75 protein-coding genes and 1 pseudogene are annotated in these 82227 nt (G+C 70.0%); 39 read left to right on the top strand and 37 right to left on the bottom strand.

All coding sequences use genetic code 11. The features are described from left to right. The first annotated feature begins 756 nt into the window (after positions 1 to 756). Together EBO15_RS44295 and EBO15_RS20585 are read left to right on the top strand one after the other, a co-directional pair. Positions 757 to 900, top strand: coding sequence for a hypothetical protein (locus EBO15_RS44295; protein ID WP_158628298.1), 144 nt, complete (start codon positions 757 to 759; stop codon positions 898 to 900). A 465-nt stretch (positions 901 to 1365) separates the two neighbouring features. Further along, positions 1366 to 1965, top strand: a complete 600-nt coding sequence (locus EBO15_RS20585) for an NUDIX hydrolase (protein ID WP_199744693.1) — start codon at positions 1366 to 1368, stop codon at positions 1963 to 1965. A 21-nt stretch (positions 1966 to 1986) separates the two neighbouring features. On the opposite strand, the gene EBO15_RS20590 is transcribed toward EBO15_RS20585, so the two are convergent. Further along, positions 1987 to 2451 carry an exonuclease/endonuclease/phosphatase family protein gene (locus EBO15_RS20590; RefSeq protein ID WP_122196056.1) on the bottom strand — a complete coding sequence of 155 codons (465 nt, stop codon included), beginning with the start codon at positions 2449 to 2451 and terminating at the stop codon, positions 1987 to 1989. 132 nt (positions 2452 to 2583) lie between these two features. On the opposite strand from EBO15_RS20590, the pseudogene EBO15_RS20595 reads away from it, so the two are divergent. Both EBO15_RS20595 and EBO15_RS20600 read left to right on the top strand, forming a co-directional pair. Further along, positions 2584 to 2949, top strand: a pseudogene (locus EBO15_RS20595) (ABC transporter ATP-binding protein); the annotation flags it as partial. Between the two features lie 132 nt (positions 2950 to 3081). Further along, on the top strand, positions 3082 to 4143 hold the full coding sequence (locus EBO15_RS20600; protein ID WP_199744694.1) for an AraC-like ligand-binding domain-containing protein: 1062 nt from the start codon (positions 3082 to 3084) through the stop codon (positions 4141 to 4143). 692 nt (positions 4144 to 4835) lie between these two features. Here EBO15_RS20600 and EBO15_RS43685 read toward each other — a convergent pair. Continuing rightward, on the bottom strand, positions 4836 to 5021 hold the full coding sequence (locus EBO15_RS43685) for a DUF4352 domain-containing protein (RefSeq protein ID WP_147481577.1): 186 nt from the start codon (positions 5019 to 5021) through the stop codon (positions 4836 to 4838). A gap of 216 nt (positions 5022 to 5237) precedes the next feature. Between EBO15_RS43685 and EBO15_RS44300 the strand changes: the two genes are divergently transcribed. Both EBO15_RS44300 and EBO15_RS43690 read left to right on the top strand, forming a co-directional pair. Further along, positions 5238 to 5378 (top strand): hypothetical protein, encoded by a 141-nt coding sequence (locus EBO15_RS44300; protein ID WP_158628299.1) that lies wholly within the window; start codon positions 5238 to 5240, stop codon positions 5376 to 5378. Positions 5379 to 5663: 285 nt separating this feature from the next. Further along, on the top strand, positions 5664 to 6314 hold the full coding sequence (locus EBO15_RS43690) for a hypothetical protein (RefSeq protein ID WP_147481578.1): 651 nt from the start codon (positions 5664 to 5666) through the stop codon (positions 6312 to 6314). 1595 nt (positions 6315 to 7909) lie between these two features. Here EBO15_RS43690 and EBO15_RS20615 read toward each other — a convergent pair. Both EBO15_RS20615 and ltrA read right to left on the bottom strand, forming a co-directional pair. Further along, a complete protein-coding gene (locus EBO15_RS20615) occupies positions 7910 to 8371 on the bottom strand; it encodes a GNAT family N-acetyltransferase (protein ID WP_122196059.1) in 462 nt (153 codons plus the stop codon). A gap of 191 nt (positions 8372 to 8562) precedes the next feature. After that, the gene (ltrA, locus tag EBO15_RS20620) at positions 8563 to 10317 is read right to left on the bottom strand and encodes a group II intron reverse transcriptase/maturase (RefSeq protein ID WP_122196060.1); all 1755 of its coding nucleotides are present in this window, start codon (positions 10315 to 10317) and stop codon (positions 8563 to 8565) included. A gap of 1193 nt (positions 10318 to 11510) precedes the next feature. On the opposite strand from ltrA, the gene EBO15_RS20630 reads away from it, so the two are divergent. Further along, positions 11511 to 11840, top strand: coding sequence for a hypothetical protein (locus tag EBO15_RS20630; RefSeq protein WP_122196061.1), 330 nt, complete (start codon positions 11511 to 11513; stop codon positions 11838 to 11840). Between the two features lie 79 nt (positions 11841 to 11919). Here EBO15_RS20630 and EBO15_RS20635 read toward each other — a convergent pair whose 3' ends face one another. The 3 genes from EBO15_RS20635 to EBO15_RS20645 form a co-directional block, all read right to left on the bottom strand. After that, positions 11920 to 12111, bottom strand: a complete 192-nt coding sequence (locus EBO15_RS20635) for a hypothetical protein (protein WP_122196062.1) — start codon at positions 12109 to 12111, stop codon at positions 11920 to 11922. Between the two features lie 57 nt (positions 12112 to 12168). Beyond that, positions 12169 to 12996: an SAM-dependent methyltransferase gene (locus EBO15_RS20640; RefSeq protein WP_233616321.1), complete on the bottom strand. Its 828-nt coding sequence runs from the start codon at positions 12994 to 12996 to the stop codon at positions 12169 to 12171. Between the two features lie 76 nt (positions 12997 to 13072). Beyond that, positions 13073 to 14248, bottom strand: a complete 1176-nt coding sequence (locus tag EBO15_RS20645) for a DUF5753 domain-containing protein (RefSeq protein ID WP_147481579.1) — start codon at positions 14246 to 14248, stop codon at positions 13073 to 13075. A 526-nt stretch (positions 14249 to 14774) separates the two neighbouring features. Between EBO15_RS20645 and EBO15_RS20650 the strand changes: the two genes are divergently transcribed. Further along, on the top strand, positions 14775 to 15053 hold the full coding sequence (locus EBO15_RS20650; RefSeq protein WP_147481580.1) for a hypothetical protein: 279 nt from the start codon (positions 14775 to 14777) through the stop codon (positions 15051 to 15053). Between the two features lie 125 nt (positions 15054 to 15178). Next, complete coding sequence (locus tag EBO15_RS20655; protein WP_122196065.1) at positions 15179 to 15754, top strand: hypothetical protein; 576 nt, start codon at positions 15179 to 15181, stop codon at positions 15752 to 15754. 131 nt (positions 15755 to 15885) lie between these two features. Here EBO15_RS20655 and EBO15_RS20660 read toward each other — a convergent pair whose 3' ends face one another. Continuing rightward, the gene (locus EBO15_RS20660; RefSeq protein WP_199744695.1) at positions 15886 to 16434 is read right to left on the bottom strand and encodes a hypothetical protein; all 549 of its coding nucleotides are present in this window, start codon (positions 16432 to 16434) and stop codon (positions 15886 to 15888) included. A gap of 102 nt (positions 16435 to 16536) precedes the next feature. After that, complete coding sequence (locus EBO15_RS20665; RefSeq protein ID WP_122196066.1) at positions 16537 to 17178, bottom strand: hypothetical protein; 642 nt, start codon at positions 17176 to 17178, stop codon at positions 16537 to 16539. A 754-nt stretch (positions 17179 to 17932) separates the two neighbouring features. Here EBO15_RS20665 and EBO15_RS20670 point away from each other — a divergent pair. From EBO15_RS20670 to EBO15_RS43695, 4 genes are all read left to right on the top strand, one after another. Then, the gene (locus tag EBO15_RS20670; RefSeq protein WP_233616322.1) at positions 17933 to 18502 is read left to right on the top strand and encodes a winged helix-turn-helix domain-containing protein; all 570 of its coding nucleotides are present in this window, start codon (positions 17933 to 17935) and stop codon (positions 18500 to 18502) included. A gap of 82 nt (positions 18503 to 18584) precedes the next feature. After that, a complete protein-coding gene (locus EBO15_RS20675; RefSeq protein ID WP_122196067.1) occupies positions 18585 to 19451 on the top strand; it encodes an IS5 family transposase in 867 nt (288 codons plus the stop codon). A 146-nt stretch (positions 19452 to 19597) separates the two neighbouring features. Next, on the top strand, positions 19598 to 19936 hold the full coding sequence (locus tag EBO15_RS45380; protein WP_267898423.1) for a transposase: 339 nt from the start codon (positions 19598 to 19600) through the stop codon (positions 19934 to 19936). A 169-nt stretch (positions 19937 to 20105) separates the two neighbouring features. Beyond that, a complete protein-coding gene (locus EBO15_RS43695; RefSeq protein ID WP_147481581.1) occupies positions 20106 to 20879 on the top strand; it encodes a hypothetical protein in 774 nt (257 codons plus the stop codon). A gap of 365 nt (positions 20880 to 21244) precedes the next feature. On the opposite strand, the gene EBO15_RS20695 is transcribed toward EBO15_RS43695, so the two are convergent. Together EBO15_RS20695 and EBO15_RS20700 are read right to left on the bottom strand one after the other, a co-directional pair. Then, entirely contained in the window at positions 21245 to 21490 is a 246-nt protein-coding gene (locus tag EBO15_RS20695; RefSeq protein WP_122196070.1) for a hypothetical protein, read from the bottom strand. A 523-nt stretch (positions 21491 to 22013) separates the two neighbouring features. Beyond that, positions 22014 to 22337 (bottom strand): helix-turn-helix domain-containing protein, encoded by a 324-nt coding sequence (locus EBO15_RS20700; protein ID WP_158628300.1) that lies wholly within the window; start codon positions 22335 to 22337, stop codon positions 22014 to 22016. 462 nt (positions 22338 to 22799) lie between these two features. On the opposite strand from EBO15_RS20700, the gene EBO15_RS20705 reads away from it, so the two are divergent. From EBO15_RS20705 to EBO15_RS20715, 4 genes are all read left to right on the top strand, one after another. Then, complete coding sequence (locus EBO15_RS20705) at positions 22800 to 24092, top strand: IS110 family RNA-guided transposase (protein WP_158628301.1); 1293 nt, start codon at positions 22800 to 22802, stop codon at positions 24090 to 24092. Positions 24093 to 24441: 349 nt separating this feature from the next. Continuing rightward, complete coding sequence (locus tag EBO15_RS20710) at positions 24442 to 25644, top strand: IS110 family RNA-guided transposase (protein ID WP_122196073.1); 1203 nt, start codon at positions 24442 to 24444, stop codon at positions 25642 to 25644. Between the two features lie 737 nt (positions 25645 to 26381). Beyond that, positions 26382 to 26621 carry a hypothetical protein gene (locus EBO15_RS43700; protein WP_147481582.1) on the top strand — a complete coding sequence of 80 codons (240 nt, stop codon included), beginning with the start codon at positions 26382 to 26384 and terminating at the stop codon, positions 26619 to 26621. A 154-nt stretch (positions 26622 to 26775) separates the two neighbouring features. Continuing rightward, on the top strand, positions 26776 to 27315 hold the full coding sequence (locus EBO15_RS20715; RefSeq protein WP_147481583.1) for a hypothetical protein: 540 nt from the start codon (positions 26776 to 26778) through the stop codon (positions 27313 to 27315). 210 nt (positions 27316 to 27525) lie between these two features. On the opposite strand, the gene EBO15_RS20720 is transcribed toward EBO15_RS20715, so the two are convergent. After that, entirely contained in the window at positions 27526 to 27993 is a 468-nt protein-coding gene (locus EBO15_RS20720) for a hypothetical protein (protein ID WP_147481584.1), read from the bottom strand. A 155-nt stretch (positions 27994 to 28148) separates the two neighbouring features. Here EBO15_RS20720 and EBO15_RS20725 point away from each other — a divergent pair, with 155 nt between their 5' ends. After that, the gene (locus tag EBO15_RS20725; RefSeq protein ID WP_147481585.1) at positions 28149 to 28511 is read left to right on the top strand and encodes a hypothetical protein; all 363 of its coding nucleotides are present in this window, start codon (positions 28149 to 28151) and stop codon (positions 28509 to 28511) included. Further along, on the top strand, positions 28508 to 28876 hold the full coding sequence (locus EBO15_RS20730) for a hypothetical protein (protein ID WP_122196077.1): 369 nt from the start codon (positions 28508 to 28510) through the stop codon (positions 28874 to 28876). Before EBO15_RS20725 ends, EBO15_RS20730 begins: the two co-directional genes overlap by 4 nt. Before the next feature lie 565 nt (positions 28877 to 29441). Here the strand turns inward: EBO15_RS20730 and EBO15_RS47335 are convergent. Then, entirely contained in the window at positions 29442 to 29645 is a 204-nt protein-coding gene (locus EBO15_RS47335) for an SAM-dependent methyltransferase (RefSeq protein WP_199744696.1), read from the bottom strand. A gap of 637 nt (positions 29646 to 30282) precedes the next feature. On the opposite strand from EBO15_RS47335, the gene EBO15_RS20740 reads away from it, so the two are divergent. Beyond that, positions 30283 to 31245: a hypothetical protein gene (locus tag EBO15_RS20740; RefSeq protein WP_122196079.1), complete on the top strand. Its 963-nt coding sequence runs from the start codon at positions 30283 to 30285 to the stop codon at positions 31243 to 31245. Between the two features lie 225 nt (positions 31246 to 31470). Here EBO15_RS20740 and EBO15_RS20745 read toward each other — a convergent pair whose 3' ends face one another. From EBO15_RS20745 to EBO15_RS20785, 9 genes are all read right to left on the bottom strand, one after another. Next, a complete protein-coding gene (locus tag EBO15_RS20745; protein ID WP_122196080.1) occupies positions 31471 to 32445 on the bottom strand; it encodes an Lrp/AsnC family transcriptional regulator in 975 nt (324 codons plus the stop codon). A 472-nt stretch (positions 32446 to 32917) separates the two neighbouring features. Further along, positions 32918 to 33154: an SAM-dependent methyltransferase gene (locus tag EBO15_RS20750; protein WP_233616324.1), complete on the bottom strand. Its 237-nt coding sequence runs from the start codon at positions 33152 to 33154 to the stop codon at positions 32918 to 32920. A 139-nt stretch (positions 33155 to 33293) separates the two neighbouring features. Then, positions 33294 to 34262, bottom strand: coding sequence for a TauD/TfdA dioxygenase family protein (locus tag EBO15_RS20755; protein WP_122196082.1), 969 nt, complete (start codon positions 34260 to 34262; stop codon positions 33294 to 33296). A 72-nt stretch (positions 34263 to 34334) separates the two neighbouring features. After that, the gene (gene guaB / locus EBO15_RS20760; RefSeq protein WP_122196083.1) at positions 34335 to 35840 is read right to left on the bottom strand and encodes an IMP dehydrogenase; all 1506 of its coding nucleotides are present in this window, start codon (positions 35838 to 35840) and stop codon (positions 34335 to 34337) included. A gap of 209 nt (positions 35841 to 36049) precedes the next feature. Then, positions 36050 to 37051, bottom strand: a complete 1002-nt coding sequence (locus EBO15_RS20765; protein ID WP_122196084.1) for an ATP-grasp domain-containing protein — start codon at positions 37049 to 37051, stop codon at positions 36050 to 36052. 16 nt (positions 37052 to 37067) lie between these two features. Next, on the bottom strand, positions 37068 to 38915 hold the full coding sequence (gene asnB / locus EBO15_RS20770) for an asparagine synthase (glutamine-hydrolyzing) (protein WP_158628302.1): 1848 nt from the start codon (positions 38913 to 38915) through the stop codon (positions 37068 to 37070). Positions 38916 to 38917: 2 nt separating this feature from the next. Beyond that, positions 38918 to 46621, bottom strand: a complete 7704-nt coding sequence (locus EBO15_RS20775) for a non-ribosomal peptide synthetase (RefSeq protein WP_122196086.1) — start codon at positions 46619 to 46621, stop codon at positions 38918 to 38920. Beyond that, positions 46618 to 47322 (bottom strand): DUF6875 domain-containing protein, encoded by a 705-nt coding sequence (locus EBO15_RS20780; RefSeq protein ID WP_122196087.1) that lies wholly within the window; start codon positions 47320 to 47322, stop codon positions 46618 to 46620. Before EBO15_RS20780 ends, EBO15_RS20775 begins: the two co-directional genes overlap by 4 nt. After that, a complete protein-coding gene (locus EBO15_RS20785) occupies positions 47319 to 48278 on the bottom strand; it encodes a TauD/TfdA dioxygenase family protein (protein ID WP_122196088.1) in 960 nt (319 codons plus the stop codon). Before EBO15_RS20785 ends, EBO15_RS20780 begins: the two co-directional genes overlap by 4 nt. A gap of 203 nt (positions 48279 to 48481) precedes the next feature. On the opposite strand from EBO15_RS20785, the gene EBO15_RS20790 reads away from it, so the two are divergent. Next, positions 48482 to 49951 (top strand): hypothetical protein, encoded by a 1470-nt coding sequence (locus tag EBO15_RS20790; protein WP_122196089.1) that lies wholly within the window; start codon positions 48482 to 48484, stop codon positions 49949 to 49951. Between the two features lie 118 nt (positions 49952 to 50069). Here EBO15_RS20790 and EBO15_RS20795 read toward each other — a convergent pair whose 3' ends face one another. The 3 genes from EBO15_RS20795 to EBO15_RS20805 all read right to left on the bottom strand — a co-directional run bounded on the left by EBO15_RS20795 (position 50070) and on the right by EBO15_RS20805 (position 51466). Continuing rightward, a complete protein-coding gene (locus tag EBO15_RS20795) occupies positions 50070 to 50321 on the bottom strand; it encodes a hypothetical protein (RefSeq protein WP_199744697.1) in 252 nt (83 codons plus the stop codon). A gap of 108 nt (positions 50322 to 50429) precedes the next feature. Next, the gene (locus EBO15_RS43705; RefSeq protein WP_147481586.1) at positions 50430 to 50834 is read right to left on the bottom strand and encodes a hypothetical protein; all 405 of its coding nucleotides are present in this window, start codon (positions 50832 to 50834) and stop codon (positions 50430 to 50432) included. A 98-nt stretch (positions 50835 to 50932) separates the two neighbouring features. Then, complete coding sequence (locus EBO15_RS20805) at positions 50933 to 51466, bottom strand: ATP-binding protein (protein ID WP_122196091.1); 534 nt, start codon at positions 51464 to 51466, stop codon at positions 50933 to 50935. 176 nt (positions 51467 to 51642) lie between these two features. On the opposite strand from EBO15_RS20805, the gene EBO15_RS20810 reads away from it, so the two are divergent. The 10 genes from EBO15_RS20810 (at position 51643) to EBO15_RS20855 (ending at position 61079) form a co-directional block, all read left to right on the top strand. Continuing rightward, positions 51643 to 52500, top strand: coding sequence for a helix-turn-helix domain-containing protein (locus EBO15_RS20810; protein ID WP_158628303.1), 858 nt, complete (start codon positions 51643 to 51645; stop codon positions 52498 to 52500). A gap of 35 nt (positions 52501 to 52535) precedes the next feature. Further along, positions 52536 to 52736: a DUF397 domain-containing protein gene (locus EBO15_RS20815; RefSeq protein WP_233616325.1), complete on the top strand. Its 201-nt coding sequence runs from the start codon at positions 52536 to 52538 to the stop codon at positions 52734 to 52736. 338 nt (positions 52737 to 53074) lie between these two features. Beyond that, positions 53075 to 54025 carry a radical SAM protein gene (locus EBO15_RS20820; protein WP_122196093.1) on the top strand — a complete coding sequence of 317 codons (951 nt, stop codon included), beginning with the start codon at positions 53075 to 53077 and terminating at the stop codon, positions 54023 to 54025. Continuing rightward, positions 54022 to 55278, top strand: a complete 1257-nt coding sequence (locus EBO15_RS20825) for a methionine adenosyltransferase (RefSeq protein ID WP_122196094.1) — start codon at positions 54022 to 54024, stop codon at positions 55276 to 55278. The genes EBO15_RS20820 and EBO15_RS20825 overlap by 4 nt, the downstream gene beginning before the upstream one ends. 44 nt (positions 55279 to 55322) lie before the next feature. Next, the gene (locus EBO15_RS20830) at positions 55323 to 55988 is read left to right on the top strand and encodes a class I SAM-dependent methyltransferase (RefSeq protein ID WP_122196095.1); all 666 of its coding nucleotides are present in this window, start codon (positions 55323 to 55325) and stop codon (positions 55986 to 55988) included. 14 nt (positions 55989 to 56002) lie between these two features. After that, positions 56003 to 56788 carry a phytanoyl-CoA dioxygenase family protein gene (locus EBO15_RS20835; protein WP_122196096.1) on the top strand — a complete coding sequence of 262 codons (786 nt, stop codon included), beginning with the start codon at positions 56003 to 56005 and terminating at the stop codon, positions 56786 to 56788. Further along, the gene (locus EBO15_RS20840) at positions 56775 to 57458 is read left to right on the top strand and encodes an FkbM family methyltransferase (RefSeq protein ID WP_122196097.1); all 684 of its coding nucleotides are present in this window, start codon (positions 56775 to 56777) and stop codon (positions 57456 to 57458) included. Before EBO15_RS20835 ends, EBO15_RS20840 begins: the two co-directional genes overlap by 14 nt. Further along, positions 57395 to 58945, top strand: a complete 1551-nt coding sequence (locus EBO15_RS20845; RefSeq protein WP_147481588.1) for a hypothetical protein — start codon at positions 57395 to 57397, stop codon at positions 58943 to 58945. Before EBO15_RS20840 ends, EBO15_RS20845 begins: the two co-directional genes overlap by 64 nt. 151 nt (positions 58946 to 59096) lie before the next feature. Then, on the top strand, positions 59097 to 60527 hold the full coding sequence (gltX, locus tag EBO15_RS20850; protein WP_199744698.1) for a glutamate--tRNA ligase: 1431 nt from the start codon (positions 59097 to 59099) through the stop codon (positions 60525 to 60527). Between the two features lie 105 nt (positions 60528 to 60632). Beyond that, entirely contained in the window at positions 60633 to 61079 is a 447-nt protein-coding gene (locus EBO15_RS20855; RefSeq protein WP_122196099.1) for an NUDIX domain-containing protein, read from the top strand. Positions 61080 to 61105: 26 nt separating this feature from the next. Here EBO15_RS20855 and EBO15_RS20860 read toward each other — a convergent pair whose 3' ends face one another. Then, on the bottom strand, positions 61106 to 62041 hold the full coding sequence (locus tag EBO15_RS20860) for a TIGR03621 family F420-dependent LLM class oxidoreductase (RefSeq protein ID WP_158628304.1): 936 nt from the start codon (positions 62039 to 62041) through the stop codon (positions 61106 to 61108). Here EBO15_RS20860 and EBO15_RS44305 point away from each other — a divergent pair. Next, on the top strand, positions 62034 to 62186 hold the full coding sequence (locus EBO15_RS44305) for a hypothetical protein (RefSeq protein ID WP_158628305.1): 153 nt from the start codon (positions 62034 to 62036) through the stop codon (positions 62184 to 62186). The genes EBO15_RS20860 and EBO15_RS44305 overlap by 8 nt on opposite strands. 98 nt (positions 62187 to 62284) lie before the next feature. Here the strand turns inward: EBO15_RS44305 and EBO15_RS20865 are convergent, their stop codons facing one another. Beyond that, positions 62285 to 63001, bottom strand: coding sequence for a 5-formyltetrahydrofolate cyclo-ligase (locus EBO15_RS20865; protein ID WP_122196101.1), 717 nt, complete (start codon positions 62999 to 63001; stop codon positions 62285 to 62287). Positions 63002 to 63012: 11 nt separating this feature from the next. Then, positions 63013 to 64176, bottom strand: a complete 1164-nt coding sequence (locus EBO15_RS20870) for a helix-turn-helix transcriptional regulator (protein WP_122196102.1) — start codon at positions 64174 to 64176, stop codon at positions 63013 to 63015. A gap of 1060 nt (positions 64177 to 65236) precedes the next feature. Here EBO15_RS20870 and EBO15_RS20875 point away from each other — a divergent pair. The 4 genes from EBO15_RS20875 to EBO15_RS20890 all read left to right on the top strand — a co-directional run bounded on the left by EBO15_RS20875 (position 65237) and on the right by EBO15_RS20890 (position 68893). Further along, entirely contained in the window at positions 65237 to 66037 is an 801-nt protein-coding gene (locus EBO15_RS20875) for an SAM-dependent methyltransferase (RefSeq protein WP_122196103.1), read from the top strand. Then, positions 66034 to 66504, top strand: a complete 471-nt coding sequence (locus EBO15_RS20880; protein ID WP_122196104.1) for a hypothetical protein — start codon at positions 66034 to 66036, stop codon at positions 66502 to 66504. Before EBO15_RS20875 ends, EBO15_RS20880 begins: the two co-directional genes overlap by 4 nt. Before the next feature lie 253 nt (positions 66505 to 66757). Next, positions 66758 to 68575 carry an ATP-binding protein gene (locus tag EBO15_RS20885; RefSeq protein ID WP_158628306.1) on the top strand — a complete coding sequence of 606 codons (1818 nt, stop codon included), beginning with the start codon at positions 66758 to 66760 and terminating at the stop codon, positions 68573 to 68575. A 9-nt stretch (positions 68576 to 68584) separates the two neighbouring features. Continuing rightward, complete coding sequence (locus EBO15_RS20890) at positions 68585 to 68893, top strand: roadblock/LC7 domain-containing protein (RefSeq protein ID WP_122196106.1); 309 nt, start codon at positions 68585 to 68587, stop codon at positions 68891 to 68893. A 168-nt stretch (positions 68894 to 69061) separates the two neighbouring features. Here EBO15_RS20890 and EBO15_RS20895 read toward each other — a convergent pair whose 3' ends face one another. The 9 genes from EBO15_RS20895 to EBO15_RS20930 all read right to left on the bottom strand — a co-directional run bounded on the left by EBO15_RS20895 (position 69062) and on the right by EBO15_RS20930 (position 80069). Continuing rightward, positions 69062 to 69619 carry a hypothetical protein gene (locus EBO15_RS20895; protein WP_122196107.1) on the bottom strand — a complete coding sequence of 186 codons (558 nt, stop codon included), beginning with the start codon at positions 69617 to 69619 and terminating at the stop codon, positions 69062 to 69064. Positions 69620 to 69948: 329 nt separating this feature from the next. Beyond that, positions 69949 to 71223 (bottom strand): NAD(P)/FAD-dependent oxidoreductase, encoded by a 1275-nt coding sequence (locus EBO15_RS20900; RefSeq protein WP_122196108.1) that lies wholly within the window; start codon positions 71221 to 71223, stop codon positions 69949 to 69951. Between the two features lie 68 nt (positions 71224 to 71291). Further along, positions 71292 to 71480, bottom strand: coding sequence for a hypothetical protein (locus EBO15_RS20905; protein WP_122196109.1), 189 nt, complete (start codon positions 71478 to 71480; stop codon positions 71292 to 71294). 6 nt (positions 71481 to 71486) lie between these two features. After that, positions 71487 to 72992, bottom strand: a complete 1506-nt coding sequence (locus EBO15_RS20910; RefSeq protein WP_122196110.1) for a nitroreductase family protein — start codon at positions 72990 to 72992, stop codon at positions 71487 to 71489. 56 nt (positions 72993 to 73048) lie between these two features. Then, positions 73049 to 74872, bottom strand: coding sequence for a TOMM precursor leader peptide-binding protein (locus EBO15_RS20915; protein WP_158628307.1), 1824 nt, complete (start codon positions 74870 to 74872; stop codon positions 73049 to 73051). A 106-nt stretch (positions 74873 to 74978) separates the two neighbouring features. After that, positions 74979 to 76844 carry a hypothetical protein gene (locus tag EBO15_RS20920; protein ID WP_147481590.1) on the bottom strand — a complete coding sequence of 622 codons (1866 nt, stop codon included), beginning with the start codon at positions 76842 to 76844 and terminating at the stop codon, positions 74979 to 74981. Positions 76845 to 76915: 71 nt separating this feature from the next. Next, a complete protein-coding gene (locus tag EBO15_RS46840; protein ID WP_267898421.1) occupies positions 76916 to 77041 on the bottom strand; it encodes a hypothetical protein in 126 nt (41 codons plus the stop codon). A 634-nt stretch (positions 77042 to 77675) separates the two neighbouring features. After that, entirely contained in the window at positions 77676 to 78482 is an 807-nt protein-coding gene (locus tag EBO15_RS20925; RefSeq protein ID WP_122196113.1) for a class I SAM-dependent methyltransferase, read from the bottom strand. Positions 78483 to 78641: 159 nt separating this feature from the next. Then, on the bottom strand, positions 78642 to 80069 hold the full coding sequence (locus EBO15_RS20930) for a KamA family radical SAM protein (protein ID WP_122196114.1): 1428 nt from the start codon (positions 80067 to 80069) through the stop codon (positions 78642 to 78644). A gap of 139 nt (positions 80070 to 80208) precedes the next feature. On the opposite strand from EBO15_RS20930, the gene kdd reads away from it, so the two are divergent. The 3 genes from kdd to EBO15_RS46845 form a co-directional block, all read left to right on the top strand. After that, positions 80209 to 81348, top strand: coding sequence for an L-erythro-3,5-diaminohexanoate dehydrogenase (gene kdd, locus EBO15_RS20935; protein WP_233616328.1), 1140 nt, complete (start codon positions 80209 to 80211; stop codon positions 81346 to 81348). Between the two features lie 66 nt (positions 81349 to 81414). Then, positions 81415 to 81927, top strand: a complete 513-nt coding sequence (locus tag EBO15_RS20940; RefSeq protein ID WP_158628308.1) for an NUDIX hydrolase — start codon at positions 81415 to 81417, stop codon at positions 81925 to 81927. 67 nt (positions 81928 to 81994) lie between these two features. Next, positions 81995 to 82227: hypothetical protein (locus EBO15_RS46845; protein ID WP_267898422.1), on the top strand; the 233-nt coding region annotated here is incomplete at its 3' end.

The following is an 82227-nucleotide window of genomic DNA, read 5'->3' on the forward strand; positions in this document are numbered from 1 at the left end:
TCGGGGTGTCCGGCGCGTACAGCTCCCGTGGGACGGTCCGAAGCGCCGCCTCCACCGAGGGCGGAAGCGTGAGGCCCTTCCCTTCCTGGTCGGCGATCAGCCGGTCGACCATGCGGTCGCGGAGGTTCGCGCTCTCCAGTGTGTCGACGGTCATGACGGCGTCCTCCCGGAATCGTGGCCTGCGGCGGCCTGAGCGGTGCAGGCGCGTGCTGGTGTACCGCCCGGCCATGCTGCCCGAACGAGCCGCCAGCCCCCGCGTGAACAGTTGCTCGACTTGGTTGTTTTCCTCTAAGGCGCACGTCGGCGCGGCTCGGAGTTTTTGCCGTGTGTGGCTCCTGCGTCGGGGGTCGTCCCGTCGAAGTGGCCTTGGCTGTAGTGAAATCGCTTCTGCGGTCCCGTTGAAGGGGGCAGGCTGGAGCCGAGGCTGAAGTGCTGAAAGTTCGGGGAGCCGCTGATGGCAGGCCGCGGCAACCGCCAGTCGAACACCGCCCTCGAGGCGTTACTCCAGCAGGCGCGATGGACTCCCGGGCAGCTCGCGCGCGCGGTGAACCGCCTGGGCCGCGAGGCAGGTCTGAACCTGCGCTACGACGACACCGCGGTTCACCACTGGCTGTCGGGGACCCTTCCACGGGTCCCCGTCCGTCCCCTGGTGTGCGAGGCGCTCGCGCGACGCCTCGAGCGACCCATCACCCTGTTCGCCGCCGGCCTGGGCCCCTGTCAGACCGAACCCACCCCGGCCGCGGACACCGATCGAGGGTGTCCCACCGCCTGGGCGCCTACCCCAGCCTCACCATGCCACCAGGCCCCGAACCTCAGGAAGCCGAACTGGCCCGCCTCCTCGAGCTGAACCAGCGCCTGCACTCCATCGCCCGCGCCAACCAGGAAACCGACCAGACCTGACCCGCCCCCTGGGCGGACGCCACCGGCCACACAGCCCGGGTCCGCGGCGGGCCCCCAGGGGAGGGGAGCGCGACGCGGCACCTCCAAAACGCGCGCACATGAGCAAGACCCCGCAACAGCAGGGCGCAGGTGCGCTGGGCGGCGAGGAACAGGTGCCGGTTGGCGGGGGTGACTCCGAGGTGGAAGTAGTTGACCAGCGGGGGCGCAGTTGTCGATCAGCGGGAGTGTCTGCAGGTGGCCCCGGCCGGGGGCCTCCAGGTGTCAGAGGATGGGCGGACGGCCGGGGCACCTCACCAAGAGCGAGCCGAAGCCGCGGACGCTGTTCACCAAACTCACCGGAGCGTGAGGGTTCGAGTGAGCCTTGGGAGGGTCTTGAAGACTCTCGGGGCGCTTTGGCCCCAAGCGTGCTGGTCGCCTCGGTGGGCTCCCGGCCTGGCTCCGATCGCGGGAACCCAGAGGAGTGTTGTGCGTATCGAGGACAATCCGATTCGGGGGCTCATCCGGGACCTGGTCGCAGGTGTCGACGCCTACGACGACCGGGAGAGCTCCGACCAGAAATGGATGCTCGAGTGGATCGATTCCAGCGCGGAGATCTTCCGCCAGGAGAAGCCGATGACCCCGCCCGAGCATCTCGCCGTCTACGCAGCCCTGCTGGACGAGGACGACGGGGCGATCATGCTCGTCAGCCACCTCAAGGCGCGGCGGTGGCTGTGCCCCGGTGGTCACGTCGACCCCGACGAGGATCCCCGCGAGACCGTGGTGCGGGAACTTCAGGAAGAGCTCGATGTGGACCCGGGGTTCCACTCCCGGTTCGGTGACGGGCCGGCCTTCCTCTCGGTCACCGAGACCGTCCCTCCGCATTCGCACACCGACGTCACGCTCTGGTTCGTGCTGTCGATGCCGCGGCGCTCGCCGATCACGCCTGACCCAGCGGAGTTCTCGGCGGTGCGCTGGTTCCAGCTGGACGACCCGGAAGGCTGGCAGGCCGAGAACTGCTTCGACCCGGAGATGAGCCGGTTCGTGAGGAAGGTCGCTGCCGCGTTGGAGCCCGTGGACGTCTCCTGACCGCAGCGGCCGGGCGGCCCGTCACCGTGAATCCGCCAGGGTGACGGTAGCGAGCAGAGCGGCGTGGTCGGTGTGCCGCGCGACCCGTGGCGTGTGGTCGTAGAGGCAGGTGTCGATGGTCCCCACATGGGGGCTCGCCAGGGCGTGGTCAAGGTGTTGGGCTCCGTAGCGGTCGCTGAGGCAGCTTTGGCCGCCGGTGGGGTTCTTGTGACGGTAGGCGTCCTGGGTGCCCAGGCCGATCAGGCCGGTGTAGAAGTCGTAGTCGTGTTGGCGGAACGCCGGCAGTGCCGGGACGTGGCCGGGCTCGATCACGTTCAGGTCGCCGGCGATGCACAGGCGTGCTGTGTCCAGGCCGTGCAGGTAGGCCAGGAGCTGCTGCTGGAAGTCGTGGCGGCGGGTGCTGCTGTCGTCGGTCATCCCGTTGGCCGGCCCGTACACCCCGACCAGCTGCACGGCGGTCGTGGCGGCTGGTGAGCCGAGGGTCACGGCAACGATCCGAGGGTCGGGCAATTGTGGCGTGATCAGCTCGGTGGTGAAGCCGTGGGTGGCGATCAGAGTGTGGTGGCGTGCGGCGCTCCACGCGGGGTGGAGGCGGACGTTGTAGCCGTCGGCGCGCAGTACCTCGACCGCAAGCCCGCCGCCCTGTCCGGCGGCCAGCGCCAGCGCGTCGCGATGGGCCGCGCGATCGTCCGGCAGCCGTAGGCGTTCCTCATGGACGAGCCGCTGTCGAACCTGGACGCCAAGCTCCGCGTGTCCATGCGCGCCTCGCTGAGCCAGCTCCACGCGAGCCTCGGCGTCACCACCGTGTACGTCACGCACGACCAGGTCGAGGCCATGACCCTCGGCACCCGCGTCTGCGTCCTGCGCGAGGGCAAGCTCCAGCAGGTCGACACCCCGCAGCGCCTGTTCGACCACCCCGTGAACCTGTTCGTCGCCGGGTTCATCGGCTCCCCCGCCATGAACTTCGTCGAGGCTTGGATCGAGGTTGGAAGGAGTGTTGATCAACTTCGCCCAAGCAGGGTATGCATCGCGTGCGGTTTTGCTGTGCAATGCGTGCGCCGATGGCTGGGCCGACGGGGCTGCCTCCGGTCGGCGTGATCTTGTAACGTGCCTGGTGTGCGCGTTGCGGAAGATGAGGCCCCTCTGGGGCGATGTGGCGAACTCGACGCGGCCGGGTCCATGGCGGATAAGGTCGGCTGGTACACCGAAGTGCTGTCCCGTACGTCGATGCCGTCGGAGATCCACCCCACCAACTCCGACGAATTCCATGCCGAAGGGACTCTGCTGGGCCTCGGGGCCATTCGGGTGGCCAGGTTCACCCACTCCCCGCTTCTCTCGCGCCGAACGCCGAGACTGATCCGCGCGGGGGACCCGGAGCAGTACCAGCTGGTGCTGCTCCTCAAAGGTGCCGCATGGTTCACGCAGAATGGATTCGAGGCGAGCCTTCAACCTCGGGACATGGCACTGTGGGACACCTCCCGCCCCTATGAATACGGCTCGGGACTGGACGGCCGCGACGTCGAGGCGGTCGTCCTCCAAATTCCCAAGGCCGTGATGCCGCTGCCGGCTCAGCAGGTTGACCGGTTCCTGGCTCGGCGCCTCACCGCCGGCAAAGGGCTAGAGGTGGTCTTGTCAGACTTCTTGCTCTCGCTCACCATCAATGGCCCTGACACCTGTCCAGGCAGCCTGGACGCCCTGGGGAGCATGGCGGTGGAGTTGGTCGCCGCCAGCCTCGCCCAACAGCTCGGAGCCCAGCGGGAAACTCCAGCCGAGGTCCGCGCTCACGTGTTGCTCCGCCGGATCAACAGTTTCATCGACCAGAACCTGGGCCAGCCCGACCTGACTCCCCGCCTGATCGCCGACCGTCACCACATCTCGCTGCGGACGCTCTACACGCTGTTCGAGGGCGAACCCGAGGGGGTCGCGGAGTCAATCCGGCGCCGCAGACTCGAGCAGTGCCGCGCTGACCTCTCTTCCCCGAGACTGCAGGACGAGCCGGTCCAGGCCATCGCCGGCCGCTGGGGCTTCGCCAACGCCCCGGCCTTCAGCCGCCTTTTCCGCGTCGTCTACGGAACCACCCCCAGCGACTACCGTCACCACATCCTCGGCACCCGAGAACACGCCTCGGACGCCGCGGCTGATGGTGAGATGCCAGCGTTGGTCCCAGGCCCGTCATGAGGGCCCGCATGTGGCAGCGCGCGGAGGCCCGGCCTTGCCGTGGTTCGCCGTACGAGGGGACGAGCACTCTGTGAGTGGTCAATGTGCAAGGGGCCGACGGAATCTCATCAGGCGCAAGCCTGTTCCCGCCGGCCCTCCATGCTCCCTGCCGCCGACGTCCGCCGCTAGCGGGGCGGGGCAGAAGCCTTGCGGCATTCAGCCCCCATCGTGGACAGGGCCGTTTCCACGCGCCCCCTCCACACCTGCGCCGCCTGGTTCTCGCTGTAGTTCATGCGGTCCGGGTTGGGGAGACCGACCATCCAGCGATACGCCTCGACCCACGCAGATGGAGCCCGATTGAGGTCATCCCAGCGGGGATCAATCCGCGCGGCTCGGGCGGACAGGTTCGCTGTTTGGCCCTCTGCCTGGCTGGCCGGCACAACTTGCTCGTGGCTGTTCGCTGCGCTGCCCTTGACGCTTCGGTGTATCCGCTCGCACGCTTGCCGAGCGAATCCGGCCGCTTGCGAGCCGCCGTCCCGGCCGGAACAGCCAACCAGCACCAGCGTGGCCGTGATCACACCGCACAGGATTCGAACACGGTTCGTCGTCCCAAACGACAACCAGTCGGTGGCGTGATCCGCGCCTTCGACACGCTCCGTCCTCGGGGACCGTCGCAGTTGCTCATCAACCGCTGAGCTGCCGGCGCGGCCCGCTCATGGGGACGTCATGAAGTCGTTCACCGGGTTGTACTCCATCCGTGTCGGATGCTTGCCCTTGGGGATCTCGAACAGGACCCATCCCCGGACGCAGTCGCCGACTCGCACGACCTTCGGCGGTGGTGCTGGGTAGAGCGGGACGCTGAACCAGTCGTCCGCCCATTCGCCTGGCGGCCGCCCCACAGCAGCATTCGACATGCCGTCGGCACGCCAGAATGATCTGTGCCCGCTCGGCCGCCTTCGGTCCCATGCCCCCGTCCGACGCACCAACTCGGCACGCTCGTCCTCAGACAGCGTGATCGACACAGCAGAAGGCCCAGAATGCGACACCAGAAAAGGGCAGCAACTTACCCTCGTGATTTGCGGCGCATCACACTAGATCCCCACCCGAGGGAACATGTGGATCTCCAGCGGTACGGCACCGCACTGTGCGGGTGCTCCACCGGCGACCCGTACCAGGACCCCGAATGGCCCTGCGACACCATCCGCGCTCTCGACAACGTCCTGCCCGACAGCGAATACCCGGAGGCCCGCGAGTGATCCGCGCCGCCTGCGACCACTAGCCCATCCACGATCGGGGGGAACCTCTGGGCTCACCTGCCCCGTCGCCTACTGCGACCGCACCATGCCCGGCACCGCCACCATCTGCGGCGCCTGTTCGAACAACCTCGCCCGCTCCCTCGCCGACGTACCCTGGCTCGTCCAGGAGCTCGACCTCGTCCTGTCCCTGCAGACCTCGAAGGCCGGCGGCGGTAGGTCGACGGAGACCCGCTCGCTTATGGCGAGCGCGCCTCCCTCGCCGAGGAACCCCTCCGCAACGCGCTCGTGGGTTGGGTTCGCGACCTGCGCGAGCGCGAGCCGCACAAGCGCTACGGCCCCGCCTGCGCGGCCTGCGAGCACCCGTCGCGCGCCATGCTCGCACCGCTGCACGGCACGCTCCCGTCGATGGCGGCCTGGCTCCATGCCCGCTCCCACTGGCTGCTCCGGCACCCCGCGGTCGTCGAGATCCACGAGGAGATCACCGATGCCGTCCACGGTGCACGCCGCGCGATCGACCGACCGCGCGGCTACGTGTATGCCGGGCCCTGCAACGCCTGCGAGATCGCCCTGTACGCCAAGCCGGGCGCGACGAACGTACGGTGCCGGGAGTGCCGCGCCGTGCACGACGTCGAGGCCCGCCGCGAATGGATGCGGCGCGAATGCGAGCATCTGCTCGGGTCATCGTCGTGGGTCGCGATGGCCTGCACCGGACTCGGTGTCCTCGTCGCCGAATCCACGGTCCGCATGGGGTGGAGCGCGGAAAGCTTCAGCCGCGCGACCATGCCGCCACGTTCACCGGGAAGGCGCGCCGCCCGCTGTACAGGGTGGGGGACGTCATCGCCGTCGCGACCGGGCAGATGCTCGCGTACAGCACATAACCGGGTGAGCGGCGGCCTTGCCGCGGCGCGCCGTTCGATGAATCTGAACACTCTGTGAGTGGTCATGTGCATGGGGCCGATGGGAGGCTCAGCAGGCGCAAGCTTGTTCCCATCGGCCCATAACTATTTGTCGAGCCTGAGGGTGAGTCTCATCGCCACCAAACGTCCCAAAGATTCATACCCGGCCGCACGGCCGCGCAATTGGGGATCGGCGATCAGTTCAAATGCCCGAAAGGTGGAATTGCACAGATGGCCCCTGATGCGGAGAGCGGCGACAGTGACCCGCAGAGCCTAAGCCCGGGACTCCATCCAGTAGTGACCGGGATTAATTACGCAGGACCCACTGTACACTTCGCTTGTCCTTCCAGGGGGTGCCCATTCGCCATAGAGGGTAGTCGTATATGGATATCGGTCGGTGTTGCACTGGGCGACGGCCCTGTAGGTAGTAGAGCCATACCCGTCGCAACGGACGCCTGCGTACGTCTCTTTCCAGCCGGAGGCCCACTGATAGTAAGTCCAATTGCAGTTCCAGATCTCGGCGTGAGCCGGGGTGGAAACGGCGGAGACGACTCCCGTTGTGATGGCGAGCGTCATGAGTGACGCCATGGCCTTTTTGCGGATTCTCACTAGCGACTCCTGGTGATCGCGAGGGCTTTGTTCCTCACAGCGGGAATCTAGGGTCTGCGGGACGTGTCGATGTGTGCGCGACGTGCAGCTTCACATGCAATGTGTGCACCCATGCCTGCGGGGACGGAGCGTCATCGACTCGTGCGATTTTGTGAGCGGAATCCATGTCAACATTGGGATAGATGGAGACTGGTTGGATACTGAAGCTCATGTTCGCGCCATTCGTCCCACCTCGCGTGACGCGCACCTTTAAGTGGGATATGTCGGAGTCGTGGGTGGATCGCGCATGACGAGGGCCTTGGTCGGCCACTGGACCGTGTCACGGAGTTGCGGGAGGGGCTCTTGGTGTCGGCCAGGTCACCGTGACCGTGGCCCGAGGTGCTCGGACGCGGCCGACTTGCTTTTGAGAAAGCTGTGACGCAAGATTTGTGTAACCTGATCTACGTGTGGCCAAAGCCCGGCCCTGCCCGGGCCTTCCGCGTGGCCGGGGTGGCGACCTGCCAGGCTGTGGTCCCGAGTCTCCGGCGACGGCGGGCGGAACTGAGGGGTCCCGCTCCGCCGCCGCCGGCACCTCCCGCGAGGCGCGTAGCCACTCCCGTGAACTTCAGCCCATCGCGGGCCCGTCACCTCGTAGTTGCGTAAGCGCGCTTACGCAACTACGAGGTGACCCGCGGCCCCGTAGGGCCCTTGAGGTACGCAAGTCGACTTGCGTACCTCGCTAGTGCTCCTACCGACTCGCCCAGGACCGCGCCCGAGACCAGGTGGCCAGCCGACCACCACACCACAGCTCACGATGGCGGGACGGGGCAGCGTACTGGTGAGCTCCCGTATTCGACTGTCGCCGGTTCCCCGTGGAGCCCCGCCTGGATGGTTACCGTAGGTAATCTGATAGCGGCGTGCGACAACGGGGCCGGCCTCCTGGAGATGCTGACGGATGGTCGCGGTGAGTCCGGGAGTGGGGATGCCGAGGTCGTTGATCAGCTCGGCGGGAGCGTGAAGCATTTGTCCCACCCCCGCCTGGGGCTGTCATGTCGTGTGGATGGCGACCTTCAAGACCGGAAGCACCCGGCCTGGGGCGACCTCTCGTTCGCCGATGCGCTCGGCTCCCATTCGCAGGTAGAACCCTTCGGCGTGAGGGTCGGATTCCAGGGTCAAGGTGTGAAAGCCCGCGCTGCGGGCCGAGGCGACGGCGTGTTCCCAGAGCGTCCGCCCCAGCCCGGTGCCGATCACCTCAGGTTCGAGGAATAGGTCTGCCAGCTCGCCGTGCGGAGGTTCGCCTGTGATCTGGTAATAGCCCGCCACCGCACCGTCCCGCTCCGCGACAACAACATGCCCGTCACGAATGGTGGCGGAGCTGACCGACAGCATTTCCGCCATCCGATCCAGCATCGCCTGTGGATAACCCCAGTGCCCCTTCGACCGCCGTGTCAGCGCTGTGAGCACTCCCGCCTCATCGGGCTCGGCAGTTCGCAAGATGATCTTGTTCATGGGGCGAGTATCACCTACCTTGCCCTTCTGGGACGAAGGGATTTCACTCGGCAGACCCCGGTCGAGCCCCAGCGCCAGTTGTCGGCCCGGGGCTCGCCGGGTAGCCCCGGTGCATTACTGCACCGGGGCCCCCTCAGAACCGTGCGTGCAACTCGTCGCTGCACACGGCTCAAGCAAGCCGCCGGGGCGGTTCAGGTTTGCTGTGCTGGGCTCCTGCGCTGGTGGGCGAGATATCCACGGTGGCAGGAGGCGTGAACGAGGCGGGTCTGATCACCGTCCGGTGAGCTGGGTCTCCCGTGGTGCACGAGGTAATCGCTCGCGATCGCTCGACGGGTGACGTGCAGCCACCAGTGTGCCCATTGTTCAGGCGACTGTGGCGGTTGCTCGGCGGTCAGCAGGTGGTCTCCGCAGAGCGGGCAGCGCGCGTCCTGCCTGGTGAGCAGGCGTAGCGTGTACCGGTCTATCGGGGGTTTAACCCGCTTGCGCCGTTCGGCCCAGTACTCGACCTGGTCAGGATCATCGGGTGATGCCCTGCCCTGGACGAGGGTGTGCCGGACGATGTTGTTCCAGGCGAACTTGGGTAGGTAGGCGCCGCTTTCGGGGTCGCCGAACACCCACTTGTCGTTCCTGAACTTGTTGAACTTGCCGAAATGCCGGTTGACGGTCCAGTACGTCGGCTTGTTCGGGTGGCTGTGTTTGGCCCACTTGAAGGTGAGCGCCCATACGTAGTGGTCCAAGGAGGCGAACTCCTCGGACGACACCACACTGCGGTAGTAGGCGGCCCATCCCCGGACGATGGGGTCGAGCCGGGAGATGACCGCCTTCGCGTTCGAGCCGCGCAGAGCGCGCATCTCGGTCGCGAGCCGCAGCTTCAGCCGTTTCACCGCTGGGGCACTCGGCGTGGTCAGCAGCTTGCCGTTGGGATAGCGGCGGATGTGGAACCCGAGGAAGTCGAACCCCTCACCGAGGTGCACGATTCGTGTCTTGTCCTCGTTGAAGACCAGACCCCTGGGTTCCAGCCACTCGGCGAGCCGCTCCTTTACCTGCTTGGCCTGCTCCTGGCTGTGGCAGAGCGCGACAACGTCATCGGCGTATCTGACCACGATCGGGCAGCCCGCCACCGTGTCCCCGGCCCGTGAGCCGGTGTGGTAGCGGACCCCTGCGGCGGCCTCCAGGCCGTGCAGCGCGATGTTCAGCAAGCACGGTGAGATCACCCCGCCTTGAGGAGTTCCCTCCCCTGTCGGCGCGAATCCCTTTCCGGTCTCGAACACTCCTGCCTTCAGCCAGGCTCGGACCATGTCCCTGGCGGGGAACGCTCCGATGGCTTCGAGCAGCCGCGAGTGGTCGATCTTGTCGAAAGCCGCCGCCAGGTCGGCGTCCAGCACCCAGGTCCGTTTTGCCAGCTTCTGGCAAGTGGCCTGAAAGATGGACTCAATCGCGTCCTGGCAACTACGTCCCGGCCGGAACCCATACGATCTGGGCTCGAACCGGGCCTCCCACTCGGGTTCCAGCGCGTTACGAACCCGTGCCTGATGACACCGATCCATGATCACCGGAATGCCGAGGGGACGCAGTTTTGCTGCGCTACCGGCCTTTGGTATGAACACCCGTTTGACCGCGCGCGGATTCCAGGTGCCGATGGTGGAATGCACACGCACCGCCACCTTCGCCCTGGCCTCGGAGGTCAGTGCGACCTCCCCGTCAATGCCCGCGGTCTTGCGGCCAGCATTCCGCTGAGTCACCTGGCGCACGCTGAGCAGCGTGTTGGCCCGGCTCCGCAGCATCAGTTTCTGCAAGTTCCTGGCCTTGGGCCAGTCACCTTCCTGAACCGCCTTGAAGATCCTGCCCCGCAGCCGCCGTACTTCGTCCTCAACGGTCCGCCACTCGATGTGTTCCCATCGGTCGGCATCGACGTTGAGGAGGAGGCCCTCCGGTCCGTTCACCATGTGGTGTCCAACTTGCCCTTCGGTATCAACGGCATCGACACTTCGTCTTCAAAGGCTCACCTGCCCACGTCAGCACCTTCACGGGCACGGGCACCAGGCCCGATATCCGGCCAGTTATGCGGGACCTCAGCGGAGGAGCTGATCTTCATGCCCCGGGTTCCTGTCGCCTTTCGGCCGCCGGCCTTCGCTTCTTAGGCATCCTGTTCCCGGCAGGGAGTTCAGCTCTCCTCACGGTCGGCCTACCGCTTCCGGGCAACTTCCCGGTCGCGGACCCTGACGGGGTTTCCATGTTCCGCACGCATGAGACACGGCTGGGGCCGGGCGTCCTCTGTACCCCGGAGGCAACGGTGTTCACACGGTCGAGGACCCTCCTCAACCGCCGTCTGCCGCCTTCCAACGGCTGGCCTCTCCCATTCCGGACCTTCTTGCCCGTCCCGGAGCGTTGACATGACGAGGCATCAGCGAGGATTCACGGTCGTTCGCCCCACCCAGCCTTCCCCCGCCTGTAGCCCCCGGACGGATCGGGAGCCCTTGGACTTACCCTGAGCTCCGCACCTCGCAGTTGCCCGCGACGCACGTCAGGGCGGGGACAGGTCTCGAACACTGACCCGGACTACGCACTCGACAACATCGAGCCTCCTTCTACGTACTCACTCAACGCGTGCGACCTCATGTCGCAAGGGTCCGTGTCACCAGCCCCAAAGTAGATAGTTCATGCAGGTCAGAGCCTCGCGGAACGGTCTCGCAGAACCTCGGGATTGTGAGGGACGTTCTGCGAGACGGCGACCTGCGGAAACGTGGCGGCGCGCTGACCTCGCAGAACCGGTCATTTCTGCGAGCACACCGTCACAACCGTCACGCAGAGCTACTTTGCCTCGGGTGACACGAACCCGAGTCCCGGGCCAAGAATCCCCAGAGTTCAGGCGGACTGAGGGTTCCTCGAGGCGAACCGAAGGATGCTCAGGCTTCATGTGGGCGGTGGACCCTTGGGTTCGGGAGAACCGGCGGGGCTTGTTCTTCGGCTGCTGCGGTGAGGAGCACGCGGGCGTTTTCCGCGTAGCGGATGGCGGTCTTGGGATCGAGTCCGAAGACGGTGGCCAGGTGCAGGGGGTCGGGGCCGTGGGTGAGGGCTTCGTCGAGTTGGCGGTGGATGCGTAGCCGGTCGATCGTGGCGGCCAGGCGGCGGAAGTCAGGTGCTGGTCGCCGGGGTCAGCACCGGGCTCATCGGCGCGCTGGTCGTCATGGGCAACGCCGCGGTCGACGGAACATGCGAACTCGTTCTCGGCTCCGGAGGCTGGCAGGAGGTCGCCAGCGGCGACGGCGGGTTCAAGAAGATCGCCGGGAGCCTGGCCTCGCTCTCCACCAACCCGGCCGCGACCCCCTGGACGCCGCCCGTCCCTAGCGCCTACGCTCAGCGCGGCGCTGCTCGCCCCCGCCCGGGCGCTTTGCGGGCGGGGGGAACGCGGCGCCGACATCGCATGTTCCCCGCCTTGCGGGGATGGACCGGTAGACAGATCCTTTGAGTCTCGGTCGACCTTGCGGTCCCCGCCCTTGCGGGGATGGCCGCCGCCCCTCGGTTTTCAAGGGGCTTGCGGCGTCTGGTCAGGCGCTCGTGTCCTGTCCCCAGTGTTTGACGCCGATGTCGTGGGCGATGTCCGCGCGGATCCGGGTCGCGTCGTCGTGCCCGCGTGCGGCGTCGCGCCGTAGGGCGACCGGTGCGCCGGGTTCGGGGCCGCTGAGGGCCGCCAGCGCGCGCTTGAACGGGGCACCCTGGTGCTCGTGCTGCTGGAGCATCCGCGACCACGGGGACGGCTCACCTCGGCGGGGGGTCCTGTCGGAGGATAGGCGGGGTCATCGGGCCTTGTGGCCGATGCCGCCGAAGACGTCCGCCGCGGCGGGGGCTGGCCGGCTGCTGGGGTCGGGTCGCCAGTGGGGCAGCGGCACGACCCCGGGGTCGATCAGGTCCAGGCCGGTGAAGAACCCGGCGATCCGCTGGGGACTGCGGAGCACATAGGGGATGGCGCCGGAGGCGTTGTAGCCGTCCTGTGCGCGGGCGAAGGCGGAGTTGATGTCGGTGCCGTCCCTGAGCGCCAGGTAGCTGCCGGGTGGCAGGGCCCGCAGGAGTCGGGACACGATGTCGCGGGCGTCGCAGTAGTCGAGGATGTGGCCGAGGACGCCCATGAACAGCAGGCCGATGGGCTGGGTGAAGTCGAGTAGCTGACCGGTCTGGTCCAGGATCCGGTCGAGGTCGTGTAGGTCGGCGTCGATGAATCCGGTGGCGCCTTCGGGGGTGCTGGTGAGCAGCGCCTGACAGTGGTTGAGGACCATCGCGTCGTTGTCGACGTACACCACGCGGCAATCGGCGGCTGCGGCCTGGGCGACCTGGTGGGTGTGGTCGTCGGCGGGCAGGCCGGTGCCGACGTCCAGGAACTGCCGGACTCCTGCGCAGGTGACCATCCAGCGGACGGCGCGAGCGGTGAAGGCGCGTTCGGCCCGCGCCAGGGCGAAGATCTCCGGGTAGACCAGGGCGAAGGCGTCGCCGGTGTCCTGGTCGACCGTGAAGTAGTCCTTCCCGCCGAGCCAGTAGTTCCGGATCCGGGCCGCGTTGGGAGTGCTGGTGTCGATGCCGCCCATCAGGTCCGATTGCAGACAGGACAGGTCATCGGGGCCGGTGGCCATCGTGGTCTCCTGGGCTGGGAGGTGGCGCCACTCCCATCACACCAAAGGCTCAAGGCCGAGTGCACGAATTCGGCAGTCATTTGACAGACGGCGGCCGCAGGAGGGCATCAAGGAACAGGACCGAATCCCGCGGGGAGCATGCCGCCGCGGTCAGCTTCTCGAAGTGGGCAGTGAAGTAGTCCACTTCGCGCCGCTGCGTGGGGTACAGGGCGAGCTCGGCGCCGCCGGGATTCTCCAGGAACGCGATGTCGCTGAGTGCGGGGTCGGTGAACCGCAGGACCGTGAGCGGCCCGGTGAAGGCCTGGCCGCCTTCGTCGGCGCCCATGATCTGCAGGACGATGTTGGGGCGCCCGGCAAGTGCGATCAGGTGCCTGATCTGTGCGCGCATCATCGTGGAGCTGCCCATGTCGTCGCGGACCGCGAGCTCGTTCAGCACCATCCACACCCTGGGCGGCGCCGTCTGGTGGAGCAGTTCCTGACGGCACAGCCGCAGCTCCACGCGCCGGGTCAGCTCCTGGGCGGAGACGTCGGGCAGGTCTCGGAGGATCAGCTGCCGGGCGTACTCGCTGGTCTGCAGCAGGGTCGGGATCGTGTTCGGGGCATAGGTTCGGATCATCGACACCCCCGACGACTCGGCCATGAGGAATCCCAGCAGCCACCAGGGCACGATGTCCTGGTAGTCACGCCAGGCAGCGTCCCGGCTGAGCCCGTCCAGCACGGGCCACACTTCCCCGTCCGGCTCCCGGCGTCGGCCCCCGAGACCTGTGCCTCCCAGGCTCTGGCGAGGCTGCCCAGGGGTGTGGCGAGACGGGCCGCAGAGTAGACCCGCCGCGTCCTGCCTGCGCACGAGTTCGTGGGGCACGCGAGGGAGCATCACCGCAGCGGGCCCGCCCGGCGACGGCACCAGAGTGCCCGGAACGTGGGGTCGGCCCTTCTCCGCCGCCTCGAACACACGCTTCAGGTCCTCCAGGGGAACCATGTGACCGAGGTCGATGCCTTTCATCTCCGCGTGTCGCTGCAGCGTCACCCACAGGGACACCACCAGCTGCCATCGCAACCGCTGACGCGGCCGGTCACGCTGCCGCTTGAAAATGTCGTTGGTGGTCGAATGCGGAAGCTTCTCGACTTCCTCGCCGTCAACTTTGACGCCTGCCACTTCCAGTTGTTTTGCCAGTTCCGCTGAAAGATCTTCGATGGTCTGATAGCTGGGCGATCCGGCGGTGCTCCGGTTGACGTCCAGCAGCGAGATCACCGCGTCATAGCGGCCAACGCGATCATCTGTCATAACCCTGGGGCCCGTTCTGTTCAAGGTCACCTACCTGCGCGACCTGGACCTGCACCACCGGAACCCGGGGGGCAGGCCGCGCGGAGAGCACATGATCCCACCATCGGCGGCCCGCGGTGGAGGTCGGACGACACATTCCGAATAGGGAACGCACCGGGGCCCACCGCGGGATCCCGCATAACGAATCATGATGCACGCGGACCTATCCGGATGCATTCCCGGATGACGGCCGGATGCCGCCCCCACACCCGGGGTGTATGACCCGGATGCAAACCGGATGGGCGAGTCATTTGCCCGACTTGCGCGGCATGTCTTATCCAGGGCCATCCGGAATGGTAGATCCTCGATGAATCCCCTGCGGGGGGCAGGCACAGTAACCACCGACCCATCCCGGCCCCCTCGCCACACAGGCGGCCTGATCCGGTCACCTTCGTGCCTGGGGAACCATCGGCCTTCGACGGCCCCGCGCGCGGACCGCCCCCCTTTGCCGCTCATGGGAAGACCACCGAGGATGATGGCGCCCGACATCGAATCTCTGCCGCGCGTGCTGGCCCCGGGCCGCGCCCGCCCACCCAACGCGCCACCAGCCGACGACGCCGATCTGGCGCTGCTGCTGATCACCACCTGGGCACTGCGCAGCGGCCGTTCCCTGCGACCGGTCCCCGTCCACGCCCTGACCATCGAAGAACTTGAGACGTTCTGGGCCGACGACCAGCTCACCGACGACGGCCTCGCCTCCGGTGCCCACCGCCGCGGCGACCACGGGCCATGACCCCGAACCGCGGCCCCCGGGCCCCCACACCGCAGCCTCCAAGACGGCCACCCCGCCGACCTGACGCCGGCTCCGGCGAAGCACGCCCCCGCACCCGACCCCTCACCGACGAGCGAGTCCGACCCATGCACACCACACTGATCGCCTGCGACATGTCCGCGTTCGGCGACCCGCGCCGCACCCGCCCCGCCCACCGCGCCATGCGCGACACCATGTACACCGCCCTCGAATACGCCATGGACGCCGCCGGGCCGCCCTGGCGCCACTGCCATCACGAGGACCGCGGCGACGGCGCGCTGATCACCCTCCCGCCCTGCACCCCGCCCGCCAACATCCTGGACCCCCTCGTCCACCACCTCCACACCCGGCTGCGCCGCTCCAACAACCTGGCCAGCGCGCAGACGCGGGTGCGGCTGCGGATGGCCGTCCACCAGGGCACGATCGAGCACGACCCGCACGGACTGGTCAGCCACGCCGTCAACCACCTCTACCGGCTGCTGGACGCCCCCGCCTTCCGCCGCGTCATGTACCAGCACCCCGACGCCGACCTCGCCGTCCTGGTCTCAGACGAGGTGTTCCGCGCGGCCGCCGACGACGACGCCCTCGACCCCGCCCTGTACACGGCGATGCCCATCACCTGCAAAGAGACCCGGACGCGGGCCCACCTGTGGCTGCCGCCCGTTCGCCGCCCCGCACGCTGACCGCCGGCCAGACCTCGTCACGGCGGCGGCTGTGACGAGGTTCTGGGGCGCTGGCGTTCCATGGGCCCGATCACCCGCCGGGGGTAGTGGTTGTCCATGCTGCGCCGCTGGTGGCTACGCGAGGCGGCTCGTCATGGCCAGTAGGGCGTGGCGTGCGCGGCCGCCTGGACGATGAGGGCGCCATCGAGTGTCGCGGCGGTCGTGTCGATGCCCAGGATCCGCCATTCGATGACGAACTGGAACGGGCCGGGTGGTGGGAGCGGCCAGAGCCACAGTTGTCGATCGCTCTCGTAGAGCTGGTCCCCGCTGCTGGATCCGCTGCCGGTTTCGATGAGCGTGGGAGGGTTCGGCTGGCCGGTGGGATGCGCCCGCTTGCGGAAGGTGCCGCCGGCGGTCGCCGCCTCGGATCCGTCAGGAAAACGGACACCGAACGTGAGATCCCCGTCGGCCGGTATGACGTCGGGGTCTCCGTTGCTGTGCCGGTCGACCAGCCGTGTCCAGCGTGCCCTGTCCATCGAGCCCCGCCGGACGGCCAGCTGCACGCCGAGACGGCACCCTTCGGGGAAGGCGATCGCCTGTTGAAGTGCGACGACGGCGTGGTCGCTCCTGGCGACCACCTGCTCGATCGGTACCGGACAGCCCAGCATGTTCCGGGGAGGTCCCTGCCATTCGGCGGTCATGCGCCCCACCCTACGACGGTGTTCCAACGGGCCGGGGTGCGGTGGGTCCCGCCCGGCCAAGACCGGTCGGGCGGGACCCACCTCGGGAGCTGGGACGAACGATCAGCCGAGCCCGCCGATCGTGACACTCGGCCGGGCGGCGGTGCAGACGAGGCCGTTGATCAGGAGCGCCGTGCCACCGTCGACCCAGTCGAACGTCCATCCCTTCTGAGTGAGGTTCTGCCAGATGCGGGACGCCTGAGTGCCGTACATCGCCCCTCCAGCGGTCTGGTGGGACGTGCCGTACTGGTCGGAGAGCTTGACGGTCCAACTCCAGTCGTAGGCGATCTCGGGCGTGTTCCTGAAGCCGCTCACAAGGGCGACCTGCCATACGGCGGTCTGGGTGACCCGGATCCAGGCGGTTCCGCAGTTACCCGACACCTCGTCGTAGTCGGTGTTCGACAGGGCGCGGATTCCGTGGTGCAGGATCGGGCTCTTGTGGCGGCCGGACTTGGGGTCGATGGGGACGGACTGCTGGTCGCCGTTCTTGTAGGTGACGATCTTGTATCCGTGGGCCTTGGCGACCGCCGCGTTGAAGCCCGTCACGTACATGCCCCGCTGCATCTCGCGGTGCTTGGGGGCCGGGGCCTTCCCGAGCACCGGGCGGCTTCCCGTGCCTGCGAATGCGGCCGTGGATGCGGCGAGCATCCCCATCGTGATGGTGGACACCATCAGTGTCCTGGTCAGACTCCTGGTCGCGGTCATCGTGCGTGCCTTCCTTTCCATTGCGCGGAAGGTGGAGCAAGCATGCCTAGTGGTGGTCGCGCTGCCCTGCGTCCTGGCTGGCGTGAACATTCACCTTGGCCCCCGCCTGTTGGTTCGACCAGATTTACATTCATGTGCGGGAGCAGTCGCTTGATTAGGCTCAGCATCAAATCCATTGACATGAAGAGTCGAAGTCCTGTCAAAGCGGCCGCAGAACATCTCGCCCGGCAGCACGTCGCTGGCCAGGCGCAGCGGCAGATACCAGCCGCACCCACGCGACCTCGCCCTCAGCCCGAGGGTTTCACCCGCGCGGCCAGCGCAGCGGCGGGCGTCTTGCACAGCACCAGGAACTCGATATCACGGTTTGAGAGCGACGCCTGCGAACGCATCAACAGCCCGCGGCAGACCGAACCGGGGCGGCTCCGGCCGCCACAGCGGAGTGGAGACGATGCCCGGCTCGACCAGCGTCACGGCCGGGAGCACAGGGAGCGGACCGGGACCACGAACCGCAGCCCGTCGGTGGAGGCGACCAGCCCGCCGCCCCAGTCGGCGGTGATGCCGATCTCGTCCTGGGAATCGACAGGATGACCCGGCCGGATCTTCCCGCTGCCCGGAGCGGCCCGCGTTCGCCCGAGTCGCCGCCGCCGCGCATCCCCCTAACCAGGGTTATTGAGTGATGGCGGTTGGGTGAGTGGACGGCTCGGTGGTGGGGGCGTATGCCGGTGGCATGGCGAGGTACCCCCAGGGTGGTGGGATGTCCGATGCGGGTCGGGAGCGTCGGGAGCGGGTGCGGATGCGGGCTGCGGTGTGGTTCGCCGAGGGTCGTGCGAACGCGTGGGTCGCGGGTGAGTTGCGGGTCGGTGTGCGGCAGGTCGAGAAGTGGCGTCAGGCCTGGCGCCACGGCGGGGTCGAGGCGTTGAGGTCGAAGGGCCCGCACCGGCGGGCGCGCCTGGACCAGGCGGCGTTCGCCAGGTTGGAGGCCGAGCTGAACCGTGGTCCCGCCGCGCACGGCTACGCCGACGACCAGCGCTGGACCCTCGGCCGCATCGCGGTGCTGATCCACCGGCTGTTCGGGATCGACTACACCCTTCCCGGAGTGTCGTTGCTGCTCCGGCGTAACGGCTGGTCGGTGCAGGTCCCCGGGCGCCGGGCCGTGCAGCGTGACGATGCGGCGATCGAGGCGTGGAAGCGGGAGGTGTGGCCGCAGGTGGAAGCACCGCGGGCGACCTGGGCGCCTGGATCTGTTTCGAGGACGAGACGGGTCAAGGGCTCAGGCCGCCGCGAGGACGCTCCTGGAGCCGGCGCGGACACCGCCCCGAGGTGACCGTGAACGGCGGTGACCACGGCGGACGGATCTCAGTGCGTGTTTGAGAAGTTGATCTAGGTCGGTGTGGCTACGTGATCTTGTGTGGTGGTTCGGTCAGGTTGGTCGGGTGTCGCGACAGCCTCGTTACCCCTCGGACCTGACCGACGAGCAGTGGGCGCTGGTGGAGCCGCTGCTGCCCCCCGCAGGCGCTGGTGGACGGCCGGAGAAGCGTGCGCGGCGGGACGTTGTGGACGCGGTGTTGTACGTGGTGCGCACCGGGTGCGCCTGGCGGCAGCTGCCTGCCGATTTCCCGCCGTGGCAGACGGTGTACTGGTACTTCGTGCGGTGGGAGAAGCAGCGGGTCACGCTGCGGATGCTGGATGCGCTGCGGCAGCAGGTCCGCCGGCTCGACGGCCGCGACGCCGAACCGACCGCCGGGATCATCGACTCCCAGAGCGTCAAGGCCGCCGACACCGTCGGCCGCGCCACACGCGGGTACGACGCCGGCAAGAAGGTCAACGGCCGCAAGCGGTTCATCGTCACCGACACCCTCGGCCTGCTGCTGTCGGTCACGGTGTGCGCGGCCGGCGTCCAGGACCGGGACGGTGCCAAGAGCGCGCTGCTGGGCGCCTACCTGACCGCCCCGCGGTGCCGGTTCATCTTCGCCGACGCCGGCTTTGCCGGACGGTTCGTCCTGTGGGCCCATGACGTGCTGCGCACCACCGTCAGCATCGTCCGTAAACCAGCAGATCAGAAAGGGTTCGCCGTGCTGCCCCGCCGGTGGGCGGTGGAACGGACGCTGGGCTGGCTCACCGCCCACCGGCGCCTGGCACGCGACTACGAACGCCACCCCGCCACCAGCGAGGCCATGATCCGCTGGGCCGCCATCGGCCTCATGACCCGCCGCCTGGCACGTGGCGGACGACCCGCGACCCGTCAAGGCCCACGCCCCCTCGAACACGAGTAACAAGACCCTTCTCAAACACGCACTCAGCCGCAAGCCTTACGTGTTACCGGCCCGGGCACAGGTCCCGGCTGATCTACCGGCTGCACCACTACCGCCGCCGCAAAGGCGAACGGGTCGGCTTCACCCTGAACGAGTACAAGAGCCTGCTGCAGGCCGCTCACCAGCAACTACCGGGTGGGAGGATCGTGCTGGTCTGGGACAACCTGGGGATCCACCACTCCAAGGCGATGCGGGCGTTCATCGACGCCCACGACTGGCTCACGGTGTTCTACCTGCCGGCCTACGCCCCCGACCTCAACCCCGTCGAGAGCGTGTGGTCCCTGCTGAAACGTTCCATGGTCAACTTCCTGACCACCGACCTCGACCACCTCACCCACATGATCAAGCATCGTCTCAAGGCGATCCAGCATCACCCCGACGTCATCGACGGCTGCCTCACCATCACGGGCCTCACCCTCACCACCACACCCGCCAACACCAATTAACCCTGGTTAGATCACACCCGGGCGGGACACAATCCCCAATTCCGGTTGATTTGGGTTGATTGGCGGCCGTATCGGGTCAGGTTGGGGGGTGGTCGGGGGGGCCGTATCGGGGAGAGGGTGCAGGGGCGGGTGCCGACAGGCTTCCTGCCGACGACACAAGGAGAGCATCGTGACCGTCCTGCTGACACGCAACCCGAACAACGCAGCCCTCGACGCGCAGCTTCGCAGCTACCGCATCGAACCGTCCCGGATTCCGAACTTTGAACTCATAGAGCCCAACACCATCCCCACCAGTTTTTGGGAAGTCCGCAGTAGCTCTTCCAGTTTCGAATTTCGGGCAAGCGGGGTGATCGGTCGGCCTCGGGTGATGCGCTACAGCTACGGACCGCCAGTGGCGCTCTCCACCGCCGTGGCGAACGCCACGTCCAACCCGATAACACGGACACTCTCCGGGTCCGAGACGGTCGGTACATCGACCTCAATGTCCATCTCTTCCACTGTCCAAAGCTCGTTCTTCAGAACCGTCGAAGTGTCCGTCACCGCCAGCTTCTCGCAGACCTGGACCTCCGAACACACTATGAGCGACACCTTGGAAGTCATCATCCCCCCGGGGATGGTGATGTGGCTGCAAGGCCAGGCTGTCATGCGGACCGTTGATGCAGACTACGTGGTGTTTGATCACGGGAGGCTGCAAAATCCGCTCTTTCCGGAGCAAGTCTGGCGCCACATGGAGGGGCACTTCAGGGGCACTGTCACCGCGCCGGGCCGGGAAGGGAACCTCACCGACTACATCGTGGCACAGGAGGCCCCCATTCCCCGCGGTATGGCCGACAGCCTACGGTCAGCCTCCCCAAGCGGTCCGGAGAGCGACGGAGTGCTGGAACTACCGGGCCTTACGGCCGCCCTGTTGCTGGCAGACTCCGCCGAGGGCACGGGTGACTGACCGGCGACCCGGGCCGCGGCGGGCGAGGGCGAGGATGACTCCCGAGCCCGCCGTCCGGGAACTGCTGCGCGCTGCCGTGATGCTCGTGCGGGCCTGGGCGGACTCCGCCGCCGGGACGGCATTGAGATCGGCGGCATGAGCGGCAGGCGCCGCTCCTAGCCGGCCTTGCCCCGTGCGCAGGACCGGTGTTGGACTCGAACGGGCTTCCACGAAGTGTTTCGGCCGTTATCCGGGGTAGCGATCTTGAAGGGCTCTGCTTGGGCAGGTCAAGCACTTGCGGTCGCGTCCGTATGAGGTGTCGGCCGCCGTTGCGGGGGCCTGGCGTAGCGTCGCTCTCTGCCGGGTCTGGACTCGCAGGGGCAAGCTCACGGGAACCCGTTCTCGTCCAGGAACCCGGCAAGCGCGGCGTCGTCGAGCGCAGCGGCTGTGACGAGGTCTCGGACTGCGGCGATGGAGGCCTCGGCGCCATCGCAGAGTTCGGTGATGGCTTGGGCGCGATCGGTGGTGAACTCGATCTGCTGCTTGTGCAGGCGGGCGAGCGCCCGGGACGTGGCCATGCGGATGTCGGCCATGTCGTTGAAGACTTCCATCGAGGGATCGGCCTGCGTCACGTGGTGGTTCCCGTCCGTGTGGATTCGGTGGGTGATTGTTGCTCCGAGCGATCGGTGCTGTGGGCTGTTCTGGGGCCGACGCGGCGTCGGAGTTCGAGGTTGTCTCCGTGTGCGGCTTCCAGTGCCTGCTTCGGGGCGGTGATCTCGTCTCTCGATGCTGCTCCACCACGTCACATCACACTTCAGTGCGCCCGCTTGCTGAGCGCGCCAGGTTCACGATGCCGACGGCCTTGGACCCGCGGAGCCGACACCTCGGCTGCATCCATCGTCGGCACCTACCCACCGTAGAGGACACGAGTAGACGAGATAGGCCAACATCGCCAGGGACGTTGGTGCGGCCCTCAGCCGCCCTGCCGGGCGCTCAACTCCTCACGGTGCTGAACAGCTCGGCTCCCGCCTCCCAGCCAGCCAACCCTTCATGGCGTGATGGGCATCGGCCCCGGTGGCCCGAGAGGCGGATGCGCCGAGGTCGTGGCGGGTGTGCATCGGGTTGAGCCGCCGGTTCACCGGCGGCGGCTGGTGCTCAGCCGGGCCTGGCGGGGCCCTCCATGTGCCGCCACAGGGACGTGGGGTAGAGGTCGGTGCGCAGTGCCGCTTCCAGGCGGGGGATGGTTCCGAGGTCGGGGAGTACCTCGCCGGACAGGATGCGGCTGATGGTGGAGGCACTGACGCTCGACGCCTCGGCGAGCCCGCGCGGGTTCATCCGGCGGAGTTCCATGGCCTCGGCCAGGCGCAGGGCGAGCTGGCGGCCGTAGTGCGCGCTGAGTGGGGCGTCGTCGACCAGCTCGCCGTGGGGCCACGCTTCCTTGCCGGAGGCGTAGGTCACGGGTGCCTTATCGCTTCGCACCGTCATCTCCTGCTCGAGCCCGAGTTCTTGCACGTGAACCCCCACATCTTCCCTGGTCAGCACGGTCTCCCGTTCGACAACACCCATCACTGACCCATAGATGGGAGAGTGCTCGAGTCCAGACGTTGCCGTGAACTTGCAGATGGCCTCGACCAGAACTGTCGTATGCCCCATCTATGGTTCTGATCGTGTTGATAATGACCTGTAGGTCGGACGCCCGTTGCGATCCCGGACCGGCCGAGTCCCGCAATGAGAGTCGGCGCCGCCCCGGGTTCCGGTCCGGCGGCCTGGTGCTGCCGGACCGGAACCCGCAGCGAGCACCGGAAGAGACCGGCGCGGGGAACCGCCGGTGAGCCGGGCCATCGAGAACACCACCACCCGGCCGCGGCCAAGATCGGAGTCGGAGTCGGGGTCGGGTTGCGGGACGGGCGCCGGGGCCTCGGCTGCAGGTTCTGCGCCGGAGTGGACTGGGGCGAGAAGGTCAACCACCTGGCCGTCGTCGACGCCGCAGGGGCGGTGGTGGCGCACACGACCTTCGTCGAGGACCCCGAGGGCATCAAGGCCGTGCTCGACACGCTGCGCGGGCTCAGCGGCAGCCATCGCCATTCGCGTCTGGACGTGCCGGTCGCGATCGAGACCGGTCACGGACTCACCATCGCGGCGCTGCGGCAGGCGCGGCAGCCGCTGGTCGTGGTCAACCCGACGGTCGCGGCGACCTACCGGGGCCGCGCCGGAGTCGGGCGACGCAAGGCCGACCGTACTGATGCGGCGTTGCTGGCCTCGCAGCTGCGGACCGACGGGCACCTGCACCGCCTGACCTTCAGCCCCACACCCCAGGCGCAGGCGATCACCGTGCTGTCACGGCAGCACCTGGCCCTGGCCGGGACGCGGCGGACCCAGCTCAACCGGCTCCGCTCACATCTGCGGCTGTACTTCCCGGCGGCCCTTCAGGCGTGGCAGGACCTGCCCGACGGGATCGGCCGGGCCGAGGCCCGCGCGGTCCTGGCCGTCGCGCCCACCCCCGAACTCGCCAAGCGGCTGACCTACCAGCGGCTGCTGGAGCTGGTGGTGGCGGGACGGACCCGGCAGCCGCACCTGCACGCCGACCGGGTCCACACCGTGTTCCAGGAAGCCCAGCTGCGGCAGCCGGCGCCCGTGGAACAGGCGATGGGGGCCGCGACCCGGGCGCTGCTCGCCCAGGTCACCAGCACCACCACCATCCTGGACGCTCTCACCCTGGAGCTGCTGGAGGCCTTCCGCGGGCATCCGCACGCGCCGATCTACTGTTCCTTCCCCGGAGCGGGGGAGCTGACCGGGGCCCGCCTGCTGGGCGAGATCGGCGATGACCCGGCGCGGTTCCGTACCGCTCGAGGTCTGTGCGCCTACGCCGGGGCTTCGCCGGTCACCTGGTCGTCGGGGGAGTCCCACACGGTCACCCACCGCAAGATCGCCAACCGCATCCTCAAGGGGACCTGCTGGATGTGGGCGTTCGCGGCGCTGTCGGCCTCGCCCGGTGCCCGCAGCTACTACGACCGGCGCCGCGAGGCCGGCGACCGGCACGGCACCGCCCTGCGCAAACTCCAAGGGCGGCTGCTGCGCGGCCTGCACCACTGCCTCAGCACCGGCGAGCACTACCAGGAGCGGGTGGCCTTCCCCCCACCCGCTCCGGAGCCGGAACCCGCCGCGCCCGTGCTCGTGTCCGAGCCCGACCAGGGCCCGGACACGAGCACGGCGGCCCCGGTGAACGCCCCCTGACCGGGGGCGGGGACGACGGCAGTCAGCCTGACCACCATCCCGGGCCCAGAGCCTCTACGCGGGAACCGGCCACTGCCGCCCCCGCCCCCGTTATGTTCTTCGTGGTCCTGCAAGAGGGCCGCTGGCCTCTCGGGCCCGGCATGACTACTTGCCCCCTGTCGACCATGACCTGGGGGGTGGTGTCACCGGGCCCGTGAGGTGTCGTCGGAGACGCTGATGAGAGGTCCGACCACCGCCTGACCGGGCGCAACGCCCGGCCGTCTGAGGGCGGCAGGTCTGCATAACGTGGATGCGCGAGCACGACACCGACCCCCGAGGCCGGCACCCGGAACTTCCCAGGGAAGGCGAAGTGGTCAACACCGAAGACGTGGGCGTGTTCCTCGGCCTGGACGTCGGCAAGAGCTTCCATCACGGGCACGGGCTGACCCCGTCCGGCAAGAAGGTCTTCGACAGGCAACTACCCAACAGCGAACCGAAGCTACGGGCACTGTTCGACAAGCTCACCAGCAAGTTCGGCACCGTCCTGGTGATCGTGGACCAGCCGGCCTCGATCGGCGCTCTGCCCTTGACCGTCGCTCGGGACACCGGCTGCCGGGTCGCCTACCTGCCCGGCCTTGCGATGCGCAGGATCGCCGACCTGTATCCGGGCGAGGCCAAGACCGACGCGCGTGACGCCGCGGTGATCGCAGACGCCGCACGCACCATGCCGCACACCCTGCGCACGCTGGAGCTCACCGACCAGATCACCGCCGAGCTGACCGTGCTGGTCGGCTTCGACCAGGACCTGGCCGCCGAGGCCAACCGCACCAGCAACCGCATCCGCGGCCTGCTCACCCAGTTCCACCCCAGCCTGGAACGCGTCCTGGGCCCGCGCCTGGACCACCCCGCCGTCACCTGGCTGCTGGAACGCCACGGCTCCCCGCAGGCTCTGCGCAAAGCCGGACGCCGCAGACTGGTGGAGACCATCAGACCCAAGGCACCGCGCATGGCGGCCCGCCTGATCGACGAAGTCTTCGACGCCCTGGACGAGCAGACCGTGATCGTCCCGGGCACCGGCACCCTCGACCTGGTGATCCCCTCACTCGCCCGATCCCTGGCAGCCGTTCACCAGCAGCGACAAGCCCTGGAAGACCAGATCGAAACCCTGCTGGAGGCCCACCCTCTTTCCCAGGTCCTGACCTCGATGCCGGGAGTCGGAGTCAGGACCGCCGCCGTCCTGCTGGTCACCGTCGGCGACGGAACCAGCTTCCCCACCCCCGGCCACCTCGCCTCCTACGCCGGCCTCGCCCCCGCGACCAAGTCCTCAGGCACCTCGATCCACGGAGAACACGCACCCCGAACAGGCAACCGGCAACTCAAACGCGCCATGTTCCTCTCGGCCTTCGCCGCACTCCACGACCCCGCCTCCCGCACCTACTACGACAAATGCCGGACCCGCGGCAAAACCCACACCCAAGCCCTACTCCGCCTCGCCAGACACCGCATCAGCGTCCTGTTCGCCATGCTCCGTGACGGCACCCTCTACCAACACAGACCCCCACGCACCACTTGACCAAAGACATAGAGGCACCCCCCCCTTTCGACCGCCAAGCGGGCGACCGCGTGCACGCCAAGGACCACCCCGGGCCAGCGAGCCCTCGAACGGATACCCGGCACCGCGCCCACCGCCCGCCTGGCCCACTCCCCACCCCACCCGCTCATCCCCCCACCCGCCGTCGACACCGACGCGCCCCCGAAGGAGAGGAACCGAGATGACCTCCGCACCCACACCCGACCAGATCCGCGACCCCCGACTGCTCGCCGCGCACCTGTCCACCCACCACCTGCCCGGCGCCCGGTCGATGACCGCGATCACCCGTCTCCGCCGCGACCGCGCCCTGAACGCCGCCTCCCACCGCGCCCGAACCCGCCCGGTTCCGCTGCCCACCCGCCTGAACCAGTGGTTGGAGGCGACCTACACCGCCGAGATCGCCCGCCGCGGCGGTGAGACCGTCATCGCCGAACAGAACCGCGAAATCCCGCTGCGGATCATCGACCGCGCGGACGGGCTGGTGCTCCTGCGCGCCGAAGGCTGGCGGTACTACTCCCGTGCCGTCCGGCCCGCCCACGCCGAGCTGGCCTACCTCGCTGGAGGGGCGACCGGCGCGCACCGCGACTCCGCAGGGCCCTGGGCCGTGCGGATCCCCGGCACCCTCACCACCGTCGCCGACGCCCTGGCCTGGCTCACCCCCAGCGCCGTCACCGACGCTCTTGCACAAGGCCGCCGCGTGCGACGCCAAGGCGACATCTATGCCATCGAAACCACCCCCGCGCACGACGCGGCGTACCGGCTGGATCGACAACCCCGATCCCGCCACCCGCGGCCGCGCGCCGTCCCACCACTGGAAGGCCGCCACCCGCCACCTCACCACCCACCACCCCGCCGACGGCCGCAAACACCGGCCCCTGCGCCTACCCCACCGCGTACGGTTCGTCCGACAAACCGCTCTGGCGATGGGACGCGGAAACGGCTGGGGCCCCGGCGACTAAACGCACGTCTCCTGCCAGCGCAAAGCGGCGGGCCTCCCAGCCCCGCCGACCACGCGCGACGGTGCGGCCAGTGCACTGGCCGCACCGCCTCACCCCCCTGCCGTCGTTCACCGGCCCCTGCCCCGCTCCGGGCTCTCATGACACGATGCGTCACATGCCCGCCCGCAGACCACGCCCCCGGCGTCCGCTGCCGAACGACGCCGACAACGAGCGGCTGCTGCGCGAGCGAATCGCCCGTAATGCGCGCATGTACGCCATTCACGAGAGCATGGTGCTGGCATCGGACTGGGCCGTGTTCGAGTACCCACGCCCCCGTCCCGGACTTCACGATCCGGAAGCCGAGCCACGTCGCGCCCGCGATCAGGGGGTCCGGGCTTCGATCCGGGAAAGCGCCCTTTCGCTGATCGAAGCCCACGATTGGGACCCCGAACGCTACGACCACCACGAGAAGATGGTGGCAGAGGCACACCACCTCGCCTGTCGCGCCGCGATCTCGGTCGGCATGCCAGCTGAAGCAGCCGGTGCGAATGCCGCGTGGGCCGTCTCACCCGCAGCGACCCCGGTCCCGCACCGCGATGTCACCGACCAGACCAAGAAGGTCGTGGCGGTACTGGACGGCTTGACGGCGGCCGAACAGCAGACCGTCCTGCGTGAGGCGGCCAAGGTCGTTCAGTGCGACGTGCAGGCCCACTGAGCGGCTGCGCACCGAGCTGGAACATCTGCACCCGGGGGCCACGACTGACCGGCTGTGCTGGACGCCATCACCCCGACGTCGAATCCTTGCACGAGCCCGCACCGGCGACGCGACGTGCTGAAACTGCGTCCCAATGCCTTCGAAGTCGATCTCGCCGAGGTCGACTTCGACTCCCGTGCAGGAGGCCGCGTAGCCCTCGCCCGGCAGCGACTACTGGTCGCGCGGGTCGGTGACGTCGAGTTCGGGGTTGGCGACGGTCGGGACCGGCCAGCCGCGGACGTAGGCGACGATCGTGTCGTTGGTGAGGGCGAAGTCGTCGCCGTAGGGAATGCCGTCGCGCCACCTGCTGATCGCCTCGCGGGCCTTGTCGGTCTCGATGGTGACTGCCGTGAGCTTGCGGCCGTGCGGGTCGGCCAAGGCGATGAGGGCGTACCCGGCCTCGCACGGTGCGATGACCTGCGGGCCGTCTTCGGGCACGACGATCGCGGCGTGCTCGGTGAGCAGGGCGCACACACCTGGGTAGTCCAGGTCCTCCACGCCCGGGGGCCGTTCGGCGCCGCTGATGACCGCGATGCCGCGCAGCTGGCCTGGGGCGAGCCGGAACAAATCCTCCTGGCCCTGCTGACCGGCCTGCCCGGCTTCCTTGTGGCGCCCGCGGCTCCGGCTTCCCTTGCCCATCACAAATGCCCCCTTTGACCGGTAGGAACATGACGGCACCACACCACAGTAGGGGTGGGGACGATGCCGAGTGGGTCGAGTCCCGGGAGGCCGAGCGCTCGCCGGGGCCGGTGTTACCTGGGCCGTGAAGGGCCTTCTCCGCCAGAATCAAGACCATGACCTCTTTGACCCAGATCTGGATCTGCTCGATGTCGGAGGTTGTCCGCGCCGATCAGGTGACCTCGCTGTTCGTCTCCAGCGGGCCGCCGGACAACCGGCTGGACGAGACCAGCCGCCAGGGCGTGCTGTGGGCGCACGTGGTCGGCCGGGACGAGCCGGTACGGCTGGACGGCTTCGCGGGCATCACCCCGCCAGAACTGCTGAACGCCTTCACCCAGACGATCGCCGAGGCCACCGAAGCCGCCTGGCCCGTCGCCTACATCAGGCTGGACCACACCGGCGGCCGGGCCCCGGCGACCCGCGTGAAGCTGTTCACCTCCTTTTCGACGACGGACGCCTCGACGGACGGACAGAGATGAGGGACCTGCTCAACCGGCTACTGGGCGGGCTGGACCACGACCGACCGCGCTACGGGTACGGCCGCGGCCGCCGCCCGCTGTGGGACGAGCGCAACCGCGACGCCGAACGCATCCGCCGCGCCCTGCGCAAGGCCGGGCTCAAAGAGTTCAGCGACCGCCATGGCGGATTCGTGGTCGAGAACGGCGAGGAGAGCGGCCCGTTCTCCGTCGCCGCCGCGCTCTCCCCGGTTCTCGACCAGGTGGACATCGCGGTGGTGATGGCCGACTACACCCGGGCGCTGACCGCCCACGGGTGGCGGGTCGGCCCCGACACCGGCCCCGACTTCCAGGAACAGATCCTGGAGGTCTGGATCACCCCGGGCTGACCGGGACGGCCCCGGGCGGCGCCCTTCGGGGTGCACCGAGGGCCAGCCGAGTGTCGGCACCGGTCGTCTGCCGACACTCGGCAGACGACCGCATCACCCCCGACGACACGGTGAAGATCACCCACCTGGACCGGTCGTCGCGGGCACTGCCGGAGATGCAGCGGCTCGGCGTCACCACCCACCACCGGCTGGCGGGCCCGGCCCATGCCAGCCAAGCCCTGGGCGGGGCGGGTCACCGCCGTTTACGCCCGATGCCGCCGATGGCCCCAGCCGCGGCGGGGGCCGGACGGTCAGGGCCGGGCCGCCAGTCGGGGAGCGGCACGATCCAGGTGGGGGCATCACCTGCAGGCCGGTGAAGAACCCTGGTCCGTTCGGGGCTGCGCAACACGAAGGGGAGGGCGCCGCCCCCACCTGCTGCGCGACACCTACGCAACCCGCCCGCCTGCGCCAGGACGGAGCAGACCCCGCCCAGATCCAGGCCCTCCTCGGCACGCCAGGATCGACAACCAACACGACCCCGCCTACGTCGACCGCATCCTCCGCTCCCACGCAGGCATCTTTCGGCCTATGCCGCCGACGGCGTCCACCGCACGGGGGCGGGATAGCTAGGGTCAGGGCGCCAGTTGGGCAGCGGCACGACACCGGGAGGGACCGGGTCCGGTCCGGTGAGGAATCCGGCGATCTGTTCAGGCCTGCGCAGCACATACGGGCGGGCACCTGAGCCGTTGTATCTCGCTTGGGCGCCACGGCCAGCTCGAGCCAGACACACCTCAAGCTGGCGGCCCCTCGCGCGGCGGACACCAGCGGAGCGTGGTCGGTGTGGCAGTGAGCCGCTGATCCGGACTGGCCCGATCAGCGGCGTAGCTCACCGCGGAGTGCCTCCAGGTGGGCTGGGGCTGGTTCGGGTGATGCCGAGCGGTGCGATCGCGGGCTTTGAGGCGGTGGCGGCCGAGGAGGCCGCCGCCGAGCGCGCAGCGGCCCAGCACGACCCGACAACCGCAGGCGGTGGGCACTGCACTCACGGACCAGGCCCGTCGTCGAAGGCGTCGCCAGGGAACTCGCCCTGAACGTGTCCGAGGCGCCCGGCGTCGTCGTCGCCTACCTCCGACGGCCACGGCCGCGGCGCGGCGGGAGGGATGACCTGGTTCAGGTAACCCGGCCAGGGCTGGCAAAGAGATCGTTCGTTGGTGTGTCGGATGAGGCACTGGGCGTGGTCGATCTTCATGCTGAAGGTAGGGATCGATCCGGGCGGCGTGGGCGCCTTGTCCGGGTGACCGCCCTGGCCGCGGTCACCCTATGGACCCCTACGGGGCTTGCCCTGCCACGACACGAACTCAGACAGTCGAGCAGAAGTTGCACATGCGCTTCTCCGAAACACGCCGGGCCAGGAGGCATCGGAGTTTGCCATGCCCAGAACACATACTCGTCTGCAGGACCGCTCCCGCTCGGCCGAGCGCGCTGGTAAGCGGCGCCTATACACCGGAGAGCCGCTCAACCTGGCGCGCCGGGAACTGGCAGGCCAGCAGGATGGTCAACCGCTGATTCCCGCGGCCATCGCGGGCCAGGCGGCGCTGGAGACAGCCGCGCTGCTGCGCTGGGGCCGCTGCGGCTACAGCCGCTGGGGCGAGGGGCTGTTCGAGCGGGCGGAGCGGCAGGCCGTCTACCCGCCGTTCGGGTTCCGCTTCGTCACTCCGCGGCCCGAATCCCTCACCGTCGACGTCGACCCCGAGATGCTGGCAGGGTTCATCGCCCGGGTCCTGCCCTCGATCGACCCGGGTGACGCTGAGGTGCACGGCGTGCCGGGGCTGCGGGCGCGGGTTCACGACCGGTACGTGCTTGTTCACCGGCTCGGCCAGGACGGCATGATCCGGGTCGCCGCGTCCGCGGCCCAATGGGAACGTGCGGTGGCGCTGGTCCAGAGCGGCGCTGCCGGTACGACGTTCCCCTGGCGGACCAGTCCCTCGGCCTGGACTGGCGAAGAGAAGTCGTGCGCGGCGTCCTTCGGGTGGCTCTGGGACATGGGACGTGAGGGCAACCAGCTGGTGTCGGGGTTGCTCCGACGCTGTCACGCCCTGAACGGCCCGGACATCACCCAGTTCTGGCACGTGTGGCGTTCCGACAACCAGCACCTCATCCTGGAATGGGAAGGGGGAGTCACCCACCAGACGGTTCTGGACCGGCTCCTGGACCCCGAAGGCGGGCTTGCGATCACCGCACCATCTCGCCCGTGCCGCTGCGAGGTCCCCCAGCCGCTGGTGAGGGCGGGCGCAGGCGCACTCGTCCGCGAAGACACCTGCTTCACCGTGCACGTCTCGGCGCCCGGCGTGCGGGGGATCTCCTTGCGGCGACTCCTGCCTTGGGAAGAGTGAGCTGCCAAACGTGACTCGCGCCCCAGGCGCCGAAGGGGTACAGCCCAGCGGTTGAAGGCCGATCGTTCCGGCCCGCCCGAGCCGGAGCGCGCGCAGGGAGGGCCGAATGGCGAATCGTCTGTCCCGGTAGCGAGCAGATCGGGGAGGTGCGTCGCCCGCGCGAACGACTGCGGGTCTGGCCCGCCACTGCGGCGGGCCAGACCCGCGGGATGAGACCGAACCCGGTTACCGCGACACCGGCGCCCAGGGCTGGTCGTCCAGGGTGGTGAGGGTCCGAGGAGGGCGGTGCCGGCGGACGTCGATCGGGGTGACCGGGTCGAGGACGTCGAGCACCGTCCAGGTGGTCAACCGGTCGATCCCCTCAACCCTCCTCATCTCGCCGAGGACGGCGGCCAGGTGACGCGTGGAGGTCGCTGCGGCCGCGCCGATGATGTCGCAGGGGCCCCAGCCGGTCGCGACGGCCGTCACGCCTGGTTGCCGTGCGAGTTCGGCTGCGACGTCCTCGGCGGCCGCGGTGGTGGTGACCGCGAAGCCGAGGGTGAGCGGGAGTCCGGCCCTGGCCGGGTGGATGACGGCGGCGATGCGGACAACGCCGGCCTCCAGCAGTCCCAGCACTCGGGCCCGGGTCGCCGCCTGCGACAGGCCGACGCCCTGACTCAACGTCGAGAACGACGCGCGCGGATCGTCCTGGAGAAGCACCAGCAGTTGCCAGTCGACCGCGTCCAGACGGCCCGCCGACAGCCCCGGGACGGGAAGGGGTGCGGGTTCGGCGGCGTCGGTGATGACGTTCACCGCGCGGAAGACCTCGAGCCGGTGGACGGCGCGGTGGCGGCGGAGCTGGTCCACCTCAGCCGCAAGGTCGGCGTCGTCGCGGGCGCGGATCCGCACCACAAGGTCGTGGTCCGCGCCGGTGGTGCGTTGGCAGCCACTCGTCGACCGGTGCGCGATGAGTATCTTGGCCGCTTCCGCGGGATCGCCGTGGGCGGTCACCAGCAGCCACGCCTGGACCGCCTGGCCGAACAGGGCGGGATGCGGTGACGCGACGACCGTGGCGGCGCCCTGGTCGAGGAGCAGGCGGAGGCGGGTCCGGGTGCTGGTGCGCGACAGCGTGGTCTGGTCGGACAGGGCCTGGTAGGTGACACGTCCGTCCTGCTGCAGGGCGGACAGGATCATCCGGTCGAACCCGTCCAGGTCGCGCACGTCACCTCACAAGAAGCCGAGCAGTCCCCGTCAACGGCCACGGCCGTTCACACCGCTCACGACTCGAAAGCTCCCGACCACAATAAGACGATCGATCGGATCTGCCACGCGAAACACCGCAACCCTCCCGGAACGCTCCATTCCCGCGAAGGCCGCTTGAACAGAGATCACCCTCCAACCCCGCAGATACCTGTCGGTGACGCCGCCGCTGAACGCGCCGGGATGAGTGGACTCAGCCCAGGGAGCCGGTTCTCTCTGCGGCGGCGCGGGAGTCAGCGGCGGTCGATCCAATCCAGATCCGGGGTCTTCGGGGCGTTCTCGCGGGGGCCCAGCCGCCCGGCGACCTGCGCGGAAGCTGAGCGGAGAATCTCGGCGGTACAGGCACCGCCGAGCGCGCCGGACACGCCCGACGTTGCGGTGCGCCCAACCCAGCGCGGCGGCGGGCATCTCGTACTCCAGTAGGCACTCGCCGTCACAGTTTGACGCCGACGCCGGCGAACGCATCGACGGGCTGCGGGCGACCGACCCGGGTCGGCTCCGGCCGCCACAGCGGGGTGGAGACGATGCCCGGCTCGACAAGTTCCAGCCCCTTGAAGAAGCGCGCAAGGTATTCGGGTGTCCGCGCGTAGTACCGCTTGGCCCCGGCACGGACGTACACGGTGGCGTTCTCGATCAGCCCGCCGCGGCGGGCGTACGCCTCGAGCAGCACGGTACCGGTCAGGGCGATCCGGCCGCCCTCGGTCGGAATGCTCCACGGGCATCTCCCGTGTCGGAACGCCCGCCAGAAGGTCGAGCTCCCGGCGCGGGAATGCCCGGGGTCGGTGAGGAGCGCTCAGGGTTGATCCTCGTCATGTTGCTGGCGAGCCCAGCGGATCTCCGGCTATGAGCTGAGAGGTGCTCCCGCCGACGCCGACCGGAAGGTCGCCGAGAACGGCGATGCGGTACATGGTGCGGGGCTGGTCGACGGGGGCGAGGTCGGTGGCGGCCAGGTGTGCGGTGGCGCGGTTGTCCCACATGGCCACGTCGCCGGGGCTCCAGCGCCAGCGGGCGATGTATTCGGGGCGGATCATCTGTTCGTAGAGCAGCTCGAGCAGTGCGCTGCTCTCGTACGGGGTCAGGCCGAGGATCCGCGCGGTGGAGGCCGGGTTGACGAACAGGACCCGTTCGGCGGTGTCGGGGTGAACGCGCACCAGCGGGTGGTGGGCGATCTGGAGGGTGTCGGTGTTGAGGGTGAGAACGGCCCGGTCCTCGGGGTCGGCGGCCGACAGGTGGCAGCCGGCGAAGAAGCGGTGTTCGGTGGTGAGGGTGTCGGCCAGCTCGCGTAGCGGCCCGGACAGGCCCTGGTAGGCGGCGGCGAGGTTGGTCCAGCAGGTGTCGCCGCCGTGGCTGGTGACGGTGGCGGCGCGCAGGATGCAGATGGAGGGCGGGTTGGGGTAGGGCGTGAGGTCGGTGTGCCAGCCGGCGGTGGGGGAGGTCCAGCGGGCGCGGTAGCGCTCTTCGAAGTCACGTCCGTAGCGGGCGTCCACGGCGTCAGGGTCGACGGTGAGGATGTGGGGGAATCCCTTGGGGTGTGGGCCGTGGAGGGCGGCGGGCCGGTAGGTGGGCGGGCCGAAGTTGCGGGCGAAGGTGGTGTGCTGGTGGTGGTCGAGGTGCTGGCCGGGGAAGAACAGCGCCTTGTGGTCGCAGAGGGCGCGGTTGAGTTCGGCGACGGAGGGAGTGGGCAGGGGCCGGGTGAGGTCAAGGCCGGTGATGACGGCGCCGATGTGCCCGGCGACGCGTTGGAGGGTGAAGGACGAAGCGGCGGCAGTGGGGGGCACGGCAGAGTTCCTTCCCGGGGGACGGGCCGCAGGCGGGTTCGGCCCGCGGCCCGGACGTTGGACGATGCCGGGCTACAAGGCCTGGCGGGCGTAGTTGGGGGCGTCGGCGATCATGGCGACGTCGTGGGGGTGGCTCTCCTTGAGTCCGGCGGAGGTGATCTGCATGAGCTGGGCGTCCTGAAGGTCGTTGATGGTGGCGGCTCCGGCGAAGCCCATTCCGGCGCGCAGGCCGCCGACGAGCTGGTGGACGATCTGGGCGAGGTCACCGCGGAAGGGCGTGCGTCCTTCGATGCCCTGGGGCACCAGTTCCCGTTCCGACAGCACGTCGGCCTGGCCGTACCGGTCCTTGGAGTAGGAGGTGCCGCCTCGTTCGCGGTTACGCATTGCGCCGAGTGAACCCATGCCTCGGTAGGTCTTGAACGGCTCACCGTTGATGACGACCAGTTCGCCGGGTGCTTCTTTGGCTCCGGCCAGAAGGGATCCGAGCATGACGGTGGAGGCTCCGGCGACGATGGCCTTGACGATGTCGCCGGAGTACTGGATGCCGCCGTCACCGACCAGCGGGACACCTGCCGCGGCGCAGGCCAGCGACGCGTCGTAGATTGCGGTGATCTGGGGGACGCCGGTGCCTGCGACGACGCGGGTGGTGCAGATCGAGCCGGGGCCGACGCCGACGCGGACTCCGTCGGCGCCGGCGTCGATGAGGGCCTGGGCGCCCGCCCGGGTGGCGATGTTCCCGCCGACGATGTCGACGCCGTCGAGCTGCTTGGACAGCAGCGCGACGGCTTGCAGAACGTCCTCGTTGTGGCCGTGGGCGGTGTCGACCATGAGCACGTCCACCCCGGCGTCGGCGAGCAGGCGGGCTCGGGCGATGGCGTCGTCGCCGACGCCGACGGCCGCGGCGACCAGCAGCCGTCCCTGCCCGTCGCGGGAGGCGTCGGGGAACTCATCGCTCTTGACGAAGTCCTTCACGGTGATCAGTCCGGTCAGCCGCCCGGCGTCGTCGACGATGGGGAGTTTTTCGATCTTGTGGCGGCGCAGGAGGGTGAGCGCGTCGTCGCCGCTGATGCCTTCGGGGGCGGTGTGCAGCGGCGACGGGGTCATGAGGTCGCGGACGGGGCGGGAGGGGTCGTCCTCGAAGCGCATGTCGCGGTTGGTGATGATGCCCAGCAGCCGCCGGTCCTCGTCGATGACCGGGACGCCGGAGATGCGGTAGGTGGCGCACAGCTGCTGGACGTCGGCGAGGGTGGCGTCGGGCCCGCAGGTGACGGGGTCGGTGACCATTCCGGCCTCGGAGCGTTTGACCTGCTCGACCTGGCGGGCCTGGTCGTCGGCCGACAGGTTGCGGTGCAGGACGCCCAGGCCGCCGAGGCGGGCCATGGCGACCGCCATGCGGGTCTCGGTGACGGTGTCCATCGCCGCCGACACCAGTGGGATCGCCAGCTCCACATTGCGTGAGACGCGGGTGCGGGTGACGGCGCCGCTGGGGATGATCTTGGATGCGGCGGGGACCAGCAGGACGTCGTCGAAGGTGTAGCCCGGCGGAAGGATCTTGGGGCGGTCGGAGCGGGTGTCCACGGGCAGAGCCAGCCTTTCAACATGAGGTGACGTGCGGTGGCGGGGATTGAGGTCCCCGTGGTGCGTGCTGCGGCTGGCCGTCGTGCCCGTCTGGGGCGCGTCCCCGGGGCGGCTGAGCCCGTACGGGCGAGCGGCCTCCGCCTGCCGCAGATGAGAAACCCAGAAGCCGTTCACTCAGGGTTCCGGTGCGTCCACCGTAGGGGATCACCTCATCGCGGGGAGGCTGGTTGTGTGCGGACGGTGCAGGTGTCGCGGAGTGCGTCCAGACGGCGGCGAATCCAGCCGAATTGCGCGTCGCCGATGATGGTCCGATGCGGTTCCGGCACTGGCGAGAAGCCGCCCAGGCCGGTGCTCCACTCGGTCAGGACCGGGCCGTCGGCAGTGATCAGCCAGTCGGTGTGCAGCAGCGGGCTGCGCAGGCTGTCGGCGACCTGTCGGGCGGCCGCGGCCAGTTCGCGCACCAAGGCGGGGTCGCCTGTGGTGCTGGTGCCGCCCTGGTGGGTGTTGGCGACCAGACCACCGCGGCGGTGCTGGGGGTACAGCACGTCCCCATCGGTGAGGAACAGGCGCAGGTCGCCGTCGTTGGGAAGGCACGGCTGGGCCACGTAGCCGATGCCGGTGGCGCCGATGACGTCGAGGGCGCCGGACAGTTCGGCTGGATCGGCGGCGCGGACGATGCCGTATCCCATGCCGAGTCGGCGGGGCTTGAGGAGATAGGGGCCGTGGCCGAGGCAGGCGCGGATCTGCGGCAGCGCGCCGCGGGCGTGCCTGCCTGCGGGCAGGGCCAGCGTGGGGATGGCGGGAATGCCCAGGGCTTGGGCGTGGTGGGCGATGGACAGTTTGTCGGTGACCAGCTGGTGCGGCAGGTGGTCGGGGTGGTTGAGCAGCACCGCGCCGGGCGCGGCTGCGACGGTGGCGCGGATCGCGGCCAGGGCCTGGTCGGTCTGCGGGTCGTTGGAGAAGTCGTCGACCTGAACCCCGACCAGGGCGCTGCCGGGCTGCTCCAGCAGGTCGTGGCCGTCGACCCACAGGCGAGGCTGGCCGGTTGCGGCGGGGACGATGGCGCTGACGGGGATGATGCGCCAGGCCATCCCGGCGCGGGCGGCGGCCGCCGCGTGGACCTGGCCGGCCTGGTTCAGTGCTGCGGTGAGCGTCTCGGGCGGTAGGTCCTGGTCCCGGTAGACCATGACGATCAGGTCAGGGGGTTGCATGGTCGGCGGTGTCCTCTCAGTTGATGGCCTGGCCAGGGAGCGGGCGAGGTCGGGGAGGGGCCGGTGGGCGGGTGAGGTGCAGGTGCCAGCGCCAGGTGCCGAGGATCTGGAACAGGGTGCTGGCCGGCAGTCGGTCCAGCTCGCTGGGGTTGGGGAGGGTGAACAGGTGCCCGATGAGTGGATCGGCGGCCAGGTCGCGGTGGTGGTCGCGGGCGAGGGCGGCCAGGCTCTGCTGCAAAGGGCGGGCTGCGGGATGCGGGAGGACCTGTTTGGGGCGGGTGATGACCGGCGCTGGCAGGAGCGGGGAGAAGGCGCGGCGCAGCAGCGCCTTGCCCTGTGCGCCACCGGGGGCGCTGTGCCCGGCGATGTGGATGCTCTGGGGGTGGCGTAGGCACCAGCCGACCAGCCGGTCATCCAAGTAGGGGAAACGGGCCTCGATTCCGGCGCGCATCGCCAGCCGGTCCTCGAAGCGCAGGATGTGGGGGATCTGGGTGGCGGTCAGCAGATGCTGCGCCCGCTCCAGCGGGGTTGCGGGCATGCTCTGGTAGAGCTGGAGGAGGCGGGCGTGGACGCCTCCTCGGTCGGCGAGGACGTCGGGGGTGAGGGCGCGGGCCTGCCGGGAGGCGGGGAGCCCGGCGAAGGCGTCGGGGTGGAGGAGGTGCCGGAACCAGGGGCGTGTGAGGTAGCCGCTCATCAGCTCGTCGGTGCCCTGGCCGTTCAGGACGATCCGCAATCCGTGCCCGGCGGCGGCCTGGTAGGTGGCCAGGATGGCCGGGTGCCGTGGGTCATCGGGGAGGACGGCCGGGTCGAGGACGGCGTCGATGTCGTCGAGAGCGAGGGTGTCGGTTCGGGGCACCTGGTGAAGCGCGACCCGTGGCGCGAGCTGCTCGGCGACAGCGCGGGCGTGGGCCAGGTCGCTTCCGGGGCGAGCCGCATCACCGGGGTAGGCGAGGGTGAAGGTGTGCAGGGGCGCGGCCGGGCTGGCGCGGCGGGCGGCGATGACGGTCAGGACCGAGGAGTCCAGCCCGCCCGACAGCAGGACACCGGCGGGGACGTCGCCCATCAGCATCGCGGTGGTCGCGCGGATCACGTGGCTGCCGAGCCCTCCGGCTGCCCGGCCCCGCCTGGTCGACGGCGGCCCGGCGCCAGAACCGGTGTCGTGTCCGCTGTGGGGAGTGGGCGGCCGCCAGTAGGTGCGGCGGGCCGGGCGGCCGTCGGGGCCAATGCTGAGCAGGCTTCCCGGTGGTAGCGCGGTGACCGCCTCCACGGCCGTGGCCTGCGGGTCGGCGGCGAGGGCGGGCGAGGCCAGCAGTTGGGCGTGCAGGGCGGGCAGGTGCGGGCGGCGCGGTAGGTCGGGCAGCGTCAGCAACGCGTCGACCTCGGACGCGAACGCGATTCCGCCGCCTGCGGGGGAGTACAGGTAGAGCGGTTTGTGGCCGAGCCGGTCGCGGGCCAGCGTCAACCGCTGCTGGTGGACGTCCCACAGCGCGAAGGCGAACATGCCCTCCATCTGCTCCAGCGCGGCGGGCCCCCACTGCAGCCAGGCGGCCAGGACGACCTGGGTATCGCAGGAGGTGAGGGGCACCGTGGGAGACAGGCGGGCACGCAACGCGGCTTGGTTGTACAGCTCGCCGTTGTAGGTGATCGTCAGGTGCCGGTAGGTCATCGGCTGGTGGCCGCCGGGCGACAGATCGCAGATGGCCAGTCGTCGATGGCCGAGTGTGAGCGGACCGTCCTGCCAGATCCCCTGATCGTGCGGGCCACGGTGGACCATCGCAGCTGCCATGGCCGTGACAAGAACACGGTCGGGATCGCCTGCTGGTGTGGGTCTGGGCGGCCGGAGCAGGCCGGCGATGCCGCACACCGTCAGCTCCCTGTTTCGGCGGGGTGAGTGTCGGTGAGCAGGTCGATCACCGCAGGCGAGGTCAGCAGGGCACGGTGGTCGGTTGCGGGCACGGTGACCACGGTCGGTGGGGTACCGCTCAGCTGGTCCCACCCGCCCAGTTCGCCGGTGGGTGAGGCGATGACCAGGGTGGGAAGCACGCCGCAGGGTCGCCAGGCGGCCAGTGCCGCCGCTGAGCCGGCCAGCACCCGAACCCGCCACAGCAGCTCGTCGCGCGGCAGAGCTTGCTCTGCCGCGTCCGCGGCGTTCTCGCTGGTGGAGGCGAGCGCGGCGATCTGCGCGGTGAGGTCGTCGAGAGCCGCAGTGTCCGCCGCCGTCACCAGAGTGTTCTCGAGAATTCGCCGCAGCAGATCTGGATCCTGTTCGGGGAGAAGACGCGTCAGGTGATGGGCGGTGACCAGGAGCGTCTGGCGGCGTCGCTCTGTTTCGGTGTCGTAGAGGTGGGGCGGGTCCAGCAGCGTGAGGTGGACGGTGTGACCGGCGGCCGTCAGGTCGCGGGCGGTCTGGAAGGCCACGGCGGCGCCGAACGACCAGCCTGCCAGGTGATAGGGCCCCGCCTGGCGGCCGGTGAGGGCGGCGGCGTGGACAGCGGCGAGTTCCTCGATCGACGCGTCGGCGGGCACGTCCGGGCGGGTGAGGCCGTAGCAGGCCCGATGCGAGCTGAGGCGGTTGGCGAGGCCGGCCAGGGGCGCCAGCGCATCTCCGAGCCCCGGGAGCAGGAACAGGGACTCTGCACGCGGCTGGTCGGGGGGTTCGGCGAGCGGAACACAGCGGGCCAGGTCCTCGATCATCTCGCTGATGGCGGCGACTGCGCCCTCGACCGCGCGGCACTCCAGTCGGCCGGGATCGAAGGAACACGACAACCTCAACAGCGGCCCCCGGTCCTCGCCGTCGGCGGCGGGCCGGTGGCGGCCGAGTGTGAGGTCCAGGCTGGTCGGTGGGGTGTTGGCGGGACCAATCCCCGAGTTCGGCGCGGGCCGGGGCGCCCCGATGGGCCCGGCCGGCTGGTTGGGGGAGGCCGTGGCGAGATAGTTGATGGTGACCTCGGGCAGCTCCAGGTCGGCGACCGCGACCGCTGGCGAGTCCCCGGGCGAGACGGGCGGGCTGTAGCGGGCGGGTGCGAACGCCGCCCCGCCGCGTGGGACGTGGGCCAGGTGGGCGCGGATGGCGGCGGCCTCGCGCAACAGCGCGTCCGCGTCCACATGTGCGTCCGGGGGCGTGGTCGCCGCGTTCCCGGCGGATTGGGGGGCACCGAGCAGGACGGGGTGCAGGCAGGTGAACCAGCCGAGCAGGTCGCCACCGTGGTCGAGGTCGCTACGGCCATGTCCTTCCAGCATCGCGTACAAGCCGGTTCCCCGCCGGGTGAGGGCCGCCGTCGCGCGGGCGACGGCGGCCAGGAAGATCTCTTGGCCGCCGACACGGTGCAGTGCGGCCGACTCGAGGGTGAGCAGCCGGGTCGCCGTCGGCGACAAGACGATCTGGAGATGGCGGCGATCGCCGAAGCAGCATCGCGGCGCAGTCGTGAGCGCCAGCCCCGGCTTGGGGGCGTCCGCCAGGTCCCGCCAGTAGCGCTCCTCATCTGCTGCTTGGTCGCCGGACGGTGCAGCGGCTGGTCCGGGCAGGGGTGGGGCGAGCCGCAGTGGCGCGGCGGCGCCAGCGCTGGTGAGGTCGGCGTAGCAGGCGGCGATGTCGCGGGCCAAGACGTCCCAGGAGACGGCGTCGACGATCAGATGGTGCAGCACCAGCAGCAACGTCCGCCTCCCCTCGGCGGCCCCGGTGGTGGCTGGGGCCGGGGCATGACCACGCGTACCGTGCTGCAGGAGCGCGGCTGCCAGCAGCCGCCCGTCGGTGATGGACAGGTTCGCTTGGAGTCGCGCCTGAGCGGCCCCGACCCCCTCGTCACCGTCCGGAGAGGCGGGTAGGTGGAGGGCGTCGATCGGGTGGACGGCCGGGGCCGCCAGGACGGCGTGCCAGCCGGACGGACCGGAGACAAAACACAGCCGGGTCGCCTCGTGGCGGGCCAGCGCCGCCCTGACGGCCGCGGCGAGCACGACCCCATCGGTGCCCGCCTGGACGTCGAAGAGGCGGGCCTGCGCGAAATGGTCAGGATCGGCGAAGCGCTGGGCGAAGAACCACTGCTGGGCGCCCGTCAGCGCGACGGGCGTCCCGCCCGGCCGCGCCACCCGCTCGCCTGCCGGGGCCCCTTGGCCAGGTGAGGGCTGGGCCGCGATCCGGAGGGTGAGGAGGGCAGCCTGGTCGGCGAGTACCGGGTGGGTCAGGATGTCGGAGACCGACAGCGGAAGCCCGGCCGTCCGCGCAGCGCTGCTGAGCCGGATGGCGGTCAGCGAGTCGCCACCCGCGGCAAAGAAGTCGCCACCGCACCAACTCCCATCGCCGCCTGCCGCGAGGACGGGTATGGCGGCGCGCCACAACCCCCGCAGCCGGTCGGCCATCGCAGCTGCCGCCGGGTCCGCGGGACGGCGGCCGCCGGGCGCGCCCGGCCTGGCCTGGTGGGGGGCGGGTGCGGTGGCGAGTAGGGCCGTGACGGTGTCCCGGTCCACCTTCCCCGATGCCGTCAGCGGCAGCGCCGGAACCAGGCGCAGGCGGCTGGGGACCATAGGCGACGGCAGGCGCTGCGTGACCCACCTGCGCAGGTCATCACCCAGACCATCCTGATCGTGGTCTCCGCCCCCTCGCCCGCGGTCCCCTGGGGCCGCCTCCTGGCCGGCCGCAACGACGGCGCCGAGCTCGGTGACCCCACCTGCACCGGAGAAGGCGGTGACGTGAGCGCGGGCCACGAGCGGATGGGCGGCCAGGCAGCGGGCGACCTCGGCAGGATCGACGCGGTGGCCGCGGATCTTCACCTGGTCATCCATCCGGCCCAGGCATTCCAGCCGCCCGTCCGGGCCGACCCGTCCGACATCACCGGTCCGGTATAGGCGTATCCCCGCCAGCGGCCCCCGTGCGGGCACGGTGAACCGCTCTGCGGTCAGGTCCGGCTCGTCCAGATACCCGGGCGTCACTCCGCCGCCGGCGATGCACAGCTCGCCCCGCGCCCCCTGCGGGACGGGCTGAAGGTCGGCGTCCAGCACCGCCACCACGGTGCCGGGCACAGGCGTACCGATCGGCACCCGCCTGCCGGACGGCCGTCCGGAGGGTGGGTGCGACGGCGGGCGGTGCAGGATCGCGGCCGTCGCCCACACGGTGGTCTCGGTCGGTCCGTACTCGTTGCACAGGACGGCGCCGGGCAGCAGTTTGGTGTGGCGGGTGACAAGGTCGGGGGTGCAGGGTTCACCGCCGACCGCGACGACGCGCACCGGGGCGGGCCACGGCCCGGGCAGGGCCTGCAGGAACTGGCTGTAGTAGGAGGACACGAAGTTCAGGCACGTCACCTGGTGCCGGTCGACCAGCTCGCGGACCAGCAGCGGGTCGGCGGCGTCGCCGGGCCGGTCCGGGAGGATCACGGTCCCGCCGGCCGTCAGCGTCCAGAAGATCATCGACGGGGCGACGTCGAACACCGTCGGAAGGGTGACCAGGGTTCGCGGCCGCGCGCCGCCGAGATGGCGTCCGAAGACGGCGGTTCGGGCGGTCAGCGCGGTCACCGCGTTGCCGTGGCTGGCGACCACGCCCTTGGGGGTTCCGCCCGACCCGGAGGTGAACACCACGTAGGCGGGGGCCGCGGCACCGTGGACGGGGCGGCGTGCCCGTCCACCGGTCGGCAGCCTGTCGGCGTACAGGACCTCCACACCCAGCCCTTCCAGGCCGCTCGAGCCGGACCCGCCGCTGCTGCTGCTGTCAGCGAGGATGAGAGCCGGAGCGGCCAGCGCCAGAAGGTCGGCCAGACGTTGGTGCGGGTGAGCGAGGTCCAGGCACAGGTAGGCGGCGCCCCTGCGGGTCACCGCCAGCAACGCGGCCACCAGCAACGGCGAGGGCGGGCAAGCCACCGCGACCCGGTCCCCGATGCCGATTCCGGCGTCCTCCAGGGCGACCTCGATATCGCACGCCAGTCGCTCCAGCTGCCGGAAGGTGAGGGTGGTTCCGGCGTGGATCACTGCGGGCTCGTCGGGGGTGGCGGCGATCGCGGCGGTCACCCCGCCCGGAAGCGTCCGCGGGCCGCGCTGCCCGGCCGCGCCCTTACGCCGGGCGGTCCGCAGATCGGCCAGGTGGGGATCGGCGGCGGTCCGGGCGGCCGTGCCGGTGGCATCGGCGGTGCTGAGCCGCCGGTCCCAGGAATCGGCGACGGCGCGCAGGCAGGCCATGAAGTCACGCAGATGCGCCTGCGCGGTACCCGGCTCGTATAGGTCGCGGTTGTACTCCCACAGCACCTCCACCGCAGCGGAGTCGCCAGCCTCGGTGGCGGGACTCGGGACGCACACGACGTTGATGTCGTTCTTGGCCGACCCGTTGTGCTCGATGCGGACGCGCCCCGTGACGCCCGCCGCCTGCAACAGGTGTGGGCGCGGGCTGTCGTGGAAGGCGAACATCAGCGAGAACCACGGCGTCCGAGACCCGTCGCGCCCGCCATCGCCCGTGCTCCCACGCCCCCGGCTGCCGCTGCCTGGGTGGCCGGGGCCGTCCGGCCCGGGGCGGGTGCCGGGGGTGCCGGTCACGGCGGCGAGGATGTCGGTGAACGGAAGCTCCTGGTGGTCGTGCAAGTCCAGGACCACCTGCTGGATCCGGGCGGCCAGCTCGCCCAGCGTCGGGTCGCCGTGAAGGCGGGCACGCAGCGGAACCGCGTTGACCAGCATGCCGAGCATCCGGGCCGCAGCTGGGTCGGCGCGGTTGGCCAGCGCGGTCCCGACCGTGAAGTCTTCGGCGCGGGTGTGGGCGTGCACCAGCGCGGTGAACGCGGTCATGAACATCGCGAAGCGGGTGACGCCGTGGGCGCGGCCCAGCTCGTCGAGGCGGGCCAGCACAGCCGGGTCGACCTGGCCGCGCAGCAGGCCGCCGCGGTGGCTCTGGCGCGGTGGCCGCTCGTGGTCGCCGTCGAAGGTGACGCCGATCGGGGACGCGCCCTCCAGCGCGGTCTGCCAGTACCGGCCGTGGCGGGCGTGATCAGCGGTGCTGCGCCACCGGTGATACCAGGCGGCGTAGTCGCGGTACTGCGGCACCGGGCCGCGCAGCACCGGGTCCAAGTCGGGGCTGGCGCCCTGGACGAGCGCGTCGTAGGCGGCCATCAGCTCGGTGAGCAGGACCCCCACCGACCAGCCGTCGTGCGGCAGGTGGTGTTCCACCTGAACCAGCCGCCACCGTCGCGGTCCGAGGCGCAGCAGATGCCAGCGGATCAGCGGCAGCCGCGTGACGTCGAAACGGTGTCGCGTCAGCTCGTCGACGATGTCAGCGGCCCTGCCCTCAAGCCAGTGGCCCTCGAGGTCGTGGCTCTCAATGTCGCGGCCGTCGCGGACGGTCAGGTCGGTGACCGGAAGGTCGACCGGCCACGGGGCGTGCACGCGCTGGACGGGCCCGCTCGGGCCGTCGTGCAGCGTGGTCCGCAGAATCTCGTGCCGCGCCACCAGCAGTGTCAGCGCGGCCTGCAGCGCCTCGACGTCCAGGACACCGTCCAGCAGCAGGCTAGATTGGGTCTGGTAGGCCAGCGAGTCCGGCGCGGCCTGCTCCAGCAGCCACAACTGCAGCTGCTGGCCGCTCAACGGCGCATCCTGCCGCTCCGTACCGGCCCCAGAAGCCGTCGCGGCGCCGCACACCAGCGGCGGCCGATCGGTATCGGCGGGCGGGGCGGTGGCCAGCAGCGCGCGGATCTGGGCGAGCGTGGTCGGCCCGGCCAGCCGACTGGGCGGAACCTGGACCCGGTAGTCGCTGGCCAGCAGCGCGGCGATCCGCACCAGCGCCAGGGAGTCCGCGCCGGCCGCAGGCAACGGCACCTGTTCACCCAGCGTCGCCACGCACAGGATCTGGGCGACGGCCGCCGCCAAGTGATCGGCCTCCGTCTGCCCCCCGGCCTGCGCGGCCAGGCCAGGAGAACCAAACGGGTCCGGGAGGCGCGCCGTGTCGACCTTGCCGTTGAGCGTCACAGGCAGTGCGTCCACGACCATCAGGCGGGCGGGGACCTGACCGGGCGGAAGGTGCAAGGCACAGTGCGCCCGGATCCGCTCCGCCCACGCCCCTTCCGCGCCCGGCGGGTCCGGTGGGCCGGGTGGTCGCACGGGCTGGACGTAGGCGACCAGAACCGCTGGCACGTCCCGGGCCGGACGTACCGCGCTCACGTGGGCGGCGGCGATATCGGGATGGGTGAGCAGCACATCCTCGACGGCGGCGGGCTCGACGCGGACACCGCCGATCTTGACCTGGCGGTCCACGCGGCCGGCGAACACCCAGCCGGCTTCCGTGCGGCGGACCAGGTCCCCGGTCCGGTAGGCGCGCTCTCCCGTGGGCAGAGTGGTGAACGCGCGCCGGGTCGCGTCCCTCTGCCTCAGGTACCCCAGCGCGAGGTTCGCGCCGCTGATCAGCAGTTCCCCCGCGGCCGCGCCGCTGTTCGGCCGTCCGGCGGTGCCCCAGTCCTCGACCAGCCGCCCGCCGGGGTCTTCGGGATCTGCGACGTGGAAGCTGACGCCACTGATCGGGGCGCCCAGCGTGACCGGCGCACGGTGCCTGGTCGACGCGTCGTAGACCAACGCGCTGCTGGCCCATACGGCGGCCTCGGTGGGCCCGTACTCGTTCCACAACGAGGCGTCCGGCAGCAGGGCGGCGTGCCGGTCGGCGACCGCCTCCCCCCACGCCTCACTGCCGATCATCACCTGCCGCAAGCACGACCCACCCGCGTGGGCGTTGCCGGAGGTGGTGCGGGTCGTGTCGGCGGCGGCGACCGCCAACAGCGTCGGGTACAGGCCCGCCGCGTACACCAGGTGCGTGATCCGCTCGGTGCGCAGCAGCCGCCAGGTGGCGGCGATGTCGGCCAGTGGCGGCCCGACGACCAGAGTGGCGCCCGACAGCAGCGACCACCACATCACCCCGACCGACACATCGAACCCCGGCGAGTGCAGCAGCGGGATCCGCTCCGGATCGCCGTAGGCATCACTGCGCGCCCGCGTGGAGTTCAGCAGCGCGGCATGCGCGACGACCACGCCCTTCGGCGTGCCGCTCGAACCGGAGGTGAAGATCACGTACGCGGGGGCGTCAGGCCGCGCGGTGGGGGCCTGTCTGTCACTGCTCGACGCGAACCGGCGGGGATCGATGGGGCGGGTCAGAAGGTCCCTCACGGAGACGGACGGCAAGCCGGGGACACGGTGGTCCTGCTCGGGCCCGGTCACGACCAGGTCAGGTTGCGCGGCCGCCAGCACCCGCGCAAGGTGGGCATCGGGCGCGGCCGGGGCCAACGGCAGATAGGCCGCCCCCGCCGACACCACGGCCGCGGCGGCCACCGCAAGGTCGGCTCCGGGCTCCATCAGCACCGCGACCACCGGCACCGGCAGCCTGTTCCGGCCGCGCCCGGCACCGGTGGCCGGGGCGGGAACCTGGGTGAGCGCGGCAGCCAGATCGGCCACCCGCCCGGACAGGGCGGCGTAGGTGAGGTCGGTTCCAGCGCGCAGGTCCCGCACCGCGACCCGGTCGGCGAACATCTCGCACGACTTGGCCAGCGCCGCGGGCAGCGTCGGCTGATCCGCAGGCGTCGCCCGCTCGGTCACATCCCGCGCGGTGGGCTCCGGGTTCATGCTCCACCGTCCTGCAGCCCGGACCGTGTCGTGTTCTCCAGAGCCGTGCGGGCGCGGGCCCGGATCTGCTCGGGGAGCCGCGGGCCGAGATGGGCCAGGAACGCCTCCAGGTAGCGGCAGCGCAGCCCCGGCGGTGTCTCCGGCCGGTCCAGGAACAGCAGGTCATGCGGCGACAGGGCGCGGACCGCGAACATCGGGACCGGGCAGCGCATCACCGCCAGCCCCCGATTGTGGACGCTGCCGACCTGGCTGGCGGGGTGGAACTCGCCCAGCATCAAGCCCCGCTCGACAAACCCCAGCCGCAGCGCGGCGTGGCCGCCGTCGATGAACGCTGGGGCGGCGTTGGCGGGAAGGCCGGGGAACAGCGCCAGCAGCGCCGCCTGACTGGCTCGCTGGCCCGGGAACAGATTCTCGAACAACTCGGCCAACACCGGACCGGCCGCTTCGGCCGCGGTGACATCGTGACGGGACGGGGACAGGGTCACCAGCCACACCAGATCCCGATCCAGCGCCGGGCCCAGCCGCGGGCAGACCGCGCCGGGCCGGCCGAGGAGCGGATGCGGGCAGGTCACGAACTCCCTAACCCACTGCAGGGCGAGCTCGTAGTGCGGGTAGGCGGCGAACAGGCCGGGCGCACGCGAAACGCTGGTGAGCGAGTCAGGATCCAGCAGGCCGCTGACCGGCGTGGTGGAGGCGGTCATGACGGCATGCCCATCGGCGCGCCCAGCAGCGGCCGGGACACGAAACCGGTGGGACCGACCGGCCGATCACCGGCCAGCGTGACCCGGTACAGAACGCGGGCCTGGCCCGACACTGCCGCGTCGGTCGCGGCGATGTGGGCGGTTGACCGGTTGTCCCAGAACACCACCATCCCCGGCTCCCACCGCACCCGCACCGTGTACTCCGCCCGGACAGCGTGCTCGAACAGCATGTCCAGCAGCCGACCGCTCTCCGCGGGCGACAGTCCAGCGATCCGGCTCGTGCGGGACGGATTGACAAACAGCGCCCGCTCGCCTGTCTCCGGGTGCACCCGCACCACCGGATGCAGCGCCACCCGCTCATCGGCCGCGAGCATCCTCATCACCCGCCGGTCCAATTCCTCACCGGGGACCATCCGGTACCCGGCGAAGAACGAATGCTCCGCTTCCAGGCCGTCTACCAAATCCCGTAGCGGCTCCGACAGGCCCTGGTAGGCGGCCGTCAGGCTGGTCCACTGGGTGTCGCCGCCGAAGTCGGGCACCACCTCGGCGCGCAGGATCGCACCGGCCGGCGGGTCGACGGCGTGCGACATGTCGGTGTGCCAGCCGGAGAGCGGGGACGCCCACCGGGTCCGGTAGAACGCTTCAACATCCAAACCGAACAGGTCCCGGTCGATGCCCGGACTGATCGTCAAGATCTCCGGGAACTCCTCCAGCTCCCCGCCATGCTGCGGGCGGGACCTGGCCGTCAGCTCCCCGAACCGCCGACCGAACGCCACCTGCTGGCCGTGGTCCAGACGCTGATCGCGGAAGACGAGTACCTGGTGCTCCAGCAGCGCTGCCCGGATCCCCGCAACCACCTCCTCCGACAGCTCCGCTGCGAGATCCACACCCGTGATCTCCGCGCCGATGTGGCCGGCGATCCGGGCCACCTCCAACGCCAGTCCTCGCGTCTTCACGCCTTCCCCTCCTCGCGCATCCCGCTCAGCTCTGCTCAGGCCCAGGCAATGCCGGAGGAGAGGGGAAGTCGACCCACGCCGCGTGGGTCAACGGCCAAATGGCCTGACCAGGTGCGGCATCGCCAACCACCGTCTGCGGGTCGGTCGGCCGAACTACAGTGAGTGCTCCACCACCGGCGGTCGGCGGGAAGGGCAGGCCGGGAGTGTCCACAACGCAGCGTCTCGGCCGGGCCTACGCGACCCGCGAGATCGACGAACTCCGCAGATCCATGGCGGCGCACGGTGCCTCACCCCTGCAGATCGCCGCTGTCATCTCGGCCATCCAGCAAGTTCCCCTGCGCGCCGCGCTACGGCTGGCTCTCGGGCTGACCCAGCAGGCCGTCGCCGATCTGTACAACCAACGCTGGCCGTCGACTCGGCCCAAGACCGGAAAGAACGTCGGTTATTGGGAGCAGTGGCAGGGACCAGGCTCCCCACCGTCCACAAGCACCCGCGAACCCTCCTACACCGACCTGCTCCGCCTGGCCGACCTGTATGACTGTCGGCTCGAGGACTTGTTGACGGGACCGCCGCTGGCCGCCGAAGCTGTAGGCGCGATCCGTGCGATCACCGACGAAGCGTCCGCTGGCAGCGACGAAGGAGACATCACGAAACGGCGCACCCTCCTGCAGTCGGGGCTGTATGCCGCCGCCGCTGGTTTCCTACCGGACGCCCGGACCGAGCCCGGCGGGCGGGTCACCGTGCCCGTCCTCGACCTGGTCGCGACCACCGTGCGGCACGCCCAGCGCCTCGACGACCGCGGCAGCGGAGCCCGCGCCTACGTGGCCGATCAAGCCAGCGTGGTCGACCGGATGCTGCGCCGTGACACCTACGACACCGCAACCGGTCAGGCGCTGGCCGCCTGCCTGGCACAACTCAGCCAAACCACCGGATTCATGTTCTACGACGCAGGCCTGGACCCCGGCGCCCGGCGCTGGTACCAGGCAGGGCTGCGCGCGGCGAAGGCCGCAGACGATGCCCCGCTGACCGCCAGCATCCTGTCGCTCATGAGCAACCAGGCGGCCGGCACCGGGAACCCGGCCGAGGCCATCGACCTCGCCGACGCTGCACGCCGCAGCGCCCGTTCCGCCCCGCCCCTCGTCAGGTCGCTCATCGCAGCACGCGCCTGCCTCGCCCACGCCGCCGACGGCGACACCGACACGTTCAACCGCACCCGCGATGACGCCTTCACCCTCTTCAACCTCGGGATGGACCACACGGAGCCGGTGCCGAGCTGGGCCTATTACATCAGCGAGACCGAACTGGAGGCGATCGTCGGGCGGGGCATGGTCACCCTTGCCCGCCGCACCTCCAGTACCAGGCCCCAGCAGGGTCTTCTCCAGGACGCCACACGGCTACTGGCCGGCCGGGCACTGACCGACGACCCCGACTACGACAGGTCCGGCCTGCGCCACAGCGCCTGGCTCGCACTGGCCCACGCCCGAGCCCGAGAACCCGAACGCGCGGTGCTCGCGACCCGGGCCGCACTCAGGAGAGCACCATCGGTGCGTTCCCTCCGCGGCGACCAACTCCTGCGATCAGTCCGCGGCGAACTCGCCGGACTCTCCGACAAACGGGAGGTCGGCGACACCACAAGGATGCTGGACCAGTATCTGTCGAGCACCTCAGTGTGAGACCGGTGCCTGGAAGCCTCACGGAACGCTGGCCGCACATCCGGCGCCCGGGGACTCAGCGTGTCCGGTCATGGCGGTGGCCATAGGCATGGCGTGATCCCCGATTGACGTCCCCCGGCTACGGCCGGTCGTCGCGTGCGGGGGGCTGGATCATCAGCACGTGGGAGATGCCGCCCTGGTTCACACAGTCCTGGGCAAGGTCGTAGACGTGCCAGTAGTAGTCCAGTGCGGGCCCCACCGCGTTCACTGTCGTCTCGACGGGCGTATAGCGATGCAACGGGGTCGAGACACCGTCGTAGGCGAAGCCGAGGTTGTCCTTCGTCAGGATCGTCAGCGGCTGCTCGCCGGTCCACTCGACCCCAACGCGCACCGCCAGCGCCCTCGGGCAGCGTACCTTCGCCGAAGAAGCCCGCCGCATCCTGCACGCCGCCGTCCGCAGAGCCGAGGCCCCTCAGCGGCCCTCGGCTGGCAGGTTGTTCTATGACCTCGCGACGAGCGAGGCGATGATCTGCGTTGCTGCCTCGGGGACGCGGCTGGCCTTGGCGATGCTGCCGTTGTCGCCGACGAAGAGGCATTCGGTGTTGTTGGCGCAGCAGCCGCCTCGGCTGATCGGTGACGGTTCACACCAGATCATGCGCCAGTTCCCAGGGTCCTCGGCCTGAATGATCAGGAGGTGGACCGGTTCGTCATCGGGGTGTCGAAGGTTGCAGCGCAGTCCCGATCGGCTGATGATCTCGGCCTGCAGTTGTTCCAGGTGGTGTTGTCCGGTCGGTGTGTGGACGGATTCATCTGCAGGGATTCGATGCTCACCGGACGCGCGGTGCTTCCCGTCGGGGCGGTGATTGCGACGTCCCAGCGACTGTGTAGCGAAGAACCAGGCCATGGTCGGCCTTCCTGTCCAGATGCGACGAAGGGGGTGTCTGCTGTTTGGCGTCGAGGCGCATACGGGGCATTGGCGTGTACGCGGCGGGCGAGACCCGGTCACTCGCTTCCGAGTGCGAAAGCCCGTTCGGGGTCGAGGGCGGTGTAGAGGGGCGCGGCAGGGTCGGCCGGAAGGTCGAACCAGGTGGTCAGACGCCCTTGTGGCCGGTCTTCCCAACCCCATGCGGCGGCGTAGGCGCGTACCAGCGCCAGGCCCCGCCCGTGCTCCCCGGGCGGCTCAATGGGGTGGGGCGTCGCCAGGTGCGGGCGGCTCGGGCCGTCACTGTCAGCAGTTACCTCAACCCGCACGCACCCGGGCATCGCCTCGGATGTGGTCGCGGACGAGCAGTCTTCGCCGGTCTGGTCGCATGTCCAGGACACGGTGACGCAGTCGCGTCGGGCGGCGTCCCCGCCGTGCACGATCGCGTTGGTGGCCAGCTCGCTGACGCACAGCCGCGCTCTCTCCACCGCAGGGTGGTCGGCGCCGAGGTGATCGGAGAGCTGCGCGACTGTCCAGTGACGCGCTTGGGCTACCGAGGCGGAGGTGGGCTGCAGCGCCAGGGTTTGCGGGGAGTGTGGGGCTCGCTCGTTCATCGGAAGGTCCCGGGTTCGTCGAGCTTTGCAGGGCGGGGGGCTGTAGCGTCTGGCTTGTGTCGTACGACACAAGTACCGTCCCCACTATGACGCCCTCAAGTAGAGCAAGTCTAGTAAAAGATGAGACTCGTAAAACTTGTCCAGCGGAGCCGCTAACCACACGACAGGAGCAGGTTGTGGCGCAAACTCAGCCGACAGCCCGGGCCCGGCTCGTCGCCAGCACCATGCGCAAGCTGCGCGCCAGTGCGGGTCTCAGCCAGGCTGAAGTGGCCAAGGAGATGGGGTGGAGCAAGTCGAAGCAGGAGAAGCTCGAGGCAGGCAACCTTGGCGTCCGTCCCAGTGACGCCAGGGCATTGTGCAGCCTGTACGGGGTCACCGATCCACAGCGCGTGAAGGATCTTGTTGACCTGGCGAAGCGCTCACGCATCCCAGGTTGGTGGTCGGCCTACGGTCTCGGCGCCGTCCCTGGCTGGTTCGAGCCGTACATCAGCCTGGAGTCCGAGGCTTCGTCGCTCCGGGTGTACCAGCAGGAGTTGATCCATGGACTGCTTCAGACGCCCGAGTACGCACGATCGGTCGTGCGTGCCTTCGCACCGCGGGCGACGGATGAAGAGGTCGATCAGCGGGTAGATGTCCGTATGCAGCGGCAGGCCCGGCTGGAGGGCGAGTCGCCCTTGGCGTTGTGGGTGATCCTGAACGAGGCCGCTCTGCGGCGGCCCATCGAAGAGCGCGGGGCGTGGCGAGCGCAACTGAGGTACCTGCTGGAACGTTGTGAGTTGCCGAACGTGTCGCTCCAGGTCCTTCCGTTCGCGGCCGGACCGCATGCCTCGATGGAGTCCTCCTACGAACTCATGGGGTTCCCGGAGTCGGCCGATCTGAACGTGCTCTACCTCGAGGCGGGGCAGGCCAGTTCGTACCACGAGGACTCGGTCATCATCGGTCAATACACTGACGTCTTCGATCACCTTCGCGGTCAAGCGCTGGACACTCGCCGGTCCAGCGATTTCGTTGCGCATGTCCTCCAGGAAGTTTGATGATGCCTACAGCACCCCGTCAGCGTCTCACCGGCGTGGACCTCCCGAACGTTACGTGGCGCAAGGCCCGCCGCAGCGGTGGCAGCGGTGGGAGCTGCGTTGAGGTCGCCACGCAGGGCTCGGCTCATCTGGCACGTGACTCCAAGGACCCGATGGGCCCGGTGCTCGCCTTCACCGGTGCGGAGTGGGGGGCGCTCCTGTTCGAGGTCAAGGCCGGAGCCCACGATCTGAGCTAGGCGCCGCTCCTGCCGGAGAAGGGAGCCTCGACCGTGTAGCGGTCGAGGCTCCTTCGCGTTTGAGACAGTCATATCTGACTCGGGATTCATAACTTGCGAGTCGGACTATTGACGGTTCGCAGTCCAGGTATCACTTTGGAGGCACGCGAAGCAGACAGAGGAGACAGTGATGCACCAGGCCTCCCACAGCCTCATCGGACCCCAGATCGCGGTGTCACGGCGCGCGTCGTCCTCGACGACGACGGCGCTGTCCCGCGGGCGCGTCTGGCCGCTCGCGGACCACTTCCTTAGCCGCTGAACCGCCACGGCCCGGCCCTGAGCAGGAGGGGAGTCCCCACATGCGTGTCTCGGCGATGACCGGCCAACCAGCCCCATGGGACATGGAGTTCGACTGGCATCTGACCAACCGGTGCAACTTCTTCTGCGAGTACTGCCACCCGCAGATCCGCACGGTGCTGAATCGCGTGCACCTGGACGAGCCGCCCGCTGAGCTGGTGGTGGCCCGGTTCGACGCGCTGGGCTCCACCTGCCTGGTGCACCTGTCCGGCGGTGAGCCGTTCCTGTTCCCCGACTTCGTGGCCCTGTGCGAGGGGCTGACCGAACGGCACTTCATCAGCATCAACACCAACCTCGCCAGCGAGCAGGTCGCAGAGTTCGCGCGCAGGGTCGACCCGGCGCGGGTGGTGAAGATCGTCGCGGCGGTCCACGCGCCCGAACGGCGGCGGCTGGGGCTCCAGGTCGAGCAGTACGGACGGGACTACAGGCTGCTGCGTGATGCCGGGTTCGACGTCGACGCGCTGTACGTGCTGTACCCGCCGCTGCTGCCGACGCTGGCCGAGGACCTGGCAGCGCTGGAAGCGGCCGGTGTCGACCATGTGCGCTGCAAGGTGTTCAAGGGCGTGTACGACGACGGAAGCGGCAAGCGCCGCTACCCCGAGGGGTACAGCGACGCCGAGAAGGCGGTGATCCTGGCGAACTCGGGCGAGTACCGATTCAACAAGCCGTACCTGGACGGCATGTCGTCGTTCCGGGGCCAGGCGTGTTCGGCGGGGGTGACCTCGTTCAAGGTGATGGTGACCGGTGAGGTGCGCCGGTGCGCGTCGGTGCCGACCGGCTACGGGAACATGTACGAGGGGACGTTCACTCCTGCCGTCGCCTCGACGCCGTGCCCGGCACGGCGGGTCTTGGTGCTGTCGCAGTGCCTGGCGTACCTGGACTCCCCTCCCGAGCTTCCGCCGCCCGCCGACGACGCCGGCGGGGACGCCTCGACGAGGCGGGCGCGATCATGAAGATTCTCTCTCGGGCTGGGGTCGAGCACCCCGACACCGCACCGTGGGACGCGGCCGAACGCAAGGGGATCGGCCACCCCGACACCCTGGCCGATCTGTGCGCGGACGCGTTCTCGGCCGCCTACGCCCGGCGCGGGCTGGCCGCCTTCGGGCACATCCCCAACCATTGGGTCGACAAGGTCACCCTGGCCGGCGCGGCGTCGCGGGTCCGGCTCGGCGGCTACGAGGTCATCGAGCCGGTGCAGTGTCACCTGTTCGGGAAGGTCACCTCGAGTGTCGGAGACGACCCGATCGACGTGGCGGGGTTGTTCGAGTGGTCCGTCACCGATGTGCTGACGCGTGCGCTGGGCGGATCGGAGATCGTGCCGCACCTGCGGTTCCACATCACCAACACCAGCGGATCCGCCGCCGACCACGCCCCCACGTTCTACGAGCCGCGGTGCGCCAGCGACTTGGCGCAGGTGCTGGCGGAGGATTCGGTGTGCAACGACACGGTGATCTGCACCGGCACCTCGGCGATGGGGGCGGCTGGGCGGATCGCGGTCGAGCTGGAGCGGTTCTTGACCGGGCCGGAGCTGACGGCCGTGGTGCCGGGTGCCGGGACTGACGTGAAGGTGATGGTCACCCGCGTCGGTGACCATCTGGACGTGACGGCCGCGGTCCCGATGCATCCGTGGGCGGTACGGGACTGGAAGGTCTACGCCGACCTCATCGCCGTCGTCGGGAACCTGTCCCGTGTCCAGCTGAAGCGGCTGGTCGACCAGTACCGGCCCGGCGGATCGTTCACGCTGAACCTCAACACCAAGGACCGGCCCGGCCGTGGGTACCTGGCACCGTTCGGCTCCTCGCTGGGCAAGGGCGATATCGGAGCGGTCGGGCGCGGCAACCGGCACAGCGGCGTGATCGAACCGCTGCGGCCCTCCAGTTGCGAGGCTCCGGCGGGGAAGAACCCGGTGCACCACGCGGGCAAGATCTACACGGTCCTGGCACGGCGCGCCGCCGAACAGATCGCCGCCGAGGTGGGCGCGTACGCCACGGTGGTGATCTGCGCACGCAACGGCCACCCGGTGACTCACCCGGCGTACGTGCTGGTCGAGATCGCCGGGCCGCTGCCGGGTGGCCTGCTGGACCGCGCGGAGAAGGTCGCCGAGCAGGTGATGGCGACCGCGCCCCTGCTCGCGCAGGAGTTTGCCCACGCCGACCCGATGGAATCGTTCCAGCATCAGGACGACGTGGCTGGCGGCCAGCGGTGACAACCCCACCAGAGAACGCCCCCTCGAAGAATTCGAAGAACACGGTGCGTGAGGCGTTCACGGTCGCGCATCGCCGTCACCTGGACCGGCTGGCGCAGTTGCCGGTGTGGGTGGACGAGCAGGGGATGCTGATCGGTGATCAGCGGGTGATGTTCGCCGCCGAGGCCCCGCTGATGCGGCGGCACGCCGAATCGCTTGTCGCGGCCGACACTCCGCGCGGCCGCGCGGCGGACGTGCTGGAGATCGGCCTGGGGATGGGCGTGTTCGCCTCCCAGCTGCCCAGGTTCGTGGGGACCTACACCACTGTTGAGGCGGTACCGGAAGTGGTCGCCCACACTGGCCCGCTTCTGGCCGGGCTTCTTGGCGCCCGCGTTCGGTACCGGGTGATCGGAGCCCCGTGGCAGCTCGCCGAGCTACCCGACTCGGCCTACGACGCGATCATGTACGACACGTGGCCGCCCGAGGGGTACGCCGACGATGACTTCGCGGTCTTCGCCGAGCATGTCGCCGCCCGGTGCCTGCGTCCGGGAGGCCGTTGGTCGTTCTTCTGGTCGGGCTCCCGCTTGTCCTCGCAGCGTCGCAGCGTGCTGGACCGCTGGTTCCCCGGCTGGCACGCCGACAGCTACACCATGCCGCCGGAACTGGTCCCCCGGGACTGGACGAAGCCGACCACCGCCTTCCTCGTGCCGGTCGCGACCCGCTCGACGTAGGGAGAGTCACCACGATGAGCCACCCCCACAAGGCCCCTCCCACTCCTCTGGCCGATCTACTCAACGCCGACGCCGTCCGGTTCGCCGAGTCGGGGTATGTGGTGTTGCCGCCGCTGCCGCTCGAGCACATCGAGACGCTGCGCGGCGAGGCCGCCGAGTTGCTGGACTCGATCGTCGCCGCCGGTGGACTGGACCGCCTCAGCCGGGACCCGCGCGTCACATGCTGGCGGCTGGCCGACGGGCAGGCGTACGTGCTCAAGATCAAGCACGTGACCGAGCAGTGCCGCAGCCTGCGTTCCGCGGCGGATGGGCCCATGGCGCAGGTCGCGGCGCATCTGCTCGGCGCCGCGCCGCTCCTCATAGACGAGAAGGTCACCTACAAGCAGCGGGTGCCCGCCTACCAGGCCGGGAGCATCACCGACCTGCCGGTTCTGGATCCCTCCGTCCACAAACACACCGACGCCGCCTACTACACCCGACGCGGCATCACCGGGCCGGTGGTGACCGTCGCGCTATGCCTGGACGAGGTTGCTGCCGCGTCCGGCCCGGTGCGGGTGTGGCCGGGCAGCCACCACCGCGCCCCAGCCTTCACCGACACCGCCGCTCACGGTCCGGTCGTCGACGACGACCAGGCCCCCGACGAACATGCCGTGCCGCTGACCGGGAACGCCGGGACCGTCCTCGCGTGGGACGCGCGGCTGGTACACGCCTCCGCCCCCAACACCACCGGAGACCCCCGACGGTTAATGATCGCCGCCTACGCCCGCACATCGGAGGCGGCCCCCGATGAACGCCGGTGAACCGCGCCCCTACCAGCAGCCTGCCCCGTTCGTTTCGCAATGGGGCGAGGACGTGTGGCTATCGCAACGCGCCGACCTGCCCGAACGCGGGGTGTTCGTGGAGGTCGGCGGCGCTGACGGGCGCCGCGGCTCCAATACCTGGTGGCTGGAGGACAAGCGGGGTTGGCGCGGCATGGTGGTCGAGCCCGATCCGCGCCAGCACGCCGCGCTGCACGCCAACCGAACCTGCCTGATCGACCCCCGGGCCGTCGCCGACCACGCCGGCACCATCGCCTTCGGACAGCACACCACCCGCCCCACCCACTCGGGGATCGGCCTGACCGGCGACGACTACCGCAGCATCACCGTGCGATGTGTACGGCTCGACACCCTCCTGCAGGAGGCCGACATCGCCACCATCGACGTGCTCAGCATCGACGTCGAGGGCACCGAACTTCAGGTGTGGGGATCGTTCGACCCCGACCGGTGGCGCCCCCGCTTCGTGATCATCGAGTACGACGATGGCGTACCCGGCCGCCGCACCACCGACATCCGCGCCGCGCTCGGCACGCACTACCACCTGGAACATGTCACTCCCTCCAACCTGATCCTGGTCAGGAGTACCCCGTGCAGCGACCCGCCTCCATGCCCCCCGACGGTCCCCGCGACGGCCTCGCGGGCCCCGGGGTGATCGTCCCCGCCGCGCACTGCACCGGCACGCGTCATGACACCGAAACCGCGCTGGCCGGTGAGCTGGCCGGTGCGTTGACGCCGTTCCTGCGGACGCTGATCAACCGGCGGCCCGTCGTCGCCCTGTGCACCAAGAGCACCGACGAACCGCACTGGCGTGCCCTGCTGGAGTCCGCCGGAGCCGCCAAGGTACTCACCGTCGACCTCACCGACCTGACGCTCACCGAACGCCTCCTCGGCGGCCGGCGCACCGTCACCACCGCGATCGAGCACCTGGCGCTTCAGCATGACGTGGCGCGCGCCCTGGGCGGCCATCAGCTCCTGGCCAGCTTCGACCCCGGCGGCGACGCCGTCGTGCTGGCCCCCGACCCGCTGGAGATCACCTCGATCGGAGGTCGATGCAGCCTGGCGGTCAAACCGCCGGTCGCCCACCTGGTCGAGCACAAGACCCTCGTGGACGGCCTGTGGGACCTGATGGGGGTCGACCGTCAGCCGTCGCTGGTGTGCGACGTGACGCCGACACTGCCGAGCCAGATCGCCGCCCTCGACCAGGGCGAGGGGGTGGTGGTCAGCTGCCAGCGGCGCGGGCACGCCCCCACCGTCGGCGGCGAACACATCTGGTGGGTCCGCCGCGGACGGCTGCCCGCCACATTCCCCCCGCTGACCTCCCGCGACCTGCGCGCACGGGTGATGCCGCTGCTGGTCGGCCAGCCGCTCCGCCTGCACGGCATGATCGTCGGCGGGAACGTGGCCTGTTTCCCGGTGATGGAACTGCTATCGCTGCCGCGTCCGGCCGACGGCACCTTCCAGTGGGGAGGCTCAGTCCCCGCCCGCCACCTACCCACGACCGCGCGTGTCCACCTGCATCAAGTCGCCGCCCGCGCAGGGCGCTGGCTGGCCGCCCACGGCTACAGCGGCGGCTTCGCCATCGACGGGATCCGAACCGACGAGGGGTATTGGCCGACCGAACTCACCGGCCGTCTCACCGCCGCGTTCGAAGGCGTCGACTCGGCCGTGCGGGTCCCGGTGTACGCCGCTAACCTGGTCGCGCGCGCCGCCACCCATGCCCAACCAAGTAGTGGGACACTGATCGAGCAGACCACTCCGCTGCTCGCCGAGCTGCTCACCGCACTCACCGCCCGCGTCCTGGACGCCACCCGCGCCGACATCTACGGCGCGGCCACCGACGCCACCAGCCACGGAACCCACCAGCTGCGATGGACCCCGACCGGTCTCACCGCCGAACCATCGCCCGCCACCGGCACACAGAACTCCGCCGGGACCATCGCTCTCACCCGAAACCCGCGCGGCTGGCTGCTGCACTGCCAGCTCCACGCACCCGCCCCCCTGCTCCCCGACCTCCCGTGGGGCAGCCTCGCACCGCTCGTCTACCACCTGTCCGACCAGGTGTACGGCACCAGCTTCGGGCAGCTCGATCCGCCGTTCGGCTTGCCTCCTACCCCCCGCGGCGTCATCGGCCCGTCCTGACCTCCAGCACACCCCGCACGCCCGGCCTCCTCACCGCGCCACCGGCGGCACAGCACTCGGAGCCCCCATGTCCTTGACGAAATCGGCGAACACCTTGCCAGCCACGGCCATTCGCCCGCAGCGTCGGCGGACCCGCCGCTAGCCTGCCCCCATGACCACCCCAAGCCATCCAATAACTGTCCGCACGCGCTTCGCTCCCTCGCCTACCGGCATGTTCCACGTCGGCAACGCGCGGTCTCTGCTGTACAACTGGCTGGCCGCCGAGCAGGCCGGGGGGCAGATGGTGCTGCGGATCGAGGACACCGACGCCGAACGCTCCAAGCCCGAATGGATCGACGGGATCCTCAAGGCGATGGCCTGGCTGGGGGTGGACTCCTCCCAGTACGAGGGCCCCTACTTCCAGACCGACAATGCAGCCCGCCACGCCGAAGCGGTCGCCGCTCTGCTCGACGGCGGGCACGCCTACTACTGCGACTGCACCCGCGAGCAGATCGCCGAACGCACCGGCGACCCGCACAAGGGCTACGACGGGCACTGCCGCACCCGCGACCTGGGGCCCGGGCCAGGGCGAGCCGTCCGGTTCCGCACGCCCGACACCGGCGAAACGGTCGTGACCGACCTGGTGCGCGGCGCGCCGGTCTTCCCCAATGCGGCCCTGGAAGACTTCGTCGTCGCCCGCTCCGACGGCACCCCCACCTTCCTGCTCGCCAACATCGTCGACGACATGGCGATGGGAATCACCCTGGTCATCCGCGCCGAGGAACACCTGTCCAACACCCCCAAGCAGCAACTGCTGTGGGAGGCGCTGGGGGCGACCCCGCCAACGTGGGCACATGCGCCGATCCTGGTGAACGACAAGCGCCAGAAGCTGTCCAAACGTCGCGACAAGGCCGCCCTGGAGGACTTCGCCCGCGACGGCTACCTCCCCGAGGCGATGCGGAACTACCTGATGCTGCTGGGGTGGGCCCCACCGGACGGCAGTGAGATCCTCCCCTGGCAGCAGATCGTTGACCGGTTCCGCATCGCCGACGTCAACCCGGCCCCAGCGTTCTTCGACGTCAAGAAGCTTCGGGCGTTCAACGGCGACTACCTGCGTGCCATGTCCGCGACCGAGTTCGCGGCCGTCGCCGCCGACTGGCTGGCCGTCCACTTCCCGGCCGGTGCTACCTGGGCCGACGACCGTGACCGCTTCGCCGCTGCGACTGAACTGGCGCAGACCCGCATCGCGATCCTGTCGGAGCTGCCCGACATGATCGGCTTCCTGTTCACCGGCGTGGAGATCGACCCGGCATCGTGGGACAAAGCGTTGAAGCCGGGCGCGGTCGAACTCCTGACCGACGCACTCGGTGCCTTGGGCGAGCTGGGCGACTGGACGGCCGACGCCATCAAGGACACCATCGAGCGGGCCGGGCAGGCACACGGCCTCAAACTCAGCAAGGCGCAGGCACCCGTGCGGGTCGCCGTGACCGGCCGCACCGTCGGACTGCCCCTGTTCGAGTCGATGCAGCTGCTGGGACGACCCGAAACCCTCGACCGCGTCGCAGCCGCACTGTCCCGAGCCAACCCCCCTTCACCACGCTGAGAGCCACTAACGGAACCAGTAGGTCAAGCCTCGCTGGCAGGGATGGCCGCGGCGAGACATGAAACGCCAACCACATATCTGTGACGAGTTCCAAGGAGGTACACGGTGGCCCACACCCACGCGGCGCGCGCCATCATCCAGGCCACCGACGGCCGCTGGCTGCTCGTGCGTCCCACCAGCGCCGACCTGTGGCACCTACCCGGCGGCGGGATCGCCCAGGGCGAGCCTCCGCGGCAGGCATGCGAGCGAGAGATCCATGAGGAACTGGGCCTGACCCTGTCGGCCGGACGGCTCCGCGCCGTTCAATGGACACCGCTGCCCGACGACGGCGGCGACCAGATCTCATTGGTGTTCGACTGCGGTGTTCACGACCCTGCCGACATCGAAGCGCACATCACCCTCCAGGCGGATGAGGTCGAGGCGTGGCGGTGGGGCACCCCTGACGCTGACCTGCTGGACGGTGATCGTCTCGCTGAGGCCCTTCTCCAGGCGTCGGCTCGACCCGACCACGTCGCCTACCTCGAGGTCGCCACCACGCCGAGCGCGACATGAACGCCCGTGTCCGCCGCGTTCGGCCGCTATCCAGCGTCGAACGCGCGCCTCCCCCTGGCACCCGACAGCTCGGCGACCACAGGCGCGAACCGGGCAAGGTCATCTTGACGGTGCAGGAGAAAGTAGGAGACGCCCAAGTCGATGCGCTGCAGCACCTGGTCCACCATCGCAGCAACGTCTCCACCCAACACAAACGCTTCCGCGTTCAGGTCATCGGGGATCGACTCCTTGATCCGCACCAGCGACATGGCCAGCTCCAGCTGAGCCGTGCGAGCTCCAGCCGCGTCGTGAACGAGGCTGACCTTGCGCCTCAGAGCTCCCATTGTGGTGTCGCCCGGGAACGGACCCGAACCGCCTCGATTCGCGCGGCGGGTGAACGCGACGGTGTCGGCGTGGCGGGCCGCCAGCCGCAGGAGTCGCGGGCCGCCGCCCCCGATCAACAGGTCCGGTCGCGCCCGCCCTGGCCGTGCACATGGCATGGCCATCTCCAGGCCATCGAGCTGGTAGTAGCGGCCACCGAAAGCACAAGACCCACCACGCCACAACTCCCGCATCACCGTCACGGCCTCGGCCAACCGGTCGATCCGAACGCCTGGGCGGTCGAACCCCAATCCAGCGGCCTGGTACTCCTCGGCGCGCCAGCCCGCCCCAAGCCCCAGTTCAAACCGGCCACCCGACAGCAGGTCCAGCGTGGACGCCTCACGTGCCAACACAGCCGGATGCCGAAAGTCGTTGGCCAGCACCAGCGTCCCCAGCCTCAAGCGCGTCGTGGCCGAGGCAATAGCAGCCAGCGCAGGCATCGGAGCCAGCCGCTCACCCGCCAAGTGATCGGACATCAGCGCAGTGCCGAATCCGGCATCCTCGAGCCACTGGGCCCGGTCGACCAAATCACGCAGCGACGTCGCAGTGCGCAGCACTGCACCAAACCGCACCACGGGGCTGAAATCCTGCTGCTTGAACATCACCCTCATTCTCGACGCCGGAACCCAGTTCCACCACCAAGGCAGACAACCGGCTGAACTGACAACGCTGCAGCCACACATCACGAGCGGCTCCTATGCAGCGGCCGCGCTGTTCACCACGCGCCGAAAGGCCGTTCATTCCTGAGCGGGCGAGGCTCTTGAGGGCGGCTTGGTGGTCGGCGCTGTCCAGGAGCGGCGTGCCGTTCAGCAGCGTCATGGCGATGGCGGGGACGTTCTCGTCTCTCAGCCTGATGCGCGGGCTGCCAGGACGGGGATCGAGGCGATCTTGTCCTCGGTCAGTTCGTCCCACACGATGCCCGAAGGGCGCGGGTGCGCGGGGCATCGGATGACTTCGTCGGGGGTGACGATCAGGTCGACGCGGAAGTCATGTGTCATCTCCGGGAGCGGCTCCTCGATCACCTGGAGCCGGTGCACGGTGGTGACGATCGAGGTGGAGGGGCTGAGCAGCCCGGCCTCTTGCAGGAGGCCCAGCTCGATGTCTGAATAGCCCGCCCCCTTGCCAAGCCGGGCGCCGTTCCGGCTGACGGCGACACTGCCGCAGACCACCAGGTCCACTGGCTGCATGTCTTCCACTCCAACCTGGGGAGCGGTGGAGACGATGTTGTGCTTGGCTGCGGCTTCCGCTGCCGGGCGCCCGAGGCTCTCCGGGGCGATCTCGTAGAAGGGCAGCTGGGCAGCGAGGCGGGGCACCGCCATGTAGACCAGCCGACCAGCTTCCAGTGCCAGGGCCCGGACGGGTTCCTGTGCGCGGTCTGGAACGGTCTTGATCACCTGGGCGCGGCGCCATTCCGGCAACGTCGCGAGGCGGCGGGCTGCTTGTTCCGCGCCGTTGAAGTTGGGGATGCGGCCGTGGACACCCGGTTCGGGGACCGCGTTCTCGCTCTCCAGCAGAGCCCAGATCCTGTCGCGGATCACCGTCTTTGCCTGATTGATGTCCACAGGCGAGGCTCCTAGTTGGTCATGAGGGCGAACATCCTGTCGTGAACATCCTGCACTGCTGGCTCGTCACGCCAGGGGGCCAATTCCCTTCCCGCCTGGAACGCGACGTTCAGCCCGCCACCCCCACGGTTCTGTTCGAGCAGGTCAAGCGCCTGGTGCAGGCGTTCGGTCGCTCCGTCGAGATCGCTCTGCCGCAGATGGGCGAGGGCAAGGTTCCCCAGGACGATGGACCGGCTTTTGCGCCACGGGTGCAATGTGGCCTCGGTCTCCTCCAACACGGCTTGGGCGCGCCGGGGGTCTCCGAGGAAGAGGTAGCAGGATCCAGCCATCCGGCCATACTGCGTGGGGGAGTAGTGCTCGATCGCGGTGTCGTCCCGGCCTACCTTGGCGAACGCTTGCTCGGCGGCAGCCAAAGCCTTCTCGCAGGGCGCAAACGCCTTCATCATGGCGTGCGCTTCGGCAACGTGAAGCAACGCCAGCCCGGTCAGCACCTCGCTTGCGTGACGTCCCAGTCGGGCAGCTCGGCTCGCTTGAACGAGACCGCTCGCCGGATCACCCACCCCGTACAAGTCCACGTAGCTCATGCGCAGCTGGGCCTGCGCCTCCGTAACGACATCATGAATCTCCCGCGCCGTCTCCGCAGCTTGTTGGAAGTATCGGCGCGGGCTGAGGTGGTCGCGTCTTTGTGAGGCGTCCCAGACGAGCTGGCCCATGAACAGGGCGGATCTCGCCTCGACAGAACCGAGGCTGCGTCGGATGGGCCCACCTGACGTGTTGTCCCGTAGATAGGTCACCTGTCCGTGGCACTGCCCCGCGTCGGCGAGCAACAGAGCCGAAGGCGTCGCGTCGTACGCCGCATTCAGCTGCTGCACCCGCTGTTGCAGATGAGCGACGGTGAAGTGGTCGACGGCGGCGGGATTCCTGAGCGCGTGGTCGAGCCGGCCGTTGCTTTCCTCCTCGACGGGCTCGCCTTCGCCCAAGAGGTCGTCCAACTCGTCCAGGGTCATCCCCAGCACCTGAGCGAGGCGGGGCAGCTGGTACGGATAGGGGGCGGTCTCGGCTCGTTCCCACCGCCCGATTGTGGTTCGTTCTGTCCCCACTCGATCGGCGAGCTGTTCCTGGGTCAGTCCCATCGCGCGGCGACGATGAGCGAGCCGACGACGATCCGCAGTCACAAATGATCTCTCATCGTGGGAAGTCCAGCCCTCAAGACTGGTCGGCGAGTCTGCGCAGGTCAAGAGGCCAGATGCATCATTCCTGCATCATAGATGCATCATTCCTGCACTGGTGCCTCCCAACGCGAACCGCTTTCGTAGAGGTCCCCAGGAACGTCCGCGACCCGAGTCACTGACAAACCGGGGAGAAGCGGTCAGGAAGCGTCGCGTCTCGCTCAACGACCAGGCACGATGCGCCAAATCGCTTCGGGAACGCTGCAGGACCAGGTCCTTCGCCGTGAGGGAACTCGGCCCGGCAACAGCCGACGACAAAACGGCCCCGGCCCGCCGCGGACACGGCGGGAGCTCCGGGGCCTAGGCCCGAAGGAGCTCGGACCCATGACGCAGAGTAGGACCTCAACACCCCTACCACGGCAGTGATCGCTACATTCGGCCCCCGGAACCGGCTCGGCCTGAAGCTTGCCGCACGGAACTCGGGACGGGACCCGCTCCGCGGTGCCCGCTTGGGCACTGGAAGCGGCCTCATTGTCCATTCCACCGCCGGCCTCACCCACCTTCCGGGTCTGGCGGTGTCTCCCAGGGCCGACTGCTCCGTCGGTCCTCGGTCTGCCACGTTGCCCGGGCCGCAAGGGTCCAGGCAACGTGGCAGGCCCCCTGCGTGCCGTGGCGGGAACGCCTCTCCCTTGCTGCTCCCGTCACGGCACGCAGGTCGCCCGTCCGCCGTCGCGCGTCACGTCATCCGAGCACGGCCCGGCCATGTCTGGTCTGGCCCTCGAGTCGGCTGCGCGGCCCACCCCCGCCCTGTCAGTACGATCCCGTCTGGGGGCGGGCCGTGCGGCTTCCCCCGGGCCTCGCAGACACCCCGCGCGAGTCAATCTTCGGCGGAACGTCCTGGCCCACCGGTCGGCGTGCCCTCCAAAGCGCGCGGTGTCCGCGACGACGCGAACCGCCACGGCCCTCGGACCAGAGCAGCCGGCGTCGGCGTCGACTACGCGGCCGGTGGCTTTGGTGGGGCAGGGCCGCGGCTGTCGACCTCGCTCGACGGTCAGGACGTGTCGCGATGACCGTCGAGTCGCTTCAGGCGAATATCGCCAGCGTGCAGGACTACCTCCTGGGTGGCGGTGACAACTACGAGGTGGACCGCCGGTGGGCGGAGGAGCTCGTCGCCGATCACCCGTATGTCCGGGAGGCGCTCTGGGAGAACCGGGAGTTCCTGGAGGCCGGTATCCGCTACTTGGCCGGGGATCTGGGGATCGGGCAGTTCCTCGACCTTGGTACCGGTCTCCCGGCTCGGCGGAATGTGCACGAGGTGGCGCAGGAGTGCCGCCCCGACGCGCGGGTCGTGTACGTCGACAAGGACCACCGGGTGCTGATCTACGCGCGGGCGTTGCTCGTCGGCCTGCCGGAGGGCGCTACGCACCACGTCGAAGCCGACGTCTGCGATCCCGGGGCGGTCCTTGACGGGGCCGCGCACATTCTGGACTTTGATCGGCCGGTCGCGTTGGTGGCCACGGCTGTTCTCGACTACGTCGAGGACCCTGCGGCCGTGCTGGCGCCGTTGCTCGGAGCGCTCGCGCCCGGCAGCAGGCTGTTGTTGAGTCATGCCGTCAGTGGTCCCGCTGCCGACGACATCGCCCGCCGGTACCGGGACGCCTTCGAGGTCGGCGTCGCGCGTACCCGCGAGGTGATCACGCGGTTCGTACAACCGTGGAGCTGGGACGAGCACGGTCTCGTCGACGTCGCCGGGTGGCAGGCCGGTGTCCGCGTGCATGCCGCCGGGGCTGCCGGTCAGGTGTCCTCGACGGGCCTGTTCGCCGGTGGTATCGCCTGCCCGCCCGAGCCGGAGGTTCCACTGTCGTGATCGATGCGCATGAGGCACCTGCTGGGCTGCTGCACGACGCGGCCGCGCTGGCCGAGCGTGTTCTGAGCGAGCGTGTTCTGAGTAAGGGTTCGGTGCGCTTTCCGAACCTTCAGGTGGCCTTGTTCCCCGAGCAGGTCCGGGGCGGCGCGGTCGTGGGTGCGGTCGTCACCGCGTCGGTGCCCTATCGGTCCGAGGTCACCTGGCCGGGGGTGGGGCGGGTGCGGCCTGCGGATGCGACCTTCATGTGCCTGAATCCGCGTGGCCCGGCTTACGTACTGCGTTGGGGGCGTTGGCAGGTCGAGAAGGACACGTGCGAGTGGGTCGACGTGGCCGACGGGGCGGACGTCGACCGCGCGGCTGAGGCGATGCTGGCGCGGCTGAATGCCCACATCGCCGTCCGCACCAGGCGGTCCCGGTCCTCGCCGCCCGGCTATGCCGCCCCGTCGGGTGGTCCGCCCGTTCGATGACGGGTGCTGCGCGGGCCGCCCGGCATTCTCTGCCCGTTTCCGTTGCACGCCGCGGCGCGCGCTCAGTTGGTGGCCGCGCTTTCCCTTCGTTGTTCAGGAGACTGCTGTGTCCTCACTCCCCGAGCGACCATTCAGCGACCCCACGCCGTGGGGCGCCCCCACGCCGGTGAATGGGATCTGGCATGCGGGGCCTTCGCCGGCGCAGGACCAGGTCTCGCGCATGCCATCTCCTGGGGAATCATCGCTGGCCGGTTTGTCTCCCGCCGAATCCCCGTGGGATCCGGCGGTCTGGGCGACCTGCATCATCACCACGGGCCTGGTGACGGCTGGGGGGCTGCTGCCTTCCGCGGCGGGCGGGTGGAGCCTGGCGGCCGCGGCGACTTCGGCGGCCGGGCTGGCCATGCTCGGGATGCGCCGGAACAGCGTGCGGCAGCGGTGGCTGCAGCACGAGCAGTACGCCTACGAGCGGGAGCAGGCGACCCTCCAGGCGAACCGCGTGCTGACCGGGCAACTCAAGGCCCTGCGGGGCCAGGCGCATGCGCTTCAGCAGCAGCTCGAAGAGGCAGGGCCAGCGTGGGAGGAACGCGAGGAGCGGCTTCGGGGGGACCTGGCCCTGGCCTTGGGGCATCTGGCCGATGAACGCATCCCTGCGGCGGTCGCGGGGGAGTTGCCGCCGATACCTCCACTCGCGGCGGTCTCCGATCCGCAGATCGCGGGGTTGCTGGCCGATGCCGAGCACGCGGCGTCGGTCGCCGCGACCCGCCTCCTACGGGACGCCAGGCTCAGCGAACACCCCGATCTGGCCGGGGACATGCGGGACGGGTTCGCGGCACTGCACAAGAACATGGCGGAATCACTCGGGGCCGTCAGCGCGCACATCGAGACCCTGGCAGACCAGGCCACTCCCCACGGGGGCGCCCCCAGTGAGGCGGAGCACCAGCTCACCGACCTCACCGGCAAACGGGTTGCCGGTGAGATCACCAGGCTTCTGAGCGAGGTCGACAAGGCGCAGACCGAGTGGGAAAGCCCCACCCACCTGCGTCACACCTACCGTGTCGAGCAGCGGACGATCAGGATTCGACGCCATATCGAGCGGACGGCGGTCCTCAACGGACGGTCCGCACGCCGGTCCAAGCGCCCCGAGGTGGCGGCGTCGCTGCTCCGCATGGCCGCCGGGGAGGTCGACGCCTACCAGCGAGTGACGATCGGCCCGTCCCTTCCATGGGTTGAGCTGGCGGGGTACGCCGTCCCCGAACTTGCGCTCCTGCTGGCCGAGTTGATCGAGAACGGCACCAAGTTCTCCTCGACCACCGTGTCGGTGAACGCGATCACGCTGCCCGAGGGCCTGGCGATCGACATCGAGGACCAGGGGGTGGGCATCTACGAGTCTCACCTGAAGGAACTGAACCGGATGCTTGCCCAGGTGGGGCCGGACGACAAGACCGCGCAGGTGAGGCGGGGGCAGCTCGGGCTCATCACCGTCGCATGCCTGGCCGACAAGTACCACGCCAAGGTGGAGCTGCTGCCCGGCGCCAAGCGAGGCACGCGAGCGCGTGTACTGCTCCCCGCCAACCTGGTGAGGCTGCCGCAACCGCGGCCGCAGCCGAACACCGCCCAACACACCGGCCCGGCCAGCACCCCGGTAACGCCCAGGCACGCTGCCCCGCCAGCGGCCAAGTCGAACGGCGCCACAACGGCCACACCGTCGGCCGCGCCACTGCCGCTGGCACCCGTGGCGGCGGAATCGACCGGGCCCCCATCCGGGCAGCCACCGGCGTCGCCCGCGTCGCCCAATCAGCCGGCCGCCCTGCCGGAACTGCCGCGTCGCCGCCCGGCGCGCCAATCGGCCTTGAACCGGCAGGGGGAGCAGGCTGCCCACGCCACGGCAGAGCAGGCGGCGGGGACCGATGACGTATCACCGTCCCCCGCATCGCCGCCCACGCCTGCGCCGCTGCCGACGCGCGGAGCGATGGGGGCTTTCGCCGCCGGTGCCTTGCGGGGCCGGTACAGCACCGGCGGGTCACCGCCTCCCGCTCCGGCCCCCGACTCCCACAACGCCACCGAATCGTAGGGACCTGTCATGACCTTCACCCACGTCACCGGCCCCACCCCGGGCGTCCTCGACGACGCCGACCTGGCCGCGCTGCTGAGCAACTTCCTCACACCCATTCCCAAGGTCGTCTCGGCGCTGCTGGCCTCGGGCGACGGCCTGCGCATGGCCGCCATGGGGTACGACGAGGGCTCGGCCGCCGCCGACCAGCTCGCCGCGATCGTGTCCGGCATGACCTCCCTCAGCAAGGGTGTCTGCGCGCTGTTCGGAGCATGGGCGACGCCCCCTGGGCAGGAGGGGGTGATGCTCTTGTTCCCGACCCTCCATCAGGAGAGATGAAGCGGATCGGGCGCGCGCGGGGGCCGGGCGGACCTGCGGGGTGGAACGTGCCCCTGGTCGGGCTGATCTCTTGGGGTGGCGGTCCGCCCTGTCCGGCAGATGATGTGCGCCGGAGCGTCGCCGGGATGTGCGGCCGGCGGGTGCCTGGGTGCCGAGTCCGGGGCGCGGTCAGGGGAGTGTGCTGATGACGGGCATGGAGAACCGCGCCCCGAACTTGGGGTTGCTGACCCTGCTCAGGGTGGGGCGGTCGGTGTTGGCTCCGGAGGTGCTCCAGTACACGGTGTCGACGCCGTTCACGGCGTTGCGGACCTTGCCGTCGGGCAGCAGCTTCCAGGACAACGAGGCGGGTGCGACGATCTTGCGGCAGAGCTTCGAAGTGAGCAGGATTGCCACGGACGTGATGCAGGAACCATCCAGGCCGTAGACGATGCCGTAGCCGTTGGCGTCGACGGTGCGCCGCTGCCAGTGCTGGGCGCGGTTGGAGTTGCTGCAGGCGCGGAGCATGACGTGCGCGGGGTCCCGGGTCTCGCGGGTGGCGCAGACCGTGTGGCCGTCGGACAGGCCGGTTCTGATCATGAAGGGCACCATCGGCGCCGGGAACTTCGCGACGTGTGTGACCTGCGCGTGCTGCGGGGTCGCCTCGGCGTCTGGAGCGGAGGCGGCACCCGCCCCTGCGGCCGCGACCGCGAAGGTCAGGGCGATTCGTCCGGTATGCGTCATGGTCATGGCATAACCTCCATTGAAAGTCACTGTACGTCACTTAATCGTCACACAATGCGCTCCCTGGTGGGGTTGGAACCGTCGAGCCGGCTGCCGGGCGCGACCGATCGGCCCACCAGGAGGATCGGACCGGTCCGTAGCGACAGCGGTCTCGCGTGGGCCCGGCTCCGGGCGAGGCCGGCGCGAGTCGTCGAGCCGCAGGCTCCCACTCCCGACGCACCAGCGCGCCCCTTGCCGGATCCGCCCCCCACGGATACGCCCCGCCGATTCAGAGCCATCTCGGCGCCACCACAGGTGAGCCCAACCCGCAGCAACGGCGATTGCGTGACCGTGACCTACCACGGCGTCACTTGGGCTGGGTCACGGCTGGGAGCCCCGGTGACCAGTGGTTCGTTCCGGCGTGGGGAGGGTTCGAGGATTCCCGCGTAGGCGCGGAGGACGCGGTCGACGTAGGCGGGGTCGTGCTGGTTGTCGATCAGGTCCTGGTGGTGGCTGTTGACGTCCATTCGGGCAGCGTGCAGGGCGTACTGGTAGGAGGCGTCGAAGGCGCGGGAGAGCCACTGGGCGTAGTGGGTCAGGGCTTCGCTGACCTGGTGGTGGTCGTCGAGGGGGATGTTCAGGTGGTCGGCGAGCATGTCGGCTTGGGTGAAGGCGTCGGTGATGCCTCGGGCGGGGCCGGGGTCTTTGGTGTGTGCGGCGTCGCCGACCAGGGCCCAGCCGGGCCCGTGCGGTTGCCGGAAGAAGTTCGGCTGGTCGGCGCAGCAGAACAGTCGCTCTTCTTGGTGGGCGTCTGCGAGTTGTTGTTCGAGTTCTGGAGAGGTCTGTCTCAGCATGCTGAGGTAGGTCTGCTGTCGGTCGCGATTGTCGATCGGCTTGCCTGTGCGAGTGAACGCGAGCCCGAGGAGGGTCAAGTCGTCGTGGGTCGGGATGCACGCGGTTCCCGCCCCCTGCACGCTGTAGAGGCGAAACCCTTGTTGGGGGATGCCGCTCCAGTATGAGTAGTAGGTGTAGGTGAGCCTGGGGTCTTGGCGCAGGTAGGGGGCGCGGGTCAGACGGGCGATGGTGGAGTTGCGTCCGTCGGCGCCTATGACAAGGCTGGCACGTTCGAGCTGCGGAGTTCGGTTCCGGGTGCCGTGGACGACCCCGGCCACCGCACCATCGCGCCAGTGAAGGTCCAACATGTTGCTGCAGGGGCGGAACTCGGCGCCGGCCTCGACGGCGGCCCGGACCAGGATGTGGTCCAGGACGAGGCGGCGGGGCGCGCAGCCTCCCGTGATCGCGCCCAGAGTGGGGGCAGGGCCCGCGAGGCGGACGCCCGGAGAGTGGAAGCTGAGGCTCGTCAGGGTCGGGCAGCCGGTGGCGAGGACTTCCTCTAGCAGGCCCCAGCGGTGAAGGTGGGCCAGACCGGGTTGATGGACGTAGTGGGTGGACAGGGTGTCGCTGGGGAAGTGGGCACGGTCCAGCAGCAGGATCTTGTGGCCGGCGCGGGCCAGGAGCATCGCGGTGACCGCTCCGGCGCAACGCGCCCCCACGACGATCACGTCGAACACGAGTTCTCCTACAAGATCATTGGTGGCGCAGTGGGCGGCTGCCTGGCTCTCGTCAGGCATCCGCCCACTGCTAGATCACTGGGCACCGCCGGGTGCCCGGGGTTGACGCCGGGCACCTGGCCAATCGATCAGTTTGCGCCCTGGCAGGGCGGCGGGACGTAGCATGCGCCGCAGCCGCCGCAGCCAGCGCAGGTCCTGTACTCGAAGGAGCTGTCCCTGCCCGTCGCGGTGGCGTCGATTGCCTGCTCGGTGCTGGCCGCCCGGACGTCGAGCGGCCCGACGGGCAGGGTGTTGAGCTGGCTGGCGAGTTCGATCATGACGATTCACTCCTTGATGTGTGGTTCTTGTTCGTGGACTGGAAGGGTTGCGCCCCTTTCCGGTCCGGCTGGCGCGGGAAGCGCCGGCTCGTTTGTGCGGGGGTGGCCGATGAGCAGAAAGCTCAAGGGCCGCCAGGGGGTGCCTTGCAGGCCGAGTACCGCGCCGGTTGAGGGGTTGGCGGCGTCGGAGTGGATGCGGCTGGTCAGGCCGAGCACGGCGGCTGCCAGGGCGGCCCGGTGGGTGACCATGCCGGTCTCGGTTTGCTGGAGGCGGTAGGCGACGTCGCCGCAGTGGGTCGCCTCGGTGAGCGGGGCGCCGACGGGGATGAGGGCGGCGGTGGCGTTGCGCAGGGCGTGGCGGGTGTTGGCGGCCAGCGGCGTCTGGTCCGGGACGGCTGGGCCGCTGCCGGTAAGCAGGAGCCGGGTCGGGTCATAGCGGTAGGCGCCGGGAGGGATGCCGGTGACGTTCCAGATCAGGACGTACAGGCCCGTGGTGGTTCGGCCGCTGGGGCGGGCGCTGGTCAGGATCTGCGTCAGGTCGGTAGCGGTGATGGGGCGTGGCTGGTAGCCGTTGAGCGGGGATGCCCGGCGGCCGATGCCGTGTGTCAGGTCCACGGCGGCGACCGGTGGCAGGGGTATGACCGGTCCGCCAGGCACCGGCGGGTCCTGGCCGGTCGGCGGCGAGAGCGGCCGACCCGCCACCTGCCTGCCAGAGACGGTGTGCAGCTCGGCCAGGTGCGGTAGAAGGCGGGTGACAGGCACCGGCAGATCGACGGCCTGGGCAGTGCTGAGGTGAGCCTGCGTGGTGGTCAGCAACTGGACAGGGGCCGCTGTGCCAGCTGTCGCTGCGGAGTCGCCGGTGGCGATGGTGAGAGCTGCAAGGGCGCCTTCGGCCCTCGGGTCGAGTCCCAGCAGTGTGTCGGCCCGTTCAGTGTCGAGGTCGAGATGGAGTGCGGAGCGCAGGCGAAGCTGGTCGGCCAGGGTGAGTGCCTGGGCGCACAGGGCGCCGGTTTCCTGGCACTGAAGGCGGTAGGCGAAGTCGCGGTATTTGAAGCCGTTGCGCCAGAAGACAGCGGTGAGTATCAGAGCCGCGTCCACTGTCCCGCCTTGGGGGAGCAGCGCGCTGCGATGGTCGCCGCCGCGGACGGTCTCCAGCGCGTGGTGGACCGTGTCGTAATGGTGGATGGCCGTCTCGTCGGCCAGGTACGCCTCGATCGGGTACAGGGCGCCACCGGAGGCCACCGGGCGGCCGACCCGCACGGAGCGGGGGCCGGGGAGGAACCTGCCCGCTTCGTCGGCCGGATAGCTCCAGGACACGCGGGTCAGGCCGAGCAGGCCGCGCAGCAGGTCGTCTTTCCAGCTCTGCGGCCCGGCCGTGGGCAGGGCGGTGCGGGTGGTGCCCCGGTACCGCTTGTAACGGGGTGGGGCCGAGTCCCAGTCGATGGGCTCCGGCTTGCGGTGGTCGATGGCCGCCAGGAAGCGGCGGGTGGCGTCACCGTAGGTGTCGGTCATCTCCTCCGCCTTCCTCAGTCCGTCCTTGCCGGCTGCTGGATGGTGAACTGGAGGGCTCATGGGAACGGGTGAGGGTGCGGGTTGAGCTCGTCGGGGCGCAGGTCGCGGTCGCGGTGGCCGAGCAGGCGGGGCACGGTCAGCAGGCGGGGCAGGTCGTGGGTGCGGCGGTAGCGGTGGCCGAACGTCACCGACGCGGTGCCGGGGACGATGACCTTGGCGCTGGCCAGCCCCCCGGCTTTGAGGTCGGGGCAGGTGGTGTCGACGGCGATCACGTCCAGGCCGGTGGACAGGTAGCGGCCGACCAGCTCGGCCAGATCGTCGGCGAGGTCCTGGTGGGACGGCCACGGTTCGACGAGCTCGGCCAGCGGCCGCCCCGGCTCGTCGACGGGAAGGAACGCCAAGCGCGGCCACGCGTCCCGATGCCCGTACAGGGTGCTGTGCTCTTCCATCGTTCGTACCTGGTCGCCATCACGGAGCATGGCCTCCACGATGCGGTCCCGCGATGCGGCATCGTCTGACCGAGGTGCGTGCCCGGTATCGGCGGTGGGAAGGAAGCCGAGGAGCTCTGCCAGCGCCGAGCGCAGCGCCTGTTCGGGATCAGCGTGGGCGCCGGCAGAGCAGAGAGCGTGCGGACGGGACTGTTCGCCTGCGCGGCCCACGGCGCTGTCGACCGCCATGACCCAGAAGGCGGGCACGCGCTGTTCCATCGGCATCGCGAACGCCATGACCTCGTATCCGAGGGTCTGCCGGATCTGCGCGACGGTCAACGGGATCCGCCGGTCGGCCGTCGAGCTCAGGTCGACCTTGGGCACGGGCAGTCGGCCGTACCAGGTCATCAGGAACGCGTCGCGTTCGGCAACCTCCAGCAGGCCGTACAGGATCGCCTCATTCAGGGAACTGCCCAGGGCTGCACCGTTGGAGCACTCGTACACCCACCTGGGTTCGACCGGGGCCCTCATGCCGTAGTAGGCGTAGGTGACCGGAACCAGCAGAGGACGGGCAGCGGCGAAGGAGTAGCCCCACACCCAGCCGACCTGCTGCTCCGGGTCGAACCGGGTGTAGCGGAAGCCGGGCTGGTCGTACCAGTGGTCGGGATACAGGCCGAGCGAGTACGGGTCCAATGCGTGGTCGGCGATGTCGGCGTAGGCGGCGCGCACGGTGCCCCGGCCGCACAGACGGGAACCAGCGTGGCGTTCCAGAGCCTCGGCAATCGCGGTCAGGCGAGCCGCACGCGCGTTGCGGGCGTGGCCATAGCCGTGTCGGCTGGCATCGCCCTCGTGTCCCGGGGCGAGCCGGGCCACCGCCCAGGGAAGCAGACCGTCAAGGCTCGTCGCCACCGAGCCGATCAGCCCGGTCTCGGCATCCACGTAGGTCGATTCCAACCCCTCGCTCAGAGTTCCGGTCCGCAGCCGCAACGGATCGGGCTTCGTCGCGCGCGCGGCCGCCATCTGCACGGGAACTTCTTGGGCGGGTGGCGCGCAGTCGGGGCAGCGCGGGTCAGGCAGCAGCCGGTGGCGGGTGACAGCGCCTGTGTCCGCCGACACCTTCAACACGCTGCCCCGGGTGCGAGCGAACCCGGACTCCAGTTCGTGGCATACCAGCGCGGCGGCCAGATCCGCGATCAGTGGCAACAGCGGCAGGCCGCGACGGCGGTCGCCGTCGCGGCGGTCGTCGGGGCGCTCGAGCAGGGCGCGCCGGGCCGCCGCCAGCGGACGGTTGGCGTCCTGGCGCCCGCTCAAGCAGGTCGGGCAGCCGGGACGGGACGGTTCGACCGCCGGGCCGACGAAGACCGCCCCGCCCTCCCTTCGCACCGGCAGCCAGGACGTGCCGCCTTCCCATGCCTTGTCGTAGGGGCTGGTGTCGTCGCCGTCGGTGGCCACCACCCGGACGTCGGGCGGTACCGGCATCCGGCGCAGCGCGTCATGCAGCGTCCCAGATCCCAGCAAGCCGCCGGTCAGACGGTCGGGCGAGCCCTCCAGAAGGCGTTCAGGCATGATCGATCACCACCTGCGCCACGAACGGCAGCAACCGCGCCACCTCGGCGTCATGGGCGAGCGGGGACACGACCGGTTTGCGTCCAGCGCGGTTGAGTGCTTCGGTCATCGCCTCGGCGAACCGCTCGGCGTCCGCTTCGCCGGAGCCCTCGTCCCCGGTGTCCTCGGGCCAGCGGACCGGTGGGTCGGCGTACCACGGCTGCCGCTCGGTACGAGCCTGCCAAGCCAGCAACGCCCGCTCCAACGCTCCGCGCATCGCCGCCACCGGACTGGCCGCGCAGACGGGCGCCGCGTATCGGATCGTGTCCGGAGCGCCCCCGTTGGATCTGGCCGGGATGGTCGCGGTCCCGACCAGGTACGCGGGCAGGCCGAGCGCGCCGGTCAGGTCGCGGATCTCCACCTGTTCACCGGCTGCCTCCAGCAACGCCACCAACTGCGCCACCGGTGCGTCCGGCAGGGCGACGGTCACGGGGAAGTCGTTCGGGGCATGTTCGCGTAGGAGCTCCTGGCCGTGCTGGGCGAGCGCGGCCGCTACGGCCTGCGGCCACGACAACCCGGCCGCGACCCCGACCGGCGCGATGTACGGGGCCGCCGCCTGCCGTCCCCCTGCCAGCGCCTGGTAGGTCGCCAGTCCCGCCAGGGCCGCCCGCAGGCGCGCGGTCCTGGCGGTGCCGCCCCACCCGATCACCGACGGCGGGGCCGACCATGGCGGCAACGCCCCCAGCGGATCGGACACGGTCGCCCGGCACACCGCCAACGGCGTCTGCGCCAGGTCACCGGTGTCCAGGACACCCAGCACCCCGGTACGGGCATCGACGTAATCGGATACCCGCGCCAGCAGCTCATCGGCCGCGAGCAATGGCAGCGAAGCAACATCCAGACCCGTGTTGCGGGGACCCGAGTAGGGGTAGACATGGCGCTGGTTGGTGTCGAGCGAGCGCAGGTCGATCCGGGTCACCACCGAAGCCACCGCCGCGCGTGGCGGATCTGAAGCCGTCGGTTCCGCCGGCGGATCCGTCATCCCGGTGAGGTACTCGAAACATGACAACGCGACCTGCGAGGCCAGGACCGCCGGCACCGCGCCGGTCAACCAGTCTTCGCCGGCCGGTTCCCGGTGCGGCATGGGGTCCGGTAGCCCGCTGATCCGCCGCCAGGACGACGTGCTGTCCGCCGCTGCGACCGGCGTCACCCAAGCCTCGTCCGGGCGCACCCACACCTGCCCCAAGGCCACACCGTGCTCGGCGCACGCCGACGCCATCGACGTCAGGTCCTCGATGCCGTCCCCGTCGTGCACCTGAAGCACCACATCGGCGTCCTCCCACGGCCGCTCGGGGCCACCGGCATGCACCGTCTGGTCCGGGTCCCGGCGGGCGTCCGCCACCGCCGCGACCAGATCCACCGGCACCTCGCCAAGGTCGGTCACCCGTACGCTTCGCCAGCCGCTGTTCAGGCCCGCCTGCAGCAGTGCCTCGAGCACGGGCCCCGAACCGATCAGCGAGATCCGCGCCTGCCGCAGGCGCTCGAAGCACCGTTCGGCCGAGTCGAATCCGTACCGGATGAAGGCGATCTCCGCCGCATAGGTTTCCCGCTCGGCCGCGCTCAGGCCGTGCGGTTCCTCGACGCGGGCGTCCACCACGAACCGGTGTTCCGCCAGCGCCCCCACCAGCTGCTTCACCAACACCTGCCGGTCCGGCGACAGCGGACCGGTCAGCTCCTGAAGGGTGTGCTCTCCGGTCAGGAGCGGCGCCAGGCGCGACAGCCATGCGTACCCGTGCTCACCCTCGATCGTGCAGGCGCCCCGATCGCACTCCAGGTACACGCCCCCGTCGCACTCCACGAAACGCACATCGTCCAGCAAACGCGGCCGCATCATCCCTCACCCCAACGTCCTCAAACAGCACCGTGACGACGACACCCGGCCTCTGGCACTCACCAGTCCTCACCGGCGGACTGGCAGACCACCTCCCCGGAACCCTCATCGAGTTCCCGGACGCGCAAGAGGCACGTGGCTGCGGCGTGCGGGGTGGCGACGGTCGCCGCTCGAGTCGTGATCATGAGTGTTCTCCTCGGTTGAGAACCCGTTGGCCAGACCCCACCAGCCATCACTTCATGTCATCAAGCCGCTACGTTCTGCGACAGTCGCCTGTTGGGGCGGGAAACCTTCCGGGTTCGGTGCCTGACCTGTGGGGCCGGTTACCTGGGCGGCCTCGACAGCGGGCGCGGTCTGGATGGTAAAGAACGCGCAGACCCGGAGGGTGGCCTGGCCTGCTTCGGCTCGTCGCCCTCTTGCTCAGGTTTGCGCCGGACTTGTGACAGAAGCCGCCTGCTATGTAACAGTCATCCCGAATTGGACGGTCGCCCAAGCGTTCGCCGAACGGCCTGCCACTGAGCCCTTTTTTCGTGCGCCCAGCAGAACGGGAGGTGATGCCGGTGGGCCGGTCTCGGCGGACGGGCGCCACGTCCTCGCCGCAGAACACCAGTGCTCCGGTGCGGATCTTCACGCGGGAGGAGGCTGCGGGCTCGGCCACGCAGGCGGTATGCCTGCGAAGGTGCCTCTGGCACGGGCATCTGACAGAACCGGCGGCAGGCTCGACGGGGTGGGCCACCAGGGAGTGGACCAGGTCAGGCCGTCCTGGCGGGATGTTCGTCGGCGCCACCTCCGCCGACCGGCACCGGGCGGCCACCGGTTTCAGAAGGTGAAGCGGTAGTCCGCTGAGGCGTTGCGGAGGGCGGGGACGGTGTTCATCAGGTCGTAGAGGAGGCGGTAGCGGCGTAGTGGGATGCGGTCGCGGTGTTCGGTGATGGGGACCTGTTCGGCGAGGGTGAGGCGGGGGTTCATGCGTTCGACGTCGTGTCCGTCTCGCACTCCCCAGCGGAACAGCCGGCCCATGCGGGCGGTCCAGGGTGCCAGGCCGTCGAAGAGCAGTTCGCCCGTGGGGAAGTGGTCGGTGAGCCGGCGCAGCAGGCGCTGGACTTCGGTGGCGGTCAGGTAGGGGAACAGCCCCTCGGCGACGATGAGGACGGGCCGGTCGGCGGGGATCTGGTCGAGCCAGCCGTCGTCGGTGACGGACGCGCCGACCAGCCGGTAGTGGCCCTGCTCGGGGTAGAGGCGGCGGCGCAGGCCGATGACCGTGGGGACGTCGAGGTCGAACCAGTGCAGGGTGCCCTGCGGGTCGAGGCGGAGCATGCGGCTGTCGAGGCCGCAGCCGAGGTGCAGGACGGTCGCGGCCGGGTGGCGGGTGAGGAATCCGGTGCACCAGTCGTCGAGCTGGCGTGCCCGCAGCGCGACGAGGAACTGGTTGCCGTTGGGGCGGAGGCGGCGTTTCAGGGGCGCGAAGTCGTAGTCGATGCGTTCGAGGGCCTCTGCCGCGTAGCGGTCGCCGAGGATGGGGTGGGGGAGGCGGTTCTCCCAGGCCCGCAGGTAGAGGGTGCCGAGGAGCGTCCAGGACACGCCCTCGCCGGAGAGGGCGCTGAAGTCGATCTTCCCGCTGTCCATCGCGCTCCGCTCGTCACCGGTCCCGTCCCTGGACCACCTACCCCGGGTGCCCGGTTCCGCACTTGAGCGAGAGCGTCTTGATGATCTCCATTGTCGAGGTGGGCGACCCGGGACGGACGTCCGCCCGCCCCGAGGGGCGGACGGCCGTGACGCGGCGGGTCAGGCGTGGTCGGCGGCGGCCTGGCCGGTGCTCATGTCCTTCGCCTCCTTCTCGGCGATGTCGCGCCACCAGGCGCGGCCGGACTCGGGCAGGGTGTAGATCGGGTCGTAGTACTCGTACCGGTTGTTGAGGGCCTCGGGGTCGGTGAGCTCGATCCCGGTGCGGTAGTTCTTCGTCCAGTAGGAGATGCCGCGGTCGCGGTCGTACTCGGCGAGCTGGTGGACCCAGCGCTTGCCGACGTAGGGGACGTCGCAGACGATGCGCGGCGTGGCGAAGCCGGGCAGGTAGCCCATGATCGCGTGCTGGAGGGCCTGGGCCTCCCAGACGGCGAGCCGCCAGTGCTCGGATCCGGGGATCATGTCGCACATGTAGAAGTAGTAGGGCATGATGCCGGCCTCGTCGAGCAGGGAGAACGACAGGTCGAGCAGGGCCTCGGGCGAGTCGTTGACCCCGCGCAGCAGGACGCCCTGGTTGCGGACGTCGCGGATGCCGGTGTCGAGCATGGCGCGGGCGGCGCGGGCGACGAGCGGGGTGACCGAGCTCGCGGCGTTGACGTGGGTGTGGATGGCGATCTGGACGCCGCGCTGGTTGGCCTTGGTCGCGAGCCGTTCCATGCCGGCGCGGATCTCGTCCTGGAGCCAGTGCTGCGGGAGGCCCATGAGGGCCTTGGTGGCCAGGCGGATGTCGCGGACGTTGTCGATGTCGAGCAGGGCGTCGACGAAGGACTCCAGGCGTGGCCAGGGGAGGTTGGCGACGTCGCCGCCGGACACGACGACGTCCCGGACGCCGGGGGTGCGGCGGAGGTAGTCGAGCATGGCGGCGTGCCGGTCCGGGGGCTTGATGGTGAAGCGGTGCTTGTCGACGGCGGGGGTGGAGTTGCCGACCAGGTCCATGCGGGTGCAGTGGCCGCAGTACTGCGGGCAGGTGGACAGGAGTTCGGCGAGGACCTTGGTCGGGTAGCGGTGGGTGAGTCCCTCGACGGCCCACATCTCGGCCTCGTGGAGGGAGTCGCGGGTGGAGTAGGGGTGGGAGGCCCAGTCGGTGCGGCGGTCGGAGAAGACCGGGAGCATGTACTGGCGCACGGGGTCGGCGTAGAACGCCTCGGTGGAGGAGGTGTCCATGGTGTTGAGCATCTGCGGCGGGAGCAGCATGGACATGGTGGCGCGTTCGCGCTGGTCGCGTTCGAGGTCGGCGTAGAACGACTCGTCGAGCAGGTCGCCCATGACGGTGCGGAGCTGCCGGACGTTCTTGACGCAGTGGGCGCGCTGCCACTGGGCGGACTCCCAGTCGGCGGTGGTGATGTCGCGCCATCCGGGGAGGCGCCGCCAGTCGGGTTCCGTCAGGGGCCTGCGCCGGTAGACGTAGGGCTGACCGGCGGGTTCGGCCGGTGCGTGGCCGGCGGTGTCGGGACGCAGGGCGGTGGTCATCGTTGACCTTCTTCCTCGCGATGCGATGTGATCGCGTGAAAGTCTTGTATAAGTACGGCGATACGGGAAGACTTCCGCGTGAAGTAGTGATACCCCGGATATCTTTCGGGACTCATCTGGGGCTGTGCGGGAGGTGGCTGTGCGGGACGCCGGGACCGGTGGAACGTCCGAGATCACGGGCGGTGCGGGGCTTTCTGAGGCGGTGGCCGGGGCGGTCCCCGCCACGGCTCCGGGGAACGCGCCCGGGGACGCGCCTGGGGGTGCGTCCGGGCGGGCCGTGGGGCTGCACCGGGTGCTGGAGCCGGCGGGGGTGCTGCCGCAGGCCGCGGTGCGCCTGGACGCCGATCCGGTGATCGGGCCGGACGAGGTGCGGATCGCGGTGGAGCGGCTGAACCTGGACGCGGCGTCCTACCGGCAGCTGCGGACGGCGCACGGCGGGGACGGCGAGGCGGTCCGGGCCGAGGTGCTGCGGATCGTCGGCGAGCGCGGCAAGATGCACAACCCGGTGACGGGGTCGGGCGGCATGCTCGTCGGGACCGTCGCGGAGGTGGGCCCGGAGTCGCCCCTGGGACTGAAGCCGGGCGACCGGGTCGCGACGCTGGTGTCGCTGACGCTGACGCCGCTGGCGATCACCGACGGCCTGGCCCGCTGGGACGGGATGAGCGAGCAGGTCCCGGCGGAGGGGCACGCGATCCTGTTCGCGCGGTCGATCGCCGCGGTCCTCCCGGACGATCTCCCGGTTCCGCTGGCGCTGGCCGTGATGGACGTGTGCGGCGCGCCCGCGCTGACCCATCGCGTGGTGGCGGGCCGTCCGGTGCCGCCGAGGGTGGCGGTGCTGGGCGCGGCGGGCAAGAGCGGATCGCTGGCGCTGGCGGCGGCGCGGCGTGCGGGCGCGGCCGAGACGGTCGGGCTGGTGCCGTCGCAGGAGGAGGAACGGCGGCTGGTGGCGTCCGGGCTGGCGGACCGGGTGGTGCGGGCGGACGCCCGCGACCCGGTGGCGGTGGCCGAGGCACTGGGGGCCCCGGCGGACGTGACGGTGGTGTGCGTGGACGTGCCGGGCTGTGAGCACGGCGCGGTGCTGGGGACCGCCGCGGGCGGGACGGTGGTGTTCTTCTCGATGGCGACGTCGTTCCCCGCGGCGGCGCTGGGCGCGGAGGGCCTGGCCGCGGATGTGACGATGCTGATCGGGAACGGTTTCGTGCCGGGGCATGCGGAGATGGCGCTGGACCTGCTGCGGTCCGAGCCGGGTGTGCGCGCGTTGTTCGAGGGCCGTCTCTGACGGTCGTCGGCCGGCGGTTCGCCGGCCGCCGCCGGGTGCCCGCCGTGATGCGCGATCATGGCGGGCATGGTGGTGGAAACGGTGACGGTTCCGTGGATTCCCGTCGCGCATCGGATGGATCTGCTGCTGACGCAGGTCCTGCCGGTGGACGGCAGGGTCGTGACGACGGCGTTCACGCTGGTCCTGGACGCCGCGGGGCGGACGCTGCTGACACGGGTGGATCGTCCGGGCCGGGGCTGGGAGGTTCCCGGCGGGCACGTGGAGCCGGGCGAGGCGCCGGTGGACGCGGCGGCGCGGGAACTGGCCGAGGAGACCGGCCTGGACGTGGCCGCGGGGCGGCTGCGGCTGTTCGGCGGGCAGGCGATCACGTTGGAGGCCGCGCCGCCCGAGGACTACGGGTATCCGCCGCGGACCTTCATGGCGTTCTACACCGCGCGGCTGGAGGTTCCGGGTCCGGTGACGCGTCCGGCGGACGGCAGTGAGTGCGCCGAGGCGGCGTGGCTGTCGCCGGAGGAGGTCGCGGCGCGGTGCGCGGGCGCGTCCTGGCTGCACCTGTTCCGCCGCCTGCCGGTTCTGTGAACGCGGGCCGGCCGCACCCGCGCGGAGCGGGTGCGGCCGGTGGTGTGCGGGTCAGTGGGCGAACAGGATGGCGACGCCCGCGCTGATCACGACCGCGATGATCACCATGACCAGGGTCGAGGCGAGCCCGGTCGGGGGTGTGTGGCGGGCGACGGCCGCCACCGGGTACGGCCTGCGCGGGCGGGGCGCCGGGTTCGTCGTCGGCCGCGCGGGAGCGGACGGCGACGGTGACACGGCCGGTGCGGGTGCCGGGACCGGGGCCGGAATCGCGGGGAGGGCCGGACGCGGCCGCGGCGCGAC

Source organism: Actinomadura harenae, from assembly GCF_003696215.1.
Classification (GTDB): domain Bacteria; phylum Actinomycetota; class Actinomycetes; order Streptosporangiales; family Streptosporangiaceae; genus Spirillospora; species Spirillospora harenae.

Coding starts and splice junctions, on each gene's coding strand:
- EBO15_RS20615 (WP_122196059.1), bottom strand. CDS start 8,371: ATGAACAAGATCATCTTGCGAACTGCCGAGCCCGATGAGGCGGGAGTG.
- ltrA (WP_122196060.1), bottom strand. CDS start 10,317: ATGGTGAACGGACCGGAGGGCCTCCTCCTCAACGTCGATGCCGACCGA.
- EBO15_RS20635 (WP_122196062.1), bottom strand. CDS start 12,111: ATGCTCCAGCAGCACGAGCACCAGGGTGCCCCGTTCAAGCGCGCGCTG.
- EBO15_RS20640 (WP_233616321.1), bottom strand. CDS start 12,996: ATGGCCACCGGCCCCGATGACCTGTCCTGTCTGCAATCGGACCTGATG.
- EBO15_RS20650 (WP_147481580.1), top strand. CDS start 14,775: ATGGGAAGACCACCGAGGATGATGGCGCCCGACATCGAATCTCTGCCG.
- EBO15_RS20655 (WP_122196065.1), top strand. CDS start 15,179: ATGCACACCACACTGATCGCCTGCGACATGTCCGCGTTCGGCGACCCG.
- EBO15_RS20660 (WP_199744695.1), bottom strand. CDS start 16,434: ATGACCGCCGAATGGCAGGGACCTCCCCGGAACATGCTGGGCTGTCCG.
- EBO15_RS20665 (WP_122196066.1), bottom strand. CDS start 17,178: ATGACCGCGACCAGGAGTCTGACCAGGACACTGATGGTGTCCACCATC.
- EBO15_RS20670 (WP_233616322.1), top strand. CDS start 17,933: ATGTCCGATGCGGGTCGGGAGCGTCGGGAGCGGGTGCGGATGCGGGCT.
- EBO15_RS43700 (WP_147481582.1), top strand. CDS start 26,382: ATGCCATCGAAACCACCCCCGCGCACGACGCGGCGTACCGGCTGGATC.
- EBO15_RS20715 (WP_147481583.1), top strand. CDS start 26,776: ATGCCCGCCCGCAGACCACGCCCCCGGCGTCCGCTGCCGAACGACGCC.
- EBO15_RS20720 (WP_147481584.1), bottom strand. CDS start 27,993: ATGGGCAAGGGAAGCCGGAGCCGCGGGCGCCACAAGGAAGCCGGGCAG.
- EBO15_RS20725 (WP_147481585.1), top strand. CDS start 28,149: ATGACCTCTTTGACCCAGATCTGGATCTGCTCGATGTCGGAGGTTGTC.
- EBO15_RS20730 (WP_122196077.1), top strand. CDS start 28,508: ATGAGGGACCTGCTCAACCGGCTACTGGGCGGGCTGGACCACGACCGA.
- EBO15_RS20740 (WP_122196079.1), top strand. CDS start 30,283: ATGCCCAGAACACATACTCGTCTGCAGGACCGCTCCCGCTCGGCCGAG.
- EBO15_RS20765 (WP_122196084.1), bottom strand. CDS start 37,051: ATGCAACCCCCTGACCTGATCGTCATGGTCTACCGGGACCAGGACCTA.
- EBO15_RS20775 (WP_122196086.1), bottom strand. CDS start 46,621: ATGAACCCGGAGCCCACCGCGCGGGATGTGACCGAGCGGGCGACGCCT.
- EBO15_RS20780 (WP_122196087.1), bottom strand. CDS start 47,322: ATGACCGCCTCCACCACGCCGGTCAGCGGCCTGCTGGATCCTGACTCG.
- EBO15_RS43705 (WP_147481586.1), bottom strand. CDS start 50,834: ATGGCCTGGTTCTTCGCTACACAGTCGCTGGGACGTCGCAATCACCGC.
- EBO15_RS20805 (WP_122196091.1), bottom strand. CDS start 51,466: ATGAACGAGCGAGCCCCACACTCCCCGCAAACCCTGGCGCTGCAGCCC.
- EBO15_RS20820 (WP_122196093.1), top strand. CDS start 53,075: ATGCGTGTCTCGGCGATGACCGGCCAACCAGCCCCATGGGACATGGAG.
- EBO15_RS20825 (WP_122196094.1), top strand. CDS start 54,022: ATGAAGATTCTCTCTCGGGCTGGGGTCGAGCACCCCGACACCGCACCG.
- EBO15_RS20835 (WP_122196096.1), top strand. CDS start 56,003: ATGAGCCACCCCCACAAGGCCCCTCCCACTCCTCTGGCCGATCTACTC.
- EBO15_RS20840 (WP_122196097.1), top strand. CDS start 56,775: ATGAACGCCGGTGAACCGCGCCCCTACCAGCAGCCTGCCCCGTTCGTT.
- gltX (WP_199744698.1), top strand. CDS start 59,097: ATGACCACCCCAAGCCATCCAATAACTGTCCGCACGCGCTTCGCTCCC.
- EBO15_RS20860 (WP_158628304.1), bottom strand. CDS start 62,041: ATGTTCAAGCAGCAGGATTTCAGCCCCGTGGTGCGGTTTGGTGCAGTG.
- EBO15_RS20875 (WP_122196103.1), top strand. CDS start 65,237: ATGACCGTCGAGTCGCTTCAGGCGAATATCGCCAGCGTGCAGGACTAC.
- EBO15_RS20890 (WP_122196106.1), top strand. CDS start 68,585: ATGACCTTCACCCACGTCACCGGCCCCACCCCGGGCGTCCTCGACGAC.
- EBO15_RS20895 (WP_122196107.1), bottom strand. CDS start 69,619: ATGACCATGACGCATACCGGACGAATCGCCCTGACCTTCGCGGTCGCG.
- EBO15_RS20900 (WP_122196108.1), bottom strand. CDS start 71,223: ATGCCTGACGAGAGCCAGGCAGCCGCCCACTGCGCCACCAATGATCTT.
- EBO15_RS20905 (WP_122196109.1), bottom strand. CDS start 71,480: ATGATCGAACTCGCCAGCCAGCTCAACACCCTGCCCGTCGGGCCGCTC.
- EBO15_RS20910 (WP_122196110.1), bottom strand. CDS start 72,992: ATGACCGACACCTACGGTGACGCCACCCGCCGCTTCCTGGCGGCCATC.
- EBO15_RS46840 (WP_267898421.1), bottom strand. CDS start 77,041: ATGATCACGACTCGAGCGGCGACCGTCGCCACCCCGCACGCCGCAGCC.
- EBO15_RS20925 (WP_122196113.1), bottom strand. CDS start 78,482: ATGGACAGCGGGAAGATCGACTTCAGCGCCCTCTCCGGCGAGGGCGTG.
- EBO15_RS20930 (WP_122196114.1), bottom strand. CDS start 80,069: ATGACCACCGCCCTGCGTCCCGACACCGCCGGCCACGCACCGGCCGAA.
- EBO15_RS20940 (WP_158628308.1), top strand. CDS start 81,415: ATGGTGGTGGAAACGGTGACGGTTCCGTGGATTCCCGTCGCGCATCGG.